Source organism: Actinomadura sp. NBRC 104412, from assembly GCF_030269515.1.
In the GTDB taxonomy this organism is placed as follows: domain Bacteria; phylum Actinomycetota; class Actinomycetes; order Streptosporangiales; family Streptosporangiaceae; genus Spirillospora.
Genome location: NZ_BSTM01000004.1, coordinates 230,685 through 344,725 on the forward strand (window position 1 = coordinate 230,685; position 114,041 = coordinate 344,725).

Annotated in this window: 105 protein-coding genes, 1 pseudogene and 1 riboswitch (2 of these 107 cut by a window edge); of the genes and pseudogenes, 39 read left to right on the forward strand and 67 right to left on the reverse strand. The window is 71.9% G+C overall.

The annotated features are described in order from the left end of the window. The 11 genes from QSK21_RS07215 to QSK21_RS07265 form a co-directional block, all read right to left on the reverse strand. Positions 1-554: the 5' portion of a PH domain-containing protein gene (locus tag QSK21_RS07215; RefSeq protein WP_285694523.1), read on the reverse strand. 70 nt of this gene lie to the left of the window's left edge; the window shows 554 of its 624 coding nt (coding positions 1-554); the start codon lies at positions 552-554; its stop codon lies beyond the left edge, outside the window. A 20-nt stretch (positions 555-574) separates the two neighbouring features. Continuing rightward, complete coding sequence (locus tag QSK21_RS07220; protein ID WP_285694524.1) at positions 575-1,654, reverse strand: adenosine deaminase; 1,080 nt, start codon at positions 1,652-1,654, stop codon at positions 575-577. A gap of 75 nt (positions 1,655-1,729) precedes the next feature. After that, a complete protein-coding gene (locus tag QSK21_RS07225) occupies positions 1,730-2,326 on the reverse strand; it encodes an HDIG domain-containing metalloprotein (RefSeq protein WP_285694525.1) in 597 nt (198 codons plus the stop codon). Between the two features lie 56 nt (positions 2,327-2,382). Next, positions 2,383-3,660 (reverse strand): thymidine phosphorylase, encoded by a 1,278-nt coding sequence (locus tag QSK21_RS07230; protein WP_285694526.1) that lies wholly within the window; start codon positions 3,658-3,660, stop codon positions 2,383-2,385. Continuing rightward, a complete protein-coding gene (locus tag QSK21_RS07235) occupies positions 3,661-4,065 on the reverse strand; it encodes a cytidine deaminase (RefSeq protein WP_285694527.1) in 405 nt (134 codons plus the stop codon). It abuts the gene before it with no gap. Further along, on the reverse strand, positions 4,062-5,417 hold the full coding sequence (locus QSK21_RS07240; RefSeq protein ID WP_285694528.1) for an ABC transporter permease: 1,356 nt from the start codon (positions 5,415-5,417) through the stop codon (positions 4,062-4,064). Before QSK21_RS07240 ends, QSK21_RS07235 begins: the two co-directional genes overlap by 4 nt. Beyond that, complete coding sequence (locus QSK21_RS07245; protein ID WP_285694530.1) at positions 5,414-6,850, reverse strand: ABC transporter permease; 1,437 nt, start codon at positions 6,848-6,850, stop codon at positions 5,414-5,416. The genes QSK21_RS07240 and QSK21_RS07245 overlap by 4 nt, the downstream gene beginning before the upstream one ends. Then, on the reverse strand, positions 6,847-8,358 hold the full coding sequence (locus QSK21_RS07250; protein ID WP_285694697.1) for an ABC transporter ATP-binding protein: 1,512 nt from the start codon (positions 8,356-8,358) through the stop codon (positions 6,847-6,849). Before QSK21_RS07250 ends, QSK21_RS07245 begins: the two co-directional genes overlap by 4 nt. 232 nt (positions 8,359-8,590) lie before the next feature. Then, complete coding sequence (locus QSK21_RS07255; protein ID WP_285694532.1) at positions 8,591-9,643, reverse strand: BMP family lipoprotein; 1,053 nt, start codon at positions 9,641-9,643, stop codon at positions 8,591-8,593. Between the two features lie 213 nt (positions 9,644-9,856). Further along, positions 9,857-11,149, reverse strand: a complete 1,293-nt coding sequence (locus QSK21_RS07260; protein WP_502871527.1) for a M20 family metallopeptidase — start codon at positions 11,147-11,149, stop codon at positions 9,857-9,859. Positions 11,150-11,276: 127 nt separating this feature from the next. Next, a complete protein-coding gene (locus tag QSK21_RS07265; RefSeq protein ID WP_285694533.1) occupies positions 11,277-12,443 on the reverse strand; it encodes a glutamate--cysteine ligase in 1,167 nt (388 codons plus the stop codon). 792 nt (positions 12,444-13,235) lie between these two features. Between QSK21_RS07265 and QSK21_RS07270 the strand changes: the two genes are divergently transcribed. Next, the gene (locus QSK21_RS07270) at positions 13,236-14,372 is read left to right on the forward strand and encodes a D-alanyl-D-alanine carboxypeptidase family protein (RefSeq protein WP_285694534.1); all 1,137 of its coding nucleotides are present in this window, start codon (positions 13,236-13,238) and stop codon (positions 14,370-14,372) included. 61 nt (positions 14,373-14,433) lie between these two features. Here the strand turns inward: QSK21_RS07270 and QSK21_RS07275 are convergent, their stop codons facing one another. The 4 genes from QSK21_RS07275 to QSK21_RS07290 form a co-directional block, all read right to left on the reverse strand. Further along, a complete protein-coding gene (locus QSK21_RS07275) occupies positions 14,434-15,399 on the reverse strand; it encodes a YihY/virulence factor BrkB family protein (protein WP_285694535.1) in 966 nt (321 codons plus the stop codon). Positions 15,400-15,472: 73 nt separating this feature from the next. Then, positions 15,473-16,147, reverse strand: a complete 675-nt coding sequence (locus QSK21_RS07280; RefSeq protein ID WP_285694537.1) for a 2'-5' RNA ligase family protein — start codon at positions 16,145-16,147, stop codon at positions 15,473-15,475. 10 nt (positions 16,148-16,157) lie between these two features. Further along, the gene (trpS, locus tag QSK21_RS07285; RefSeq protein ID WP_285694699.1) at positions 16,158-17,240 is read right to left on the reverse strand and encodes a tryptophan--tRNA ligase; all 1,083 of its coding nucleotides are present in this window, start codon (positions 17,238-17,240) and stop codon (positions 16,158-16,160) included. A gap of 18 nt (positions 17,241-17,258) precedes the next feature. After that, positions 17,259-18,272, reverse strand: a complete 1,014-nt coding sequence (locus QSK21_RS07290) for a hemolysin family protein (RefSeq protein ID WP_285694539.1) — start codon at positions 18,270-18,272, stop codon at positions 17,259-17,261. Positions 18,273-18,436: 164 nt separating this feature from the next. Here QSK21_RS07290 and galE point away from each other — a divergent pair, with 164 nt between their 5' ends. Both galE and galK read left to right on the forward strand, forming a co-directional pair. Next, positions 18,437-19,414 (forward strand): UDP-glucose 4-epimerase GalE, encoded by a 978-nt coding sequence (gene galE / locus QSK21_RS07295; protein WP_285694540.1) that lies wholly within the window; start codon positions 18,437-18,439, stop codon positions 19,412-19,414. Beyond that, positions 19,411-20,574, forward strand: a complete 1,164-nt coding sequence (gene galK, locus QSK21_RS07300; protein ID WP_285694542.1) for a galactokinase — start codon at positions 19,411-19,413, stop codon at positions 20,572-20,574. The genes galE and galK overlap by 4 nt, the downstream gene beginning before the upstream one ends. 3 nt (positions 20,575-20,577) lie before the next feature. Here galK and QSK21_RS07305 read toward each other — a convergent pair whose 3' ends face one another. The 3 genes from QSK21_RS07305 to QSK21_RS07315 form a co-directional block, all read right to left on the reverse strand. Next, positions 20,578-23,289 carry a hypothetical protein gene (locus QSK21_RS07305; protein ID WP_285694543.1) on the reverse strand — a complete coding sequence of 904 codons (2,712 nt, stop codon included), beginning with the start codon at positions 23,287-23,289 and terminating at the stop codon, positions 20,578-20,580. Beyond that, positions 23,286-25,076, reverse strand: a complete 1,791-nt coding sequence (locus tag QSK21_RS07310; protein WP_285694544.1) for an HSP90 family protein — start codon at positions 25,074-25,076, stop codon at positions 23,286-23,288. The genes QSK21_RS07305 and QSK21_RS07310 overlap by 4 nt, the downstream gene beginning before the upstream one ends. A 248-nt stretch (positions 25,077-25,324) precedes the next feature. Beyond that, positions 25,325-26,314, reverse strand: a complete 990-nt coding sequence (locus tag QSK21_RS07315) for a malate dehydrogenase (RefSeq protein ID WP_285694545.1) — start codon at positions 26,312-26,314, stop codon at positions 25,325-25,327. A gap of 100 nt (positions 26,315-26,414) precedes the next feature. Here QSK21_RS07315 and QSK21_RS07320 point away from each other — a divergent pair, with 100 nt between their 5' ends. Further along, positions 26,415-27,377 (forward strand): ornithine cyclodeaminase family protein, encoded by a 963-nt coding sequence (locus tag QSK21_RS07320; protein WP_285694546.1) that lies wholly within the window; start codon positions 26,415-26,417, stop codon positions 27,375-27,377. 50 nt (positions 27,378-27,427) lie between these two features. Here QSK21_RS07320 and QSK21_RS07325 read toward each other — a convergent pair whose 3' ends face one another. Further along, complete coding sequence (locus QSK21_RS07325; RefSeq protein ID WP_285694547.1) at positions 27,428-28,645, reverse strand: NADP-dependent isocitrate dehydrogenase; 1,218 nt, start codon at positions 28,643-28,645, stop codon at positions 27,428-27,430. 148 nt (positions 28,646-28,793) lie between these two features. Next, on the reverse strand, positions 28,794-29,258 hold the full coding sequence (locus QSK21_RS07330) for a DUF3017 domain-containing protein (protein WP_285694548.1): 465 nt from the start codon (positions 29,256-29,258) through the stop codon (positions 28,794-28,796). Between the two features lie 292 nt (positions 29,259-29,550). On the opposite strand from QSK21_RS07330, the gene QSK21_RS07335 reads away from it, so the two are divergent. Continuing rightward, positions 29,551-30,273 (forward strand): FHA domain-containing protein, encoded by a 723-nt coding sequence (locus QSK21_RS07335; RefSeq protein ID WP_285694549.1) that lies wholly within the window; start codon positions 29,551-29,553, stop codon positions 30,271-30,273. Positions 30,274-30,425: 152 nt separating this feature from the next. On the opposite strand, the gene QSK21_RS07340 is transcribed toward QSK21_RS07335, so the two are convergent. From QSK21_RS07340 to purN, 4 genes are all read right to left on the reverse strand, one after another. Continuing rightward, positions 30,426-31,280, reverse strand: a complete 855-nt coding sequence (locus QSK21_RS07340; RefSeq protein WP_285694550.1) for a bifunctional methylenetetrahydrofolate dehydrogenase/methenyltetrahydrofolate cyclohydrolase — start codon at positions 31,278-31,280, stop codon at positions 30,426-30,428. Between the two features lie 64 nt (positions 31,281-31,344). Next, positions 31,345-31,430: riboswitch (ZMP/ZTP riboswitch) on the reverse strand. A gap of 61 nt (positions 31,431-31,491) precedes the next feature. After that, complete coding sequence (locus tag QSK21_RS07345) at positions 31,492-31,671, reverse strand: hypothetical protein (protein ID WP_285694551.1); 180 nt, start codon at positions 31,669-31,671, stop codon at positions 31,492-31,494. A gap of 155 nt (positions 31,672-31,826) precedes the next feature. Further along, the gene (gene purH / locus QSK21_RS07350) at positions 31,827-33,392 is read right to left on the reverse strand and encodes a bifunctional phosphoribosylaminoimidazolecarboxamide formyltransferase/IMP cyclohydrolase (RefSeq protein ID WP_285694553.1); all 1,566 of its coding nucleotides are present in this window, start codon (positions 33,390-33,392) and stop codon (positions 31,827-31,829) included. Next, positions 33,373-34,065 (reverse strand): phosphoribosylglycinamide formyltransferase, encoded by a 693-nt coding sequence (gene purN, locus QSK21_RS07355; RefSeq protein ID WP_285694554.1) that lies wholly within the window; start codon positions 34,063-34,065, stop codon positions 33,373-33,375. The genes purH and purN overlap by 20 nt, the downstream gene beginning before the upstream one ends. A gap of 140 nt (positions 34,066-34,205) precedes the next feature. Here purN and QSK21_RS07360 point away from each other — a divergent pair, with 140 nt between their 5' ends. Beyond that, a complete protein-coding gene (locus QSK21_RS07360; protein ID WP_285694555.1) occupies positions 34,206-34,679 on the forward strand; it encodes a hypothetical protein in 474 nt (157 codons plus the stop codon). 21 nt (positions 34,680-34,700) lie between these two features. Here the strand turns inward: QSK21_RS07360 and QSK21_RS07365 are convergent, their stop codons facing one another. From QSK21_RS07365 to sucC, 3 genes are all read right to left on the reverse strand, one after another. Further along, complete coding sequence (locus QSK21_RS07365; RefSeq protein WP_285694556.1) at positions 34,701-36,464, reverse strand: cell division protein PerM; 1,764 nt, start codon at positions 36,462-36,464, stop codon at positions 34,701-34,703. A 183-nt stretch (positions 36,465-36,647) separates the two neighbouring features. Beyond that, positions 36,648-37,535, reverse strand: coding sequence for a succinate--CoA ligase subunit alpha (sucD, locus tag QSK21_RS07370; RefSeq protein ID WP_285694557.1), 888 nt, complete (start codon positions 37,533-37,535; stop codon positions 36,648-36,650). 3 nt (positions 37,536-37,538) lie between these two features. Further along, positions 37,539-38,726: an ADP-forming succinate--CoA ligase subunit beta gene (gene sucC, locus QSK21_RS07375; RefSeq protein WP_285694558.1), complete on the reverse strand. Its 1,188-nt coding sequence runs from the start codon at positions 38,724-38,726 to the stop codon at positions 37,539-37,541. A 318-nt stretch (positions 38,727-39,044) separates the two neighbouring features. Here sucC and QSK21_RS07380 point away from each other — a divergent pair, with 318 nt between their 5' ends. After that, positions 39,045-40,496 carry a glycoside hydrolase family 15 protein gene (locus tag QSK21_RS07380; protein ID WP_285694559.1) on the forward strand — a complete coding sequence of 484 codons (1,452 nt, stop codon included), beginning with the start codon at positions 39,045-39,047 and terminating at the stop codon, positions 40,494-40,496. Here the strand turns inward: QSK21_RS07380 and QSK21_RS07385 are convergent. Next, the gene (locus QSK21_RS07385) at positions 40,461-41,330 is read right to left on the reverse strand and encodes a TrmH family RNA methyltransferase (RefSeq protein WP_285694561.1); all 870 of its coding nucleotides are present in this window, start codon (positions 41,328-41,330) and stop codon (positions 40,461-40,463) included. The two genes, QSK21_RS07380 and QSK21_RS07385, sit on opposite strands and share 36 nt — an antisense overlap. A 162-nt stretch (positions 41,331-41,492) precedes the next feature. On the opposite strand from QSK21_RS07385, the gene QSK21_RS07390 reads away from it, so the two are divergent. Both QSK21_RS07390 and QSK21_RS07395 read left to right on the forward strand, forming a co-directional pair. Then, on the forward strand, positions 41,493-42,329 hold the full coding sequence (locus QSK21_RS07390; RefSeq protein ID WP_285694563.1) for a hypothetical protein: 837 nt from the start codon (positions 41,493-41,495) through the stop codon (positions 42,327-42,329). 137 nt (positions 42,330-42,466) lie between these two features. Next, positions 42,467-43,624, forward strand: coding sequence for a Tm-1-like ATP-binding domain-containing protein (locus QSK21_RS07395; RefSeq protein WP_285694564.1), 1,158 nt, complete (start codon positions 42,467-42,469; stop codon positions 43,622-43,624). A gap of 39 nt (positions 43,625-43,663) precedes the next feature. On the opposite strand, the gene pcrA is transcribed toward QSK21_RS07395, so the two are convergent. The 4 genes from pcrA to dhaK form a co-directional block, all read right to left on the reverse strand. Then, positions 43,664-45,925 carry a DNA helicase PcrA gene (gene pcrA, locus QSK21_RS07400; protein ID WP_285694565.1) on the reverse strand — a complete coding sequence of 754 codons (2,262 nt, stop codon included), beginning with the start codon at positions 45,923-45,925 and terminating at the stop codon, positions 43,664-43,666. Between the two features lie 105 nt (positions 45,926-46,030). Further along, entirely contained in the window at positions 46,031-46,411 is a 381-nt protein-coding gene (dhaM, locus tag QSK21_RS07405; protein WP_285694568.1) for a dihydroxyacetone kinase phosphoryl donor subunit DhaM, read from the reverse strand. An 11-nt stretch (positions 46,412-46,422) separates the two neighbouring features. Next, positions 46,423-47,088 carry a dihydroxyacetone kinase subunit DhaL gene (gene dhaL, locus QSK21_RS07410; protein WP_285694569.1) on the reverse strand — a complete coding sequence of 222 codons (666 nt, stop codon included), beginning with the start codon at positions 47,086-47,088 and terminating at the stop codon, positions 46,423-46,425. Further along, complete coding sequence (gene dhaK, locus QSK21_RS07415; protein WP_285694570.1) at positions 47,085-48,080, reverse strand: dihydroxyacetone kinase subunit DhaK; 996 nt, start codon at positions 48,078-48,080, stop codon at positions 47,085-47,087. Before dhaK ends, dhaL begins: the two co-directional genes overlap by 4 nt. Before the next feature lie 160 nt (positions 48,081-48,240). Between dhaK and QSK21_RS07420 the strand changes: the two genes are divergently transcribed. Further along, entirely contained in the window at positions 48,241-48,924 is a 684-nt protein-coding gene (locus QSK21_RS07420; protein WP_285694700.1) for a PIG-L deacetylase family protein, read from the forward strand. Between the two features lie 82 nt (positions 48,925-49,006). Next, positions 49,007-49,480, forward strand: coding sequence for an SRPBCC family protein (locus tag QSK21_RS07425; protein ID WP_285694571.1), 474 nt, complete (start codon positions 49,007-49,009; stop codon positions 49,478-49,480). 23 nt (positions 49,481-49,503) lie between these two features. Here QSK21_RS07425 and QSK21_RS07430 read toward each other — a convergent pair whose 3' ends face one another. Both QSK21_RS07430 and QSK21_RS07435 read right to left on the reverse strand, forming a co-directional pair. Next, on the reverse strand, positions 49,504-50,133 hold the full coding sequence (locus QSK21_RS07430) for a LuxR C-terminal-related transcriptional regulator (RefSeq protein WP_285694572.1): 630 nt from the start codon (positions 50,131-50,133) through the stop codon (positions 49,504-49,506). Positions 50,134-50,191: 58 nt separating this feature from the next. Continuing rightward, on the reverse strand, positions 50,192-51,385 hold the full coding sequence (locus tag QSK21_RS07435) for an ATP-binding protein (protein ID WP_285694701.1): 1,194 nt from the start codon (positions 51,383-51,385) through the stop codon (positions 50,192-50,194). 144 nt (positions 51,386-51,529) lie between these two features. Between QSK21_RS07435 and QSK21_RS07440 the strand changes: the two genes are divergently transcribed. Further along, entirely contained in the window at positions 51,530-52,834 is a 1,305-nt protein-coding gene (locus tag QSK21_RS07440) for a PspC domain-containing protein (RefSeq protein ID WP_285694573.1), read from the forward strand. Beyond that, positions 52,827-53,060: a hypothetical protein gene (locus QSK21_RS07445; protein ID WP_285694575.1), complete on the forward strand. Its 234-nt coding sequence runs from the start codon at positions 52,827-52,829 to the stop codon at positions 53,058-53,060. The genes QSK21_RS07440 and QSK21_RS07445 overlap by 8 nt, the downstream gene beginning before the upstream one ends. A 27-nt stretch (positions 53,061-53,087) precedes the next feature. Here the strand turns inward: QSK21_RS07445 and QSK21_RS07450 are convergent, their stop codons facing one another. Then, on the reverse strand, positions 53,088-53,576 hold the full coding sequence (locus QSK21_RS07450; RefSeq protein WP_285694576.1) for a cupin domain-containing protein: 489 nt from the start codon (positions 53,574-53,576) through the stop codon (positions 53,088-53,090). A gap of 288 nt (positions 53,577-53,864) precedes the next feature. Here QSK21_RS07450 and QSK21_RS07455 point away from each other — a divergent pair, with 288 nt between their 5' ends. Continuing rightward, positions 53,865-55,418, forward strand: coding sequence for an alkaline phosphatase D family protein (locus QSK21_RS07455; RefSeq protein WP_285694577.1), 1,554 nt, complete (start codon positions 53,865-53,867; stop codon positions 55,416-55,418). A gap of 430 nt (positions 55,419-55,848) precedes the next feature. On the opposite strand, the gene QSK21_RS07460 is transcribed toward QSK21_RS07455, so the two are convergent. The 3 genes and pseudogenes from QSK21_RS07460 to QSK21_RS07470 form a co-directional block, all read right to left on the reverse strand. After that, positions 55,849-56,490: a class F sortase gene (locus QSK21_RS07460; protein ID WP_285694578.1), complete on the reverse strand. Its 642-nt coding sequence runs from the start codon at positions 56,488-56,490 to the stop codon at positions 55,849-55,851. Position 56,491: 1 nt separating this feature from the next. Then, positions 56,492-57,115, reverse strand: coding sequence for a hypothetical protein (locus QSK21_RS07465; protein ID WP_285694579.1), 624 nt, complete (start codon positions 57,113-57,115; stop codon positions 56,492-56,494). Positions 57,116-57,293: 178 nt separating this feature from the next. After that, positions 57,294-57,566 (reverse strand): annotated as a pseudogene (locus QSK21_RS07470) (hypothetical protein); the annotation flags it as partial. A gap of 209 nt (positions 57,567-57,775) precedes the next feature. On the opposite strand from QSK21_RS07470, the gene QSK21_RS07475 reads away from it, so the two are divergent. The 4 genes from QSK21_RS07475 to QSK21_RS07490 are packed head-to-tail and all read left to right on the forward strand — an operon-like array spanning position 57,776 to position 62,035. Next, positions 57,776-58,555 (forward strand): GntR family transcriptional regulator, encoded by a 780-nt coding sequence (locus tag QSK21_RS07475; protein WP_285694581.1) that lies wholly within the window; start codon positions 57,776-57,778, stop codon positions 58,553-58,555. A gap of 8 nt (positions 58,556-58,563) precedes the next feature. Beyond that, on the forward strand, positions 58,564-59,088 hold the full coding sequence (locus tag QSK21_RS07480) for a PadR family transcriptional regulator (protein ID WP_285694582.1): 525 nt from the start codon (positions 58,564-58,566) through the stop codon (positions 59,086-59,088). After that, positions 59,085-59,771 (forward strand): ABC transporter ATP-binding protein, encoded by a 687-nt coding sequence (locus QSK21_RS07485; RefSeq protein ID WP_285694583.1) that lies wholly within the window; start codon positions 59,085-59,087, stop codon positions 59,769-59,771. The genes QSK21_RS07480 and QSK21_RS07485 overlap by 4 nt, the downstream gene beginning before the upstream one ends. Continuing rightward, positions 59,768-62,035, forward strand: coding sequence for an FtsX-like permease family protein (locus QSK21_RS07490; RefSeq protein ID WP_285694584.1), 2,268 nt, complete (start codon positions 59,768-59,770; stop codon positions 62,033-62,035). Before QSK21_RS07485 ends, QSK21_RS07490 begins: the two co-directional genes overlap by 4 nt. A 3-nt stretch (positions 62,036-62,038) precedes the next feature. Here QSK21_RS07490 and QSK21_RS07495 read toward each other — a convergent pair whose 3' ends face one another. Beyond that, positions 62,039-62,224: a hypothetical protein gene (locus tag QSK21_RS07495; protein WP_285694585.1), complete on the reverse strand. Its 186-nt coding sequence runs from the start codon at positions 62,222-62,224 to the stop codon at positions 62,039-62,041. 163 nt (positions 62,225-62,387) lie between these two features. Between QSK21_RS07495 and QSK21_RS07500 the strand changes: the two genes are divergently transcribed. The 8 genes from QSK21_RS07500 to QSK21_RS07535 all read left to right on the forward strand — a co-directional run bounded on the left by QSK21_RS07500 (position 62,388) and on the right by QSK21_RS07535 (position 69,441). After that, on the forward strand, positions 62,388-62,531 hold the full coding sequence (locus QSK21_RS07500; protein ID WP_285694586.1) for a hypothetical protein: 144 nt from the start codon (positions 62,388-62,390) through the stop codon (positions 62,529-62,531). After that, positions 62,531-63,244 (forward strand): CHAP domain-containing protein, encoded by a 714-nt coding sequence (locus QSK21_RS07505; RefSeq protein ID WP_285694587.1) that lies wholly within the window; start codon positions 62,531-62,533, stop codon positions 63,242-63,244. Before QSK21_RS07500 ends, QSK21_RS07505 begins: the two co-directional genes overlap by 1 nt. A 140-nt stretch (positions 63,245-63,384) precedes the next feature. After that, the gene (locus QSK21_RS07510; protein WP_285694588.1) at positions 63,385-63,606 is read left to right on the forward strand and encodes a peptidoglycan-binding domain-containing protein; all 222 of its coding nucleotides are present in this window, start codon (positions 63,385-63,387) and stop codon (positions 63,604-63,606) included. A 399-nt stretch (positions 63,607-64,005) separates the two neighbouring features. After that, positions 64,006-64,524, forward strand: coding sequence for a (2Fe-2S)-binding protein (locus QSK21_RS07515; RefSeq protein WP_285694589.1), 519 nt, complete (start codon positions 64,006-64,008; stop codon positions 64,522-64,524). 4 nt (positions 64,525-64,528) lie between these two features. Next, the gene (locus tag QSK21_RS07520) at positions 64,529-66,907 is read left to right on the forward strand and encodes a xanthine dehydrogenase family protein molybdopterin-binding subunit (RefSeq protein WP_285694590.1); all 2,379 of its coding nucleotides are present in this window, start codon (positions 64,529-64,531) and stop codon (positions 66,905-66,907) included. Then, the gene (locus tag QSK21_RS07525; protein WP_285694591.1) at positions 66,904-67,767 is read left to right on the forward strand and encodes an FAD binding domain-containing protein; all 864 of its coding nucleotides are present in this window, start codon (positions 66,904-66,906) and stop codon (positions 67,765-67,767) included. The genes QSK21_RS07520 and QSK21_RS07525 overlap by 4 nt, the downstream gene beginning before the upstream one ends. Positions 67,768-67,890: 123 nt before the next feature. After that, positions 67,891-68,640: an SRPBCC family protein gene (locus QSK21_RS07530; protein ID WP_285694592.1), complete on the forward strand. Its 750-nt coding sequence runs from the start codon at positions 67,891-67,893 to the stop codon at positions 68,638-68,640. 96 nt (positions 68,641-68,736) lie between these two features. Next, positions 68,737-69,441 carry a class I SAM-dependent methyltransferase gene (locus QSK21_RS07535; RefSeq protein WP_285694593.1) on the forward strand — a complete coding sequence of 235 codons (705 nt, stop codon included), beginning with the start codon at positions 68,737-68,739 and terminating at the stop codon, positions 69,439-69,441. Positions 69,442-69,484: 43 nt separating this feature from the next. Here the strand turns inward: QSK21_RS07535 and QSK21_RS07540 are convergent, their stop codons facing one another. Together QSK21_RS07540 and guaA are read right to left on the reverse strand one after the other, a co-directional pair. After that, complete coding sequence (locus QSK21_RS07540; RefSeq protein ID WP_285694594.1) at positions 69,485-70,339, reverse strand: CDP-alcohol phosphatidyltransferase family protein; 855 nt, start codon at positions 70,337-70,339, stop codon at positions 69,485-69,487. A 117-nt stretch (positions 70,340-70,456) separates the two neighbouring features. Further along, positions 70,457-72,121, reverse strand: coding sequence for a glutamine-hydrolyzing GMP synthase (guaA, locus tag QSK21_RS07545; protein WP_285694595.1), 1,665 nt, complete (start codon positions 72,119-72,121; stop codon positions 70,457-70,459). A gap of 274 nt (positions 72,122-72,395) precedes the next feature. Here guaA and QSK21_RS07550 point away from each other — a divergent pair, with 274 nt between their 5' ends. Beyond that, positions 72,396-73,433, forward strand: coding sequence for a zinc metalloprotease (locus QSK21_RS07550; RefSeq protein WP_285694596.1), 1,038 nt, complete (start codon positions 72,396-72,398; stop codon positions 73,431-73,433). Between the two features lie 108 nt (positions 73,434-73,541). On the opposite strand, the gene QSK21_RS07555 is transcribed toward QSK21_RS07550, so the two are convergent. After that, entirely contained in the window at positions 73,542-75,311 is a 1,770-nt protein-coding gene (locus tag QSK21_RS07555; protein ID WP_285694597.1) for a GMC oxidoreductase, read from the reverse strand. 10 nt (positions 75,312-75,321) lie between these two features. Continuing rightward, entirely contained in the window at positions 75,322-76,899 is a 1,578-nt protein-coding gene (locus tag QSK21_RS07560; protein ID WP_285694598.1) for a succinic semialdehyde dehydrogenase, read from the reverse strand. A 201-nt stretch (positions 76,900-77,100) separates the two neighbouring features. Between QSK21_RS07560 and QSK21_RS07565 the strand changes: the two genes are divergently transcribed. After that, positions 77,101-77,901 (forward strand): TetR family transcriptional regulator, encoded by an 801-nt coding sequence (locus QSK21_RS07565; protein WP_285694599.1) that lies wholly within the window; start codon positions 77,101-77,103, stop codon positions 77,899-77,901. Between the two features lie 7 nt (positions 77,902-77,908). Here the strand turns inward: QSK21_RS07565 and glpD are convergent, their stop codons facing one another. Then, positions 77,909-79,645 carry a glycerol-3-phosphate dehydrogenase gene (gene glpD / locus QSK21_RS07570; protein WP_285694600.1) on the reverse strand — a complete coding sequence of 579 codons (1,737 nt, stop codon included), beginning with the start codon at positions 79,643-79,645 and terminating at the stop codon, positions 77,909-77,911. Between the two features lie 328 nt (positions 79,646-79,973). Between glpD and QSK21_RS07575 the strand changes: the two genes are divergently transcribed. Together QSK21_RS07575 and QSK21_RS07580 are read left to right on the forward strand one after the other, a co-directional pair. Then, positions 79,974-80,552, forward strand: a complete 579-nt coding sequence (locus tag QSK21_RS07575; RefSeq protein ID WP_285694601.1) for an RNA polymerase sigma factor — start codon at positions 79,974-79,976, stop codon at positions 80,550-80,552. After that, positions 80,549-81,676 carry an anti-sigma factor family protein gene (locus QSK21_RS07580; protein ID WP_285694602.1) on the forward strand — a complete coding sequence of 376 codons (1,128 nt, stop codon included), beginning with the start codon at positions 80,549-80,551 and terminating at the stop codon, positions 81,674-81,676. The genes QSK21_RS07575 and QSK21_RS07580 overlap by 4 nt, the downstream gene beginning before the upstream one ends. An 82-nt stretch (positions 81,677-81,758) precedes the next feature. On the opposite strand, the gene QSK21_RS07585 is transcribed toward QSK21_RS07580, so the two are convergent. Then, the gene (locus QSK21_RS07585) at positions 81,759-82,868 is read right to left on the reverse strand and encodes a GuaB3 family IMP dehydrogenase-related protein (RefSeq protein WP_285694703.1); all 1,110 of its coding nucleotides are present in this window, start codon (positions 82,866-82,868) and stop codon (positions 81,759-81,761) included. A gap of 28 nt (positions 82,869-82,896) precedes the next feature. Beyond that, positions 82,897-84,399, reverse strand: coding sequence for an IMP dehydrogenase (guaB, locus tag QSK21_RS07590; RefSeq protein ID WP_285694603.1), 1,503 nt, complete (start codon positions 84,397-84,399; stop codon positions 82,897-82,899). Between the two features lie 295 nt (positions 84,400-84,694). Here guaB and QSK21_RS07595 point away from each other — a divergent pair, with 295 nt between their 5' ends. Then, on the forward strand, positions 84,695-85,081 hold the full coding sequence (locus QSK21_RS07595) for a DUF5319 domain-containing protein (RefSeq protein ID WP_285694604.1): 387 nt from the start codon (positions 84,695-84,697) through the stop codon (positions 85,079-85,081). Between the two features lie 54 nt (positions 85,082-85,135). On the opposite strand, the gene QSK21_RS07600 is transcribed toward QSK21_RS07595, so the two are convergent. The 4 genes from QSK21_RS07600 to groES form a co-directional block, all read right to left on the reverse strand. Continuing rightward, a complete protein-coding gene (locus QSK21_RS07600) occupies positions 85,136-85,957 on the reverse strand; it encodes a hypothetical protein (RefSeq protein WP_285694605.1) in 822 nt (273 codons plus the stop codon). Next, a complete protein-coding gene (locus QSK21_RS07605; protein WP_395109485.1) occupies positions 85,954-86,661 on the reverse strand; it encodes a sigma-70 family RNA polymerase sigma factor in 708 nt (235 codons plus the stop codon). The genes QSK21_RS07600 and QSK21_RS07605 overlap by 4 nt, the downstream gene beginning before the upstream one ends. Positions 86,662-86,948: 287 nt before the next feature. Continuing rightward, positions 86,949-88,571 carry a chaperonin GroEL gene (gene groL / locus QSK21_RS07610; protein ID WP_285694606.1) on the reverse strand — a complete coding sequence of 541 codons (1,623 nt, stop codon included), beginning with the start codon at positions 88,569-88,571 and terminating at the stop codon, positions 86,949-86,951. Between the two features lie 156 nt (positions 88,572-88,727). Further along, complete coding sequence (gene groES, locus QSK21_RS07615; protein WP_502871522.1) at positions 88,728-89,036, reverse strand: co-chaperone GroES; 309 nt, start codon at positions 89,034-89,036, stop codon at positions 88,728-88,730. A gap of 247 nt (positions 89,037-89,283) precedes the next feature. Here groES and QSK21_RS07620 point away from each other — a divergent pair, with 247 nt between their 5' ends. The 3 genes from QSK21_RS07620 (at position 89,284) to QSK21_RS07630 (ending at position 92,996) form a co-directional block, all read left to right on the forward strand. Further along, positions 89,284-90,513, forward strand: a complete 1,230-nt coding sequence (locus QSK21_RS07620) for a class I SAM-dependent methyltransferase (protein WP_285694607.1) — start codon at positions 89,284-89,286, stop codon at positions 90,511-90,513. Positions 90,514-90,823: 310 nt separating this feature from the next. Continuing rightward, complete coding sequence (locus QSK21_RS07625; RefSeq protein WP_285694608.1) at positions 90,824-91,882, forward strand: hypothetical protein; 1,059 nt, start codon at positions 90,824-90,826, stop codon at positions 91,880-91,882. A gap of 163 nt (positions 91,883-92,045) precedes the next feature. After that, positions 92,046-92,996 (forward strand): phosphotransferase family protein, encoded by a 951-nt coding sequence (locus tag QSK21_RS07630; RefSeq protein ID WP_502871523.1) that lies wholly within the window; start codon positions 92,046-92,048, stop codon positions 92,994-92,996. Positions 92,997-93,792: 796 nt separating this feature from the next. Here QSK21_RS07630 and tsaD read toward each other — a convergent pair. The 9 genes from tsaD to QSK21_RS07675 all read right to left on the reverse strand — a co-directional run bounded on the left by tsaD (position 93,793) and on the right by QSK21_RS07675 (position 102,837). Next, positions 93,793-94,815 carry a tRNA (adenosine(37)-N6)-threonylcarbamoyltransferase complex transferase subunit TsaD gene (gene tsaD / locus QSK21_RS07635; RefSeq protein WP_285694610.1) on the reverse strand — a complete coding sequence of 341 codons (1,023 nt, stop codon included), beginning with the start codon at positions 94,813-94,815 and terminating at the stop codon, positions 93,793-93,795. Then, positions 94,812-95,297 (reverse strand): ribosomal protein S18-alanine N-acetyltransferase, encoded by a 486-nt coding sequence (gene rimI / locus QSK21_RS07640; RefSeq protein ID WP_285694706.1) that lies wholly within the window; start codon positions 95,295-95,297, stop codon positions 94,812-94,814. The genes tsaD and rimI overlap by 4 nt, the downstream gene beginning before the upstream one ends. A 26-nt stretch (positions 95,298-95,323) precedes the next feature. Further along, on the reverse strand, positions 95,324-96,010 hold the full coding sequence (gene tsaB / locus QSK21_RS07645) for a tRNA (adenosine(37)-N6)-threonylcarbamoyltransferase complex dimerization subunit type 1 TsaB (RefSeq protein WP_285694611.1): 687 nt from the start codon (positions 96,008-96,010) through the stop codon (positions 95,324-95,326). A gap of 66 nt (positions 96,011-96,076) precedes the next feature. Then, positions 96,077-97,351 (reverse strand): hypothetical protein, encoded by a 1,275-nt coding sequence (locus QSK21_RS07650; protein ID WP_285694612.1) that lies wholly within the window; start codon positions 97,349-97,351, stop codon positions 96,077-96,079. A 141-nt stretch (positions 97,352-97,492) separates the two neighbouring features. Next, on the reverse strand, positions 97,493-97,924 hold the full coding sequence (tsaE, locus tag QSK21_RS07655; RefSeq protein ID WP_285694707.1) for a tRNA (adenosine(37)-N6)-threonylcarbamoyltransferase complex ATPase subunit type 1 TsaE: 432 nt from the start codon (positions 97,922-97,924) through the stop codon (positions 97,493-97,495). Between the two features lie 413 nt (positions 97,925-98,337). Continuing rightward, a complete protein-coding gene (locus tag QSK21_RS07660; RefSeq protein ID WP_285694613.1) occupies positions 98,338-99,558 on the reverse strand; it encodes an alpha/beta fold hydrolase in 1,221 nt (406 codons plus the stop codon). After that, positions 99,551-100,759 (reverse strand): alanine racemase, encoded by a 1,209-nt coding sequence (gene alr, locus QSK21_RS07665; protein WP_285694614.1) that lies wholly within the window; start codon positions 100,757-100,759, stop codon positions 99,551-99,553. Before alr ends, QSK21_RS07660 begins: the two co-directional genes overlap by 8 nt. Before the next feature lie 132 nt (positions 100,760-100,891). After that, on the reverse strand, positions 100,892-102,430 hold the full coding sequence (locus QSK21_RS07670) for an NAD(P)H-hydrate dehydratase (protein WP_285694615.1): 1,539 nt from the start codon (positions 102,428-102,430) through the stop codon (positions 100,892-100,894). A gap of 53 nt (positions 102,431-102,483) precedes the next feature. Further along, positions 102,484-102,837, reverse strand: coding sequence for a holo-ACP synthase (locus tag QSK21_RS07675; RefSeq protein ID WP_285694616.1), 354 nt, complete (start codon positions 102,835-102,837; stop codon positions 102,484-102,486). A 291-nt stretch (positions 102,838-103,128) separates the two neighbouring features. Here QSK21_RS07675 and QSK21_RS07680 point away from each other — a divergent pair, with 291 nt between their 5' ends. The 3 genes from QSK21_RS07680 to QSK21_RS07690 all read left to right on the forward strand — a co-directional run bounded on the left by QSK21_RS07680 (position 103,129) and on the right by QSK21_RS07690 (position 104,783). After that, positions 103,129-104,019 carry a helix-turn-helix domain-containing protein gene (locus QSK21_RS07680; RefSeq protein WP_285694617.1) on the forward strand — a complete coding sequence of 297 codons (891 nt, stop codon included), beginning with the start codon at positions 103,129-103,131 and terminating at the stop codon, positions 104,017-104,019. 15 nt (positions 104,020-104,034) lie between these two features. Continuing rightward, positions 104,035-104,253 (forward strand): DUF397 domain-containing protein, encoded by a 219-nt coding sequence (locus QSK21_RS07685; protein WP_285694618.1) that lies wholly within the window; start codon positions 104,035-104,037, stop codon positions 104,251-104,253. A gap of 299 nt (positions 104,254-104,552) precedes the next feature. Then, the gene (locus QSK21_RS07690; RefSeq protein ID WP_285694619.1) at positions 104,553-104,783 is read left to right on the forward strand and encodes a DUF397 domain-containing protein; all 231 of its coding nucleotides are present in this window, start codon (positions 104,553-104,555) and stop codon (positions 104,781-104,783) included. A 78-nt stretch (positions 104,784-104,861) separates the two neighbouring features. On the opposite strand, the gene glmS is transcribed toward QSK21_RS07690, so the two are convergent. Beyond that, on the reverse strand, positions 104,862-106,706 hold the full coding sequence (gene glmS, locus QSK21_RS07695; RefSeq protein WP_285694620.1) for a glutamine--fructose-6-phosphate transaminase (isomerizing): 1,845 nt from the start codon (positions 106,704-106,706) through the stop codon (positions 104,862-104,864). Between the two features lie 123 nt (positions 106,707-106,829). On the opposite strand from glmS, the gene coaA reads away from it, so the two are divergent. After that, on the forward strand, positions 106,830-107,789 hold the full coding sequence (gene coaA, locus QSK21_RS07700) for a type I pantothenate kinase (protein ID WP_285694621.1): 960 nt from the start codon (positions 106,830-106,832) through the stop codon (positions 107,787-107,789). 285 nt (positions 107,790-108,074) lie between these two features. Here coaA and QSK21_RS07705 read toward each other — a convergent pair whose 3' ends face one another. From QSK21_RS07705 to QSK21_RS07725, 5 genes are read right to left on the reverse strand one after another with little or no spacing between them, the layout of a single operon-like run. Beyond that, positions 108,075-108,791: an ABC transporter permease gene (locus tag QSK21_RS07705; RefSeq protein WP_285694622.1), complete on the reverse strand. Its 717-nt coding sequence runs from the start codon at positions 108,789-108,791 to the stop codon at positions 108,075-108,077. 46 nt (positions 108,792-108,837) lie between these two features. Continuing rightward, on the reverse strand, positions 108,838-109,803 hold the full coding sequence (locus QSK21_RS07710) for an ABC transporter ATP-binding protein (protein WP_285694623.1): 966 nt from the start codon (positions 109,801-109,803) through the stop codon (positions 108,838-108,840). Next, positions 109,800-110,678 carry an ABC transporter permease gene (locus QSK21_RS07715; RefSeq protein WP_285694624.1) on the reverse strand — a complete coding sequence of 293 codons (879 nt, stop codon included), beginning with the start codon at positions 110,676-110,678 and terminating at the stop codon, positions 109,800-109,802. Before QSK21_RS07715 ends, QSK21_RS07710 begins: the two co-directional genes overlap by 4 nt. Further along, positions 110,675-111,640, reverse strand: a complete 966-nt coding sequence (locus QSK21_RS07720) for an ABC transporter ATP-binding protein (RefSeq protein WP_285694625.1) — start codon at positions 111,638-111,640, stop codon at positions 110,675-110,677. The genes QSK21_RS07715 and QSK21_RS07720 overlap by 4 nt, the downstream gene beginning before the upstream one ends. 1 nt (position 111,641) lies before the next feature. Beyond that, on the reverse strand, positions 111,642-112,637 hold the full coding sequence (locus QSK21_RS07725; protein WP_285694626.1) for a DUF389 domain-containing protein: 996 nt from the start codon (positions 112,635-112,637) through the stop codon (positions 111,642-111,644). A gap of 93 nt (positions 112,638-112,730) precedes the next feature. On the opposite strand from QSK21_RS07725, the gene QSK21_RS07730 reads away from it, so the two are divergent. Continuing rightward, positions 112,731-113,393 carry an HNH endonuclease family protein gene (locus QSK21_RS07730; protein ID WP_285694627.1) on the forward strand — a complete coding sequence of 221 codons (663 nt, stop codon included), beginning with the start codon at positions 112,731-112,733 and terminating at the stop codon, positions 113,391-113,393. A gap of 20 nt (positions 113,394-113,413) precedes the next feature. Here the strand turns inward: QSK21_RS07730 and QSK21_RS07735 are convergent, their stop codons facing one another. Together QSK21_RS07735 and glmM are read right to left on the reverse strand one after the other, a co-directional pair. Continuing rightward, positions 113,414-113,755 carry a hypothetical protein gene (locus QSK21_RS07735; RefSeq protein WP_285694628.1) on the reverse strand — a complete coding sequence of 114 codons (342 nt, stop codon included), beginning with the start codon at positions 113,753-113,755 and terminating at the stop codon, positions 113,414-113,416. Between the two features lie 30 nt (positions 113,756-113,785). Continuing rightward, positions 113,786-114,041 carry the final stretch of a phosphoglucosamine mutase gene (gene glmM / locus QSK21_RS07740; RefSeq protein WP_285694629.1) on the reverse strand. The gene runs 1,088 nt beyond the window's last position, so only the last 256 of its 1,344 coding nucleotides appear in the window; its start codon lies off the right edge, out of view; the stop codon is at positions 113,786-113,788.

The following is a 114,041-nucleotide window of genomic DNA, read 5'->3' on the forward strand; positions in this document are numbered from 1 at the left end:
GACACCGACCAGTTGATCACGCCGCCCTCGCCGGTCTCGGTGAGGGTCCCGCCCTTCGGGCGCTGCCGGTCGGCGATCTCGTTGAGCCGCTGGGCGGCGTACGTCACGGGGGTACGGCCCTTGAGCCGCGCCGCGTGCTGCTGGGGAAGCCTCGCGTCGCGGGCGTCCCGCGCGGCCCGCCGCTCCGCCCTGGCCTGGGCGCGCGGCGAGGTCGTCAGCACCCACGCCTTGACCTTGCGCTCCTCCCCGTCCGCGGCGCGGAACCTGAACGTGAGGGCGTCGGTGGCCTCGACCTTCTTCGCGGCCCGCCATGGCACCCGCACGTCCCGCAGCGGGTTGCGGACGGTGAACCCGCCCTCGTCCGCGACCACGGCCGGGCGCAGGCCCAGGACGTAGGCGATGCCGCAGCCGAGGAGCAGCAGCGCCGCCATGACCGCCGAGGCCGTGTCCCGTCCCCGCAGGGCGATGTCGATGAGGTTCAGCGCGGCGAAGGCCATCCACGCCCACGCCCCCACCCGCGCGGGGGTGGACCGGATCGTCAGCAGCGGCGTCATGACCGCATCATGCCAGGACCTCAGGCCGTCCCCCGCAGTTCGGCGTAGGCGGGCTTGATCACCTCGTTGATCAACTTGAGCCGCTCGGTGAACCCGATGAACGCCGACTTCATCGCGTTCACCGTGAACCACTGGAGCTCGTCCCAGCCGTAGCCGAACGCGTCCACCAGCTTGGCCAGCTCCAGGGACGGCGTCGTGCCGCTCATCAGCCGGTTGTCGGTGTTGACCGTGACGCGGAACCGCAGGTCGCGCAGCAGCCCGATGGGGTGCTCGGCGATCGACTTGGCCGCGCCGGTCTGGATGTTGGACGTGGGGCACATCTCCAGCGGGATCCTCTTGTCCCGCACGTAGTGGGCCAGCCGCCCCAGTTGCGGGTTCCCGTCCTCGTCCTCGGTGATGTCGTCGATGATCCGCACCCCGTGACCGAGCCGGTCGGCGCCGCACCACTGGATCGCCTGCCAGATGGACGGAAGCCCGAACCCCTCACCCGCGTGGATGGTGAAGTGGGCGTTCTCCCGCTGTAGGTACTCGAACGCGTCCAGATGCCTGGTGGGCGGATACCCGGCCTCGGCGCCGGCGATGTCGAACCCGACGACCCCGTCGTCCCGGTACCGCACGGCCAGCTCGGCGATCTCCATGCTGCGCGCTTGGTGCCGCATCGCGGTCACCAGCGCGCAGATCTTGATCCCGTGGTCGCGCCCGCCCCGGTCGAACCCCTCCAGCACGGCCTCGACCACGCGCTCCAGCGACAGACCCGTCCGCGTGTGCAGCTCCGGCGCGTACCGGACCTCCGCATAGACGACACCGTCCCGAGCCAGATCCTCGGCGCACTCGTAGGCGACCCGGGTCAGCGCCTCGGCCGACTGCATGACGCCGACGGTGTGCGCGAAGGTCTCCAGGTAGCGTTCCAGCGAGCCCGAGTTGGCCGCCTCGGTGAACCAGGTGGCCAGGTTCCCCGGATCCGTCGTCGGCAGGTCCTCGTACCCGCCGTCCCGTGCGAGATCCACGACGGTCTCCGTGCGCAGCCCGCCGTCCAGGTGGTCATGGAGGAGCACCTTGGGCGCGCGCCGGATGTCTTCGAGTGACGGACGATCGGTCATCCTCGCAATCTACCCGCCGGTTCACGTGCGCACGTCGTCAACTCTCGCCCACGAACCACCTCGTGCCTGGCGGATTCATGCCGCCCCGTGGCCGTACGCGGCCCGCAGCGCGCTGAGATCGGGTTCGCCGTAGCGGCGCCGCATCGTGGCGAACGCGGCCTCCTTGTCGGCGCCGAACTCCCGTACCCGCACGGCGTAGGCGTCGGCGGTCAGGAACACCGGCGGGCTCGCCTTGCTGTGGAACTTGTCGGCGTACATGACCAATCGTTCCTCGGCCGACTCGGCGAGATAGTCGGCCACCGGAATGGGCAGGGCCTGGCGGAGGACGTCGTCACGAGTCAGGCCCATTCCGGTGTGGTGAGAGCAGAACCGGCAGAGCGTCTCCGGGAACCCGAGGTCCCGAAGCAGGTCATGGCCGAGCAGCCCATGCTGGATATAGCGCGTGTGATCGAGCCGTCCAGAGGAATCGTAGAGGCGGTAGACGCCGATGTCGTGAAGAAGGCATCCCGCGCGGGCAAGCTCGACGTCGACCGCGAGCGACCCACGCTCGACCAGTTGCTCCGCCACTTCGCACACGATCACACAGTGCGTGTAGACCGACTCGAACGCCTCCTGTGTGGGCGCATACCGCTCATGCAGGGCACGGATCTCTTGGTCCGCCGGGATTCGCACGAACGAGGAGACTACCGCCCGCTCGGTTCCGTACGGTCGGCGTCACATGCCGACTCTCAGCCGACGCGCCCCAGGATCAGCGGCTCAGGGTCGGTGGCCACCGATTCGGCTACCTCCACGGCCCCTTCCAGAGCCTCCAGGGCGCGGGGGAAACGCGATACGTCGTCCGCGTACAGCGACAGCAGCGGCTGACCCTTCGTGACCTTCTCACCGGGCTTCGCATGGCAGATGATCCCGGCCCCCGCCGACACGGGGTCTTCCTTACGTGCCCGTCCCGCTCCGAGGCGCCAGGCGGCCACCCCCACGCCGAAGGCGTCCAGACGCTTCAGAACGCCGCTGGATGGGGCGAGCACCTCGTGCGACTCACGCGCGACCGGGAGCGGCGCCAGAGGGTCACCGCCCTGGGCGCGGATCATCCGCCGCCACACGTCCATGGCGGTGCCGTCCCGGAGCGCGTCGGCGGGGTCCTTGGCGCCGGCCATCCCCGCCGCCGCCAGCATCTCGCGTCCCAGCGCGATGGTCAGTTCCACCACGTCCGGCGGGCCACCGCCCGCCAGCACCTCGACCGATTCCGCGACCTCCACCGCGTTGCCGACCGCGTTGCCGAGGGGACGGTCCATGGCGGTGAGGAGCGCGATCGTCCGCACGCCGTGGTCGTCGCCGATGGCGACCATGGTCTCGGCCAGCTCCCGCGCCGTCTCCGGCGTCTTCATGAACGCGCCGGACCCCACCTTCACGTCCAGCACCAGCGCGCCCGTGCCCTCGGCGATCTTCTTGGACATGATCGACGACGCGATCAGCGGGATCGACTCGACCGTGCCCGTGACATCGCGCAGCGCGTAGAGCTTGCGGTCGGCGGGCGCCAGCCCGCTGCCCGCGGCACAGACCACGGCACCGGCCTCCCGCAGCACGCCCAGCATCTCATCGGCGCTCAAGGAGGCCCGCCACCCAGGGATGGACTCCAGCTTGTCGAGAGTCCCGCCCGTGTGCCCGAGCCCCCGTCCGGAGAGCTGCGGGACGGCGGCGCCGCACGCCGCGACCGCCGGGGCCAGCGGCAGGGTGATCTTGTCGCCGACGCCGCCGGTGGAGTGCTTGTCGGTGGTGGGACGGTCCAGGCCGGACCAGTCCATCCGGTCACCCGAGTCGATCATGGCCTGGGTCCAGCGGGAGACCTCGGCGCGGGTCATCCCGTTGAGCAGGATCGCCATGGCCAGGGACGCCATCTGCTCCTCGGCGATCTCGCCGCGGGTGTAGGCGGCGACGGCCCAGTCGATCTGCTCGGGGGTCAGCTCGCCGCCGTCCCGCTTGGCGCGGATGACGTCGATCGCGTCCACCTAGCGGCTCCTCAGGTCGTCGGGTCCGAACGCGTCCGGCAGCACCTCGGACATGGGACGGATGCCGCTGACGGTCTCCAGCAGCATGTCCGGGCCGCCGTGCTCGTACAGAAGCTGGCGGCAGCGTCCACACGGCATCAGCGCGGCGCCGTTGCGGTCGACGACGGCGACGGCCACCAGCCGTGGACGGGACGGCGCCCCCTCCCCGTACAGCGCGCTGACGAGGCTGCACTCGGCGCACAGCCCCACACCGTAGGAGGCGTTCTCGATGTTGCACCCGGTGACGATCCGCCCGTCGCTGGTCAGGGCGGCCGCTCCCACCTGGAAGTTCGAGTACGGCGCGTACGCGCGGCCCATCGCCTCCCGGGCGGCGCTGCGCAACGCCGGCCAGTCCACCACGCTCATGAAGCCTCGCCGCGCCGGTACAGCTGGCCGTTCGCGGCGGGCATCCGCAGCCGCTGGCTGGCCAGGGCGAGGACGAGCAGCGTGGTCAGGTGCGGGGTGAACGAGACCAGCTCGCCCGGCACCGTCTCGGCGGCCATGAACCACACGAACAGCCCGGCCGCGGCCAGCACCGCCAGCGCCCCGCCCAGGTAGGCGTTGCGGATCCGCCGCCGGTCGAGGTCGGTGACGACCTGCGGGCGCAGCCGGTTGCCGCGCACGAACTGCCACACCGCGACGGCCAGGAGGATGACCGTGACGAACAGCAGCAGGGCGTGTACCGCCTCGCCGCCGCTGCGCACGTTCATCGCGTCGGTGTAGCCGAACAGCAGCGAGCCGGTGGCCATCCCGCCGGGACGCCAGTTACCGAAGATCATCGCGGCCAGGCCGATGAAGCCGCGGCCGCCGGTCTGCCCGTCCTGGTAGACCGGGGACGCCACGGTGACCAGGAACGCGCCGCCGAGCCCCGACAGCGCGCCGGAGATGATGACGGCCGCGTACTTCATCCGGTAGACGTGCACGCCGAGCGACTCGGCGGCGTACGGGTCCTCGCCACACGACCGGATCCGCAGCCCGAACGCCGTCCGCCACAGGACGAAGTAGCTCAGCGGGATCAGCAGCAGCGCCAGCAGGGTCAGCAGCGACATCCCGGTGGTGAGGCCGCGCAGGATCCCCGCCACGTCCGACACCAGGAACCAGTGGTGCCGTTCCAGCGAGCCCAGCGCGTCCGGGCTCTTCCAGCCGAAGATCTCCCCGCCGGACAGGACGGGGAAGGTCAGCGTGCCGATGGGTTCGACCGGCGGCGACTGCCGCGGCCCGCCGCCCAGCAGCTTGGCCTCGCCGGTGTTGAAGAGCAGTCCGGCCAGGAACTGGGTGAGCCCGAGCCCCAGGATGTTGATCGCCACACCGGACACGATGTGGTCGACGCCGAACGAGACGGTGGCGATCGCGTGCAGCAGGCCGCCGAGCGCGCCGCCGACTATCCCGGCCAGCACCCCGATCCACGGCCCCCACTGGTATCCGGCCCAGGCGCCGGTCCAGGTGCCGAGGATCATCATGCCTTCCAGGCCGATGTTGATGATCCCCGAGCGTTCCGACCAGAGCCCGCCCAGACCGGCCAGGAGGATCGGCACGGCGAGGCGCAGCGCCGCGCTGACCGTGCCGCTGGAGGTCACGTCGTCCGCCCCGGTGATGACCCGGACCAGCGACAGCAGCACCAGCAGCACGCCGGCGAGGATCAGGTAGTGCGGCCAGCGCACCCGCCGCCTCTTCTCGGCGGGCCTGACCTTGTTCGCGACCGCGGTGGTCACACTCACGACGACGCCCCCTTCGCGGAACCGGCCGCGCCGCCCGTCGCCGCAAGGTCGTGCCCGGTGGCGAGCTCGTCGGCGACCGTGCGCTGCTGGAGGCGGATCTCCCAGCGCCGGACCAGCTCGTAGACGATGACGACGGTCAGCACGACCACGCCCTGCATCACCCCGACGATCTCCTTGGGGACGTCGACCTCCTGGAGCACGTCGGAGGTCTGGTCGAGGAAGGCGAACAGCAGCGCGGCCAGCGCGATCCCCGCCGGATGGTTGCGGCCCAGCAGCGCCACCGTGATGCCGGTGAAGCCGAGCCCGGCCGGGAAGTTCAGGGAGTACTCGTAGGACGCGCCGAGCAGCTCGGGCATGCCGATCAGCCCGGCGACCGCGCCGGACGCCACCATCGTGATCACGATCATGCGGCGGGCGCTGACCCCGCTGGCCTGGGCCGCGGTCGGGGACAGCCCGGAGATCCTCAGGTCGAACCCGAACCGGGTGTGGTTGATGACCACCCAGAACACCACGCCGACCACGACCGCGAGGGGCAGCAGCCCGTACACCGTCCCGGGCAGGTCGGTGAGGGTGGGCGCGACGACCAGGGCGGTGACGGCGACGAACACGACGGCGCCGAGCACGCCCAGGGCGAGGGAGGGCGCCGCGCCGCCACCGTTCTCACCGGCGCCGTCGCCGCGCCGCCGGTACACCGAGTAGATGATCGCCGCGGCGCCCAGCACCAGGACGAGCGCCAGCCCGGGGCCGGAGAAGATCGCGGTCAGCGCGTCGTTGAACGGGCCGACCCGTCCCGACTCGGGGATCGGCGCGGTCGCGACGTTGTTGCTGCCCGGCCGCACCTCGGCGAGCCGGTCGTCGTTCAGCAGGTACGCGATCAGGCCGGTGGCGATCGCGTTCAGCATGATCGTGGACAGCACCTCGCTGACGCCGCGGGTCACCTTGAGCACGCCGGCGATCGCGGCCCACAGCCCGCCGATCAGCATGGCCGACAAAATCACCAGGAACTGGCCGATGGGGGCGGGCAGGGTGAGCGCGCCGCCCAGCGCCGCCGACAGCATCGCCGCGAGCCGGTACTGCCCGTCCACGCCGATGTTCAGCAGCGCCATCCGGAACCCGATGGCCACCGCCACCGCTGACAGGTAGTAGCGGGTGGCGCGGTTGAGGATGTCCACGATCGAGTTGTCGGTGGTGCCGTAGTCGATCATGGCGGTGATCGAGCTGAACGGGTCGGCGCCGGTGATCCGCAGCAGCGCCATCGTGATCAGCAGCGAGATCAGCAGGGCCAGCACCGGCGCGCCGACGCGCAGGCCGAGCCCGCTCGGGCCCAGCCCCCGCAGGATCGCCTTCCACGCCGGGACGTCCGCGCCGGGAGGTCCGGGCGGGACCGGCGGCTCCGGCGGACCGGGCGGCGCCTTCTCCACGACGCCGCTCATGAGGCGGCCCCGTTCTCGGCGCCGGTCATGGCCGAGCCCAGTTCCTCGGGGGTGACCGTGCCCGGATCGACCTGGGCGACCAGCCGGCCGCGCAGGATCACGTGCAGGGTGTCGGACATTCCGATGAGTTCCTCGAGGTCGGCGCTGATCAGCAGGACGGCCAGGCCGGCGGCGCGGGCCTGGCGCAGGTACTCCCAGATGGCGGCCTGGGCGCCGACGTCGATGCCGCGGGTGGGATGGGCGGCGATCAGCAGGTGCGGGTCGCCGGACATCTCCCGGCCCACGATCAGCTTCTGCTGGTTGCCGCCCGACAGCGCGGCGGCGGGGACGTCGATCCCGGGGGTGCGCACGTCGTACTCGCGCACGATGCGCATGGTGTCGCGGCGCGCGCCGCGCCGGTCCACCCAGGGGCCGCGGACGTTGGGACGCCGGGTCTGGTGGCCCAGCATCCGGTTCTCCCAGAGCGTGCCTTCGAGGATGAGCCCGTGCCGGTGCCGGTCCTCGGGGATGTAGGCGATCCCGGCCTCGCGGCGGCGCCGGGTGGGCCAGTGGGTGATGTCCTCGCCGCCGTAGGAGATGGTCCCGGCGTCGGCGTGCCGGATCCCCATGATCGTCTCGATCAGCTCACCCTGGCCGTTGCCCTCCACCCCGGCCAGGCCGACGATCTCGCCGCGTCTGATCCGCAGCGACACCCCGTCCACCACGGGACGGCCCTCGGGGGTGAGCACGGTCAGCCCGTCCACCTGGAGCTGCACGTCCTCGGTGACCGTGGACGTGCGCAGCTCGGGCGTGGGCAGCTCGGAACCGACCATCAGCTCGGCCAGCCGCCGCGAGGTCGTCTCGCGCGGGTCCAGGCCGGTCGCGACGGTGGTGCCGCGGCGCAGCACCGAGATCCGGTCGGCCACCGACAGCACCTCGTCCAGCTTGTGCGAGATGAACAGCACGGTCAGGCCCTCGGCGCGCAGCTCGCGCAGGTTGCCGAACAGCTCGTCGACCTCCTGCGGGACGAGCACGGCGGTGGGCTCGTCCAGGATCAGCACCTTCGCGCCCCGGTAGAGCACCTTGAGGATCTCCACCCGCTGCCGGTCGCCCACGCCCAGCGACTCCACCAGCACGTCCGGGTCCACCCGCAGCCCGTACTGCTCGGACATCGTCTTGATCTTCTCGCGGGCGGCGGCGAAGTCGATCCGGCCGCGGCGCCGGGGCTCGGCGCCCAGGATCACGTTCTCCAGGACGGTCAGGTTGTCGGCCAGCTTGAAGTGCTGGTGCACCATGCCGATGCCGCGCGCGATCGCGTCGGCCGGGGTGCGCAGCGTCACCCGCTCGCCGTCGATCTCGATGGTGCCCTCGTCCGGCCGCTGCATCCCGTACAGGATCTTCATCAGCGTGGACTTGCCGGCGCCGTTCTCACCGCACAGCGCGTGCACCTCACCACGCTCGATGGTCAGGTCGATGTCCCTGTTGGCCACCACGCCGGGGAACCGCTTGGTGATCGAGGTGAGCCGCACGGCCGGTGTGGCGGGCGCCGTGGGCGTGGTGGACGCCTGGGGGCGCTCCTCCCGCGGCCCGTCCGCGGGGAGATCGTCAGGCACGCGTGCCCCTTCTGATCGCTGGTCGGCCCGCCCGCCGTCCGGCGCGGGCGGGCCACGGTGCGCTTCGGCGCGGCGCGGGCGCGCCGCGGATCGGCGCCGGTGGCGGCCCGTCACGGGCGGGCCGCCCCGGCGCGTCAGGACCCGCCGGTCAGGGCTTGACCGGCACCGTGATCTTGCCGGACTTGATGTCGGTCGCGTAGGCGTCCAGCTTGGCCTTGATGTCGTCGAGCTGGCCGCCGGAGGTGGCGTAGCCCACCCCGTCGTTGGTCAGGTCGTACTTCTTGGTGCCGGGCTTGAACGTGTTGTTGGCGACCGAGTTGACGAAGTCGAAGACCGCCACGTCCACCCGCTTCACCATCGAGGTCAGGATGTGGTCCTTGACGTCGGCGACGGCGGGCTGGTTGTACTGGTCGGAGTCGACCCCGATCGCCCACTTGCCGGCCGCGCCCACGGTCTTGATGACACCGATCCCGGCGCCGCCCGCGGCGTGGTAGATCACGTCCGCGCCGGCGTCGAGCTGGCCCTTGGCGGCCTCGTTGCCCAGGGCCGGGTTCTTGAAGCCGTCGAAGTTCGGCGGCTGGGTCAGGTACTTGGCCGGGACGATCTTGATGTCCGGGCGGGCGGCCTTCGCGCCCGCCTCGTACCCGGCCTGGAACTTGTGGATCAGCGGCACGTTCACGCCGCCGATGAAGCCGATGGTGCCGGTCTTGGACTTCAGCGCCGCCGCCGCGCCCACGAGGTAGGAGCCCTGCTCCTCGGAGAAGCAGGCGCCCATGACGTTGTTGCCCTCCACCTTGCACTGGTCGGCGTCGACGACCAGGAACTTGGTGTTCGGGAAGTCCTTGGCGACCTTGATGATGGAGTTGGTGTAGGCGAAGCCCACGCCGATCACCGGGTTGTAGCCGCGGTTGGCCAGCAGGCGCAGCCGGGACTCCTTGTCGGCGTCGGGCTCGTCGGGCTTGGCCGAGATCTCCTCGGTGGTGATGTTCAGGTCCTTCTTCACCCGGTCCAGGCCCGCCGCGGCCGAGTCGTTGAACGACTGGTCGCCGCGCCCGCCGATGTCGAAGGCCAGCCCCACCTTCAGGGTCTTCTTGTCGCCCTCTCCCCCGCTGGAGGCTTCCTTGCCACCGCACGCGGCAGCACTGAGCAGCAGCGCTGCGCCCGTCACGGTGACGAGCGACATCTTCATTCCACGGCGCAAGACAGCGCTCCTTCCGTTCCCCATGAAATCGATCGGACGCTACCCCGCAAATCAGGTAAAAAGGCACGCGTGCACCGTTTCGCAATGCGTCCGTTACCAAGGTGTGGACCTAGATCGCCCAGGTCAGGGCGGTGGACGCGGGGGAACGGAAGGGGCTGCGCGGGCCTTTGATCGCCCATTGCGGTGTCCGTTCGGTGGGGGGACGGGTGCGGGTCAGGCCAGGGCGGCGCCCTCGACGGGCTCGGCCTCGCCGGACCGGCCGCCGCCCCAGAGCGCGTTGAGGGCGGTGGCGGTCAGCACCCGGACGCCGACGGCGATGCAGCTCTCGTCCACGTCGAAGTCGCCGCGGTGCAGGTCGTACTCGCCCGCGGAGCCGGGGGTGCGGACGCCCAGCCTGGCCAGCGCGCCGGGGATCGACTCCAGGTACCAGCCGAAGTCCTCGCCGCCCAGGCTCTGCGGCGTGGGGACGGCGGCGTCCTCGTCCAGCACCTGCGCCGCCGCGTCCCGGAACATCTGGACGCTGGCGGCCTCGTTCACGGTCGGGGGGACGCCCCGCACGTACTCCAGCGACGCCTCCACGTCGTAGGCCGCCGCCACCGACTGGAGCAGCGACTTCATCATCTCGGGCGCCCGGTGCCACGCCTCGTCGTCCAGGCAGCGGACGGTGCCCTCGGCGATGCCGTCGTCGGGGATGGCGTTGGCCACCGAGCCGGCCGACACCCGCCCCCACACCAGCGACAGGCTGGAGCGCGGGTCGACCCGCCGGGACAGCGCGGACGGCAGCTCGGTCACGATCTTGGCGAGCGCGTACACCAGGTCCGCGGTCAGGTGCGGGCGGGCGGTGTGGCCGCCGGGCCCGGTCACCTTCACGTACACCTTGTCGCAGGCCGCGGTGATCGGGCCGGTGCGCAGGCCGAGCTGCCCGACCTCGATGCGCGGGTCGCAGTGCAGCGCGAAGGCCCGGTCGACCCCGCAGATGCCGCCGGCCGCCATCACGTCCAGCGCGCCGCCCGGGGTCTCCTCGGCGGGCTGGAACAGCAGCCGCACCCGGCCGGGCAGCAGCCCCGCCGCGGCCTGCTGCGCCAGGAACAGCCCCGCGCCGAGCACCATCGTGGTGTGCACGTCGTGCCCGCAGGCGTGGGCGACGCCCGGCACGGTCGAGCGGTACGGGACGCCGGACTTCTCGTCCTGGAGCGGCAGCGCGTCGATGTCGGCGCGCAGCGCGATGGTCGGGCCGTCCTCGGGCCCGATGTCGCAGATCAGGCCGGTGCCCCGGGGCAGCACCCGGGGGTCGAGCCCGGCCTCGGTGAGGCGTTCGGCGATCCGCTTGGTGGTGCGGTACTCGGCGTAGCCGAGCTCGGGGTGCATGTGAAGATCGCGGCGGAACTCGATCAGCGCGCTCTCCTGCCGGGACAGGAACGCGTCGAGCTGGAGCTGCAGCGCGGCGCCGCCCAGGCCGGCGGCTTCGCCGCGCTCCGGGCGCTCCGGTGGTTCAAGCCCGGGCATCACCCCGGGTCCCGTTCGGGTCATCTGCGTCCCCTGCGCCGGGGCGGCGCCCGGAGGCGTCCGCCCGCTGGTCTGTTCGGTGCGGTCCCCGTCACCCTCCGGTGGTGGTCCCGCGGGTTCGGGCTCCTCAGCTCGCGGCACCTGCCACCTCCCCGAGAGTGACGAACCTGTCCTGCGCCAACTCCATGATCGCCGCGTCCACCATGTCGGTCACGGTGCCGCCCTCGGCACGGATCGCGCGCTGCCGTTCGTAGGGCGCCCCGTGCTCCAGGACCTCCCCGGCGACCTTCAGCTCCTCCGCGCAGCCGAGCCGGTCGGCCACCGGTTCGAGCTCGCGGATCAGCTCGTAGAGGTCGTCGCGGAGCGGGGCGGTGGCGCCAGCGTCGTCGGTGATGACGATGGCGTCAAGCCCGTACCTGGTGGCGCGCCACTTGTTGTCGCGCACCACCCAGGCCGCCGGACGCGGCAGCGTGTAACCACGGTCCAGCTGCTGCTCGAAGAGCGTGACCAGGCTTTGGCAGAGCGCCGCGGCCATGCCCAGCTCGCGGGGTGTGGGGATCCCGTCGAACATCCGGATCTCGACGGTGCCGAAATCGGGATGCGGGCGGATGTCCCACCACACCTCCTTGATGCTCCGGATGGTACCCGCACGCAGCAAGGTATCCATGTAATCCTCGAAGGCCGCCCAGTCGTCCAGGAGGTGGGGCGGACCGGCGGTGGGAAGCTGGCCGAACACCACGGCCCGGCTGGAGGCCAGGCCGGTGTCGTGACCGCTCCAGTACGGGCTCGACGCGGTGAGGGCGAGGAAGTGCGGCAGGTAGCACGACAGCGCGTTGACGATCGGGATCGCCTTGTCGACGTCGCTCACGCCCACGTGGACGTGGACGCCGAACGTCTGGATGCGGCGGGCCAGCCACTGCATCTCCTCGATGAGGTCGGCGTAGCGCTGCACCGGGGCCATGACCGCGTCCCGCCAGTCGCTGATCGGGTGGGTGCCGGTGCAGGCCAGCGTGATGCCGCGCTCGGCGGCCGCGGCGCGCAGCTCGGCGACCGTGGCGGCCAGGTCGTCCTTGGCCTCCCCGACCGTCTGGCAGATATCGGTCACGATCTCGACCGTGGACTCCATCAGCTCGTGCCGGATCTTGGGGATGTCGCCGCCCTCGCTGAGCATGGGCAGGGAGGCCAGCACCTCGCGGGCGTCCTGGCGCAGTTGCCGGGTCTCGGCGTCCACGAGTTGGAGCTCCCACTCCACGCCCAGCGTCGCGCCACGCGACGGGTTGAAGTCAATGGCCACGGCCCAACCTCCGTCCACAATCCTCGCAGGTCGCTGCGTGGCACGTGGCGCATTTCAACCAGCGGGCACCCAAGCCTGGACTAGACCGTTTCCAGGCCCCGGCTACCCCTCTCATGATGGCGCCCCGTGCCCCCCGCCCATCGGAAAACCATGCCCTATGGGGATCATTTGACTCATCCGGGCGGGCACTGATCACACAGTGTCATTCTTTTCGGTCACCATATGGTCAACCCGGCATGACTCGATCGCACTAGTCAGGCCGTCCGGAACCCCGTCGAGCGCGACCCCGATGAACACAGTGGGTGACGGGCGAATATCGGACGGTATCCGGGGCACGATCGGGTCATGACCGGAACCGGCGGACATCCAGCCCGGCGCACCGTCCCGGCCATGCGCCGCATTCGTCCGAACTATCCAAGTTATTCCGCTATCACACTAAAGAGCGCTCAAGAGCAACAACTGACTGTTCTATCGGAAAGATGTTGTTCCGCTACCGTCGCCGAGTCTTCTACTCTTCTGAGGTCACGAGCGATGAGCGGGGCGACCGTAACGGCGTGGGTTCTCAGAAGGGGCGGCACAGGCTTGCGAGGACGGCCACTTCGACATCGTCGGGCATCGGACACGGCAGGGAACGCGAGGACGCCGGGCACGGCGCGCGCACGGCGCGGTGCCGCCGCGCTGGCCGTTCCACTGATCACCGGATCGCTGCTCACCCCGCTCGCACCGCCCGCGGCGGCGGACCCGGGCCGACCCGAGGAACCGGTCGGCGGACCGCGGCTCGGCGGCAGAGGCGTGATCGTCGACCGGAGCGAGGGGGCGCCGGCCGCACCCAAGATCGGCGCGGCCTCGTACCTGATCGCCGACGCCGACACCGGCGATGTGCTGGCCGCCAAGGACCCGCACGGCCACTATCTGCCCGCGAGCACCATCAAGACGCTCACGGCGCTGACGCTCGTCCCCAAGCTGAACCCGAACGCGCTGGTACGCCCGACGCAGGAGACCTGCGACGTCGAGGGCACCAAGGTCGGCATGACCCCGAAGATGCAGTACAAGGTCTCCGACCTGTTCTACGCCCTGATGATGATGTCGGCCAACGACGCCGCGCTGGGGCTCGCGCAGGCCAACGGGGGCGTCGAGAAGACGCTCGCGGACATGAACGCCGAGGCCAGGCGGATCAACGCGCATGACACGCTGGCCGGCTCGCCCAACGGGCTGGACACCGACCTGGGGCTGACCGTCAAGACGCAGCACACCTCGGCCTACGACCTGGCCCTGATCCTGCGGGAGGGGCTGAAGAACCCCAGCTTCCGCAAGTACGTGGAGACCGTCGACCACCGGTTCCCCGCGCCGCCCACCAAGAAGCAGCGGAAGGCGGGCAAGAAGGTCGGCGGCTATCCGATCCACACCCACAACCGGATGCTGCCGGGCCAGTCCCAGGAGTACAAGGGCATGATCGGCGGCAAGAACGGCTACACGGTCGCGTCCAAGCAGACCTTCGTGGCGGCGGCCCGCCGCGGCGGCCACACCATCGTGATCTCGCTGATGAAGGCCGACCAGCAGCCCTCGGTGCTCGCCAAGGAGCTGCTGGACTGGGGGTTCGCGGCGCGTGGCAAGGTCAAGCCGGTCGGCACGCTGGTGCAGCCGGTCGACGCGCAGGCCCGGCAGAAGAAGAAGGCCGTCGGCGACAACGCGCCGCTGCCGTCCAAGGCGGGCGACGACGACGGCTTGATGGGCGACTGGGCGGTGCCGGCGACAGGAGGGGCCATCGCGGCCGTGGTCGCAGGCTGGGCCGGTTTCCTGGCGATCCGCCGCCGCAGGGTCGCGGCCGAGTTCCGCAGGGGCATGAACCAGCCGGCGAACCTGACCGGCGCGTCCGCCGCGCCCGCCGCGTCCCGCTGGTCGGACGAGCTGGACGACAGGGACGCGTGAGCCGCCGGGCGCCGTGAGCCCTCGGGAGCCGTGAGCCGGCGGGAGCCGTGAGCCGCGGGGCTCAGCCGCACCGGGCTTTGGCCCGCAGGCGCGTGGACGCCGGAGCGTCGTCGGGAACGTCCGCCTCCAGCACCGCCCTGCGGGTCGCGGTCCAGGCCGCCACCAGCAGCAGGAACCGCGACACCACGTTGATCCAGATCATCAGCCCGACCAGCACGGCGAACGACGCGTACACCGGGTTGCGGGTGGTGTTGCCGAGCAGCAGCGCGGCGAGCTGCTTCAGCAGCTCGAAGCCGAGGGCGCCGGCCAGCGCGCCGCGGGAGATCGTCCGCCACGGCGCCCCGGTGCCCGACAGCCGGCTGAACAGCACCAGGAACACCACGGCGTCGAAGAAGATCGCCATGCCCAGGGACAGCAGGCGCAGCGCGGCGCCCGCCCCGGTCACCTCGTCCAGCCCCAGCCATTCCAGCACGGTGTGGCTGGCCGAGGTGGTGAGGGTGGTCACCGCCATCCCGGTGATCAGCATCGCGCCGAGGAAGGCCAGCACCCCGCCGTCCCACAGCCTGGCCACCAGGAAGCCGCCCTCGGGGCGCGGGCGGTCCCAGATGTCGTGCAGCGCCTCGCGCAGCACCTGCACGCAGCCGAGCCCGGTGAACAGCAGCCCGGCCAGGCCGATGAGCCCGGCCGCGGTCTTGGACCGGGCGATCCGCTCCACGTCGAGCTGCTCCGACAACCCGGGCAGCAGCGTGCCGACCGCCTCGACGAACAGCCTCCTGGCCTCGTCGCTGACCCCGACCAGATAGCCCAGCAGCGCGTACGCCAGCGCCAGCAGCGGGAAGAACGACAGGAACCCGTAGCAGGTCAGCGCGGCGGCCAGCCGGTCGCCCCGCTTGTCCTGGTAGCGGCGGTACGCGCGGACGAGATGGTCGAGCCAGGACCACCGCCGGCGCCAGGACCGCAGCAGGGCCGTCCCCGACCTCCGCGAGGACCGCGCCTTGCCCCACGCCCTGTTGATCAACCGCCGCATGCCCGTTCCGTACCCCCCTCCTGACGAACCAAGCGGCGGTCGCCCTCCGGCCCGGCCGCCGGACGGAGGGCGGTCAGCCCGTCGCGGTGGCGTCCGCGGGCGGTGCCGCCGGCGGGACGGACGCGAAGGCGAAGTGGCGGCGCGGGCGCCAGACGCCGTCCGCGCCGTGCTCGTACAGCGAGAAGCCGCGCACCTCGAAGGACGCCTCGTATCCGGACAGGTCCTTGTAGGCGCGGTCCATGACCTCCTCGGGGAGGTGGTGCGCCACCGTGACGTGCGGGTGGTAAGGGAACTCCAGCTCACGCGCCAGCGGCCCGGACATCACCCGCCGCTGGAGCCGTTCGCAGTCGGCGATGCCCTCGGCCAGCGCGATGAACACCACCGGCGAGACGGGCCGGAACGTCGCGGTGCCGCGCAGCCTGATCGTGAACGGGCGTTCCGAGCGGGCCACGCCGCGCAGGTGGTCCTCGACGCGGGTCAGCGCGCCGGGATCGGACGGCACCTCGGTCGGGGGCAGCAGCGTGATGTGGGTGGGGATGGCGTACGCCATGGGGTCGCCGAGCGCCGCCCGGATGCGCTGCAACCGGCTGCCGTGCGGATCGGGGATCGGGATCGCGACGCCGATCGTCCGCGTGGGCTCGGCGCCGCGCCGCAGCGCGGTCGTCCACCCTCCCCGGACGGGCTCGCCGTCACCGTCGGGCGCGTCCCCCCGGACGCCCGGGGCCGCGCCGCCGGCGGGACCGCTCACAGCGAGGCCGCTAGCGATCGAGCGCGCGTCCCGCGAATCCCACCCTGTCACGCACCACCTCCATGGTCCGCCGGGCCACCGCTGCCGCCCTGCCGGCGCCGTCCGCCAGGATGCGGTCCAGGCCGTCCTGGTCGTCCAGCAGCTTGAGCGTCCGCTCGCGGATCGGGGTGAAGGTGTCCACCACCAGTGCCGCCAGGTCCTTCTTGAACCGGCCGTAGCCCGAGCCCTCGTACCGGCGCTCCAGGTCCGCGATCGGCACGCCCTCCATCGCCGAGTAGATCCGCAGCAGGTTGGCGATGCCCGCCTTGCCCTCCTCGTCGAACCGCACCTCGGTGCCCGTGTCTGTGACCGCGCGCATGATCTTCTTGCGCATGGGGCCGGGCTCCTCCAGCACGTCGATGATGCCCTGGGGGGACGAGGCCGACTTGCTCATCTTGGCCGTCGGCTCCTGCAGGTCGGTGATCTTGGCGGCGCCCTCGGGGATGTGGGCCTCGGGGAGCACGAAGGTGTCGCCGAAACGGTGGTTGAAACGCTGGGCCAGCGTGCGGGTGAGCTCCAGGTGCTGTCGCTGGTCCTCGCCCACCGGCACCCGGAGGGAACGCTCGCCGGGGCCGGGCTCGGGGCTGTAGAGCAGGATGTCGGCGGCCTGAAGGACCGGGTAGGTGAACAGGCCGACGGTGGTGCCGGTGGCGCCCTGCTTGGCCGACTTGTCCTTGAACTGGGTCATCCGGCCGGCCTCGCCGAACCCGGTGAGGCAGCCCAGCACCCAGGCGAGCTCGGTGTGCTCGGGCACCTGGCTCTGCACGAAGATGGTCGCCCGATCGGGGTCGAGGCCCATCGCCAGCAACTGGGCGGCGGCGACCCTGGTGCGGCGCCGCAGCGCCTCGGGATCGTGCCGCACGGTGATCGCGTGCAGGTCGACCACGCAGTAGAAGGCGTCGTGGGTGTCCTGGAGCGCGACCCACTGTCGGAGCGCGCCCAGGTAGTTGCCGAGGTGGAAGGAGTCGGCGGTCGGCTGGATCCCGGACAGCACGCGCGGCCTCACCCTGCCGGTGGCTCCGGGACCGCCGCTCTGGTCGGACGCTTCGGACATGTGCACGGATAGATTCTCTCAGGCCCGCTTCGGTGCGATGTCACCGGCCGGGGCCTGCGGCTGGTGCGGCCGCTGCCCCGAGACGGGCTGCCGCGGCACCGCCGCCTGCGAGGGGGCCTGGGACGGGGCCTGCGAGGAGGCATGAGCCTGGGCCTGGGTCGCCGGATGCGGGGTCGGCGCCGGGACGACGCGCACCCTCGCCACCCGGCGCCCGTCCATCCGGACGACCGACAGGCGGCACCCGGCGGTCTCCACGACGTCACCGGCGGCCGGGATCCGGCCGAGCGCGGCCATGATGTGGCCCGCGACCGTCTCGTAGGGGCCCGGGGGCAGCCGCACTCCGGTCTCGGCGGCGAAGTCGTCGAGGTTCAGCAGACCTTCCACCTCGACCACCCCGCCGTGCAGGCGCCGCGCCTGCGGGTCCTGCACGTCGTACTCGTCGCGGATGTCGCCGATGAGCTCCTCGACCAGGTCCTCCAGGGTGACGATCCCCGCGGTGCCGCCGTACTCGTCCATGACGATGGCCAGGTGGTGGCCCGCGCGGCGCATCTCCGTGAGCACCGGCAGCACCCGCCGGGTGGCGGGCAGGTACGGGACGGGACGCACCAGGTCGCCCACCGGCACGCCGGGGTCGTCCGCCGTCACGGCGCCGATGAGCAGGTCCCGGATGTGCACGAACCCGATCACCTCGTCGTGCGAGCCCCGGTGGACGGGGAAGCGGGAGTGCGGGCTGTCGGCGGCGATCCGGGCGGCGGCGTCCAGCGGCAGCGCCGCGTCCAGGAACACCACCTCGGTGCGCGGCACCAGCACCTCGCGCAGCGGGCGCTCGCCCGCGGCGAAGACCTCCTCGATCAGGGCCCGCTCGTCGGCGCCCAGCCGGCTGTTGCCCGCGACGAGGGCCCGCACCCGTTCCGCGGTCACCTCCTCGCGGAGCGCGCGGGGGTCGCCTCCGGTCAGGCGGACCATCAGGTCGGTGGACCGGGTCATCAGCCACACCAGCGGGCGCCAGACTCGCCGGGTCGGTCGTTCCATGGCCGAGGTCGCTCTCTCCTCAGGGCCGCCGGGCGGCGAACTGCCAGGTTACCGGTTCGGCCGTCCCCTCCAAGGCCAGCCGCTAGCCTGGACGGGTCCCGGCGCAAGCCCTCGGGGTCGTCCGTGCCCCGCGCCGGCGGCGTCAAGCGTCCAGGAGGTCCTTCGTGAAGTTGCTCGTCACCGGCGGCGCCGGTTACGTCGGCAGCGTCGTCACCGCCCAGTTGCTGGAGGCCGGGCACGAGGTGGTGGTGCTGGACGACCTGTCCACCGGGAACGCCGACGCGGTGCCCGCCCGAGCGCGGCTGGTGACCGGCACGCTCCGCGACGCGGCGGACGGCGTGCTGGCGGGCGGCGGCTTCGACGCGGTGCTGCATTTCGCGGCCATGTCGCTGGTCGGCGAGTCGATGCAGAAGCCGGGCCTGTACTGGGACAGGAACCTGGGCGAGTCGCTGGCCCTGCTGGAGGCGATGCGGGCCGCCGGAGTACGCAGGATCGTCTTCTCGTCCACGGCGGCGACGTACGGGGAGCCGGAGTCCACCCCGATCCTGGAGACCGACCCGACCCGCCCGACCAACCCCTACGGGGCGTCCAAGCTGGCCATCGACACCGCGCTCGCCGAGTACGCGCGCCTGCACGGGATCGGCGGCATCTCGCTGCGCTACTTCAACGTCGCGGGCGCCCGGCTGCCCGAGGACGGGGACGCCCCGGGGCAGGGCGAGCGGCACGCCGTGGAGACCCATCTGATCCCCAACGTGCTGAAGGTCGCGCTGGGCGAGAAGGACAGGGTCACCGTGTTCGGCGAGGACTACCCCACGCCCGACGGCACCTGCGTCCGCGACTACATCCACGTCGTCGACCTGGGCATGGCGCACCTGCTGGCGCTGGACGCCTGCCGGCCCGGCGTCCACGAGATCTTCAACCTGGGCAACGGCAACGGCTCGTCCGTCCGGGAGGTCATCGAGGTGTGCAGGGAGGTGACCGGGCACCCGATCCCGGCCGAGGTCAGCCCGCGCCGGGCCGGCGACCCCGCGGTGCTGGTGGCGTCCGCCGAGAAGATCAAGTCGACGCTGGGCTGGAAGCCGGAGCGCGATCTGCGCGCGATGGTCGCGGACGCCTGGGCGTTCATCCAGCACCGCCGATGATGATCAGTGCGCTGGAGGCCGCGTTCGCGGAGGCGTACCGGCGGGACGCCGAGGGCGTCTGGCACGCCCCGGGCCGGGTCAACCTGATCGGCGAGCACACCGACTACAACGACGGTCTCGTCCTGCCGTTCGCGCTGCCGCGCGGCGTCGGCGTGGCGGCGGCCCGGCGGGACGACGGAGTGCTGGAGCTCAAGTCGTTGCAGGCTGCCGACCAGGGCGCGACCGTCGACCTCGGGCGGAGCCGCGGGCCGGGAACGATCCGCTCGTGGGCGGCCTACCCGTTCGGGGTGGCCGACCTGCTGCGGCCGTTGGGGATCGGCGGGGCCTCGCTGCTGTTCGACTCCGATCTTCCGCAGGGCGCCGGGCTGTCGTCCTCGGCCGCGCTGGAATGCGCGACCGCGCTGGCCCTGTGCGAGCTGTACGGGGTCGAGCCGGACAGGCGCGAGCTGGCACGGCTGGCGCAGCGGGCCGAGAACGAGTACGCGGGCGTCCCCTGCGGGATCATGGACCAGTCGGCGTCGCTGCTGTGCACCGAGGGGCACGCGCTGCTGCTCGACTGCCGCACCGGGCTGTCCTCGCAGGTGCCGCTCGACCTGCCCGGCAAGGACCTCACCCTGCTGGTGATCGACACCCGGGCCCGGCACGTCCTCGGCGACGGCGACTACGGGCGGCGCCGCGCCGAATGCGAGCGCGCCGCCACGCTGCTGGGCGTCCCGGCTCTGCGGGACGTGAAGGACCTGGGCGCCGCGCTGTCCCGGCTGGACGACCCCGCTCTGCGCCGCCGCGTCCAGCACGTGGTCACCGAGAACCACCGGGTCGAGGCGACGGCCGGGCTGCTGCGCGCCGGGGCGGAGCAGGAGCTGGGCGCGCTGCTGACGGCCTCCCACCTGTCCCTGCGCGACCAGTACGAGATCTCCTGGCCGGAGGCCGACCTGGCCCTGGAGGCCGCGCTGCGGGCCGGGGCCCGCGGCGGGCGCATGGTCGGCGGCGGGTTCGGCGGCTCGGTGATCGTCCTGACCGCCACCGGCCGGGCCGGGTCCGTCCGGGACGCGATCACGGCCGCGTACCGGGAACGCGACCTGGCCGAACCCGCGTTCCTTGAGGCGACACCGTCCGCCGGGGCGCGGCGCATCTCGATGGACGGCGGGCTTCCCCGCTAGCGGCTACTCCGTGTTCTCCAACGCGGCCTTGATCTCGTCGCGCAGCCCGGTGGCGGTCTCGGCCGCCGCCTTCTCGTCCAGTTCGGTGAAGCCGCCGATCGCCTCGGTGACCTTGGCCAGCGCCTCGTCCAGACGGCCCAGCTCGGCCAGGACCCGGGCCTCGTCGTAACCCACCCGGGCGGTCTCCCAGGTGATCGCGGCGGGGTTGTCCGACGGGATCCCGCCGATGGCGGCGCGGGCCCGCGCCAGCTCCGCCAGTCCCGCCTCGGGCCGCCGGGCCCACAGCAGGCACATCCCGGCCTGCCTGCGGGCGCGGACGGCGCCGTACGGGTCGCCCGCCGTCTCGAACGCGTCGGCCGCCGCGCCGAACCTCTCGGCCGCGAGGGCGTCCTTGTCGAGGGCGGTCAGCACCTCCCCCGCCATCTCCAGCAGGCCCGCGGCGGACTGCGGGTCGTCGTCCTCCTCGCCCGCCAGCTCGGTGAACAGGTCGGCGGCCTGTTCCTCGCCCAGTTCCCGCTGGGCGTGGGCGAGCAGCAGCCGTGCCCTGCGGAAGGCGTCGGGGTCGCCGAGCCGGCTCAGGACCGGCATGGCCTCCTCGGCCGCCTCGGCGGCCTCCAGGTGGCGGCCGGTCGAGTAGTACGCGCCGGCCAGGTCGAGCCGCGCGTACGTCGCCTGCGGCATGGCGCCCGCCGCGGTGAACCCGGCGACCGCCTCCGCCGAATCGGGTACGGCGTCACCCGGGCGCTCCATCACCAGCAGCAGGCTGCCGCGCTCGGCGTGCGCGACGGTCGCCAGCCAGGCGTTGCCCGCCTCCCGGGCGGACGAGACCGCCTCGTCGAGCAGGCCCAGCGCCTCGTCCAGAATCTCCTTGTGCCCTTCGGCGGCCTGGTGCGCCCGGTGCGACAGCACCTTGGCCAGCAGCAGGCACGTGTCCGCGAGCTGCCCCTTCTCACCGATGCCCGCGAAGAGCTCGCGGGCCTTGTGCAGCAGCGGCGCAGCGGTGTCCGTCTCGCCCGTGGTGAGGAAGGTACGGGCACGCATCAGCAGGACCTCGCCCGCGTCCAGGGGTGCCTCGGGTTCCAGGCCGTCCAGGGCCGCCCGTGCCTCGTCGGCACGGTTCTCGTTCAGCAGCGTGCCCGACAGGCGCAGGCGGGCGGCGAGCGCACGCCTGGTGCCCGCGGCGTGCTCGTCCAGGTAGGCGGCACTGGCGTTCAGCAGTTCGAAACCCTCGCCGGTCTGGCCCTGACCGCACAGCAGCGCGCCTACCCGGCCCAGCGCGGCATGCCGGGAGACCAGGTCATCGGCCTCCTCGTAGAGCTCGGCCGCGCGCCTCCATTCGGCCACGGCGCCGTCGATGTCGTTCTCACCGTACCGCCGCGCGCCCTCCGCGTCCGTCCGCCGGGCCCGCTGCAGCGTGGTGAGCTCGGCGGACGCCGCCAGCTCGTCGAACCGCAGCCAGGCGGGGACGGCGCGGTCGAGCCGCCCGTCCTGCCACTCCCGCTCGCCGATGTCCAGCAGGGCGTCCAGGTCGTGGACGTCCGCGTGAGCCTCGACGGTGCCCGTGGGCGTCGAGGGGACGGTAACGCTTGTGGGAGCCCGGTCGTACTCTGTCAGCGGCAGATGCTCCACCAGGGGCTCGGCGTTCAGCATCTCCCGGACGACCGCGCTCTGGTGCTCGTTGCCGTTGCGCGCGTCGAACCTGGCGGCCAGTTCCTCGGCCCGCCTGGCCAGCTCGGCACGCAGCTCCCCGACGGCCACCTCCACCGGCTCGGCGCCCTCCTCCGCCGCCGGGCGGACGATCGTCAGCTCGCCGTGCCCGATCTCCTCCACCCGCCGCAGCAGCAGCGCGGCGGCGGCCGAGAACCACAGGTCGGCGTAGGGGTTGGGCGCCCGGTCGAGCCACCCCAGATGCCGCTGGACGATCTCCAGTCCGCGCGCCTCGTTGCCCGTCCGGGCACAGAACTCCACATGATCGCCGATCAGCTCCAGCTCGTTCAGCCGGGACCGCAGCAGCCGGTACGCCCGCAGGTGCGCGCCGCGCGCCTCCTCCAGCCGCCCCGAGCGCACGTACACGCGCAGCATCTGGGTCAGGATCGTCTGGGGCTGCTCCGTGCAGGTCAGATTCTCGGTGACCACCGGTTCCGCGATGGCCAGCGCCTCCTCGTCGCGGGCTCGCCAGTCCAGGAAGGAGACCTTGAGGCCCGGGTCGCAGCCCTCGCAGTCCGACAGCGCGTCCCGCGGGGTGGTGTGCCACAACGCGAACCAGCGGTCGGCCGCGTCGGCGTTGCCGAGATGCTTGGCCACCAGCGTGCGCCGCCCGTACACGGCCTGAAGGCTGTGCCCGCCCATTTTGTAGCGGCGCTCCATGTCGTCCAGGACGGCACGGGTCCGGTCCAGCGGCACCTCGGGGAAGTCCGTCAGCGACGACACGATGCCCTTGAACTCCCACAGCAGCAGATGCGCCGCTCGGGCACCGTAGAACGCCGGGTCGGCGTCGTACTCGGCCAGGCACCGGCTGAACGTGCCGAACCGCTTCACCGGCTCACCGCCGTACCCGTAGGCGGTGCCCAGGGCCATCCGCACGTCGAAGATCAGCGCCCTGTCGCCGACCTCCTCCGCGCGGCGCAGCGCCTCCTCCACCACCACCGTCCGCGCCTCGCCGTAGGGCAGTGAGTACGCCCGTTCCATCAACTCCTGGACCTGCTCGAAGCTCACTTGCCCTCTCCAGATTCCTGTCCGCCCGTACCGTGCACAGCCCACTCCAGCAACCCGAGGAAGGAGCGGTTCAGCGCCGCGGTGTCGGCGGGCCGCAGTGGATGCTGGCCGTACAGCAGCGCCTGCCCGTACAGGCCCTGCACCGCCAGCTCGATCAGCGCCTCGTCGGTGAGGGAGGTGATCCTCCGCGCCAACGGGTTGCGGTGGTTGAGCACGAGCTGCGGACGGTCCGCGGTGACGGCGCCGCTCAGCGCCCCCAACACGTCCGACCACAGCTCGTCGGCCATCTCCCTGGCCTCGGTCATCTCCGCCTGGTACTGGGCGGCGCGGCTGGTCAGGTACAGCGCGGGCAGCGACGCCGGGTCGAAGTCGCGGATCACCACCTCGCACCGGAGCCGTTCCACCGCGCGCTGCGCCGCCGCCAGGAACGGCCGCAGCTCCAGCTCCGCCACGGGGTCCAGGACGCCGAAGTGGGTGGTCAGCTCAGCGGCGTCCAGCCGGAGCAGCGCCGCGTCCGGGTCGATGTCGGGCAGCCGCTCGATGATCTCGGTGTCGTGCACGTAGCCGCCGTTGACCAGACCCACGCCCTGCGCGCCCGACACCGCCGACAGCCGCCGGAACTCCTCCACGCTGGTCACGTACCGCGCCTTGGGGTGGCGGCGGCGGAACTCGGCCAGCGTCATCGGGCCCGCCGAGGTCTCGAAGTCCAGCCAGCGGTCCACGATCCGCAACATGTCGTCGTCCTGCAGCGCCATGGCCTTGACGCCGAGCTGGTGGAGCCGCAGGAAGCCGCGCAGCCGTACCGGGTCGGTCTCCGAGAGCCGCACCAGCCACTGCCGCAGCCGCTCGCCGAGGGCCCGCCGCGTGGACTCCAGCAGCTCGTCCTCGTACAGCGCCTCCCGGCTCGCCGTGGGCCGCAACTCGCTCGCGTCCACCACGCACCGGACGAAGAACGCCCACTCCGGCAGCAGCGCCTCGACGTTCTCGGCCAGCAGCATCCGCTTGAGGTACACACGATGCGCGCCCCGCGCCGTGGGCGCCACCGGCTGCGGCAGCACGAACGCCACACCCGTCAGGCCCGCCTCGGGAACGTCCAGATCGATCACGTCGTAGGGGACGAACCCGTACAGCTCCTGACAGTAGGCGTCCAGAGCGCGACGGCGGCGCGCCGGATCGGGATGCGCCGCGTGCCACGCCGGCCCCTCACCGGTGATCGCCTCGCCGTCCACGGTGAGGTCGACCGGCAGCAGCGACCCGTACGAGCGTGCCAGCCCCTTCACGATCTCCGGCCGCAGCAGCTCGGCCGACCCGGGACGGGCGCGCAGCGAGACCGTCGTGCCCGGCGCGTCACGGCCGGCGGGCTCCACCCGGTAACGACCGTCGGCGTACCCGGTCCACCGCACGGCCTGCTCCGGCGCCCCGTCCCGCGCCGACCGGGTCACGACCTCGATCTCGTCGGCCACCAGGAAGCCCGACAGCAGCCCGATGCCGAACTGCCCCAGGAAGTCGTGCCGGGCGAACCCGAGCTCGTCCCGTTTGGACGAACGCCCGATCGTGGCGAGCAGCCGGTGGACCTCCTCCTCGGTCAGCCCGATCCCGTCATCGTGGACCCGCAGCCCACCGCCGCCCGTCTCGATCCGCACCGCCCCCGACCCGCCACCGCGCGCCGTGATGGCGTCCACCGCGTTCTGCAGCAGCTCCCGCAGGTAAACCCGCGGGCTGGAGTACAGGTGCCTGCTGAGCAGGTCCACCACACCACGCAGATCGACTTGAAACGCCTGTTCCACGCTGCCGCCCCCTCACCCTTCTTTATTTGCATGCGCGAGCTGCGCTCCTCGCCTAGCGGCTCGTCGCTTGTCGCGCCTGCGGCGATCGCTGCATCGCTCCGACTCGCCTAGAGGCTCGCTGCGCGATCAGTTCCTCGCAAGCTCGGAACTGCCTTCGGACGCGATCGCAACGCCTGGCCGCCGTTTGGAGCTGGGGTTGGGGGCTGGGGTGGGTGCGAGTGTGTTCATTTGCAGTGCGAGCTGCAAAACTAGACTAGCCCGAGTTTTTGGACGGCTTCGCGTTCTTCGGCCAGTTCGGCGACGGAGGCGTCGATGCGGGCGCGGGAGAAGTCGTCGATCTCCAGGCCCTGGACGATTTCCCATTCGCCGTCGCGGGTGGTCACGGGGAAGCTGGAGACGAGGCCCTCGGGGACTCCGTACGAGCCGTCCGACACGACGGCCATGGAGGTCCAGTCGTTGTCGGGGGTTCCGTGCACCCAGGTGTGGATGTGGTCGATCGCGGCGGAGGCGGCGGAGGCGGCGGAGGACGCGCCGCGGGCCTCGATGATCGCGGCGCCGCGCTTGGCGACGGTCGGGATGAAGTCGTTCTCCAGCCAGTCCTGGTCGTTGACGGTCTCGGCGGCGTTCTTGCCGGCGATCTCGGCGTGGAACAGGTCGGGGTACTGGGTGGCGGAGTGGTTGCCCCAGATCGTCAGCTTGGTGATCTTGTCGACGGGGACGCCCGCCTTCTTGGAGAGCTGGGCCAGTGCCCGGTTGTGGTCGAGCCGGGTCATCGCGGTGAACCGGGACGCGGGGACGTCCGGCGCGTGCTGCTGGGCGATCAGGGCGTTGGTGTTGGCCGGGTTGCCGACCACGAGGACCTTGATGTCGTCGGCGGCGCCCGCGTTGATCGCCTCGCCCTGCGGCTTGAAGATGCCGCCGTTGGCCTCCAGCAGGTCGCCGCGTTCCATGCCCTTGGTGCGGGGACGGGCGCCTACCAGCAGTGCGACGTTGGCGCCCTCGAAGGCCCTGGTGGGGTCGTCGAAGATGTCGATCCCGGCCAGCAGGGGGAACGCGCAGTCGTCCAGTTCCATGGCGGTGCCCTCGGCCGCCTTCACGGCCTGCGGGATCTCCAGCAGGCGGAGGCGTACTGGGGTGTCGGCGCCCAGCATCTGGCCCGATGCGATACGGAACAGCAGCGCATAGCCGATCTGACCTGCGGCGCCGGTGACGGTGACGTCCACTGGGGTGTTGGTCATTGCCTCTGTCTCTCGCTGTCGAGATAGTTCCCGGTCAGGCTATCGCGCACGGCGATCCCGCTTCTGGGTGCCCCCATAGGCGGAGACTAACCTGCGGGCCGTGACGGAACTCCTCATGCTCAGCGCCGCCGATGTCGAGCAGGTCTTCGATGTGGGCCTGGCCATCGAGTCCCAGCGGGAGGCGTTCGGCGCGCTCGGGCGCGGGGAGGCCCGGCTCGCGCCCCGCGCGCTGCTTCCCGGGCCGGACGGCGACATCGCCTTCTCGTACGCGTCGCGGCTGCCCGGGACCGGTCCCATCGGCAAGTTCGGCAGCGTCAATCCGGGCAACGCGGCGCGCGGCCTTCCCAGCGTGCACGCCCTGGTCACGGTGCTGGACCCGGACGACGGACGGCCCGTCGCGATCATCGAGGGGGAGGCGGTGACCACGCTGCGCACCTCCGCGGCCAGCGCCGTCGCCGCCGACCACCTCGCCGTGCCGGACGCTTCGTCCCTCGCGGTCATCGGCCACGGCGTCCAGGGCCGGGCGCATGTGCGCGCCCTGGCCCAGGTCCGTCCCCTGACAAGGGTGCGCCTGGCGGGGCGCGACACGGCGGCGTGCGCGCGTGCCGCCGCATCGCTCAGTGCCGGGCTGGATCTGCCCGTGGAGGCCGTCTCCTCGGCGCGTGAGGCCGTTTCCGGCGCCGACCTGGTGGCGACGTGCACGACGAGTTCCACGCCCGTTCTGGAGGCGTCCTGGCTGGCGCCGGGCTGCACCGTGCTGAGCGTCGGCTCGTTCGCCCCCGACCGGCACGAGGTCGGCCGCGACCTGCTCGACCGGGCCGCCGCCGTCGTCGTGGACGATGTCGCGACCGCCCGCGCCCAGGCCGGTCCGCTGGTGGACGTCCCGGATCTGGACCTGGTCCCGCTCGGCGACGTCGTCACCGGCGCCGCCGCTCCGCGCCGCTCCCCCGACGACGTGATCTTCTACAACAGCGTGGGCCTGGGCGTGCAGGACGCCGCCGCGGCCGCCCGCATCGTCGCCCTCGCCACCGAGGCGGGCGTGGGACGCCGCGTCCCCCTGTGAAGCGCCGAAGGCCGCCCCGGGATCGCCGGGGCGGCCTTCGAGGGCACGGCTCAGCCGTTGATCTTCTTCTGCAGGTTGGTGTCCAGCGCCTCGAGGAACTGCTGGGTGGTGAGCCAGGGCGTGTCGCCGCCGACCAGCAGGGCCAGGTCCTTGGTCATCTGGCCGGCCTCGACGGTCTCGACGCAGACCTGCTCCAGGGCGCGGGCGAAGCCGACGACCTCGCTCTGGCCGTCGAGCTTGCCGCGGTGCTCCAGCCCCCGGGTCCAGGCGAAGATGGACGCGATCGGGTTGGTGGAGGTCGGCTTGCCCTGCTGGTGCTGCCGGTAGTGGCGGGTCACCGTGCCGTGCGCGGCCTCGGCCTCGACGGTCTTGCCGTCCGGGGTCATCAGGACGGAGGTCATCAGGCCGAGCGAGCCGAAGCCCTGCGCCAGGGTGTCGGACTGGACGTCGCCGTCGTAGTTCTTGCACGACCAGACGAAGCCGCCCTCCCACTTGAGCGCGGCGGCGACCATGTCGTCGATCAGCCGGTGCTCGTAGGTGAGGCCCTTGGCGTCGAAGTCGGCCTTGAACTCGGTCTCGAAGACCTCCTGGAAGATGTCCTTGAAGCGGCCGTCGTACGCCTTGAGGATCGTGTTCTTGGTCGACATGTAGAGGGGCAGCTCGCGGTCCAGCGCGTACCGCATGCTGGTGCGGGCGAAGTCCCTGATGGAGTCGTCGTAGTTGTACATGCCCATGGCGACGCCGCCGCCGGGGAACTTGGCGACCTCGAACTCCATCGGGTCGGAGCCGTCCTCGGGGGTGTAGGTGATCGTCACCGTGCCCGGGCCGGGGACCACGAAGTCGGTGGCCTTGTACTGGTCGCCGTGCGCGTGACGGCCGATGATGATGGGCTTGGTCCAGCCGGGGACCAGCCGCGGGATGTTGGAGACCACGATGGGCTCGCGGAAGATCACGCCGCCGAGGATGTTGCGGATCGTTCCATTGGGCGAACGCCACATCTTCTTCAGGCCGAACTCCTCGACCCGGGCCTCGTCGGGGGTGATGGTCGCGCACTTGACCCCGACGCCGTACTTGGCGATGGCGTTGGCGGCGTCGACGGTGACCTGGTCGTCGGTGGCGTCACGCTCCTCGATCCCCAGGTCGTAGTACTTCAGGTCCACATCGAGGTAGGGCAGGATCAGCTGGTCCTTGATGAATTTCCAGATGATCCGCGTCATTTCGTCGCCGTCGAGTTCGACGACCGGGCCCGCTACTTTGATCTTGGGCATGCTGTGGCTGTCCCTTTCCTACACCGGCCGGCTTGAGCCGTTCCGTCCTCCGCGAGGTCGCTGGTTCCGCCCCGGGGCCGAGGCCGGACGAACGTGACTCATCCTTGTAAGGCTCAACTCGGAAGGCTATCCGAGTGCGGCCACAGCCTTAGACCTGGGCCTGACCCGTACCATGCCTGCGCAGCAGGAACCGTATTCCCCGCGCCACGAACACCACCGCGATCAGCACCCCGAAGCCCGCGGCGATCATCAGTCCGGCGCGGTGCATGGGCGGGACGCTGAGCGCGACGAACGCCACGGCCTCGCCGAGGATCACCAGCGTCCAGCAGTCGAAGGAGCGGCTCCGGACGGCCAGCATGCGCAGCCGCGACTCCGGCAGCACCAGGCGGGCCAGCGCGCCGAACAGCAGCGCGGCGGCGATCAGCACCGAGCCCTTGCGGAAGTAGTGCAGCGAGCACAGCCCCAGCCCGGCCATCACGCCGGTCAGCACGATCATGTACGGGATCCGCGCGACCCAGTCCTGCGCGGACATCCCGGGCGCGCCCGGCCGCCGCCGGCGCCGGCGGCGCACCGTGGTGCCCGCGTACCCGATCCCGTCCGGCCTCTCCGACATGAACGTGACGTTAGCCGGTTCCGGCCCGTCCTGGAGCCCATCCCTGAACGGGTGCCCGCCGCGGCGCCACATCGTTGCAACGACGGCGCCGTTACGTGGGAGGTTTCCGCCACGGGGGCCCTTCTCACCGGAACCCTTCACCCTTCCGGGCGTGACTGCTGTGGCCCAGAAGGTCCCGATGGACGCCACATGCCCCGTGTCATCGGTCCTACTGACCAGTAGGAGGGTGTGACGGTTTACCCGGACGGGTAACCCGCCAGACAGGGGTCGCTAACTAGCTGGGAGGACTGCCGTGGAGGGGCCGTTCATGCGGATCGAGGACAGCGGGCTGGTGATGCCGCTGCGCCCCGATGTCACGACGGTCGGGCGCGGGCGGGGAGTCGACATCCGCCTCGACGACCCGAGTGTGTCCCGATTGCACGCAGAGATCGTTCGGCGCGGCCCGTACGTGTACGTCGTCGACATGGGACTGTCCCGTAACGGGACCCGTGTCAACGGCCGGCCGATCGCCCGCCGCGTCCTGGAGGACGGCGACGTCGTCAGCTTCGGGACGGCACGCTGCCGGATGGGGGGCATCCCCCGTGAGGAGGTCGATCCGGACGTCGAGCTGCGCCGCGCCGTGGCGCCCGAGCTCACCCGCCGCGAGGTGGACGTGCTCACGTCGCTGTGCCGTCCCGCGCTGTCGGACGAGGCGTTCGTCGCCCCCGCCACCGCGCGGGAGATCGCCGGGGACCTCGTCGTCACCGAGGCCGCGGTCAAGCAGCATCTGCTGCGGCTCTACCAGAAATTCCGTATCCCCGAGGGCGCCAACCGGCGCACCCGGCTCGCCAACGAGGTCATCGCGATGGGCCTCGTCCGTCCCCTCCCTCCGGTGCACGTGCCTCAGCAGAACCGGCCGCCGATCGACGGCGCCCGCCGGGGACCCGAGGTACGCCGCCCCGGGGCGCCCCATCCCGCGAGTCACGTGACGGGTCCGGGCCGCCACCCGACCGCGGCGGGCAGGAGGGCGAGCTGATCTGACCGTGCGATCGCCTCGCCCGGGTAGCGCAAACTCTGAGGCGATCGTCACATCACACGTACGGGGCCGCGCATCGTTCGCGGCCCCGTACGTGTGAGCGGGGTTCGAGCGGGTGTGAGGGGTGTGAAGCAGGGCGTGACCGGGACGCCTCAGGCGGACGCGGCGCGCTCGGCGGCCTCGACGACGTTGGACAGCAGCATCGCGCGGGTCATGGGCCCGACCCCGCCGGGGTTGGGCGCCACCCACCCGGCGACCTCGCGGACATCGGCGGCCACGTCGCCGGCCAGCTTGCCGTCCACCCGGGAGACGCCCACGTCCAGGACGGTGGCGCCGGGCTTGACCATGTCGGCGGTGATCAGGCCGGGCACTCCGGCGGCGGCCACGACGATGTCGGCCCGGCGGGTGTGCGCGGCCAGGTCGCGGGTGCCGGTGTGAGCGAGGGTGGGCGTCGCGTTCTCGCTGCGCCGGGTGAGCAAAAGGCCGAGCGGGCGCCCGACGGTCACGCCGCGGCCGATCACCGTCACCTCGGCGCCGCGCAGCGGGACGTCGAACCGCGCGAGCAGCTCGACGATGCCCTTGGGCGTGCAGGGCAGCGGCGCGGGCTGCATGAGGACCAGCCGGCCGAGGTTGACCGGGTGCAGGCCGTCGGCGTCCTTGAGCGGGTCGATGCGCTCCAGCACCCGCTGCTCGTCCAGGCCCTTGGGCAGCGGCAACTGGACGATGTACCCGGTGCAGGCGGGGTCGGCGTTCAGCTCGTCCACGACGCGCTCGACGTCGTCCTGGGACGCGTCCGCGGGCAGTTCGCGCCGGATGCTCTCGATGCCGACCTCGGCGCAGTCGCGGTGCTTCATGTTGACGTACGAGTGGCTGCCGGGGTCGTCGCCGACCAGGACCGTGCCGAGGCCGATGGTCACGCCGCGTTCCCGCAGCGCCTCCACGCGCCCCTTGAGTTCGGACCTGATCTCGGCCGCCGTGGCCTTGCCGTCCAGGATTCGTGCCGTCATCCGCACCTCCGCGCTGAATCGTGGCCGGGAACCTCGCGGGGCGCGCGGGAACCAGGCTCGGGGTCCCGTCCGCCCAGGCGCGCGGCGTACGGACTGTTCCGCTCCCCGGTGGTCGCCTCCACCTTGATCGCGCCAGTCGCGTAACACCAGCTTAGCGAGGCGGGCCGTGCGGACGGGAAGGCGTGACCCGCCAGGCGGAAGCCCGGCCGGCTCAGTCCTTGTCGGCCCTGGAGCGCCGGGCGAGGACGCGGTCGGTGCCGTGCCAGCCGAGCCGGGCGGCGGCGATCGCGGTGACGAGGGCCGCGACCAGGCCGATCACCTGGCGCAGGTCGGTGAGCAGCGCGGCGGTCTGGGCCGTGCTCATCACCAGCAGGGCAACGAGGACATCCATGGACTGCTCCAGCGAGGGGACGGTCACACGTGGCGACGGTCGCGCCCGGACGGTCGCGGGGGGTAAGGCGCGACCCGGCCGAGGCTACCAACGGGCAATCGTAAAATCGCCCATGATCGGCTGAACCGCCCAGCCGGGACCGTCCCCGTGCGGGCTCAGTGGAAGAAGTGCCGCACGCCGGTGAAGTAGAGCGTGACCCCGGCCCGCTCCGCCGCGACGATCACCTCGTCGTCGCGGATGGAGCCGCCCGGCTCGACGATCGCCCGCACCCCCGCCCGCGCCAGCACCTCAAGGCCGTCCGGGAACGGGAAGAACGCGTCGGACGCGGCGACCGCGCCCATCGCCCGCTCGTCCCCGGCGCGCGACACCGCCAGCCGGGCCGAGTCGACCCGGTTGACCTGGCCCATGCCGACGCCCACCGTGGCGCCGTCCGCGGCGAGCAGGATCGCGTTGGACTTGACCGAGCGGCACGCCCTCCAGGCGAAGGCCAGGTCGCGCAGCGTGCCCTCGTCGGCGGCCTTGCCCGCCTTCAGCTGCCAGGTGGACGGGTCGTCCCCGGCGGCGTCCACCCGGTCGACGGACTGAAGGAGCAGGCCGCCGTCGATCCGGCGGTACTCGGCCGCGCCCTTCGGGCCCTCGGCGGCCCGCAGCAGCCGCAGGTTCTTCTTCCGGGTCAGAAGGTCCAGCGCCTCGTCCTCGAAGCCGGGCGCCACGATCACCTCGGTGAAGATGTCGGCCACCTGGCGGGCCATCTCCGCGGTCACCGGCCGGTTGACCGCGATCACCCCGCCGTACGCCGACACCGGGTCGCAGGCGTGCGCCTTGCGGTGCGCCTCCGCCACGTCCGCGCCGATCGCGATGCCGCACGGGTTGGCATGCTTGATGATCGCGACCGCGGGCTCGGTGAAGTCGTAGGCCGCGCGGCGGGCCGCGTCCGCGTCGACGTAGTTGTTGTAGGACATCTCCTTGCCGTGCAGTTGCTCGGCCCCGGCCAGCCCCGGCTCGCCCGCCGTGGTCCTGAACAGCGCGGCCCGCTGGTGCGGGTTCTCGCCGTACCGCAGGACGTCCGAGCGTTCCCAGGTGGCGCCGAGGAAATCGGGCCAGCCCGCGTCGGCGGCGGTCTCGTCGGGCGCGTAGGAGCCGGCGAACCAGGACGCCACGGCCACGTCATAGGACGCGGTGTGCGCGAACGCGCGCGCGGCCAGACGGCGGCGCTCCTCCAGCGTGAAGCCGCCCGCCCTGACGGCCTCCAGCACGTCCCCGTACGCGGACGGGTCGGTGACGACGGCGACGCTCGCGTGGTTCTTGGCGGCGGCGCGGACCATGGCCGGGCCGCCGATGTCGATCTGCTCGACGCACTCGTCCGGGCGCGCGCCCGAGGCGACGGTCTCGGAGAACGGGTAGAGGTTCGCCACCAGCAGGTCGAACGGCTCCACGCCGAGGTCGTCGAGCTGCTGCAGGTGGTCGTCCTTGCGCCGGTCGGCCAGCAGCCCGGCGTGCACCTTGGGGTGCAGCGTCTTCACCCGGCCGTCCAGGCACTCGGGGAACCCGGTCAGCTTCTCCACCCTCATCACCGGCACGCCGGCGGCGGCGATCCGGCCCGCCGTGGACCCGGTGGAGACCAGCTCCACCCCCGACTCGTGCAGGCCCCTGGCCAGTTCCTCAAGCCCGGTCTTGTCGTACACGCTGATCAGCGCGCGCTTAATCCCCACCCGACTCACCGGCCGAGCTCCCCTCCGTGTTGGCGGACGTCCCATCGGCGGACGACGGCGTTCCGCAGACCCTGCACTTCATGGAGACCCGGCGGCCCTTCTCGGTCCAGCCGTCGCGGGCGAGCCTCCCGACGACCTCCACCAGGAGCCGCCGCTCCACCTGCTTGATGCGCTCGTGGAGGGAGTCCTCGTCGTCGTGCCAGCGGACGGGCACGGCCTCCTGGGCGATGATGGGCCCGGTGTCCACGCCTTCGTCGACGAAGTGCACCGTACAGCCCGTGAGCTTGACCCCGTACTCCAGGGCGCCGCGTACGGCGTGCATGCCGGGGAACGCGGGCAGCAGCGCCGGATGGGTGTTGACGGTGCGGCCGCCGTACCGGGCCAGGAACGCCGGGCCGAGGATCTTCAGGAACCCGGCGGACACCACCAGGTCGGGCCGGTGCTCGTCGACGGCCTCGGTGAGCGCCTTGTCCCACGCGGCGCGGTCGGGGAAGTCGGAGACCCTGACGGTGAAGGTCGGCAGCCCGGCGCGCTCGGCGCGGGCGATTCCACCCGTACCGTGGCGATCGGCGCCCACGGCGACCACCTGGGCGCCATAAGCTGGATCCGCGCACGCGTCGAGCAGCGCCTGGAGGTTGGTCCCCGCTCCGGAGACGAGGACGACGAGCCGGGCGGACACCATGACTCCTTGAACGGTGCTGGTGGACGGATTGGACGTCGGGGCAGGTGGCGTGGCTGCACCGGGCCCCGCCCCAGCCTAACGGGACTGCTGGACGCGTCGTCATCCGCACGGACCCAGGCTCGGCGTCAGGAGGATCCAAAGTGAGTGAGCAGCCCGGACGGGGCGACGGCGGGGCCGGGCAGGGAACCGTCCAGACGACCGGCGGAGGGCCCGGACGGCAGGGCGAGGACCCCAACCGGACCGGCGTGCGGGCTCTGTGGCTGGGCGCCGGGGCGCTCGTGCTGTCGCTCTTCTTCTTCCCGATCGGGCTGGTGCTGGGCATCGCCGCCATCGTGATCGCGATCAGGGCGCGCAAGCTCGCGACCGGCTCGCGCACCCCGGTGACCGGCGTGGTCCCGGCGATCGTGCTGGCCTCGTTCGGGCTGGCTCTGGCGGGCCTCCAACTGGTCGTCATGGGGATGCTGTGGCCCGAGCTGAGCAGCCGCCAGGAGTGCCTGTCCTCCGCCAACACCACGACCGACGAGCAGGTCTGCAAGGATCGCTTCATCACCCAGGTCGGGAAGAAGTTCGGCATCCCCAAGGAGCAACTGGAGCCCTACAGCGACTTCTTCTGAGCCTGAGTCGTTCGGGCGGCGTCAGCCGTCGTGGCCGTGCGGGCGGTCGTCGGGCTCGTTTTTGAGCACGTAGATGGCGCCGCCTCGGGTCTCGGTGCGTTCCTCGTCCTCAGCGTCCCCGCGCGGCGCGGGAACGGCGCGTCCCGGCGGCGCGGCCTCCCTTTCGGGGTGGGCGGCGGTGGGTCCGTCCACCAGGACTTCCTCCTCCTCGGCGGGCGCCGCGGGCGGTTCGGGCGGGGGCTCGGGCGACCGGGGGCGGCGCCTGGCCTTGGCCCTGGCGGGCTTGCGCGGCCCGAGGACGGGTTCGGCCTCCTCGAACTCCAGCGGGCTCGGGACGTGCGGAGAGGGCTTGCGAACCGGCGCGGAGCGTTCCGGCGCCGGACGCGGTGACCGGGACGAGGACGCCGACGGAGACGGCGGCGCCGGGACGACCGGCGGCGGGGGCTCCTGGCGGCGCCTGACCCGTCCTCGCCTGGTCCCCTCGGTCCGGCCCGGCCGGCCTTGTCGCGCGCCTTCCGGCGCGTTCTCCAGCGCGCGGAGGATGCGCCAGTTGGCCAGCCACGCCGCGATCGCCGCCGAGATCCCGACCTCCAGGGCGGCCAGCAGCCCGACCTGCCAGGCGGACGGGCCCACGGTGGCCATCCGCCCGTCGCCGAGCGGGCCGCCCGCGAGCGCGCTCAGCACGGCCGCGACCAGCCCCGTCAGCGCCCCGGTCAGGAAGCCCCAGAGCGGCGCGCCCTCGTACACCGGGCTCGGCATGGCGCGGATCGTCAGCACCCCGCCCACGGCTCCGGCGATGAACGGGGCGGCCAGCGCCGGCAGCGAGACCAGCGGCGCGGGACCGGGCTCGGGCAGCGCGGCCAGCGCCGGGAACATGGGGACGACGTCGAAGAACACCCCCGAGGTCGACACGCCCGTGCCCGCGCCGACCGCGAAGCCGGGGCCGATCGTGTACGCCATCCCCCAGATGACCGCGTTCGGCAGGAACGCCAGTTCCAGCAGCAGGAGCAGGATCCCGCCGACGATCCCGGGCGCCAGCAGGTCGTAGATCTCGGCCGCCTCGCTCAGGTGCAGCGCCAGCGACGCCCCGACGAGGACGGCGCCGGACGCGAGCAGGACGGCGATGGCGCCCGACACGCCGATCACCAGCGAGCGGGGGCGTGCGGGCAGCAGCCGCAGCAGCGCGCCGAGCCCGGACCTGACCCGTCCGCGGCGCGCGGCGACCAGCGCCCGTGCAGCGCCCAGGGCGCCCGCGACGAAGGCGACGACGAAGGCGGCGACCAGTGCCTGCCAGGCGGACGGCCGTACGGTGTCCGAGGAGGCGGCGAGCGCGAGCAGCACGGCCAGCAGGGAGTACGGGACGGCCAGGGCCGCCGCGACCCGCACCACGCCCGTCGAGCCCTTCCGCACGCCTCCCGGATGGCCCGGCGTCCCGGCGGCGCGGATCATCCAGCCGCCGCTGCGGTAGAGCGGGGCGCCGGGCAGGACGATCAGGCCGAGCGGCAGCAGCCCGACCCTGCCCTGCGGCGCGGAGAAGCCGGCATGGTGGGCGACCAGCCACAGGTTGACCGCCGTGCGGAACACCCCGGGCAGGCCCGAGCCGATCGCGGCCCGGGGCGCGGCGATCCAGCCGACGAGCGTGAGCGTGGTGACCACGGCGAGCCCGATGCCGATGCACCACAGCGAACCGACCAGCCCCGACACGTACAGGGGGCGCGGAGCCACGGCCGCCGCCGCCCGGAGGTCGTCCGCGGTGGCGCCTTGTCTGGGGCTGGCTTCTCTCACGCGGTCAATGCTGGCAGCCCGGCGCCCGCGGGACGGGAGGCCCGCCCGGCGTGTCGCCGTTGCGGCGGGCGATCACTCGGCGTAATGGGCACGCGGGCGCGGGCCTCGCCGGTGGGAACCCGGAGGCGAAAGACGCCCGGCCGCCGGGCGGCTCGGGCGTCTTTCGCCGTCTCTGATCGGGGATCAGAGGTTCTTCATGATCTCGCGCATCAGGCGGGCGGTCTCGCTGGGGGTCTTGCCGACCCGGACGCCGACCTTCTCCAGCGCCTCCTTCTTGGCCTGCGCGGTGCCGGCCGAGCCGGAGACGATCGCGCCGGCGTGGCCCATGGTCTTGCCCTCGGGGGCGGTGAAGCCCGCGACGTAACCGACGACCGGCTTGGTCACGTGCTGCTCGATGTAGGCGGCCGCGCGCTCCTCCGCGTCCCCGCCGATCTCACCGATCATCACGATGGCGTCGGTGTCCGGGTCGTCCTGGAACGCCCGCAGGGCATCGATGTGGGTGGTGCCGATGACCGGGTCGCCGCCGATGCCGACGCAGGTGGAGAAGCCGATGTCGCGCAGCTCGTACATCATCTGGTACGTCAGCGTGCCCGACTTGGACACCAGCCCGATCCGGCCGGGGGTGGTGATGTCGGCCGGGATGATGCCCGCGTTGGACGCGCCGGGGGACGCGATGCCGGGGCAGTTCGGGCCGATGATGCGGGTCTTGTCGCCCTTCTTCTGCGCGTACGCCCAGAAGTACGCGGTGTCGTGCACCGGGATGCCCTCGGTGATCACCACGCACAGCGGGATGTGCGCGTCGATGGCCTCGACGACCGCGTCCTTGGTGAACCTCGGCGGGACGAACACCACCGAGACGTCGGCGCCGGTCCGCTCCATGGCCTCGGCGACGGTGCCGAACACCGGCAGCGTGGTGCCGTCGAAGTCGACGCTCTGCCCGGCCTTGCGGGCGTTGACGCCGCCGACGACCTTGGCGCCGGAGGCGAGCATCCGACGGGAGTGCTTCATGCCCTCCGAACCGGTCATGCCCTGCACGATGATCTTGCTGTTCTCAGTGAGCCAGATGGCCATCGGTCATGCCCCCGCCGCCAGTTGAGCGGCCCGCCTGGCCGCGTCGTCCATCGTGTCGACCTGCTCGACGCCCGGCAGCGCCGCGTCCTTGAGGATCGCGCGCCCGAGCTCGGCGTTGTTGCCGTCCAGCCGGACCACCAGCGGGCGGTCGACGGTCTCGCCCCGCTCGTCCAGCAGCTTGTAGGCGGACACGATCCCGTTGGCGACCGCGTCGCAGGCGGTGATGCCGCCGAAGACGTTCACGAACACCGACCGGACGTCGGCGTCCGACAGCACGATCTCCAGGCCGTTGGCCATCACCTCGGCGGACGCGCCGCCGCCGATGTCCAGGAAGTTGGCGGGCTTCTGACCGCCGAACTCCTCGCCCGCGTAGGCGACCACGTCCAGGGTGGACATCACCAGGCCCGCGCCGTTGCCGATGATCCCGACGCTGCCGTCCAGCTTGACGTAGTTGAGGTCCTTCTCCTTGGCGCGCGCCTCCAGCGGGTCGGCGGCGGCCTTGTCGGCCAGGACCTCGTGCGACTCCTGCCGGAACCCGGCGTTGTCGTCCAGGGTGACCTTGCCGTCCAGGGCCATCACGCGCCCGTCGGCGGTCAGGATCATGGGGTTGACCTCGACCAGGGTGGCGTCCTCGTCGGCGAACACCGCCCACAGCCGCTCGATCAGCTCGGCGGCGCCGTCCACGGCTGCCTCGGGCAGCCGGCCGGCCAGCGCGATCTCGCGGGCCTTGGCCCGGTCCACGCCGTCCAGCGCGGAGACCTCCACCTTGGCGACGGCGTCGGGGTTGGTGGCGGCGACCTCCTCGATCTCCATCCCGCCCTCGGCGGAGCAGATCGACAGGAAGCTGCGGTTGGCGCGGTCGAGCAGGAAGGAGAAGTAGTACTCCTCCGCGATCGCGCTGCCCTGCTCGACCAGCACCTTGCGGACCGTGTGGCCCTTGATGTCCATGCCGAGGATCCGGCCGGCCAGCGACTCGGCCTCGGCGGCGTCGTCGGCCAGCTTCACACCGCCGGCCTTGCCCCGGCCCCCGGTGAGGACCTGGGCCTTGACGACGACCTTCTTGCTGCCCGCGGCGAAGAGCTCTTCCGCGATGGCCCGGGCTTCTTGGGGAGTATGGGCGACCTTGCCGGTGGGCACCGGTACCCCGTACTCGGCGAAGAGGTCCTTCGCCTGATGTTCGAACAGGTCCACGAGGCGTCCTTCTCGGGATTCGACAGCCGATGACCGCACGAGTGTGGGACACGGGGGGCGCCCGTGCGGAGTGCCAACCCTGCGGTCCGCTCCGTCGATGCAGCCTAGTCTCCCCGTGTCCGTGATGAGGCCGCCGGGGTCCACCCAAGCTCTGACCTGGGCGTTTCCCGGTGTGACGGGGGATGGTCGAGTGAATTGTGAGGGTATGGGCCTTAAGGAGGAGGAACTCATTTGTGTCGACTGATGTACTTAACCCGAACTTAGTCTCGACGATGGGGGCGGTGCGGTGGAGCCGGGCCGGCAGGGGAAGTAACGGCGGTGGCCGAGGACCTGGTCAGGGTGCCTCCGGGCACCACACTGCGAAGGGTCCGGCGCATCGCCGTGTTGCTCTTGGTCGCGGCGCTCGTCGCCACCTGTGGCGCGACGCTCCCCGACCAGGGCGGTCCGGGCTGGTCCAGCCCCGGGCTGGTCGGCGGTGGCGGCTGGCCCTACAACGGGGTGCCGCTCACGCAGGACGACGCCAAGGGCGCCGCGTACCTCCCCGGCAGTTCCGTCGTACGGCTGAGGGACGGGCGGGTGCGGCTGGTCCCCTTCGGCACCGATAGCGACATCACGGTGGAAGCGAACGACCCGAGGGTTATGCAAGCCGTGCTTTCCGACAGGCAGTGGCTTCTGGCGGGCACCATCCCCAATGGGGGCGCCGCCGTCCCCACGGGCAGCAGGCAGGTGTTCGGGGAGATGGCCGCGCGGGCCTTGCTCGACCTGCGCCTGCTCACCCGTCCCAACGGGGCGTCCCTGGCGTCCTGGTACGGGCCATGGCGTTACTCGTGGCCACGGGACTCGGCGTTCACGGCGGCGGCGTTCACCATGACCGGCCGCCCCGAGGAGGCGCGGCGGATCCTCCGCTTCCTCGCGAACGTCCAGAACGAGAACGGGCTCTGGGCTGCCCGCTACCACCCCGACGGGACGGCCGTCACCGACGGCCGCGAGCCGCAGCTCGACTCCCTGGGGTGGGTGCTCTGGGCGGCCTGGCTGTTCCACGTCCAGGACCCTTCGGCCGCGGCCAGACTGCCGGAGCTGTGGCCGATGGTGGCCCGGGCCGCCGACCACCTCGCCGGTTCCCTGGACGCGGAAGGGCTGCCGCCGCCTTCGTCCGACTACTGGGAGCGCAAGCCCGGCACTGAGGAGGACCCGCGCCGTCCCACTCTGGGCGTGGTGGGGCCTGTCCTGACAGGACTTCGCTCGGCCGCGTCCTACGCCTTCGACATCGGCCGCAGGGACAAGGCGGCCGCCTGGTCGAAGGCGGCCTCGCGGTTATCGGATGCCGTGGCGCGCCAGTTCACCCCCTACGGCTACCCGCGCTCCCCCATCCCGGGCGGACTGATGGACACGTCGGTCACCTTCGTGGCACCGCCGCTCGCACCGCCCGACCCCGGGGTGACCGCGGCCATCGCCAACGCCTTCCACCGGCAGCGCCTGCCCAACGGGGGTGTCCTCCCAGGAGAGAAGTGGTCGGGCAATCCGGAGGTGGCCTGGACCCCGGAGATGGGCCTGTTCGCCTTGGCGGCCGCCTCCTCGGGCCGCACCCTGGACGCCCTCGACCACCTCGACTGGCTCGCCACGCACCGCACCCCCTTGGGCGTCCTGCCCGAGAAGGTCGACGCGGCGGGAGAGCCCGCCTCGGTGGCGCCGCTCGGCTGGACGGCGTCCCTGGTCCTGCTGACCTTGGCCGCCCTAGAGCGTCCCCTGCCGATCCCGCCCGTCTCCTGACGCGCGCGCTCCACGCTGGCGGGCCGCCTCGTACAGGGCGACCGTGGCGGCGCTGGCGGCGTTGAGCGAACTGGCCGTCCCGGTGATCGGGATCCGCGCCATGATGTCGCAGCCCTGCCGCCAGCCCGCGCTCAGCCCGGATGTCTCGTTCCCGACCACCAGCAGCGTGGGGCCCGTCAGGTCGACCTCATGGATGTCGGCGGTGCCGTCCTCGTCGGTGCCGACCACGGTCAGCGGGCGCCCGGCCACGCGCCATCGCCGCGTCCACTCCAGCACCTCCTGGTGCGAGCGGACGCGCACGACCGGCACCGCCATCAGCGACCCGGTGGACGCACGCACCGCCTTGGGGTCGTACGGGTCGGCGGCATGCCCGGTGACGATCAGGCCCGCGCCGCCGAACGCGTCCACCGAACGCACCATCGTGCCGATGTTGCCCGGCCCGCTCGGCCGGTCGAACACCACGCCCAGAAACGACGGCCCGACCGGGATCCGCGACAGGTCCTCGTCCGGCAGCGCGACCACGGCCACCAGCTCGGGGACCTCCTGCTCCTTGCCGCTGAGCTCCCGCAGCAGGTCGGGGGCCATGGCGACGCGCTCGCCTTCGGAGCGCTCCAGCATCTCGGACGCCCACCGCGACAGCGTCCGCTCGGCGTCGTAGATCAACGCCACCACCGGCCAGCCGCGCTCCACCGCCAGGGTGATCGGGCGGACGCCCTGCACCAGGAACTGCCCCGCACGGCGGCGCTTGTTCTGGTTCCGCGACAGCGCCTCCCATTGCTGGAACCGCGCGTTACGCCGAGAGATGCGCAGCCCGCCCGCCACCGAACGCCCCACTTCCTCGTGTCCTCCCGCGTCTTCTCGTGCCTTCGCCGTGCCCCATCAGCGAACGACAAGGCTCCCACATGTCCCGGCAGGGGACAGGACCGGCCGCGGCCACTTCGCCCTGCCCGCCCGTCCAGGGTGAAAGAAATGCGGCGTGAACCCTAGGATGGCCGGATGTGTGTCGCGGCGGCGCCGGCCAGGTTCACAGGGACGATCCTCTATCACGGGCTTCGGAATCACCCCGAGCATGGGCGGGTCCATGTACTCGGATACCAGAACACGGCGCAGAACCTCGCCTCCGGGCCCAACGCGATGTTGCTGCATCTGCCCGCGAAGGGCATGACCCAGGCGAACTTCATCGACACCAGCGGTTGCTCGCGCGTACTGCGTGACATGCTGGACGCCGTCCGGCCGTTCTCGTACGGGAGAGGGCCCGGCGCTCCCGCGGGGGCGGCCCCGGGCGGGCCTCCGCCGGTGCAGGTCTTCGACCACGACATCTACACCGTGGTGCTGGCCACCGATCCGACGCTGATCCCGGACGCCTTGCGACTGGTGCCCGAGCACAAGCGGATCCCCGTCAACCGGCCGCTGTTCGACTTCTACGCGGCGCTGTACCCGGACTACGCCGTGGCGTTGTGCTGCTTCGACAACCGGGAGGCCATGGCGGCGAACCCGCTGCTCATGTGGTACGAGCCGCACGATCCGGGCCGGTTCGCGCTGCCGGCGATCGACTGCCACACGGGTGCGGTGCCGGACCTCGCCGCCTCGGTGCTCACCGACCATTGGGTGATCCTCGGAACCGATGAGGCCCCGCCGGACTGGGGGGCGCCGGTCTTCTACACCCAGCCCCGGACCGCTCCCGTGGCCGCGTTCCTGCCCGATCGCGTCATCGGGACGGCGTTCAACGGGTGGCAGCCCAACGGCGACTTCGTGATCTCGCACGACGAGGTGCTACGGGGCGAGCCGGGCCTGTTGCGGCGGATCGCGCCGGGGTGGGCGCCGCCCCTCTGACCCGGCCGCGCGGCGGGTCACCGGAGCAGCGCCGCGCCCGCACCTGTTCACCGGGTAAGCCCTGGACGCCCAAACGCCAGAAAACTGCGGCGGCGCCGCCGCTTGTCCGGCCGCCGGAGGCGACGAACAGTGCTCATATGCCCGTCGTCGTACTGATCGGTATGTTGGACGTCCAGGGCCTGGAGTACGCATGGCTGCGCGACAGGCTCGTCTCCCTGGGCACCGAGGTCGTTCTCGTCGACACCGGCATCCTGGACGTCCCGCGGGTGCCGCCCGACATACCGCGCGAGGAGGTGGCCGGGGCCTTCGGCGCCCCCCTCGCCCGCGGCACCGGCCGCGACGCGGCGATCGGCGCCATGGCGGGCGGCGCCGCCGAGGTGGCGAGCCGGCTGTTACGGTCCGGGCGGCTGGACGGGGTCCTGGCCGTCGGCGGCCACGGCAACTCCGCGATCGCCACCGCCGCGATGCGCGCCCTGCCGGACGGCGTGCCCAAGCTGTTCGTGCACGATCCGGGCGACGCGCCTCCCGACGCGACCGGGCTGGTCCTCATGGACGGCATGGACCCCTTCCCCACGGCCGCCGCCGCGATGGCACGCATGGTCACCGGCCATCCCGCCGAGGGCGGCGACGGTCCGATCATCGGCGTCACGGCCGCGGACGTCACGTCCGAGGGCGCCCAGGCGTCCCGTGAGCTGCTGGGCATCCTCGGATACGAGGTCCTGCTGTTCCAGGGCGCGGGCCGCGCCTACGAGGCGCTGACGGCCGGGGGCATGCTGACCGCCGCGCTCGACGCCACACCCGCCGACCTGGCGGCCGAACTGCTGGCGGGCGACCCGTACCCGGGGCGTCTCGCGGGCGCCGTGCGCGGCGGCGTCCCCCAGGTGGTGAGCCTGGGCGGGCTCGACCTGGCGCGCTTCGGCGGCGCCGTCCCGGCCCGGCTGGACGGGCGGCGCTTACGCGTCCACAGCCCCCGGCCCGCGACGCTGGTCCGCACCACACCCGCCGAGGCCGCCGAACTGGGACGCCGCGTCGCCGCCAGGCTCCGGGACGCCGTCGCCCCCACCGCCGTCTACGTCCCGCTGCGCGGCCTCTCCTCGCTGAGCGCGCCCGGCGGGCCGTTCCACGACCCGGCCGCCGACACGGCGCTCTTCGACGCCGTACGGGACGGCCTGTCCGGCACCCGGGTGGAGATCCACGAGCTGGACACCGGCATCAACGACCCCGTCTTCGGCCGCGCCATGGCGGACCACCTGCACGCCACCCTCAGCGGCTTCCCCGTCCGCGCCGCGTCCTAGCCGTCAGGACTTCTGCCAGGGCTTCTGTCAGGGCTTCCGTCAGAGCTTCTCGACCGGGGCGTAGCGGAGGATCAGGCGCTTGACCCCGTACTCGCCGCCGAAGTCGATGCTGGCCGCGGCGCGCTCACCGGCGCCGTCGACCGTCACCACCGTGCCGAGGCCGAACGAGTCGTGCGTGACCTTGTCGCCCGGCGACAGGGAGGGAACGGGACGGTTCCCCGGGGACTGGACGCCGGGGCGGGCCGCCATCCGGGCCATCGCCGACCCCGACACCGACGACGCCGACCGTTCCCACCGCACCAGCGACTCGGGCACCTCGCCCAGGAACCGGGACGGCGGGTTCACCTGAGGCGCCCCCCACGAACTCCGCATCGTGGCGCGGGTCAGGTAGAGGCGCTGCCGGGCCCTGGTGATGCCCACATAGGCCAGGCGGCGTTCCTCTTCGAGCTCCTTGGGGTTGCTCATGGCGCGCAGGTGCGGGAAGACCCCGTCCTCCATGCCGGTGAGGAACACCACCGGGAACTCCAGGCCCTTGGCCGTGTGGAGGGTCATCAGCGTGACCACGCCCTGGTCGGTCTCCTCCGGCCGCTCGCCGGGCGGGATGGGGCCTCCCTTGGCGCCCCCGGGGATCGAGTCGGCGTCGGCGACCAGGGCCACCTGCTCCAGGAACTCGACCAGGCGGCCCTCGGCGGACTCCCCGTCCAGGCGCTCCTCGAACTCGCGCGCCACGGCCTCGAACTCCTGGAGGTTCTCCAGCCGGGTCTCGTCCTGCGGGTCCTTGGACGCCTGGAGCTCGGCGACGTACCCGCTCTTGAGCAGGACCTGGTCGATCAGCGCGGCGGGGGTGACCGTCCCGGCGGCCTCGCGCAGCTCGTCCAGCAGCGTGACGAACTCGCGGACGGCGTTGATCGAACGGGTCGCCATGCCCGGGACGTCCTCCGGGACCCGCAGGGCCTGCCAGAACGAGATCCGCTCGCGCGACGCGTGCGCCTCGACGCACGCCTCGGCGCGGTCGCCGATGCCGCGCTTGGGCACGTTCAGGATGCGGCGCAGCGAGACCGTGTCCTCGGGGTTGGCGAGCACGCGCAGGTAGGCCAGCAGGTCGCGGACCTCCTTGCGCTCGTAGAACCGGACGCCGCCGACCACCTTGTAGGGCAGCCCGACCCGGATGAACACCTCCTCGAACACACGGGACTGGGCGTTGGTGCGGTAGAAGACCGCGACATCACCGGGACGGACGTCCTCCTCGTCCGTCAGCCTGTCGACCTCCTGAGCGACGAACGCGCCCTCGTCGTGCTCGTTGTCGGCCACATAGCCGATGATCTTGTGCCCCTCGCCCTGGTCGGACCAGAGCTTCTTGGGCTTGCGGTCGGCGTTGCGCTCGATCACCGCGTTGGCCGCCGACAGGATCGTCTGGGTGGAGCGGTAGTTCTGCTCCAGCAGGATCGTCCTGGCGTCGGGGTAGTCGCGCTCGAACTCCAGGATGTTGCGGATCGTGGCGCCCCGGAACGCGTAGATCGACTGGTCGGCGTCGCCCACCACGCACAGCTCGCCCGCGCCCAGCCCGTCGACCGGCGCCGTCAGCTCCCGCACCAGCTCGTACTGGGCGTGGTTGGTGTCCTGGTACTCGTCCACCAGGACGTGCCGGAACCGGCGGCGGTAGTGCTCGGCGGCCTCCGGGAACACCTGCAGCAGGTTGACCGTCATCATGATCAGGTCGTCGAAGTCCATCGCGCCGGCCTGCTGCAACCGGGCCTGGTACATCTCGTACGCCTCGGCGAGCGTCTGCTCCATGTGCGTGGACGCCCGGTCCTTGAACGTCTCGTAGTCGATCAGCTCGTTCTTCAGATTGCTGACCTGGGCGGAGAACGACTTGGGCGGATACCGCTTCGGATCGAGGTCGAGCTCCCGGCAGACCAGCGCCATCAGCCGCTGCGCGTCCGCCTGGTCGTAGATCGAGAACCCCGACGGGAACCCGAGCCGTTTGGCCTCCCGGCGCAGGATCCGCACGCACGCGGAGTGGAAGGTCATCACCCACATGGCCCGGGACCTGGGCCCCACCAGCGCGTCCACCCGCTCCTTCATCTCGGCCGCGGCCTTGTTGGTGAAGGTGATCGCCAGGATCTGGCCGGGATGGACGTCCCGCTCGCTCAGCAGGTACGCGATCCGGTGGGTGAGCACGCGCGTCTTACCCGACCCCGCGCCCGCGACGATCAGCAGCGGCCCGCCGGAGTGGACCACGGCGTCACGCTGCTGCGGGTTCAGGCCGTCGAGCAGGGAAGGGGCATCGGTCTTCGACATCATGTGCGAGTCTACGGTGGGGGCACGACGGACGTTGCCCACCACACTGTTTTACGGGCGACTATGAAGATCACCACCCCCTCGGGGCCTCGCCCTGTCACGGCGTTACTTCTTGCGGTGCTCGTACGCCGACTCGGCGGCGGCCACCACGGTGGGCAGGTCGGCGCCGGTCGCGGCCATGGAGGCGGCCGCGACGGCTCCTTCGACCAGGGGCGCGTCGGCGAGGACGACATCGCCGTCGGCGTCCTCGATCACCAGTCTGGCGGTCAGCACGGAGCTGCCCAGGTCGGCGAGCAGCACCACGCCGTCGCCGTCCTGGACCGTCTCGACGGCCCGCTCGACCAGCTCGATGCTGGTGCCCATGCCGCCTTCGGCGTCGCCGCCGGCGGGTTCCACCGCGGCCTTCCCGACGCCCAGCGCGCGGGCGAGTTCGGCGACGCCTTCCGAGAGCGTCCGGCTGTGCGAGACCACCACGATCCCGACCATGCGCGTACCCCTCAGCCCTCGATCGCGGTCTCGGCGCCCGGGAGGGTGCCGGTCACGGTGTCGGCCAGGGCGCGCATGATCAGGGCGGTGGAGGCGGCTCCGGGGTCGAGGTGCCCGGCGCTGCGGGCGCCCAGGTAGCTGGCCCTGCCCTTCCGGGCCTGCATCGGCACGGTCGCGTCCGCGCCCTGCTCCGCCGCGTCGGCGGCGGCGCGCGCGCAGGCGGCCAGGTCTCCGCCATCGGCCAGGGTCGCCTGGTACGCGGCGACGGCGGGGGCGAGCGCGTCCACCATCGTCTTGTCGCCCTCGGCCGCCTGGCCCAGCTCGACGATGCCGTCCAGCGCGGCCTTGAGCGCGGTGCCGAGCGTGGCCGCGTCGATCTCCTCCGCGTCGCCGAAGGACTTGCCGGCCCGGCGCAGCGCCGTCCCGTAGAGGGGGCCGGACGCGCCACCGGTCTTGGACACGATGGCACGCCCGGCGGCGATCAGCACCTTGCCCGGGGGAACGTCCTCCTGGAGGCCGTCGACGGCGGCGGCGAGGCCCCTGGTGAGGTTGTGGCCGTGGTCGCCGTCGCCGATGGCCGCGTCCAGGCGGGTCAGCCTGGCGGCGTCGGCGGCGACCCATTCGGCGGCGCGCCGGATCCATGCGGCGGTCAGCGCGGTGTCCATCGTGGCGCTCATCGGCCCCACCGCAGGCCGGGGGTCTCGACCGGGGCGTCCCAGAGCCGGGTCAGCTCGGGCGTGAGCCGGCACACCGAGATCATCACGCCCGCCATCTCCAGGCTGGTCACGTACGGCCCGACGAGCGGGCGCGCGACGGTCGCCCCGTGCCCGGCGAGCCAGTCCGCGGCCGCCGCGTACGCGATGTACTGCTCGATCAGCGGGGTGCCGCCCATCCCGTTGACCATCACCAGCACCTCCGAGCCGGACAGCGGCATGTCGGCGTCGATGGCGGTGAGGGCCGCGTCCACGATCTCGGCGGCGGGCATGGTCTTGACGCGTTCCCTGCCGGGCTCGCCGTGGATGCCGATGCCCAGTTCGATCTCGTCGGCGCCGAGCTCGAAGGTGGGCTCTCCCGCGGCGGGCACGGTGACCGACGTCAGCGCCACGCCGAAGGAGCGGCTGCGCTCGTTCACCTCGCGGGCCACCGCGGCCACCGCGGACAGGTCGCCGCCCTCCTCGGCCAGCGCCCCCGCGATCTTCTCCACGAACACGGTCGCGCCGGTGCCGCGGCGGCCCGCGGTGTAGGTGCTGTCCTCGACCGCGACGTCGTCGTTCACCACCACGGGGACGACCTCGATGTCCTCGTCCTCGGCCAGCTCGGCGGCCATCCGGAAGTTCAGGACGTCGCCCGTGTAGTTCTTCACGATATGGAGCACGCCCGCGCCGCCGTGCACGGCGGTGGTCGCGGCAAGGATCTGGTCGGGGACGGGGCTGGTGAACACCTCGCCGGGAACGGCCGCGTCGAGCATCCCGTACCCGACGAAGCCGCCGTGCAGCGGCTCGTGGCCGGAGCCGCCGCCCGAGACCAGGCCGACCTTGCCGGTACGGGGCGCGTCGCCCCGGACGATGACGCGCTGCTCCGGGTCGACCCGCAGGAATGGATGCGCGGCGGCGAGGCCGCGCAGTGCGTCCGAGACCACGTCCGCCGGGGCATTGATGAGTTTGCGCATGTCTCAGCTCTACCCCTGTCCGGCCTCGCATCCCAGACCCAAGCGGGCATGGATCGTGCTTGCCGTCCTCTGGAAGATCAGCGGCGCCGGTGGCACGGCCTATCGTTGAGCCGTGACCAACGTTCTGGACGACGGCGAGGTCCGCAGGGTGCTGGCCGTGATGGCGCATCCCGACGACGTGGACTTCGGCTGCGCCGGCACCGTGGCGCGCTGGACCGACCGGGGCATCGAGGTGACCTACCTGATCGTGACGGACGGCGACGCGGGCGGCAGGGACGACGGCCTCAGCCGGGCGGAGATGGCGGAGCTGCGCCGCGCCGAGCAACACGCCGCCGCCGACCGCGTGGGGGTCGGGGACGTGCGGTTCCTCGGCTATCCCGACGGGCGGGTGGAGGCCACCTTGGATCTGCGCCGCGACATCGCCCGGGTGATCCGGCAGGTGCGGCCCGACCGGGTGCTGACCCAGAGCGCCGAGCGCAACTACCAGCGGATCTATCCCAGCCATCCCGACCACCGCGCGGTGGGCGCGGCGACCCTGGACGCGGTCTACCCGGACGCGCGCAACCCCTACGCCTTCCCCGAGCTGCTGGAGAAGGAGGGCCTGACCGAGTGGACGGTGCGCGAGGTGTGGACCTGCGGAGGACCCCTCGTCAACCATTACGTGGACATCACCGACACCGCCGACCGCAAGCTCGCCGCGCTGAAGGCGCACGCCTCCCAGACCGCCCACCGGGGTGAGGAGCTGGAGCGGTCGATACGCCGCTTCCTGGGGCACAACGCCTCGCTCGCCGGGCTGCCCGAGGGCCGTCTCGCCGAGGGGTTCCAGGTGATCGGCACCGCCTGAGCCGCGGGCCCCTGACCTGCTCGCCTTGTTGCCCGGCGCGCCGCTGGTTACGGTGATGATCCTGACTCGCGGGGAGACGGTGATGCCAGAGCGGACCGGACCGTACACGATCGGGGCCACCGCCACCTCGCGCGCCGACGCCGAAGTGATCTTCAAGCATCTGGCGGTCGCGGAGGCGTGGAGCGAGTGGGGCAACTTCCCGTCCAGGGCACGGCGCGAGCGGGCCGGCAGCCCGACGCCCAACGGGGTCGGGGCGATCCGGGCGATCCCCCCGGCGCGCGAAGAGGTCGTCGAGTACGACCCTCCCCGCCACTACGCCTATGTCGCGGTCTCAGGGCTGCCCGTCAAGGAGTACCGGGCGGACGTGACACTGGTGCCGCGCGGACTCGACACGCTGATCCGGTGGGAGGCCAGGTTCGAGCCCAAGTACGCGGCCACGGGCCCCCTGCTCAGGATGTTCCTGGACCGGATGGTCCGCTCGTTCGCGCGCCGCGTCGCGCACCACTCCGAGCGCTGCGAACCGGGGTGCCCGGCCCGCCTCCCGAACGTGCTCTAGGCCGGCCCAGGTCACGGGCCGGCTCAGACCAGGCGGCGGGCCGCCGCCCATCGCGACAGCTCGTGCCGGTTGGACAACTGGAGCTTGCGCAGGACGCTCGACACGTGCGTCTCGACCGTCTTGACCGAGATGAACAGCTCCTTGGCGATCTCCTTGTACGCGTAGCCGCGGGCGATCAGCCGCAACACCTCGCGCTCGCGCTGGGTGAGCTGGTCGAGCTCGGGGTCCACGGCCGGGAGGTCGGACGCGGCGAAGGCGTCCAGGACGAACCCCGCCAGCCGGGGCGAGAAGACCGCGTCGCCCTCCGCGACCCTCGCGATCGCGTCGGTCAGCTCGGGTCCCGAGATCGTCTTGGTGACGTAGCCGCGCGCGCCGCCGCGGACCACCCCGATCACGTCCTCGGCCGCGTCCGACACCGACAGCGCCAGGAACCGCGACGGCACCGCGCCGTGCAGCCGCCGCAGCACCTCGATCCCGCCCCCGCCGGGCAGATGCACGTCCAGCAGCACCACGTCGGGCTTCTCGGCCCTGATCACCGAGACCGCCTCGTCCACGTCCCCGGCCTCTCCGACGATCTGCACGGACTCGCCCAGCTCGGCCTTCACCCCGGTCCGGAACATCTGGTGGTCGTCGACCAGCACGACGGTGTTCATCGGCTCGCTCCGCTCGCATCCGAGCCCGCGCCGCCCGCAGGCCCGCGGCCGCTCACGTTCACGCCTTCTTCATCTCCAGCCGTACCTCGGTGCCCTCGCCCGGGGCGGTGCGGATCTCCGCGGTGCCACCGTTGCGCTCCATGCGTCCGATGATGGACCCTCTCACGCCCATCCTGTCCTCGGGTATCTGCTCGATGTCGAAGCCCTTGCCCCGGTCGCGGACGAAGATGGCCACGGTGTCCCCCTCCGCCTCGGCGTACACCGACACCGACGCGGAGTCGGCGTACTTGGCGGCGTTGACCATGGCCTCGCGGGCGGCCTGGAGGGCGGCGCCGAGCCGTTCGTCCAGGTCGGTGTCGCCGACACAGACCACCTCGATGGGGACGCCGTGGTCGTCCTCGACCTCACCGGCGGTCGCGCGGGTCGCGGCGGCGAAGGTCTGGCCGGGGTCGGCGCGCGGCTGGTAGAGCCAGGCCCGCAGGGTGCGTTCCTGGGAGCGGGCCAGCCGCTGCACTTCGCGGGGCTCGTGCGCGTTCCGCTGGATCAGGGTCAGCGTGTGCAGGACGGAGTCGTGCACGTGAGCCGCCAGCTCGGCGCGCTCCTGGGAGCGGATGCGCTCGTGCCGTTCGGCCTCCAGGTCCTGCCAGAGCCGCACCACCCAGGGCGTGACGATCACCGCGACCCCGGTCAGGATGATCAGCATCGCGATGAGGACGGACCGGGCCTGCGACACGTCCACCCGCTGCGCCACGAACCCGCCGATCCCGCCGACGACCAGCAGCACGCCCAGCAGGCTGCGCAGCCACATCTGGCGGAGCGGCACCACCCAGCGCGCCCGCTGCTCGCGGTCGGCCTGCTGCCAGAGGATCGAGGCGCCGACACCGCCCGCGACGAACGGCCACAGCGCCGCCTGCGCGAAACCCGCGCCCCACGTCAGCGCCGACAACCCGCCCGCGACGGCGGTATAGGCCAGCAGTTGCCCCCAGTCGTGCCCGCCGAGCCTGGACGGCTTCCCGTCCTCCCGGGGACGCATCGGGACCAGCACCCAGAAGGCGATGTAGGCGGCCACCCCGAGCCCGCTGGCGAGCGTCAGCAGCACGAACGCCGCGCGCACGACGAAGACCTCCACCCCCAGGTGGCCGGCCAGCCCGCGGCACACCCCGGCGATCAGCCTGCCGTCGGGGCGCCGCTCCAGCCGCGCCGGCGGCCCGGAGGGCGTAGCCTGCGCCGTGGCAGGGTCCTCTGTCACCATCGCGCTTCCCACGTTACCGATGCTCACATGGTGCGCCCGCATGCGCATCAGGGCGCTGCCCTGAAGCCGCAGAGATCTCCTCAGGGTCGGATCAGGGTGGTCCCCGATACCGCGTACGGGCGCGAAGGGACCACGATGGGGGGCATGGTCGAGGAGGAGAGCACAGCGGTACGGAGGGATCCGCCCTCACGGCTGGCGCGTGTGCCCGAGGGACGCGTCCTGGGCGGGGTGTGCACGGGACTTGGGCGCTACACCGGCATCGACCCGATCGTCTTCCGGGTCGGGTTCGGGATCCTGGTGCTGACGCAGGGGCAGGGGATCCTGCTCTACATCGCGGCCGCGCTGTTCATGCCGGCCGGGCCGGACCGCGCCTCGGTGGCCGAGCAGTTGTTCCGCCGCAGGTTCGACGCTCCCGCCGTCCTGTCCATCATGGGTGCGCTGCTCTGCGCGATCGTGGCCTTGAACGTGCTGGGCAACGGGCTGGCCGGGCTGCTGGGAGGGCACGTGTCCACCGGCGCGTTCGCGGTGCTCACCGTGCTCGGGCTCATCCTGCTGGTCGCGCACGGTCGCGGTGTGGATCTGACGTTGGAGGCGCGGGCGTTCCCCGAGCGGCTTCAGGGCTACCCGCTCGACCCCTCTGACCAAGCCGAGATGCGGGCGTCCACGCCCGTTTCGCTGTACAAGGAGGCGCCGTCCGGGGGCGGGCTGCCCGAAGGGATGATCGACCTCGCCACGCTGAGCCCGCCCGCCGCCGGGGCCACGGCCGCCACGCCGGAGGAGGACCGGACGAGGCGTCCGCACGGCTCCCGGGACGCCCGGATCGCCAAGAAGCGCCAGGGAAGTCCCGCGCTGACCTCCATCACGCTGCTGGCGGCCATGGCGGCCGCGGCGGCGTTCTGGCCGACGGCGCAGGCACACCCGGCCCCGGAGCAGACGATGATCCTGCTTTCGGTGGCGCTGGCCGTGGTCGGGTGCGGGCTGCTGGCCGGCGGCTGGTTCAGGGTGCGCGGGCTGGCCACCGTCGGAACCGTCCTCACCTGCGCCCTGCTGACCACCTCGGTCGTCGCGGAGGCGCCGCCCGACACCCGGTACGGCGAGGTCGAGTGGCGGCCCACCGACACCGGGGGCATCCAGCGTGAGTACACGATGGGGGCGGGCGCCGGGCGGCTCGACCTGACCCGGCTGCCGCTCGGCCCCGGCCAGCGGGTGGCGGTCAACGTCAGGGTCACCGTCGGCACGCTGGACGTCACGCTGCCGCCGGGCGCGCGGGTCGAGCTCGACGCGCGGGTGGCGCTCGGCGACCTCCAGGTGGCGGCACGGACGATCAGCGGCCCCGGCGCCCGCTCGCGGGAGGTGCTCGAACCCGAGACCCCGGGCGTGAAGAACCCGCCCGTGATCGCACTGCGGATCCGCGGCCGGATCGGGGATGTGCAGGTGTCCCGTGGCTGAGCATCGTCCCGAACCCCGCGCCGACGGTCCGGCCCGCCGCCGCAGGTTCGACGTCGGATCGGTGCTGACCGGGTTGTTCTTCATGCTGGTCGCGGCGGTCTTCCTCGTCGGGGGCCTGGCGGACGACCCCATCGACCGCCCCCAGGTGATCGCCCCCGCGCTGGTCGTCGGGCTGGGCCTGGTGGGCATCGTCCGCGTCATCACCCGCTCCCGCCGCCACCGCTAGCGAGCGTCAGGAGAAGGCGATGGCCCGCTAGGCCAGGTCGCCGTGAAGGGTGATGGCGTACGCGGGACCTGGGTTGGTGAGCTCGTGCGTGCTCCCGCCGCCGTGGACGCGCACGCGATTGGTCCGCAGCGAGCGTTCGGTCACGCCACGCGGGGTGATCCGCACCTCCGTGAGCTCGCCCGCGATCAAGGTGTTCACGCGGGTTCGCCCGAGTGGCCGGACGCCTGAGGACGGCCCCTCGCACAGGCAGATGTCGTTGTGGTCGTGCACCCCGGTGCGATAGCCGGGCGGCCAGGTGACCAGCCAGAACCGGACGCCGTCCGTCTCCGCCAGCGGGACCCGTACCGGCTCGTCCCGCTCGAACCTGGCCAGATGCCACCAGTCGCCGGGGCTGGCGCTCAGCGCGTGGACGCGGGCGGCGAGCTGCCCCACAGTGGGGGGACGGAGGGCGACGGCACGGCCATGCGGGTCGTCCTGCCCGCGCATCGTGAGATCAGGAACCATGTCGAGGTTCACGGAAGGTCCTTCGTTGTACGGCCGGAACCGGCCGGTCGGAGCGGATCAGGGCTGCTGGCTCAACGACACGAAGGACGACACAGCGCGCTGGCCACGCGGCGCAGGGCCACGGGACCGCAGACGGAGACTCGCGCTGGCATGGCTCAAGGACATCGGTTCCCACCGGCCGATGTCAAATCGATCTGCGTCGATCAGCCGAAGATCGCTGGATCCCCGGCGTTCACGCTCCGTCCACCGGTCCGCAGGACCATGCGACTTCTACGACGCTCGATGAGAACGGAGCCATTGATGACACCGGATCGACGGAGCTTCCTGCGCGGTGGCCTGGTGGCGGGCACCGGAACGGTCCTGGGCGGCCTGGTCGGCGGAGGCCCGGCCCTCGCCTCGCCGGGACTGGTCCACCGGGACCGGCCGCGGCTGACCCACGGCGTTCAGAGCGGCGACGTCACCGCCCACGACGCGGTGATCTGGGCCCGCTCCGACCGTCCCGCCCGGATGCTGGTGGACGTGAGCCGCAGGCCCGACTTCCGGGACGCCAGGCGGATCCCCGGCCCCGTGCTGACCCCGGAGACCGACCTGACCGGGAAGACGTTCCTGCGCGGCCTGCCGTCCGGTGAGGAACTGCACTACCGCGTGATCCTGGCCGACACCGACCGGCATTCCGTCCGTTCCGAGCCGGTCACGGGACGCCTGCGGACCGCGCCCCGCGTCCGTACCGACCTCCGTTTCGTGTGGTCGGGCGACCTGGCCGGGCAGGGCTGGGGCATCAACACCGAGCTGGGCGGCTACCGCATCTTCAAGGCGATGGCCGCACGCGACCCCCATTTCTTCCTGTGCAGCGGCGACTTCGTCTACGCGGACGGCCCGCTGTCCGAGACGGTGGCGCTGCCGGACGGCCGCACGTGGCGGAACTTCGTCACCCCCGAGAAAACCAAGGTCGCCGAGACGCTTGCGGAGTACCGGGGGCAGTTCCGGTACAACCTGCACGACGCCAACCTGCGCGCCTTCAACGCCCGGGTGCCCATGATCTACCAGTGGGACGACCACGAGGTCACCAACAACTGGTACCCGGGCGAGATCCTGGACCTGCCCGCCTACACCGAGAAGCGCGTGGACGTCCTGGCCGCCCGCGCCCGCCGCGCGATGTTCGAGTACACCCCCACCGCCGTCCGGGCCCCTAAGGGCGGACGGCTGTACCGCCGCCTTCCCTACGGCCCCCTCCTGGACGTCTTCGTCCTCGACATGCGCACCTACAAGGACGCCAACGGCCCCAACAACTCCCCCACCCACCGCGAGGGCGTGCTGGGTGCCGAGCAACTCGCCTGGCTCAAGAGCGAACTGCGGCGTTCCAAGGCCACATGGAAGGTGATGGCGGCCGACCTGCCGATCGGCCTCATCGTCCCGGACGGCAGCGCCCAGGAAGGCATCGCGCAGGGCGACAACGGAGCCCCGCTGGGCCGCGAACGCGAGATCGCCGACCTGCTCTCGTTCGCGAAGAGGAACCGCGTCCGCAACATGGTGTGGCTGACCGCCGACGTCCACTACACCGCGGCCCACTACTACAACCCGTCCAAGGCCGCCTTCAAGGACTTCGACCCGTTCTGGGAGTTCGTCTCCGGCCCCCTCAACGCCGGCGCCTTCGGCCCGAACAGTCTGGAATCGACCTTCGGCCCGCAGCTCGCGTTCCAAGCCTTCCCCCCGGCGGCCAACACGTCCCCCGCGATGGGCTTCCAGTTCTTCGGCGAGGTGGCCATCGACGCCCCGAGCGGAGAACTGACCGTCCACCTCCGCGACATCGACGGCAAGGCCCTTTACTCCAAGTCCCTGCGACCCGCCCGTTAAGGGGACCGTGCGCTGACACCACGGAGCACGAACCGCGCGAGATCACGCCCCGCCGCCTCGTCCAGCGGGGCGTGGTCGAGCATCAGCCGGTACCACAGCACCCCGTCCGCCAGCCCCGCCTGGCAATGCGCCTATCCGGCCTCGTCTACCGCCGACCAGACGAACTCAGCCCACACCGTCTGGCCGCAGCCTCCGACGTCATGCCCCATCTTGTCGGCGCATGCCGCAACAAGCAGCAACCCCCGACCGTGGCTGAACGAGAACATGCTGATCGGGTTCACCGACAAGCGCGGTACAGCCTGGCACTACCGGACCGATCTGCAGGGTGCCGAGCCCAACCACTACCCGGGCGCCATTCCGGTCGCCGACGTCAAGCGCCGGTTGTTCGACTCCCGGCCGGACGGGGGCGTGCCGGAGGGGAACGGGCCGTTCAGGCGGTCTGCACCAGCTTGGCGTAGACGATGACGTTGTTCTTGTAGTGACCGCTGGAGGGGTCGAACGCGCCGCCGCAGGTGACCAGGCGCAGCGATGAGTAGTCGATCTGCTCGCCGAAGACCTGCTCGTGGGGGAAGGCGTTCTTGTCCACGCTCTGCGTGCCCTGCACGGAGAACGTGGCGACCGTGCCGTTCTCGCGGTTCACCTGGATCAGGTCGCCGGCCTTCAGGTCCTTGAGCCGGTAGAAGACGGCGGCCCTCTTGTTGGCGTCGACATGGCCGAGGATCACCGCGGGCCCGGCCTCGCCGGGCGTGACCCCCTCCTTGTACCAGCCGGTCAGGTTCGGACGGCTGAGCGGCGGCTCCTCGATGCTCCCGTCGGGACGCAATCCGATCGAGCCGATCGGGGCGGACACGCCGATCTTCGGGATCTTGAGTGTGGTGGGCCGCGACTCGGCCATCGGCGCCGCGTCCTTGGGCGCCCCCTGAGCCGGGGAGGCCGAGGGGGACGCCGAGGGGCCGCCCGCCGCGGGTGCTGTGTCGTCCCCGCAGGCGTTCAGCAGCAGGGCGGTGAGCAACGCGCCGGCCGCCGCGCACGCGGCGCGGCGACCGGCGGTGGTGGTGATGCGCTCGGGCAATTCAGGAACGCTCCCGCCCGATCCGGCGCAGTGCGAAAGCGCCAAGGCCGGCGGCGGCCAGCGCGGCCGCGGCCGAGGAACCGGCCGCCAGCGGCAGGCCCGACGCCATCTGGGTGCTGCCGTCACCGGTGTCGATCCGCCCGGTGGGGATCCTGCCGGTCGGCTTGCCCGGCTTCATGTCACCCTTCTCCGGGGTGGTGGACAACGTGACCGTGCCGCAGCCCGCGCAGGTCACCCTTGCGGTGATCACCCTGGGCAGGGTCGACTTGTACGTGCCGGTGTGCTCCCAGGTGTTCTTGCCGGTCTTGGTGAAAGGGACCGGGTTGTGGGTGTAGGCGTTGCCGCTGATGGTGGGCCGGCTGGGGCACGTGACCGTGAACCTGGTCTTGCCGTTCGGCACGGCCCTGTTCGTCGACAGCTTCACATCGTCCGAACCGAAGGAGAACCCCCGGGACGGCGACCGGGACTCGGGCTGGTCCTCGGTGTGGCCGTACCCCCCGGGAGCCCCCCTCCCAAAGCGGTTGTGGTCGGAGTTGTGGTCGGGGTTGGCGTAGACGGGGCCCGCCATGCCCAGCGCCAGGAGCGCGGACGCCGCGCCCGCGACCGCCAGTCGGGTGGGGTTCATCGGTCGGTTCTCCTCTGGAGGGGGATGGCCTCCACCTCGTCCGCCCCGATGCGCGATGGCGGGGATTACGCCATGATCGGCGCCGCAGGGCGCCGTCCCCTCTCCGCTGGGTTCCTCGCGGAATCATGGGGTGGACGAGAAGGAAAGCAGCTGATGGGTCGTGAGATGAACCGTGTTCTCACCGCGGAACACCGCACGGCATGATCTTGACCTGATGCGGCCAACCAGGAAGCTTGACAGGATTTCGCGCGTCCTGCGCCGGGGCCGGAAGCGATGCCAGCAGCGCCGCGGCCATCTGCTGGTCGTACTGGACGGCGACCGCGCCCGAACCCGCCGTGTTGTCGAATATCACGGTGACCGGCCAGCTGTCGGGCGCGCCAGGAAAGGCCGCGAAAAGGAAGTCGTTCCACATCGAGGTGAACTGCCAGATCAGCGTGACCGCGAAGGCGGGCCCCACGGCCGTTCCAAGATCATGATTGCGTCCGAGGATGGTGAATGGCCTGGTCATGTTGCGGCAGTCCCAGCGAGTGACTTCGGTGATGTCGGTGCGTCCGGCGAGGCGGAGGGCGTCGATGGCCAGGTTGCGTAGAAAGGCATGATGCGGGGTCCTGAGCCCAGCCGGGCTACCTGCGTATCGCCGACTATCTGCGGCGCCGGATCGTGGAGGGACGGCTCGCGCCGGGCGACAAGGTCCCGTCCCGGCACGAGCTGGCGCGGGAGTACGAGGTCTCCGACCGCGTCGCCGTCGAGGCCGTACGGCTCCTGGTCGCCGAGGGGTACGTCGAGTCCCGCTCGGGCTCGGGTACGTACGTCCGCAGGCGGCCGCAGGTCCGGCGGCTCACCCGGTCCTGGTACCGCGAGTCGCGTGGCGGGTCGCCGTTCCGGGCCGACATGGCAAGCCAGGGGCCTACCGGGAGTTGGCGCGCGAGTTCGGAGACCGCCACGGCGCCGCCGGCGATCGCCGAACGGCTCGGCGTGCCGGAGGGCGCCGAGGTGATGCGGACCCGCTACACCTTCTTGGCCGACGACGAGCCCGCCATGCTGTCCACCTCGTGGGAGCCGCTGGACATCACCCGTGGCACGCCTGTCATGCTGCCTGAAGAAGGGCCGCACGCCGGGGCCGGGGTCGTAGCGCGGATGCGCGCGATCGGCGTCGAGGTGGGACTCGCCACCGAGGTGGTCACCCCGCGAGCGATCCTGGCCGAGGAGGCCGCGCCTTCTGGACGAGCCCATCGGGACGATCGTGATGGTCAGCCAGCGCACGTACTCCGGGGAGCGGCCCGTCGAGACGGCCGACATCATCGTCCCGGTCGACCGTTACGAGCCGGCCTACACCATCCCTGTGGACTGATCGCCAGGCGCCTGCTTCGGCGCTTGTCTCACCTGGTGGCGCGGCTATTCGCTGAGCGTATAGACGGGATGTATACGCTCAGCGTATAGTCGCCCTCATGAGTGTTCCTTTGACCTTTCTCGGCCTGCTTGAGCGGGCGCCCAGCCATGGTTACGACCTCAAGCGGGACTACGACGCCTTCTTCAGCCGGGGCAAGCCGCTGCCGTTCGGGCAGGTGTACGCCACGCTGGGGCGGCTCGCGCGGGACGGGAAGGTGGTGGTCGCCGAGTCCGAGGCGGGTGCCGGGCCCGAGCGCAAGCGGTACGTGATCACGGACAAGGGGGCGACCGAGTTCGAGACCTGGCTCGCCGAGCCGGTGGAGGCGGTGCCGCACTTGCAGACGGTGCTGTTCGCGAAGGTCGTCCTGGCGCTGATGCTCGGACGGGACGCCGCGGGCTATCTCGACGCCCAGCGGTCCGCGCACCTCAGGCGGATGCGCGAGCTGACGGAGGTCAAGCGGACCGGCGGGCTGGTGGACGCGCTGCTCGCCGACCACGGGCTCTTCCATCTGGAGTCCGACCTGCGCTGGATGGACCTCACCGCGGCCCGGCTCGACGCGCTCGCCGAGACGGTGCGCTCATGACCGGGCCGATCATCGAGGCGCGGGACGTCGTCCTGTCGTTCGGGCGGACGCCGGCGTTGCGCGGAGCCGAGCTCGCGGCCCATCCCGGGGAGATCCTGGCGATCATGGGGCCGAGCGGGTCGGGGAAGACGACGCTGCTGCATTGCCTGGCCGGGATCCTGGTCCCCGACTCCGGCGAGATCCACTTCGGTGGCCGCCGGATCGACACCCTGAGCGAGACCGCGCGGAGCACCCTGCGCCGCGACCGGTTCGGGTTCGTGTTCCAGTTCGGCCAGCTCGTGCCGGAGTTGACCGCCGAGGAGAACATCGTGCTCCCGCTGCTGCTGGCGGGCGCCAAGAGGCCGGCCGCGCTCAGGGAGGCCGCGGACTGGTGCGCGCGGCTCGGCCTGGACGGGCTGGAGAAACGCCGTTCGGGCGAGCTGTCCGGCGGGCAGGCGCAGCGGGTGGCGCTGGCGCGCGGCCTGGTGGCCGGCCCCGAGGTCCTGTTCGCCGACGAGCCGACCGGCTCGCTGGACTCGCTCAGCGGGGAACAGGTCATGGACCTTCTGGTCGCCGCCGCGAGGGAGCGGGGCACCACCGTCGTCGTCGTGACCCACGAGCCGCGCGTGGCCGCGTACGCCGACCGTGAGGTCATCGTCCGGGACGGAAAGGTGAGCGGGCTCCCGGCCGCGCGGGCGTCGTGATCGGGTTCGGGCTGCGCCTGACCCTGCGCGGCGGCAGGGAGGGGGTCGTCCGGCTGGCCCTGACGGCGGCGGCCGTGGCGATCGGTGTGGCGCTGCTCCTGGTCACGGTGGCGGGCATCAACGGGGTGCAGGAGCAGAACGCCAGGTTCGCATGGCTCAACTCGGGGATAGCCGAGGTGACGTCGCCGCACGCCGAGCCGTCCCCGCACCCGCTCTTGGGGCGTGTCGCCACCGACCACTACAAGGACGAGCGCATCATCCGGGTCGATGTGGCCGCCACGGGGCCGCGGTCGCCCGTCCCGCCGGGCATTCCCAGAGTGCCGGGGCCGGGGCAGTACTACGCCTCGCCCGCGCTGCAGAAGATGCTCCGTTCCGAACCCGCCGCCGAGTTCGGTGACCGCTACCCCGGGTCTCTGGCCGGGACGATCGGTAAGGAGGCGCTCCCGTCCCCCGACTCCCTGATCGTCGTCGTCGGGCACGCGCCGCGTGACCTGACCGGGGCGCACGGCGCGGGGCCGATCACCAGTATCGCGACGCTGTCGCCCGGCACCTGCTGGCAGTGCCGGTACGGCATGGAGGAGGACGTCGTCGCGCTGGTCCTGGCGGTCACCTCCGGGGCGCTGCTGGTCCCAGTGCTGATCTTCATCGGCACCGCGACGCGGCTGTCGGCCGCCCGCAGGGAACGGCGGTTCGCCGCGATGCGGCTGGTCGGCGCCACGCCCCGGCAGATCTCGGTGATCGCGGCCGTGGAGTCGGCGGTGGCCGCGGCGGCGGGGACGGCCGTGGGCTTCGGCCTGTTCCTCTTCCTGCGCGTGCCGCTGGCGGCGGTACCGTTCACCGGTGAGTCCTTCTACCCGGGCGACCTGTCGCTGAGCCCGGCGCAGATCGCGCTCGCCGGGCTGGGCGTCCCGGTCGCGTCGGCGATCGCGGCGTGGTGGGCGCTGCGCCGCGTACGGATCTCGCCGCTGGGCGTCGCCCGGCGGGTCACCCCGAGCGCGCCCAGGGCGTACCGGCTGATCCCGCTGATCGCCGGGATCGCCGAGCTGACCTACTTCCTCGGCCGCCGCCCCGACACCACCAACGGGCAGATCGCGGCGTACATGAGCGGCGTCCTGCTGATGATGGCCGGCCTGGTCGTCACCGGCCCGTGGCTGACCATGACCGGAGCGCGGATCATGGCGCGGCGCGCGCGCCGTCCCGCCGCGCTGATCGCCGGACGGCGGCTCTCGGACGATCCGAAGGCGGGCTTCCGCGCCATCAGCGGGCTCGTCCTCGCCCTGTTCGTCACCACCACCGCGATCGGGGTGATGACCACGTTCGTCGCCGAACGCGGCACGCAGCGCGGCGACAGGACGGCCGCGAGCACGCTGGTGGCCGACCTCGAGCACCGCACGGTTCGTGGGGCGGGCGGCCCCCGGTCGGGATCGGCCTCCGTGCCGTTCAGGACCCTGGACGAGGTGCGCGCGGTCCCGGGCGTCCACGGCGCCATGGTGCTCCACCCGGACCCGTCAGGTCCCCGCGACCCCGGCGATCCGAGCTCGCGCGACATGCTGATCTCCTGCGCGGATCTGGCCGGCGCCACCGGCTTCGGACGCTGCGCGCCCGGCGCGACGACGGCCGCCGTCCCGAGCCACTTCGCCTGGATCCTGCTGGACGAGGAGCACGACCGCCGCGGCACCGTCTGGCCCGCGTCACCGGTCGCCCCCGAACGGCTGCGGGCCCTCCCCGTCCAGGCCGTCATGGTCAGGACGGACGGCTCGCCGCGAGCGATCGAGCGGGCGCGGACGGCCCTCACCCGCGCGTTCCCGCTGATGACCGAGCCCGCCACCGTCGCCGAGTCCGGCGCGGACACCGACACGGCCCGCATGCTCACCGGCTACCAGCGCCTGGTGAACGTCGTCATCATCGTCAGCCTGTGCATCGCGGGATGCGGCCTGGCGGTGGGCGTCGTCGGGAGCCTGAACGACCGCAAGCGCCCGTTCAGCCTGCTGCGCCTCACCGGCGTCCCGATCGGCGTGATGCGCCGGGTCGTCCTGCTCGAAAGCGCCGTCCCGCTCCTGGTGACCGCGATGGCGGCGACCGGCGCGGGCTTCCTGGCCGCGGAGCTGTTCCTGAGATCGCAGCTCGACTACACCCTGGTCGCGCCGGGACTCGGCTACTACCTGACCGTCCTCGGCGGGCTCGCGGGCTCCCTCGCCGTCATCGGGCTGACCCTGCCGCTGATGGAACGGATCACCGGTCCCGAGACCGCCAGGGCCGAATGACCCCTACGACTGGAAGGCGGGCCCCAAGGTAAGGCTCAGCAGGGTCATCAACGCCAGGACCGCCACGACCGTGGCGGTCCTGCGCGCTCCCGCCACCACCGGCCCCGCCCGCCGGGCCGGCGCCTCGTCCTCGTACAGGTAGTAGATGAGAAACCCCGGCCGACGCGGCCGGGCGCTCGCAGGCGGCATGCGATCTCCCCGAATATCCGTTCCGCTCAATGATCGCCAACGTCCGGCGCCTCAGCACGCCCCGGCCGGATGTGGCTAGCGACCTGACCCGACATTGTTGCACTCTTGGTAGTCACATGATTACTCTTTGCACCAACATGGGGAAGCGACCGCTGGGGGATCCGTGAGTTTGCCCGAGGAGATGGAGCACGTGGACGTGCATCCCGATGTGCACAGAGCCACCGAGGCAGACGAAGAGGACGTTCTGCGCGAGCTGTACGGCGAGCCCGACGAGAACGGCATCTACACGGGGATCGAGGGGACTTGATGGGCAGCGCCGATGGAATGATCGCCGCGGCCCGCACGTCCCTGGGGATGTCCGGGCGGCCCAACGCGATCATCAGGGCCTACGCGAAGCGGCACGGCAAGGAGTTCCTCAAGGCGCCGTGGTGCGACATGGCGGTCACCGAGTGGGCCCGCCAGAGCGGCAACGCCGACGCGGTGCTGCCCGGTGGAGACCGCGCCTACACCGTGTGGCACGCGCAGGACTTCAAGAAGATCGACCGATGGTCCTCGGGGACGACCGAGAACGTCGACGGGGCCCAGCCCGGATGGATCGCGTTCTTCGACTGGGGCGAGACCAACCGGGTGACCGCGATCGACCATGTCGGAGTGGTGGAGAAGGTCCTGGGCGGCGGACGGGTCCAGACGATCGAGGGCAACACCGGTGACGCCTGCAAGCGCAGGGTGCGTGCGTCGAGCGTGATCGCCGGCTTCGGAAGGCCCGCATACGGCTCCGCGCACTGGACGGAGGAGATCGTCGGCAAACTGCCGACCCTGCGCAAGGGCGCCGACGGCGAGCACGTGCAGACGTTGCGGGCCCTGCTGATGGCCCGCTCCCACCCGGAGATCGGCACGGTGGACGGGCCGTTCGACACCACGGTCGAGCTGGCCGTCCGAGCCGTGCAGATGTGGGGACGGGTGCAGCCCGACGGCGTCGTCGGTTCCAAGACGTGGCCGGTGCTGCTGCGCGTTCACTAACCCGGCCCCACCGGCAAGAACGGCTTCGGCAAGAACGGCTCCGGCGAGGACGGCAAGGCCGCTGAGAGTTCCCGGACCCCGGGAAGGCTCGTAGCCCGGTGGCCCCGGCGGCACGGCTCATCGAGTGGACGGAGGATCTGGTGAAGAAGCTCCCCATGCTCCGCAAGGGCGCCGAGGGCGAGCACGTGCAGACGTTGCGGGCCCTGCTGATGGCCCGCTCCCACCCGGAGATCGGCACGGTGGACGGGCCGTTCGACACCACGGTCGAGCAGGCCGTCCGAGCCGTCCAGGCGTGGGGACGGGTCGAGGTCGACGGGATCGTCGGCCCGAAGACCTGGCCGGTGCTGCTGCGCGTGCACTGAGCGGCCACCGAGCCTTTCGGCCTGCCCGCCGGCGGTGTGCGTCCACCACCGTTCCCTGCACCCGCCGGCGGGCTTCTCCGCGGCCGGTCGGCCGAAGGCGGCCGTCCGTTCGGCGGGACGGACGGTGCCGTTCGGGGCGGTTCACCGACCGTTCGTCACGTTTCACCCACCGTCCATCCCGGTTCACTGCATTGGTCAGTTGCGGTCAGCGTGAAATAGGACACACCAGGGACTAGTACACGCTTCAACCACGGAATAGGTTCGTAGCGTCGTTCGCTCGCCCTCCCCCTCGGAGGAGGCCCCGGTGCCGTGGCCCGACCGGCGCGCACCCCAGCGCGCACCGCCCCCAGGGACGTCTCTCCCTGCCAGCCCCACCCGAGACACCCCCTGGGAGAACGAATGGCTCAAATCAAGGTCGAGGTCGACGGCGTGACCTATGAGGACGACGTCGAACCGCGTCTCCTGCTCGTCCACTACCTGCGTGACCGGCTAGGCAAAGGCGGAACCCCGGTCGGCTGTGACACCACCAACTGCGGCGCCTGCACCGTCCTGATGGACGGGCTGAGCGTGAAGAGCTGCTCCGTGCTCGCCGTCCAGGCGGACGGAAAGCAGATCACCACCGTCGAGGGGCTGGGCACCGGCGGCGGCGACCATCCCATGCAGAAGGCGTTCCACCAGGAGCACGCGCTCCAGTGCGGCTACTGCACCCCCGGCATGATCATGGCGTCGATCGACCTGCTGCGGGACAACGCCGACCCCTCCGACGAGGAGATCAGGGAAGGGCTCGAGGGCAACCTGTGCCGGTGCACCGGCTACCAGAACATCGTCCGCGCCGTGCGGTCCGCGGCGGCCGAGATGCGGGCGGGCGCCGACGGGCAGGCGGCGAAGGCGGCGGCACCGGCGGAGAGCGGGAGGTGAGGACATGACCGCGACGAACGAGGCCCCGGCGGGCGAGGTCGGCACCCCGCGGCGGCGCACCGAGGACGCCCGCCTGATCACCGGGCGGACCCGGTGGACCGACAACATCCAGCCGCAGGGCACGCTGCATGTGGCGTTCCTGCGCAGCCCGCACGCGCACGCGCGGATCTCCGGCGTGGACGTGGAGCAGGCGCGCGGCCGTCCCGGGGTGGTGGCGGTGCTCACCGGCGCCGACCTGGCCGAGGAGCAGGGCTCGCTGCCGTGCGCGTGGCCGGTCACCGAGGACATCAAGATCCCCGACCATCCGCCGCTGGCGGTGGACGAGGTGCGGTTCGTCGGGGAGCCGGTGGCGATCGTCGTGGCCCGGGACCGCTACACCGCCGTCGACGCCCTCGAAGAGATCGACGTGGACTACGAGCCGCTGCCGGCCGTCGTCGACATGGAACGGGCGGTCGAGCAGGCGGACGGGCTGGTCCACGAGTCGCTGGGCACCAACGAGAGCTACACGTGGGTGTTCGAGAACGGCGACATGGACGCGGCGATGCGGGACGCGCCGGTGGTGCTGGAGCGCCGGTACGTGCAGCAGCGGCTGATCCCGTCGGCGATGGAGCCGCGCGCCGTGCTGGCCGTGCCGGACGGCGACGGCTACACGCTGTACTCGGCCACGCAGATCCCGCATGTGCTGCGGCTCATGCTGTCGGTCGTCACGCAGATCCCCGAGCACCAGATCCGGGTCGTCGCCCCGGACGTCGGCGGCGGCTTCGGCTCCAAGCTCCAGGTGACCGCCGAGGAGGTGCTGCTCCTGCTGCTGGCCCGCAGGCTGGGCCGCCCGGTCAAGTGGACGGAGTCGCGCAGCGAGGGCAACCTGACCGTCCACCACGGCCGCGACCAGATCCAGAAGATCACGCTCGCGGCGGACCGGGACGGCCGGATCCGCGGGCTCAAGGTGGACCTGCTGGCCGACATGGGCGCGTACCTGATGCTGGTCACGCCGGGCATCCCGATCCTGGGCGCGTTCATGTACAACGGCATCTACAAGATGGACGCCTACTCGTTCACATGCCGGGGGATCTTCACCACGAAGACGCCCACCGACGCGTACCGGGGCGCGGGACGGCCGGAGGCCACCTACGCGCTGGAGCGGATGATGGACGAGCTGGCCGCCGAGCTCGACCTGGACCCGATCGAGGTGCGGCGCCGCAACTGGATCAAGCACGAGGAGTTCCCGTACGAGACGATCGCGGGGCTGACCTACGACTCGGGGAACTACGAGGCGGCCACGGACCGGGCGCTGGCCCTGTTCGAGTACGACAAGCTCCGCGCCGAGCAGGCCGACCGGCGGGAGCGCCGCGACCCGGTGCAGCTCGGCATCGGCGTGTCCACGTACACGGAGATGTGCGGGCTGGCCCCGTCCCGGGTGCTGGGGTCGCTGTCGTACGGCGCGGGCGGCTGGGAGCACGCCGCGGTGCGGGTCCTGCCGTCGGGCGTGGTCGAGGTGGTCACGGGGTCGTCCCCGCACGGCCAGGGGCACGCGACGGCGTGGGCGCAGATCACGGCGGACCGGCTCGGGGTGCCGTTCGAGGACGTCCGCGTCCTGCACGGTGACACGGCGGTGGCGCCGAAGGGCATGGACACCTACGGGTCCCGTTCGCTGGCGGTCGGCGGTGTCGCGCTCTACAACGCCTGCGACAAGGTGATCGAGAAGGCCCGCAAGGTGGCGGCGCACCTCATGGAGGCGTCCGAGCAGGACCTGGAGTTCACCGGCGGCCGGTTCAGCGTGCGCGGCGTGTCGGAGGAGGGCCGCACCCTCCAGGAGGTCGCGACGGCCGCGTTCGCGGCGCACGACCTGCCGGACGGCGTGGAGCCCTCGCTGGACGCCGACGCCACGTTCGACCCGGAGAACTTCTCGTTCCCGCACGGCACCCATCTGTGCGCGGCCGAGGTGGACACCGAGACCGGCATGGTGAGGATCCGCTCGTATGTGGCGGTGGACGACATCGGCAAGGTGATCAACCCGCTGATCGTGGAGGGCCAGGTGCACGGCGGTCTCGCGCAGGGCATCGCGCAGGCCCTGTACGAGGAGGCGGTGTACGACGCCGACGGCAACCTGCAGACGACCACGATGGCCGACTACCTGCTGCCCTCGGCGGCCGACCTGCCCGATTTCACGCTCGACCGCACCGAGACCCCGGCCACGTCCAACCCGCTCGGGGTGAAGGGCGTCGGCGAGGCCGGCACGATCGCGTCCACCCCGGCCGTGGTCAACGCAATCGTGGACGCGCTGCGCCCGTACGGCGTCAACGACGTCCCGATGCCGTGCTCGCCGGAACGGGTCTGGCGGGCGTTGCGCGAGGCGACCGAGCAGGCTGGAGGTGCGCAGTGATCCCCGCGAAGTTCGACTACGTCCGTCCCGGCTCGCTCGACGAGGCGGTGTCCGCGCTGGCCGAGGCGGGCGAGGACGCCAAGGTGCTGGCCGGGGGGCAGAGCCTGATGCCGTTGCTGCGGCTGCGGCTCGCCTACCCGGACGCGCTGATCGACCTGGACCGGGTGGACGCGCTCAGGGAGATCAGGGACGAGGGCGACGCGCTGGTGATCGGCGCGATGGCCACCCACTACCAGGTGATGGGCGATCCGCTGGTGAACGAGCACGCGCCGCTGATCGCCAAGGCCACCGCGACGGTCGCGGACCCGGCGGTGCGGCACCGCGGCACGTTCGGCGGGTCGCTGGCGCACGCCGACCCCGCGGGCGACCTGCCCGCCGTGGCGGTGGCGCTGGACGCGGTGTTCCTGGTCCGCTCGGTGCGCGGCGCACGGGAGATCCCCGCGAAGGACTTCTTCGTGGACTGGATGACCTCGGCGATGGAACCGGACGAGCTGCTGGTGGGCGTGCGCGTCCCCAAGCTCGGCGCCGGCTGGGGCGTCCACTACGAGAAGTTCAACCGCACCGCGCAGGCGTGGGCGGTGGTGGGCGTCGCCGCCGCGGTCCGCCGACAGAGCGGGGCGATCGAGGAGGCCCGCGTGGCGCTGACCAACATGGGTCCGGCGCCGGTGCGGGCGACCGCGGTCGAGGAGTTCATCGCGGGCCGTTCGGTGTCGGAGGACGCGTTCCGCGGCGCGGGCGCCAAGGCGGCCGAGGGCACCTCGCCCCCGACCGACCTGCACGGCTCGGCCGAGTACCGGCGGCATCTGGCCACGGTGCTGACGGCGCGGGCGCTGACCGCCGCGGCCGCGGCCGCGGTCTGACGGTCCCGCCCGGGGCGGAACGCCGGAGGAGTCAGGCGTTCCGCCCCAGGGGGCGCCTGGCGGCGCGACGGCGCCGGGTCGTAAGGTCACGGACAGGCCCCCCGGATGAGAAGGACCGAAAACATGGAGCTCGACCACGAATTCACCGTTCCGGTACCGGTGGATCAGGCTTGGTCGGTGCTGCTCGACGTGGAACGGGTGGCGTCCTGCATGCCGGGCGCGACGCTGGACTCGGTCGACGGCGAGGAGTACTCGGGCCGGATGAGGGTGAAGGTCGGCGCGATGACCATCACCTACCGAGGCACCGCCCGCATCACCTCGGCGGACGAGTCGTCCCGCACGATCACGCTGGAGGCCGCGGCCAAGGAGGCGCGGGGTTCGGGCACCGCGTCGGCGACCGTGGTGTCCCAACTGCACCCCGTCCCCGACGAGGGCGGCTCGACCCGTGTGACCGTCCGCACCACGCTGGACGTGACCGGCCGTCCCGCCCAGTTCGGGCGCAACATCCTCTCGGAGGTCGGCGCCAAGCTGATCACGCGGTTCGCGACCGAGCTGGCGGCCCGGCTGGAGTCCGAACCCGAGCCGGAACCGGCGGCGCCGGAGAAGAGCGAGCCGGAGAAGAGCGAGCCGGAGACGGCCGCGGAGGACACGCCCAAGGTGCCGCGGCAGCGCCAGGCGAGCCCCGTCGAGTCGACGTCCTCGGACGACCCGGTCGTCACCCCCCTCCGGCGGAGCGCCGGCCCGGACGACGCGATCGACCTGCTGGAGGTCGCGGGCCCGTCGGTGGCCAAGCGCGCCGTGCCCGCGCTGGCCGCCGTGCTGGTGCTGGCGCTGGTCGTCCGCTTCCTGGTACGGCGGCGCCGCGGGTCCTGAGCCCAACCGAAAACCTGGGGAAAAGCACGGTCAACGATCGGGTCTGTACCGGCGCGCGGGTGGCGGTGCGGCGGCGCCATGCCGTCCGCTGGGTGCGTGGACACCATCGAGATTCAGCGGATCGTCGAACTCGAGGATGACAACTGGTGGTACCGCGAGCGCCGCGGCATCCTCGCCCGGGAGCTGCGCCGCACCGCGATGCCGGGCACGGCCGTCGACATCGGCGCGGCGGGCGGCGGCAACACCCGGGTGCTGCGGGAGCACGGCTGGGAGGCCATCGCGGTCGACAGTTCCACCACCGCCGTCGACCTGTGCCTCTCCCAGGGGATCGAGGCGTACCACGGTGACGCGCGCTACCTGCCGCTGCCGTCCCGCGGCCAGGACCTGGCGCTGGCGTTCAACGTCCTGGAGCATATCGAGGAGGACCGCGACGCCGCCGCCGAGATCGCCCGGGTGCTGCGGCCCGGCGGCACCGCGCTGATCGCCGTCCCCTGCGACATGGCGCTGTGGTCGGCGCATGACGTCGCGCTCGGACGGGTCCGCCGCTACTCCCGCCTCGACCTGGTCGACCTGCTGGAGGGCGCGGGGCTGGTGGTGGAACGGCTGTGGAACTGGAACGTGCTGCTGCGCCCGCTGGTCCGGATGCGCCGCCACCGCGCCCGGCACCGTGAGGACATGACACAGCTTCGCCCCGTGACCAACGAGGCGCTGCGTCTGATCACGTTCGTGGAGCGCCACCTGCCGGTGAAGTCGTGGCCGGGCGTGACCTTGTTCGCCCGCGCCCACCGCCCCTGGTTCTAGGACGCCCGGTCGCGGGGCGCCCTGTCGGAGGACGCCGCCTGCCCTAGACACCCGTCGTGACCGCGGTACGCCCGGAAGGGGAGGACCCGGGCTCGACGGGTTCGGGCGGCGGCGCCACGTATCCACGCGACGCCTGGCAGAACCGGATGACCAGGGCCAGCTCGAAGACGACCATCAGCGCGCCCGCGACGGCGACGATGGGCAGCACCAGCCCGGTGAGGGGCCCGACGACGAACGCGGCCATCTGGAACTCGATGCCGCTCACCAGGTGCATGCGGATCCTCCGGCGCAGCAGGGCCGCGCGCAGCCGCATGTAGAGGGCGGGCATGTCCAGTCCCTTGAGCCTGAACCCGGGGGGCCGCATCTCGATCGCCGACACCTTCGCGTCCAGCCCGGCGGCCCGCATGCGGCTGCGCATCTTCCGGCGCGCCTTGTGGATCTGCGGGCCGTTGACGTACCGGACCATGTCCAGGGCGAGGATCGCGCAGCCCATCCCGAGATAGGCGGTGTCGCCCGTCGTCCCGTACAGGCCGTAGGCGAGCGCGACCGCGCAGGCGGCGTCGCGGACACGGTCGAGCATGAAGTCCAGCCAGGCGCCGAACGGGGAGCCCGTCCCCGTCAGCCTGGCGATCTTCCCGTCACAGCAGTCCAGGACGAACCCGGCATGGTAGAGCAGCGCGCCGGCGACCAGCCAGCCGGGCGTCCCCCGCAGGAAGCAGCACGCCGCGCCGATGCCCAGCGCGAACGCGGCCACGGTGATCCGGTCAGGGGTGACGCGGTTTCGCGCGGCGAGCCACCGGGTCAGCCGGACGGCCAGCGGATCGACCAGCAGCACGGTCCACCAGGCGTCGCGTCGCTTGCAGACGGCGCGGACATCGTCCAGGGAGTACGAGGCCATGCGGGCCAGCATGCTGACCCGGCGCGGCGGGCGCCGGGAGGATCGCGACGACCCGACCGTTGCCTGATGCAGACTTGACCCGCATCAGGCTTGACCCGGCTTGGGAAAGGGTCTCCCTCACTCCCACTCGATGGTGCCAGGGGGCTTGCTGGTGATGTCCACCACCACCCGGTTGATCTCCCGTACCTCGTTGGTGATCCGGGTGGAGATCCTTTGCAGCACCTCGTAGGGCAGCCGTGCCCAGTCGGCGGTCATCGCGTCCTCGCTGGTCACGGGGCGCAGCACGACGGGGTGGCCGTAGGTGCGGCCATCGCCCTGCACCCCGACCGAGCGGACGTCGGCCAGCAGCACCACGGGGAACTGCCAGACGTCGCGGTCCAGGCCGGCCCGGGTCAGCTCCTCGCGGGCGATCGCGTCGGCGTCCCGCAGGATTTCCAGGCGTTCCCTGGTGACCTCGCCGATGACCCGGATGCCCAGTCCCGGGCCGGGGAACGGCTGCCGCCAGACGATCTCCGCAGGCAGGCCGAGCTGCTCGCCCAGCGCCCGCACCTCGTCCTTGAACAGGGCGCGCAGCGGCTCGACGAGCGTGAACCGCAGGTCGTCGGGCAGGCCGCCCACGTTGTGGTGCGACTTGATGTTGGCGGCGCCGGTGCCGCCGCCCGACTCCACGACGTCCGGGTAGAGCGTCCCCTGGACGAGGAACTCGACCGGCTCGGCGCCCTCGTCATTCGCGGTGGACGAACCCCTCGGCCCCCCGCTGTGCTCGCGGACGATGGCGCGGGCCGCCTCCTCGAACACCCGGATGAACTCCCGGCCGATGATCTTGCGCTTGGTCTCGGGGTCGGACACGCCCTCCAGCGCGGCCAGGAAACGCTCCTGGGCGTCCACCACGTACAGATTGACGCCGGTCGCGGCGACGAAGTCCTTCTCGACCTGCTCGGCCTCCCCCTTGCGCAGCAGGCCGTGGTCGACGAAGACGCAGGTCAGCCTGTCGCCGATGGCCCGCTGCACCAGCGCGGCCGCGACCGCCGAGTCCACGCCGCCGGACAGGCCGCAGATCGCGCGCTTGCCGCCGACCTGCGCGCGCACCGCCTCGATCGACTCCTCGGCGATGTTGACCATCGTCCAGGCGGGGCGGCACCCGGCCGCCTCGTACAGGAAGCGGCGCAGGATCTCCATGCCGTGCTCGGTGTGCAGCACCTCGGGGTGGAACTGGACGCCGTAGAGGCCGCGGGCCGGGTCCTCCATGCCGGCCACGGGGGTCACGTCGGTGCTGGCGGTGACCGTGAACCCGTCCGGGGCCCGGCTCACGAAGTCGCGGTGCGACATCCACACCGCCTGCTCGCCGGGCAGCCCCGCGAACAGCGTGCCAGGGTCGGTGACCGCCACCGTGGCGCCGCCGTACTCGGCGACGTCGGAGTTCTCCACCGTCCCGCCCAGAGCCTGCGCCATCACCTGGTGGCCGTAGCAGATCCCGAACGTGGGGACGCCCAGCTCGAACAGGCCGTCCGGGGCGACCGGCGCGCCCTCCTCGTACACCGAGGCGGGGCCGCCGGACAGGATGATCGCCTTCGGCCGCCTGGCCAGCATTTCCGCCGCCGGCATCGTGGACGGAACGATCTCGCTGTACACCTGGCACTCGCGCACCCGCCGGGCGATCAGTTGCGCGTACTGCGCCCCGAAGTCGACAACGAGAACGGTGTCGAAGTCCTGGCCGGGGACGGGCCGCGAGACCTCCTGGGCGTCGCCCGGAGAGCGGTCGTTGGACTGGTCGGCAGCCACCAGGAAGTGCCTTTCGCGAGAGCGGGATCGGTGGAGATCCCAGTCTATGGGCGGGTGGGCGCCGCGCCGCCGCCCACCTCCAGGCGATACTCGCCGACGGTATCCACTCGGTAACGGACGGTCCGGTTCTCCTCAAGCGGCGGGTGTCGAATGGTCGCTCCTTGATATCAATCGACTACCTATAGTGATCGCCCGTCCGCGGTCGGTCTCTCCGTCCGTCTCGCCGTCCGTCCTCTCGCAAACCGTCTTCGATGCGTCTTCCTCCGGGAGTGCCGTGAAGCCCTTCCTCGCCACCACGCTCATCGCCGCGCTGGTGCCCGCCGTCCCCGCCGTATCCTCGGCCGCCCCCATCCCGCAGACCCCGGTCCGGCACGGTCCCGGCGCTGCCCAGGCGGCGCACAGGGGTCACGTGCACGGGTCGGAGGACTGCGTGCCGGGCACCGCCACCGCGGCCCGGCTCCGTCCCCGCCCGGGGGGCCACATGACCCGCGATCGTAACGACGTGTCCCCGATCGAGGCCGCCACGATCGAGAAGGAGCTCAGCCAGCTCATCGGCTCGCTGGGGGTGTTCCAGCAGCCCGGCGGCGACCCCGTGCAGGCTCAGCCACCGGCCGCCCAGCCCGGCTCCGGCACGGTGAAGCCCCGCGCCACGGTCAGGGTGCCGGTGTACTTCCACGTCCTGCACGACGGCCCCACGGGGAACGTGTCCGAGGCCAGGATCCGGAGGCAGATCGACGTGCTGAACAGGGCGCACGGCGGCTCCGGTCCCGGCGCCAGGACCGGGTTCGTCTTCTCGCTGCGCGCCATCACCCGCAGCAACAACCGCGCCTGGTACCGCGAGCCGCTGCGGCACGAGCGGGCGTACAAGACCCGGCTCCACAGGGGCGGCGCGGGCACGCTCAACCTCTACAGCGCCGACATGGGCCTGGACGTGCTCGGGTGGTCCACCTTCCCGTGGCGGTACCGGGCCGATCCCCAGATGGACGGGGTCGTCGTCCACCCGCAGAGCCTTCCCGGCGGGTCGATCCCCAGCTTCAACCTCGGGCACACCGCGACCCACGAGATCGGCCACTGGCTGGGGCTGTACCACACCTTCCAGGGCGGCTGCACCGAGCCCGGGGACTACGTCGCCGACACCCCGCAGGAGCGCGAGGCCACCAACGGCTGCCCCGTGAGCAAGGACACCTGCCCCGCTCCCGGCAAAGACCCGATCCACAACTTCATGGACTACGGCTTCGACACCTGCATGAACCGGTTCACCAGCGGCCAGGGCGCCCGTATGCACCGGACCTGGGCGGCCTATCGCGCCTGACGGGCCTTCTCGTATGCGGCCTTGAGCCGCGCCGCGTCGTCCGCGGGCAGGTGGCGCACGGCCTCGCGTAGGGATCGCCGACGATCCGGGCGGCCTCCTCGGCGGCGTTCATGAGGTCACGGTACGAACGACAGGAAGGCGCAGGGCCGCCGGGGCGGCGTCGGGGACGGCCGGGTTCTTCGGGGCCACCGGCTGGATCCGCCGGTAGGCGGCGCCCGGTTCCGGACGCGGGTCCTCGCCTCCCTTGTTGGGCCAGAACGCCATCGCCCGCTCGGCCTGCGCGGTGATGGTGAGGGACGGGTTGACGCCCAGGTTGGCCGACACCGCCGACCCGTCCACGATGTGCAGGCCGGGATGCCCGTACACGCGGTGGTACGGGTCGATGACGCCGGTCTCCGGGGAGTCACCGATGACGCAGCCGCCCAGGAAGTGCGCGGTCATCGGGATGTCGAACAGGTCGGCCCACGACCCGCCGGGCAGGCCGCCGGTCTCCTCGGCGAGCAGCCGCACGGCCTCGTGCCCCTCGGGAATCCAGGTCGGGTTGGGCTCCCCGTGGCCACGGGTGGCGCGCACGTCCCAGCCGAACAGGCCCTTCTTGGGATTCAAGGTGATGGAGTTGTCGCGGTTCTGCATGACCAGCGCGATCAGGGTGCGCTCGGACCATCCGCGGATGTCCAGCAACTGGACGATGTCCCGGGGACGGCGCGCCGCCTCGCGGAGGAACTTCAGGAAGCGGTGCCGGTGCCGCTCCCCCGGCCTGTCCCCGTCCACCAGCAGGGTCTGCAACAGGCCCATCAGGTTGGAGCCCTTGCCGTACCGGACGGGCTCGATGTGGGTGTCGGGCGCCGGATGGAACGACGAGGTGATCGCCACGCCCTGGGAGAAGTCCAGGCCCGGACGGCCGTTGCGGCGCCCCGCGCCCAGGATCGCCTCGGAGTTGGTGCGGGTCAGGGCGCCGAGCCGGTCCGACAGGTGCGGCAGCAGCCCGGTCCGCTTCAGCTTGTGCAGCAGTTTCTGCGTCCCGTACGTGCCGGCCGCGAAGACCACCTGTTCGGCGGTGAAGGTCTTGCGGTCGCGCCCGAACGAGCCCGTCCGCACGATCTCCACCTCGTACCCGGTGCGTCCGTCCGCGGAGGGTCCCAGGGGCCGTACCGACGTCACCCGGCTCAGCGGCATGATCCTGGCGCCCGCCCGTTCGGCGAGGTAGAGGTAGTTCTCGGTGAGCATGTTCTTGGCGCCGTGGCGGCAGCCCACCATGCACTCGCCGCACTCGATGCAGCCGCGCCGCCGCGGCCCGGCCCCGCCGAAGTACGGGTCGCCGCTCTCCACGCCCGGACCCTCGCCGAAATGCACCCCGACCGGGGTGCGGACGAAGGTGCCGCCCTTGCCCATCCGCTCGGCGACCTTCCTGACGGCCTCGTCGGCAGGGGTCGTCGTGGGGTTCTGGACGACGCCGAGCATCCGCCGCGCCTGGTCGTAGTACGGGGCCAGCTCGTCCCGCCAGTCGGTGATGTGCGCCCACTGCCGGTCGCGGAAGAACGGCTCGGGCGGCACGTACAGGGTGTTGGCGTAGTTGAGCGAGCCGCCGCCGACACCGGCCCCGGCCAGCACCAGCACCCGGCTGGCCCTGGCGCCGCGGATCAGGTGGATGCGCTGGATGCCGGTGAGGCCGAGCGCGGGCGCCCACAGGTACCGGGAGATCCTCCAGCTCGTCTTCGGGAGGCCGGGATGCCTCGGGGAGGCGTCCGTCCCGGCGGTGTCGTAGCGGCGGCCGGCCTCGATCACCCCGACCCGGTAGCCCTTTTCGGTCAGCCGCAGTGCGGAGACGCTGCCGCCGAACCCGGACCCGATGACGAGCACGTCGAAGTCGTGTCCCATCACGGCCCCCCTACTTGATCCGCAGCCGCTTCATGGCCTTGATGCCGGAGGTCATGAGGTCGGCGAACGCCTCGTACGACAGCGACCCCGGCGGTTCCAGGTCGGCCAGGTGCTGGCTGGCGATCGTCTGCGGCTCGGTGAACTTCAGCAGCCCCTCCGCGCCGTGCCGCCGCCCGACGCCGGACTGCTTCATGCCCCCCATGGGCGCGTCGTAGGAGGCGTACGCGGCGCCGAACCCGTCGTTGACGTTGACCGTCCCGGCCTGGACGCGGGCGGCGACCCTGCGGCCGCGCGCGGTGTCCCTCGTCCAGACCGAGGCGTTGAGGCCGTAGTCGCTGTCGTTGGCGCGCTCGATGGCCTCCTCCTCGTCCGCCACCTTGTAGACGGCCACGACGGGGCCGAAGGTCTCGTTCGCGCACAGGTCCATGGCGCCGGTGACGCCCGTGAGGATGGTCGGCTCGTAGAACAGCGGGCCGAGGTCGGGACGGGCCTTGCCGCCCGCGAGCACCGTGGCGCCCTCCCTGACGGCCTGGTCGACGTGCCGGGTGACCGCCTCGAGCTGGCGCGGGTAGGTCAGCGAGCCCATCTCCACGGAGAAGTCCAGCTCGGACCCGAGCCGCATGGCGCGGGTCAGCTCGGCGAAGCGCGGCACGAACCGGTCGTAGACGGCCTCGTGCACGTACATCCGCTCGACGGAGATGCACAGCTGGCCCGCGTTGGTGAAGCAGGCGCGCAGCGCGCCGCGGGCGGTGCGCTCGACATCGGCGTCGTCCAGGACGATCATCGGGTTCTTGCCGCCCAGCTCCAGCGAGTAGCCGACGAGGCGCGGCGCCAGCTTCTCCGCTATGGCCTTGCCGCCCCGCGTGGACCCGGTGAACGAGACGTAGTCCGCCTCCTCGATCAGCGGGTCGCCGATCTCGGCCGGCTCGCCCACCACGATCTGCCACAGGTCGCGCGGCAGCCCGAGCGAGATCAGCAGGTCCAGCACCCAGAGGCTGGACAGGCAGGTCTGGGTGTCCGGCTTGTGGATCACCGCGTTGCCGGCCATCAGCGCGGGCGCGATGTCGGAGGCGCCCAGCGCGAACGGGTAGTTCCACGGCGCGATCAGGGCGACGACGCCCTTGGGGTGCCGCAGTTCCTGGACGCGGGTGAGGCCGGGCAGCATGCCCCGGCGGCGCTTCGGGCGCAGCAGCGAGCGGGCGTTGCGCGCGTAGTACAGCGAGCACAGCGCCACATCGAGGAACTCCTCCAGCGCGTGCCGCCGGGCCTTGCCGGTTTCGAGCTGGATGACGTCCAGGATCTCGTCGCGCCGGGCGACCAGCGCCTCCGGCAGCCGCAGGAACGGTTTGACCCGCTCGCCCACCGGCAGCCGCGCCCAGGCGCGCTGCGCCCGCCGCGCGCGCTCGTAGGCCAGGCGCACGTCGTCGGCCGTGGACAGCGGGATCATGGCGAGCGTCTCGCCGGTGAACGGCGCCGGGATGGCGGCCGGGTGACCGCCGCCCGCGACGATCCGGGACGTCAGCCGGTCGATCAGGGGCTCGGGAAGCCGGTGCGTCGCACCTTCCGCGGGAACGGTGGGGGATGCCATGCCAGCACCCTACTACTGGTAAGTAATCAGGCGCTTCCGGTGATGGCGGTCACACCCGATTTCACCAAGTCGCCACCCTGGCCCGCCCGGCCGGTGTATCCCGGAAAGGAACGACTCCGGCGCTGGACGCCGTCCGGGCCGGGCGCTTGCTGCCGCGCGCCCGCCCCGGGCGCGTCGTCGTGGCGCGAGAAAGGTGGCTTCATGATCGACGCCCGGAAGAGGGGCGCGTACCCGGAACACGGCGGCAGCGGGAACCAGGGCGGCGGCGCTCCCCGTGACGGCGCCGCGCCCGGACGGCCCAAGGGCAGGGGCGGGGCGCGCAGGGAGCGCCGCGAGAACACCAGGGCGGCCTTGTTCACCGCGGCCCAGCGGCTGTGGGCGGAACGCGGCATCCACGGCGCCTCGCTGGACGACATCGCGGCGGACGCGGGGCTGACCAAGGGGGCGGTCTACTCCAACTTCACCGGCAAGACCGACCTGCTGCTGGCCCTGCTCGAACGCTGGACGGACACCGGGATCGGCGCCGAGGGCGGTGCCGAGCTGCTCGCCGCGATCCCCGCCGGCGAGACCGGCCCCGCGGGCGAGACCGGCGGCTCGGGCGAGGCCAGCGGCTCGGGCGAGGCCGGCGGCTCGGGCGGGATGGAGCCCGGCGGCGGCCACGAGTCGCAGGCGGAACGGTTCGAGCGCGCCGGACGGGCGTACGCCTGCCGGATCGCCGACGAGAACGCGCGGCTGACGTTCCTGCTGCTGGTGGAGTTCTGGCTGTACGGCATGCGCGACCACGCGGCGGGCAGGCGGATCGCCGAGTGGTACGCCGAACGCCGCGCCAACCTCGCCGAGTGCCTGAACGAGGTGGACGACATCCCCGCGCGGGACCGCGCCGCCCTGGCGGGAGCGCTCGACTTCGGCCTGGCCATGCAGCACCTGCTGGACCCGGAACGGGTGCCGGCCGAGCTGTACGGCCAGGGGATGCGCCTCCTCCTCGGCAAGGCCCTCGCCTAGAAGGGCCTCACGGCATGGTCGTCGGGACGATGTCGGGCGCGCCGCGGCGGCGGGCGTCGGCCTCCTGGTCGCCTTCCTGGTTCTGCGAGGCGCGCTCGGCCTCGACCCGCTTGCCGTAGTACTCGATCTCCTGGTCGCGCTGCTTCTTGGACCAGCCGAGCACCGGCGCCATCAGGTCGGCCGCCTCCTGCGCCACCCCGACACCGCGGTCCCAGGTCTCGAACGAGATCCGGGTACGGCGGGCCAGCGCGTCGTTGAGATGCCTGGCGCCCTCGTGCGTGGCCGCGTACACGATCTCCGCGCGCAGGTAGTCGTCGGCGCCGGTCAGCGGCTTGCCCAGGTCGGGCTGCTCGCGGATCAGCTCCAGCAGGTCGTTCGCCAGCGTCCCGTACCGGCCCAGCAGGTGCTCCACCCGCGCCACGTGCAGCCCCGACGCGGCCGCCAGCCGGTGCCTGGCGTTCCACATCGCCTGGAACCCCTCGCCCCCCATCAGCGCGATGGTGTGCGTGCACGACTCGGGGACCTTGTCGTCCAGGCCGTGCGCGACCGCGTCGATGGCGTCCTTGGCCATCACCCGGTAGGTCGTGAACTTGCCGCCCGCGATCAGCACCAGGCCGGGGACGGGATGCGCCACGACGTGCTCGCGCGAGAGCTGCGAGGTCTCCTCGGTCTCCCCGACCAGCAGCGGCCGCAGCCCCGCGTACACGCCCTCGACGTCGTCGTGCGTCAGCGGCGTGGTCAGCACCGCGTTCACGTGGTCCAGGACGTAGTCGATGTCGGCGCGGGACGCCGCCGGATGCGCCTTGTCCAGGTCCCAGGCGGTGTCGGTGGTGCCGATGATCCAGTGCCGTCCCCAGGGAATCACGAACAGCACCGACTTCTCGGTGCGCAGGATGATGCCGGTCGAGGAGTGGATGCGGTCCTTGGGCACGACCAGGTGGACGCCCTTGGACGCCCGGACGTGGATCTGCCCGCGCCCGCCCACCAGCTCCTGGATGTCGTCGGTCCACACGCCGGTGGCGTTCACGACCTGCTTGGCGCGCACCTCCATCTCGCTGCCGCCCTCCAGGTCGCGGATCTTCACGCCGGTGACCCGTTCCCCCTCGCGCAGGAACCCGACCGCCTGCGTCCTGGACACGATGCGCGCCCCGAACTCCGCGGCCGTGCGCAGCACCGTCATCACGTACCGGGCGTCGTCGACCTGCGCGTCCCAGTACTGGATGGCCCCCACGAAGGCGTCCTTGCGCAGCGAGGGCGCCAGCTTCAGCGCGCCCCGGCGGGTCAGGTGCCGGTGGGACGGCACGCCCCGCGAGGTGCCGATGCTGAGCGAGAGCGCGTCGTACAGGGCGACCCCGGCGCCGAAATAGAACCGCTGCCACACCCGGTGGGTGGTGGGCAGCAGGAACGACACCGGCTTGACCAGGTGGGGCGCCAGCCGCAGCAGGACCGCCCGCTCGGTCAGCGCCTCCCGCACCAGGTCGAAGTTGTACTGCTCCAGATAGCGCAGCCCGCCATGGATGAGCTTGGAGGAACGCGAGGACGTCCCCGAGCCGAAGTCGCGCGCCTCCACCACGGCGACCGAGAGACCACGGGTGGCGGCGTCCAGCGCGGCGCCGGCACCGACGATGCCCGCCCCGACCACGACGACGTCGAACTCCTCACGGGCCATCTCCTCGAACGCGCTCGCCCGCTCCGCCGGTCCCAGGCGTGAGCTGCCCAAGCCGGTCACCGGTGATCTCGTCATCGCGATTCCCCCTGTGCGGTGTGCGTGTCCGAAGGGTAACTACCCAACAGTAGGGACGCCCCCACACCTGGATCGTCCGATTTCACCCCGGGATGACGTCCGGAAGGGGGTGAGACGCCCCACATCCGGCCCAGTTCCCGCCTGACCTGCGCCCACACTCCACCAGGGAGCGGACGCGGCGTGCCCCGTAAAGGGCGTCCGTGCGCGACGGGGCGAACCGTTCACCGAGTCGCCGCTACCTACCTGACGACACCGGGAGTTCCCGGGAGGTGTACCAGTTGGAGGACACACGGTGGAGCCCATCCGACACGACGCCGGACCTCGCCTCGTGACGCTCGGACCCTCCCAGGCGGAGCCGTCCGAGCGGGACGACCGGGAACTCGTCCCGGCGATCGCACGCGGGGACCGCGCCGCACTGGTGGCCCTGTACGAGCGGCACGCGGGGACGGTTCTGTCCCACCTCGTGCTGCTCACCGGCGACCACGGGTTCAGCGAGGAGATCCTGCAGGACACGATGCTGGCCGTCTGGCGCGGCGCCGGACGGTTCCGGGGCGAGTCGTCGGTGCGGTCGTGGATCATCGCGATCGCCCGCCGACAGTGCCGGGACCGGCAGCGTCGGCGCAGTCCCGGTCTCGTCGCCCAGGAGGCGCTGACCGACCGCCCGGCCACCGAGCCGGGACCGGAGGAGCGGGCCCTGGACCGGGTGTCGGCCCAGGCGGTGATGGACCGGATCAAAGACCTCGCGCCGCACCACCGCGAGGTCCTCGGCCTGGTCTTCGGGACCGGCCTGTCGCTCGCCGAAACCGCGGAGGTTCTCGAGATACCCGTCGGGACGGTCAAGAGCAGGCTGTCCGCGGCGCGGGCCGCACTCATCCGCTCAATACCCGAAAGGGGACGCACGTCATGACCAACGCCTCGGCTCACCTGAGCCTCGAAGAGCTCGTCGCCGCGAGCCGTCCGGACGTGACGGAGCTCACCAACCCGCACCTTCAACAGTGCCCGGACTGCCGGACCGAGGTGGAGCGGTGGCGCGCGACGGCGCAGGCCGTCCGGCAGGCCGTCCCGATCACCGCGCCGCCGCCGCACATCCTGTGGGGCGTGCTCGACGAGATCGACCGGCCACGGCGCGGCGCGACCGCCCGGCGCGGCCGGCGCGGGGTGCCGCTGCTGGCCGCGGCGGCCTCCGCGGGCCTGATCGCCGCCGCCGGGTACGGGCTGTGGCAGCAGGGCCCCGCCGACGACCCGGCCCGGACCCCCGGTACCTTCGACGCCCAGCAGGTGGCCGCGATGGGCCTGCTGCCCACCGAGTGCCAGAGCCTGAAGGTGGCCGCGGGGACGCTGCGGTCCAAGGACGGCTCGGCCCTGGTGGTGGAGACGTCGCAGGGCAAGCAGATCAAGGTCGACGCGTCCGCGGCGTCCACGATGACCCGCCAGGTCGTCGGCGGCCTGGCCGACCTGTCCGACGGCACACGCGTCATGGTGCGCGGAGACGGCGACGAGTCCGGCGAGACCATCACCGCCGAGAGCGTGCTCGTCACCCCCGCGCAGATGAAGCTGCCCGAGCCGCCCAAGGGCATGGGACCGGGCATCGCCTCGATGATGGCCTCGCGCGGCACGGCCATGGGCACCGTCAGCGACGTCGGCTCCGACGGCTTCACCGTGACGGGGCCGGGCGGCACCCGCATCCGGGTCGCCACGTCGGGCTCCACCAAGGTCGTCAAGCAGGAACAGGCGCGGCTGGAGCAGTTGGAGACCGGCAAGTACACCGTCGTCGTCGGAACGCTGAACAGCGACAGGAGCCTGAAGGCCACCACCGTCCAGCAGGACTCGCTGACCAAGGGCGCCCGGTCGGCGCTGCCCAAGGGGTTCAAGCTGCCCGAGGGGTTCGGCGCCGGCGGCCCGAAGGACCTGCCGAGCCTGCCCGACATGCCGGGAAACCTCGGCGGCAAGATGCCGAAGGATCTGTTCTCCGGCCTGGGCTGCGACAGCGAGGCGATCGCCGGCTCCGCGCTCAACGGCACCCCGCTGTGACATCGGCCGATCGGGGGAGCGCCTGCCCGCACCATGCGGCCGGGCGCTCCGCTTCCGGGACGCCCGGCCGCGGCAGACCGCCTCAGGGGGCGGGCGGCGCGACGACCACCTGCACCCGCTGGAACTCCTTCAGCTCGGTGTATCCGGCGGTCGCCATCGCGCGGCGGAGCGCGCCGATGAGGTTCATCGAGCCGTCGGCCACATGCGAGGGGCCGAACAGGATCTGCTCCATGCTGCCGATCGTGCCCAGGTCGATGCGGGTGCCGCGGGGCACGTCGCCGTGGTGGGCCTCGCTGCCCCAGTGGTAGCCGCGGCCCGGGGCCTCGTTGGACCGCGCGAAGGGCGAGCCGACCATCACCGCGTCGCTGCCGCAGGCGAACGCCTTGGCGATGTCGCCGCTGTTGGTCATCCCGCCGTCGGCGATCACGTGCACGTACCGGCCGCCGGACTCGTCGAGGTAGTCGCGCCGCGCCGCCGCCACGTCCGCCACCGCCGTGGCCATGGGCACCGCCACGCCCAGCACGGTGCGGGTGGTGTGCCCCGACCCGCCGCCGAACCCGACCAGCACCCCGGCCGCGCCCGTCCGCATCAGGTGCAGCGCCGCGGTGTACGTCGAGCAGCCGCCGACGATCACCGGCACGTCCAGGTCGTAGATGAACTGCTTGAGGTTGAGCGGCTCGGCCCGTCCCGACACGTGCTCGGCCGACACCGTGGTGCCGCGGATCACGAACAGGTCCACGCCCGCGTCGATCACGGCCTTGTGGAACTGGGCGGTGCGCTGCGGCGACAGCCGGGCGGCCACGGTCACCCCGGCGTCCCTGATCTCCTCGATCCTGCGGCCGATCAGCTCCTCCTTGATCGGCTCGGCATAGATCTCCTGGAGCCTGCGGGTGGCGCGGAGATCGTCCAGCGAGGCGATCTCGGCCAGCAGCGGCTCGGGGTCCTCGTACCGGGTCCACAGACCCTCCAGGTCGAGCACCGCCAGCCCGCCGAGCCGTCCCACCCGGATCGCGATGGCCGGGCTGACCACGCTGTCCATCGGCGCCACGACCAGCGGCATCTCGAACCGGTAGGCGTCGATCTGCCAGGCGACGCTGACCTCCTCAGGGTCGCGGGTACGGCGCGACGGCACGATCCCTATCTCGTCGAACGCGTACGCCCGGCGCCCGCTCTTCCCCCGGCCGATCTCCACCTCAGCAGCCATGGGGACGATGCTACGGTCAGTGGTTGCGTCCCTGGTAATTCGGGGCTTCCACGGTCATCTGGATGTCGTGGGGGTGGCTCTCCTTGAGCCCGGCGGAAGTGATCCGCATGAGCCGGCCGCGCTCCTGAAGCTCGGGGATGGTGCGGGTGCCCGCGTACCACATCGACTGGTGCAGTCCGCCGACGAGCTGGTGGGCGACGTTGGCCAGCGGGCCACGGTAGGGCACCTGCCCCTCCACACCCTCGGGGATCAGCTTCTCCTCGCTGGCGACCTCGGCCTGCGCGTAACGGTCCTTGGAGTAGGAGCCGCCGCGCTCCCGGTTGCGCATCGCGCCGAGCGAGCCCATGCCCCGGTACGACTTGTACTGCTTGCCATGGACGAAGATCAGCTCGCCGGGCGACTCCTCCACGCCCGCCAGCAGGCTGCCCAGCATCACGGTGTCGGCACCGGCCACGATGGCCTTGGCGATGTCGCCGGAGTACTGGAGGCCGCCGTCCCCGATCACCGGGATGCCCGCCTCCTTGGCCGCCCGCGCGGCCTCGGCGATCGCGGTGATCTGCGGGACGCCCACGCCCGCCACCACGCGTGTGGTGCAGATGGAGCCGGGGCCCACCCCGACCTTGATGGCGTCCGCCCCGGCCTCGGCCAGCGCCTTGGCGCCCGCGTACGTGGCGACGTTGCCGCCGACCACCTGGACCCCGCAGCCGGCCTTGACCGCGGCGACGGTGTCGGCGACGCCCTTGGAGTGGCCGTGGGCGGTGTCCACCACGATCACGTCGGTGCCCGCCTCGACCAGGGCCTTGGCGCGGCGCACGGCGTCCTCGCCCACGCCCACGGCCGCCGCGACCAGCAGCCGGCCGTCGGCGTCCTTGGTGGAGGCCGGATACTGCTCGCTCTTGGTGAAGTCCTTGACGGTGATCAACCCGCGCAGCCGCCCGTCGCCGTCCACCAGCGGCAGTTTCTCGACCTTGTGCCGGGACAGCAGCGCGAACGCGTCCTGCCGGCTCACGTCCATCGGGGCGGTGATCAGCGGCATCGGGGTCATGACCTCGCGCACCGGCCGGGACAGGTCGGTCTCGAAGCGCATGTCGCGGTTGGTGACGATGCCGACCAGCACGCCGCGCACGTCGGTGACCGGGACGCCGGAGATCCGGTAGCGGGCGCACAGCTCCTCGACGTCGGCGAGGGTCGCGTCCGGCAGGCAGGTCACCGGGTTGGTGACCATCCCGGCCTCGGACCGCTTGACCCGGTCGGCCTCGGCGGCCTGCTCCTCGACGGACATGTTGCGGTGCAGCACCCCGATCCCGCCCTGGCGGGCCATCGCGATCGCGGTGCGGGACTCGGTGACGGTGTCCATCGCCGCCGACACCAGCGGGATCCTCAGGGTCACCTCGCGGGTGAGCCGGGTGGTGGTGTCCGCCTCGCCCGGCTGGAGATCCGAGTAGCCCGGGAGCAGCAGCACGTCGTCGAAGGTCAGGCCCTCCGGGATGATGGCGGCGGGCTCGGCTGCGGGATTCATGACTACCCTTCCCCTGGTGGTGCCGGTGGGCGGCGACCGACCCTGATCGCGCAGGTCATGGCGGCGTGGGTCCCATGGTAGGACCTGTGCCCGCCACCCGTCGGAGCTTCGGCCGCGACGGTGAGTGGTGTTGGTGACATCCCAGAACGCCCGGTTTCATGCCTGCATTCCCGCCAAAAGCCCGTCAGACTTCCGTTGTGACCGTCAGGACGTCCTGACGGTTGGACAGGGCCGATCACACGCGGATGGACGCGGGGGGTGCACTGGACGGGGGCCGCCGCAGTAGCGTGGAGGGGTGCACGACGACGCGCCGCTCGACCCGTTCGCCGGCGACCCGGAGGACCCGGCCGCCTCGCTCGGCGACCCGGGCGAGGATGCCGCTCCGCTCAGCGTGGCGGAGCGGGAGGACGTGCTGGCCGACCTCGCCGACCTGGAGGTCTTCCGGGCCCTGCTGGAGCCGCTCGGCGTGCGGGGGCTGACCGTCGACTGCGGCGACTGCGGCAGGCCGCACTACATCGACTGGGACCTGCTCCACGGCAACCTGCGCCACCTGCTCGACCAGGGCCTTCCCAGGGTCCACGAACCGGCCCTGTCCCCCGACCCGGTCGACTACGTCAGCTGGGAGTACGCCCGCGGCTATGTGGACGGCGTCATCGACAGCGAAGAAGGCAGGGAATCCTAGTTTCCGGCGGGTCGAGGCGCACTACTTAGTCGAAGCGCACTGACGAGCTGCTGGTCAGCGGTCCCGCCAGGGGTCGGGGACGCCGAGCCTTACGCGCCATCCCTTGCGGATCAGGGACTCCCCTATGCGGGACGGCCTGCCGTCCGGGAACGAGGCTTCGCTCCGGCCTGTGCGGTCCGCCCGCATCGAGTGGTAGGGGAAGCCGCCTCGCCTGAACGGGCCGCGCGCCAGCGGGCCTTCGCGCCGCCCGTCCTTGCGTTCCCTGGACTTCGTGTCCTCGCTTGGGCGGTCGCGTTCGGGCTCGGGCGGGCGCCGTACGGGGGCCGGGGGTCCCGCGAGGACCGTCGTCCCGGTCTCCGTGGCCGCGGTTGCGGAGGGCGTGGAGGACTTGGAGATGTCCTCGACAGGCCCCGCGGCGTCCTGTTGCGGGGGCGCCTCCCCCGGACCGGCCGCGGCGACACCGGTGGTGGCCAGGACGGCACCGGCCACGCCGAGCGCCACGATCGTGCGGGAACCGCGGCGGCGCGGGCCCCGCGGCGGTCCCGTCCGGTCGGGCCCGTCCGCCCCCTGGTCGGGAGAAGCGGCCACGGACGGCTCGTTGACGTCCCTGAGCAGGGCCTTCAGCAGGTTGACCGCCGGGTCATGGGCCAGGCCGAGACCGGGGTCGTCGCCGGCCGTGCGGCGGCCTCCGAGGGCGTCGATGAGGGCGTCGGTGCGGCGGACGGCGTACGCGTCGCCCGTCAGCGGCACCGGCTCCGGCGGCGGTTCGGGGGCCGCGCGTCCGTTGATCGGGATGACGGCGCCGGAGGCCGAAGGCAGGGGGCGCTCGATAACCGACTTGTCCGGATCCGGGGCGCCCTGGCTCCGTTCCGTCAAGCGATCGACTCCTCTCTGGCCATCGCCCGGAGCCGGGCCAGCGCCCGGTGCTGCGCCACCCGCACCGCTCCCGCGGACATGCCCAGAACGTTACCGGTCTCCTCGGCGGACAGGCCCGCCACCACGCGCAGCAGCACCAGCTCGCGCTGGTGCTCGGGCAGGCGCGTGAGCAGGTCGCGGGCGCGCTGCGCCTCGATGTAGCGGACCACGGTCTCCTCCGGCCCGGGCCGGTCGTCCGGGCCGTCCGGCAGGTCCTCGGTGGGGACCGCGGCGCGGACCGCGCTGCGCAGCGCATCCGCGATCTTGTGCGCGGCGATGCCGAACACGAAGGAGGCGAACGGGCGTCCCATGTCGCGGTAGCGCGGCAGCGCGGACAGCACCGCGATGCAGACCTCCTGCGCCACGTCGTCGGCGATGTGGTACTGCCCGGAGACCCGGCCGAGCCGGGCCCGGCAGTAGCGGACGACCATCGGGCGGACGTGCCCGATCAGCACCTCGATGGCGCTCGGGTCACCCTCGACGGCGAGAGAGGTGAGTTCCTTGAGGTCCCCTTCGTCGGCACTCGCTTGGACCGCTTTCGCTATGCGCAGCGCCCGCACCCCGCGGCCGGCATCGCGGGGGGTTGGAGGGGCCGTCCCCTCCGAGGGGTCGGCAGCGCGCGCGGTCGTGGTCCCGGCGAAGCATCCCTCGGTCACGTTGAGCATGATGCCCAGCGCGGTCGGGCCTGTCTCCACTGTGAACGGCAACGGAATGGTCACAGTGTCAGGGCGGGGACGGGATTGTCACGCATCGCGTTCGGGCGACCCCGATGTGTGCGAGCCATCCCCCTCGCGGCACAACAAACGTCAACAAACAACCCGGACAACAGTGAACCGCAAGTAATCCACGACATACGCACAAACCGGACAAAAGAGAAATCCCCGCCGGAAACCCGGCGGGGATCCTCCTATGGCCGTCACATGGCCGTCACATGGCCGTCAGCGGGCGCGGGTCAGTGGCCGTGCCCGTGGCCGTGGCCGCCGGCCGCGGCGGGCTCCTCCTCCTCCGGCTTGTCGACCACCAGTGCCTCGGTGGTGAGCAGCATGCCGGCGATCGAGGCGGCGTTGGTGACCGCGCTGCGGGTCACCTTCACCGGGTCGATGACGCCCTGCGCGATGAGGTCGCCGTACTCGCCGGTGGCGGCGTTGTAGCCGTGGCCCTGGTCCAGCTCGCGGACCTTGGAGACCACGACATAGCCCTCCTGGCCGGCGTTCTCGGAGATCCAGCGCAGCGGCTCGACCAGCGCGCGGCGGACCGCCTCGGCGCCGGTGGCCTCGTCGCCCGAGAGCCCGAGGGCGTCGAAGCCGCCGCTCGCCACGTGCACCAGCGCGCTGCCGCCGCCGGACACGATGCCCTCCTCGATGGCCGCGCGGGTCGCCGAGATCGCGTCCTCCAGGCGGTGCTTCTTCTCCTTCAGCTCCACCTCGGTGGCCGCGCCGACGCGCAGCACGCAGACGCCGCCGGCCAGCTTGGCCAGCCGCTCCTGCAGCTTCTCGCGGTCCCAGTCGGAGTCGCTGTTCTCGATCTCGACCTTGATCTGGTTGACCCGGGCCTGGATCTCGTCGGCCGCGCCGGCGCCGTCCACGATGGTGGTGGCGTCCTTGGTGACCGTGATCCGGCGGGCCCGGCCCAGCTCCTCCAGGCCGATCGAGTCCAGCTTGAGGCCGATGGACTCGCTGATCACCTGGCCGCCGGTCAGGGTGGCCATGTCGCCGAGCATCGCCTTGCGGCGGTCGCCGAAGCCGGGCGCCTTGACCGCGACCGAGACGAACGTGCCGCGGATCTTGTTGGCGACCAGCAGCGCCAGCGCCTCGCCCTCGACGTCCTCGGCCACCACCAGCAGCGGCTTCTTGGTCTGCGCGACCTTCTCGGCCAGCGGCAGGAACTCCTGGACGTTGGAGATCTTGCCGTCCACGATCAGCACGTAGGCGTCCTCCAGGACGGCCTCCATGCGCTCGGGGTCGGTGACCATGTGCGGCGACAGGTAGCCCTTGTCGAACTGCAGGCCCTCGGTGAACTCCAGCTCAAGGCCGAAGGTGTGGGCCTCCTCGACGGTGATGACGCCGTCCTTGCCGACCTTGTCGAACGCCTCCGCGATCAGGTCGCCGATCTGGGCGTCCTGCGCGGAGATGGTGGCCACGTGCGCGATCGACTCGCGCTCGCCGACCTCCTTGGCCGCCTTCAGCAGCTGGTCGGACACGTGCTGCGCGGCCTGGTCGATGCCGCGCTTGAGGGCCAGCGGCGAGGCGCCGGCGGCCACGTTGCGCAGGCCCTCGCGGACCAGGGCCTGCGCCAGCACGGTGGCCGTGGTGGTGCCGTCACCGGCGATGTCGTTGGTCTTGGTCGCCACTTCCTTGGCGAGCTGGGCCCCCAGGTTCTCGTAGGGGTCCTCAAGCTCCACCTCGCGGGCGATGGTCACGCCGTCGTTGGTGATCGTCGGCGCGCCGAACTTCTTGTCGATGACGACGTTGCGGCCGCGCGGGCCGATCGTCACCTTGACGGCGTCCGCGAGAGCGTTGACGCCGCGCTCAAGAGCCCGGCGAGCGTCCTCATCGAACTCCAGGATCTTCGCCATGCGGGAAACTCCACTTCATGTACGGCGGCGCGTACGGCACGCCTGCCCGATGAGGGCCGCGGCGGCCGGACGCGCGCCAGGCGGGCAACGCGATCCGCCCCGGCCGCCCCTGCTAGCAGCGGGCCGGTCCGGGGCGGTGCATCACGTGCTGCGTGCTTACTTCTCGACGATCGCGAGGACGTCGCGGGCCGAGAGGACGAGGTACTCTTCGTTGTTGTACTTGACCTCGGTGCCGCCGTACTTGCTGTAGAGCACAACGTCGCCGACGTTCACGTCGAGCGGCACCCGCTCACCCTTGTCGTCGACCCGGCCAGGGCCCACGGCCAGGACGGTGCCCTCCTGGGGCTTCTCCTTGGCGGTGTCGGGAATGACCAGGCCCGACGCGGTGGTGGTCTCGGCCTCAAGCGGCTGGACGACGATGCGGTCCTCGAGCGGCTTGAGAGCAACCTTGGTGGCGGTCGTCACGATCTGACCTCCCCTTCGATTGATCCTCGGCCGGCCAAGGCTGGCCGACCGGCAACTGTGACAGAAGAGGCGACCCCGGACCGGCCTGTCGTCGCGGGTGCCAGACCGACCTTGTCGCTGTGTTGGCACTCTCACATCGAGAGTGCCAGCATGGAGACTATTCCGTGCCCGGTGGCCAGTCAACATGAACACGGCCGTACGGGAGACGCCGTGAGCGAACGTCCTCCCAACGGTTAACGTCCACCTTATGGACCTCCAGGCGTTCGGTGACCTGCGGGCTCCCGAAGGCCGGGAGGCGCTGGCGGCGGCCATGCGATCGGACCTGAGCGAGAGCGGCCTGCTGGCCACCGCCACGCGGCTGCGCGGGCAGCACCCACCCGAGTTGGTGCAGGCCGCCCTCACGCAGGCGCGCCTGCGGCGCAGGGCCCGCGCCAAGTTCGGGTTGGACGCCGATGTCATGTACTTCACGCATGCCGGGCTGGAGCAGTCCACCCGGGCCGGCGTCGCCGCCTACCGCGCCCGCCGCTTCGCCGACGTGCTGGGCACCAAGGGGACGGTGCTCGACCTGGGCTGCGGCATCGGCGCGGACCTGATCGCGCGGGCGCGCGCCGGATGCCCCGGTGAGGGCGTCGAGCGGGACCCGCTGACCGCCGAGGTCGCCCGCGCCAACCTGGCCGCGCTGGGGCTGGACGGCCTGGCCTCCGTACGGGTGGGCGACGCGCTCGCTCAGGACCCCGCCGGGTACGCGGCGGTGTTCGCCGACCCGGGACGTCGCACCGCGCGGGGCCGCGTCTTCGACCCCCGCTCGTACGAACCGCCCCTGGACGCGGTGCTCGCCTTGGCGCGGCAGGCTCCCGCCGCTTGCGTGAAGGTGGCGCCGGGCATCCCGCACGAGGCCATCTGGGACGCCGTGGAGGCCGAATGGATCTCGGTCGGCGGCGAGGTCAAGGAGGCGGCGCTCTGGCTCGGCGACCTGGCCGGGCCCGCCTCGGCACGCCGCCGCGCCACCCTCATCCCAAGGGACGGCGCGGGTGGGAAGATCACGACGTTGACCCCGGAGGAGGGCCTGGGCGAGCCGCCGGTCGGGGGCTGGGGCCGTTACCTGTACGAGCCGGACGGGGCCGTGATCCGCGCCGGGCTGGTGGCCGAGGTGGCGGCGCGGGTCGGCGGATGGCTGGCCGACCCGCGGATCGCCTACATCACCTCCGGGACGCTGGTGCCGACCCCGTTCGCCGCAGCGTACGAGATCGAGGACGTGCTTCCGTTCTCGGTCAAGCGGCTGCGCGCCGAGCTGCGCCGGCGCCGCCCCGGCTCGCTCACGATCAAGAAACGCGGCTCGGCGATCGATATCGACCGGCTGCGGCACGACCTGGGGTTCGGCCGCCGCGCGGCGGACCGGGACGGCGGTGAGCTGACGCTGGTGCTCACCCGGGTGGGCGATGACCCGATCGCCCTGCTCACAAGCCGGGCACCATAAAAGACCGGAGATCTTCGTCCTGCATTCGCCTGCGAAAAGGCGCGAACCCACATCCGCCCCGGCCGGCCAATAAAATGATCTTGCCGTGCCGGACCTGTCGAACTCCGCTGCCGACGCGGTCTTCACCGCCTTCCGCCGGTCTCGCCGGAAACCACCGGATATCCCGCCCGGCCGGATCGCCCTTTTCCTTCCCGCGGCGCGATAACCGTCCTTGGATCGGCGTGGGGGGCGTGTCACGCGCGCACTACAGTTGACGGTTCGGATTTGATTACCGCGCGTCCATTTCCGAACGCGCACGAAGGAGCATCGGGTGGAAACGAATCACAACTTCCTGCAGACGGGAGGCCAGCCGGTCTCCGACCGTATGCGGGAGTTGCTCGCCCGTGCGGCTCAGGACCACGTGTACTCGCAGCGGTCCAGCGGCGGCCAGGCGCTGGACGACATCCGCCAGCGCCTCGAAGGCGTGGAGTGGGCGCTGCGCGAGGTGCGCGAGGGGGGCTTGGGCGGGCTGACGGGGCAGCTCGACGGCGTCCGCGGCCAGGTGGAGGAGCTGTCGGGCAAGCCGCCCGGCTGGGCCGAGGGGCTGGCCGAGCACATCGAGGCGGTCGGCGAACGGGTCAAGCCGGTCGCCGAGCTGCCCGCTCTGTGGGCCGACGTCGGCGTGATGGCCGAGAACGTGGACGAGGCCCTGGCGCGCGTCCAGACCGCGATCGACTCGGCGGAGCGGATCGCCGAGGCCACCCGGCAGGCGTCCCAGCGCATGGAGGAGATGGCCAAGCGGCTCGACCGGCTCCAGGGCGGCATGGAGGCCGCCTCGGTGCGCTTCAACCGGCTCGACAAGTCGCTGGCCGAGCTGGGGCACCGCGCCGAACGGCTGGACCATTCGATCAACGCGGTGTCCACCCGCGTCGACCACGCGCTGGGCGAGATGGCCGACCGGGTGGAGCAGGGACTGGAGGCGGTCACCGGCCGGGTGGAGGGCGTCGGCGGCAGGCTGGACGGTCTCGACGGCCGCCTGGAGGGCCTGTCTGGCAAGCTGGACGGGCGGCTGGCCGCCCTCGACGAGCTTCAGACAAAGGTGAACGAGCTGGTCAGGCGGCCCGCCTTCGACCACGGCGACCGGTTCGACGCGCTGGAGAAGCACCTGGCCGACGCCGTCGACCCGCTGCTCGAACAGCTACGGGCCCGGCCCGACCGGGACGAGGTCGAGGCGACCGTGGCGCGCCACGTGGACCGCCGGGCCGAGTCGGTGGAGGACCACATCACCCGCGCCCACGAGGACATGCTGAAGCGCCTGTGCACGCTGGAGGAGACGATGCTGGCGCTGGCCGAGGCACTGCTGCGGACCCGCCGCGAGGACAAGGATTGAGAACGTCAAAAGGAAGGCCCGAGACCGCCCCGCGCATCCTGTGGTTTGTCCGGCAATCGACGGAACCGTCCGAAGCATTGCCATCAAGGCACCTCGATGACGTGCATTTTGTTACGTTCCGTCTTCGCAAAATCACTCCCGATTCGCGGCCCCATCCGTTTTCATGGATCTCGTGACGCACCCATCGGCACCCTGCCTTCCGACCGGCTCGCAACCCAGCCGCGCCACGCTGCGCTGGGTGGAGGAGTGCCTGGGCCGGGGAGCGGAGGTGCGGCTGCTGCGGCCACTGGCGGGCGGCTCCGCGCACGCCAACCACGCGCTGCTGGTCGAGAGCCCGTCGGGCAGCCCGCACCGCCTGGTGCTGCGCCGCTGGGCCCGCACCGGCGCCCGTTCCCGCGGCGGCGACCCGCGCTTCGCCGACGCCGAGTTCTCCCCGGAACGCGAGATCGCCGCGCTGACACTACTGGCGGGCTGCGAGGTCCCCACCCCGGCACTGATCGCCGCCGACCCGGCCGGGGCCTACTGCGACGCGCCCACCCTCCTGATCACCCAGCTCGGCGGGCATCCACCCCGTCCAGCGCCCGCCGACCTGCCCGAATACCTCATCCAGCTCGCCGCGGCGCTGCTGTCGGTGCACGGCAGGGCAGGCGGGGCGAGCATGCCGCCCTACGTCCCGTACAACAGGCTCGACCAGCGCCGCCCACCCCGGCACGCGCTACGCCCCGCGCTGTGGGAACGCGCCTTCGAGATGGCGTCCAGACCCGCACCCGACGCGCCCTCGGTCTTCATCCACCGCGACTACAACCCGGACAACACCCTGTGGTCCTACGGCAGGCTCACCGGGATCGTCGACTGGTCGGACGCCTCATACGGCCCTCTGGCCATCGACATCGCCCACATGCGCCTGCACCTCGCCCTACGCTACGGCTCCCGCGCCGCCGACCAGTTCGTGTCCGCCTTCGACCAGGTCTCAGGCGGCTACGCACACGACCCGTACTGGGACCTGCGCTCCGTCCTAGACCTGCTCCCAGAGGACGACACCCACCACATAGGCGAGGCCACCATCCCCCTAGTAGAGAACTACCTAGCCGCCGTCCTATCGCAATACACCTAACCCGTGTTTATTGCAAGCACGAGCTGCGCTCGTCGCTGGCGCTCCTCGCTTGTCGTGCTTGCGGCGATCGCTGCATCGCTCCGACTTTATTGCAAGCACGAGCTGCGCTCGTCGCTGGCGCTCCTCGCTTGTCGTGCTTGCGGCGATCGCTGCATCGCTCCGACTCGCCTAGAGGCTCGCTGCGCGATCAGGGTCTCGCTGGCGCTCGCCCCTGCCTTCGGTCGCGATCGCAACGCTTGGGCGACCGTTCGGGGCTGGCGTTGGGGGCTGGGGGTGGGTGCGAGGTGGTTATTGCATCCGCGAGCTGCGCTCCTCGCCCTGGGGGGCTCGCTGCGCGGTCAGGGTCTCGCTGGCGCTCGTCCGTGGGTTTGGGCGCGATGGTGGTGCTTGGGGTCGTTCGGGGTTGGGGTCCACCCACCCCAGCCCGTCACCCCAGCCCCGAACGGCGGCCAGGCGTTGCGATCGCGACCGAAGGCAGTTCCGAGCCTGCGAGGAACTGATCGCGAAGCGAGCCCCAGGGCGAGTCGAAGCGATGCAGCGATCGCACGCGGTGCCGGAGAAGGAGGGCGCCCAGCGCCCGACGCCGCAGGCACCGCCAATAAACACAGCACCCACCCCAGCCCGTCACCCCAGCCCCGGACGGCGGCCAGGCGTTGCGATCGCGACCGAAGGCAGGGGCGAGCGAAGCGAGACCCTGATCGCGGAGCGAGCCCCTGGGCGAGTCGGAGCGATGCAGCGATCGCCGCAAGCACGACAAGCGACGAGCCGCCAGGCGAGGAGCGCAGCTCGTGCTTGCCTAAAAAGCAAGCCCGCTGTCGGCCAGCAGGTCCAGTGGGGATGGGGGGCGGCCGGTGGAGATCAGTTCGGCGCCCATGGCGGCGACCATGGCGCCGTTGTCGGTGCACAGTTTGGGGCGGGGTGCTCGTAGCCGGATGCCTGCCGCGTCGCAGCGTTCCTGGGCGAGTGCGCGCAGGCGGGAGTTGGCGGCGACGCCGCCGCCGATGAGGAGGTCTTTCACCCCGTTGTCGCGGCAGACCTTGAGCGCTTTGTGGGTGAGGACGTCGACCACGGCTTCCTGGAAGGAGGCGGCGACGTCGGCCACGGGGATCGGTTCTCCGGCGCGTTCTTTGGCTTCGACCCATCGGGCCACCGCGGTCTTCAGGCCGGAGAAGGAGAAGTCGTAGGTGCCGTCGTCGTATTTGCCGCGGGGGAAGGGGATCGCGGCCGGGTCGCCTTCGCGGGCGCGCCGGTCGATGACGGGGCCGCCGGGGAAGCCGAGGTCGAGGATGCGGGCGACCTTGTCGAACGCCTCGCCGGCCGCGTCGTCCACGGTGGCGCCGAGCGGGAGCACCTCACCGGCGATGTCGGGGACGAGGAGCAGCGAGGAGTGTCCGCCCGAGACCAGCAGGGCCACGCACGGCTTGGGCAGGGCGCCGTGTTCGAGCTGGTCGACGGCCACATGGGCGGCGAGGTGGTTGACTCCGTACAGGGGCTTGCCGAGGGACAGCGCGTACGCCTTGGCGGCGGCCACGCCGACCATGAGCGCCCCGGGCAGCCCGGGGCCGGCGGTGACCGCGAACGCGTCGAGGTCGTCGAAGGCGACGCCCGCGTCGGCCAGGGCGCGTTCGACGGTCGGCCCCATGGCCTCCAGGTGGGCCCGTGACGCGACTTCCGGGACGACGCCGCCGAACCGGGCGTGTTCCTCCACGCTGGAGGCGACGGCGTCGGCCAGCAGGGTGTGGCCGCGGACGATGCCCACGCCGGTCTCGTCGCAGGAGGTCTCGATGCCGAGCACGAGGGGCTCGGAGTCTCGGATCACGGTGTCTGGTCCTCCCGCGCGGAGCCGGTGGGGTGGGGCGGGGCGGTGACGTCCAGCCGGCGGCGCATCACGATCGCGTCGACTCCGGACGGCTGGTAGTAGCCCTTGCGGAGGCCGATCCGCTTGAACCCGAAGTGCTCGTAGAGCCTCCGCGCCCGGTGGTTGTCGGCCCGTACCTCCAGGAACACCTCCGTGCCGCCGCGCCGCCGCGCCTCGTCCAGCAGTTCGGTGAGCAGGGCGGTGCCGACGCCGCCGCCCTGCCGCTGGGGCTTGACGGCGATCGTCTGCACATCGGCCTGGTCGCCCGCGGCGGCGAGCCCTGCGTAGCCGATGAGTTCGCCGCCGGGTGCCTCGGCCACCACGTAGTGACGGGTGCGGGGCTGGTCGGCGAGCTCGCCGAGCAGCATCTCCTCCGACCAGGCGTCGTCGGGGAACAGGGTCCGTTCCAGCCGCAGCACCGCGGGGACGTCGGCGGTCTCCATCCGGCGCAGTTTCAGGCCCGTGCCGCTCACGCCGGGGTCACCTTCTTGCGTGGCCCCGGCTCTCTGGCATCGGGACGGCGCAGGTAGAGCGGGTCGGGTGGAAGCAGTTCCGGTCCGGGGGCGCCGGAGAGCCGGGACACGGCCAGCTCGGCCAGCGCCCCGGCCGTGGGCAGCAGCGGCTCCGGCGAGGTTCCCGAGGCGGCCAGGACGTCGGCGTAGATCGCCGCCCCCTCGCCGATCACCGGCAGCGCGTCCGGCCGGTCGGCCAGTACGTCGGCGGGACGGCCCACGGCGGGCTCGGTGACCCGTTCCTTGGACGAGGCGTACCGGGCCCAGTAGACCTCCTTGCGCCGGGCGTCGGTGGCGACGGCGAAGGGGGTGGTGCGTCCCGAGGCCCAGGCGATGATGTCCAGCGTGCACACGCCGTGCACCGGTACGCGCAGGGTCTCGCCCATGGCCCGCGCGGTGACCAGCCCCACCCGCAGCCCGGTGTACGGGCCCGGGCCCACGCCCACGGCGATCGCGCTGAGGTCGGCGGGGGCGGCCCCGGCCTCCGCCATCACGTCGGCGATGGCGGGGGTGAGCAGTTCCGCGTGCCTGCGCCGGTCGACACCGTCCGCCGAGCCGCGGGGCCGCACGCCCTCGCCCGGCGACCACTCGTACAAGGCGACGGTGACCGCGGCCGTCGCGGTGTCGAAAGCCAAGACCAGCACGGATGGAAAGCGTACTGTAGGCGCCGCGTGACCGGATCGCGTCGCGGGACGCGCAGTGCTCCGGCCTCAGCGCGAGCCGAGGGCTCCCACGACGCTCTTGGCGGCCTCGGTGGCGCCGCCCACCGCGCTGTCGGCATTGAGGGGCTTGCCGCCGTTGCCGCCCGAATAGTGGATGGTGACCAGGACGTTGACCACGCGGATGTTGGCGATGGCCTCGCCGGAGCCCTGGGACTCGTCCACGCTGTAGACGACATAGCCCTCGTCGCCGACGCCCTGTATCGGCGCCTTCTCGGTCAGCTCCTGCCCGGCGAGCAGGGACTTGCCGGACTCGTCAGCCTTGCGCTCGTTGTCGAACACACCGCGCGCGACATCGGTGGGGGTCTGGTTCGGCCCCCCTTCGATGGCGCGCAGCTCGACGGTGAGCTGCCGCTTGTTGTCGCCGGTGTAGGCGCCCCAGACGCACTGGTTCCGCCGGTCGCTGCTCTGGTAGTTGTCGGCGCGGGTGCGGTCGGCCTTGGGCGCCAGCTTGTCGGCCACCTGCTTGTTCAGCAGCTCGCAGGCGTCGGGGACGATGGAGCGCTCGGCCTTGGAGGTCGGGGAGCTCCCGGCGGTGGCGGTTCCCACCTGCCCGGCGTCGTCGCCGCCCGAGCCGACCCCGCCGAGGAGGACGAAGGCGGCCAGCACGCTGGCGCCGACGGCCCCCACGACACCCGCCAGGATGAACGGGAGCCTCTTACGCCCGGTCCTGCGTTCGCGCACGATGCGGTGGCTTCCCGTGCCCGTCCGGTACCCGCCGCTGCTGGGCGACCTGCGGGGCGGAGGCTGGTTACGCCGGTAGTCGCCGCTGGTGGAGCCGTACTCGGCGCCGCGAAGCCCGTAGTCCCCGCTGCCGCCGCCCTGGGGACGGTACGTGTCGCCGCGCGAACCGTACGCGCCGCTGCCGCTCACGCCGTAGCCACCGCTCTCCCGGCTTCTGTACGCACCGCCGCCCGTGCTGTACTCGCCCGAGCCGTAGCCACCCGAGCTGTAGCCACCCGAGCCGCCGGATCCGGCCGGGTAGCCGCCGGAGCCGTATCCGCCCGTGGTGTAACCACCGGAGCCGTAGCCGCCGCCCGTGCGGGTGGGGTCCTGGTCACGGTCGGGCGCGCCGTAGTCGGCGGGGAGGTAGCCGCCTCTCACCGTGCGGTACTCGCCACTTCTCGGGTCGTACTCCTTCCCACTGGAGGGTCTGTATCCGTAGTCGCCGCTTTCCGTAGGGTAACCGCCGCTCTGCCGGTTCCGGTCGGCCTCCCAGCCGGGGCCGTCTGTCCGCTGACCTCCGCCGCGATGGTTACCGCTCACCGGAACCCTCCGAGGGAAAGCTGATATGCCTTGAAGGTGAGGTTCGTTCGGCAAAGAGTATGTCATCCCGCCGTAATGTGAGATCCCCCAGGCTTAGGGTAAAAACACGAAAGATTCTCGTGTCGGGTGAGTCGCGGGGTGTCAAGCGAGCTCGGCGGGCAGTCCGGACCAGCGTTCGCCGACCCCGATGATCTTTAGTTCGCGGGTCTCCGAAGCGTCGTCGCCGCGCTCAATGATCACTTCCAGCCGGCCGTCGGCGAGCCCTTCCGCCAGCCCCCGGCCCCATTCCACGACCGTCACCGAATCCTCGGCGATGGCGTCGAGATCGAGGTCGTCGAGTTCGGCGAAACCGCCCAGCCGGTAGGCGTCCGCGTGGACCAGCGCGGGCCCGTCCGCCAGCGGAGGGTGCACCCGCGCGATGACGAAGGTGGGCGAGGTGATCGGCCCGCGCACCTTCAGCCCCTCGGCGATACCCTGCGTAAGTGTGGTCTTACCGGCCCCCAGGTCGCCGGTGAGCACCAGGAGGTCCCCGGCGCGCAGCAGGGCCCCGAGACGGGCGCCGAGCGACCGCATGCCGGCCGCCGTGGGCACTTCGAGGTGGATCTCCACGCTCTTGTGCGGGGTCTCGTCCGCGGCCTTGTGCTCGCTCCGCTCCTGCCTCATCTCGCTCATTTCCCGGCCGCCCGTCCATGGCCGCCGTTCCGCCGGAACGCGGCACGCATGCCGAGCGCGGCATCCCCCGCACCATGCGAGTTCCCGGTGCCGCACGGCCGCATCAGGACGAGCATTTTCTTCCCTTTCCTCCGGCTTCCTCGGACTTCCTTGGGCTTATGGAACTTTGTTGCGGTTCAACGGCGTCACCCGGAAACGCCTTTCGTATCCGGAACCGCCCCTGCCGCTCCCTCACCGCGGCGGCATAGGCGAAATCGCCGATCGACCGCGCGCTTCCAGTACATGCGATCAGGGGCCCGAGCGCGAATCGAGGGTCAGGCGGAGCGTTCCTCACGTCCCGCGCGGATCCGGTCGACCAGCCGCCGCAGGCCGCCGGTCACCACGCCCGGGTACTCCAGCGGGAGCACGTGACCGGCGTCGCCGACCTCGACGTACTCGGCGTCCGGCAGAGCCTCGGCGATGTTCCGGCCGTGCTCGGGCGGGGTCAGCCGGTCCTCGCCGCCGGACACCACCAGCACGGGCACCCGGCCCAGCGTCTCCAGCGCGTCCAGCTTGTCGTGGGCGATCAGCGCCGGATAGAACTCGGCGATCACGTCGATCGGGGTGGCCCTGATCATCTGCTCCAGGAAGTCCACCACGGTCGGGCTCACCCGCCGGTCGGCGAAGGCCATCCGGCGGGTGACGATGAAGGCCAGGTCGGCGCCCAGCGCGCGGGCGCGGTCCACCAGGTCGGCACGGCGGCCCAGGCCGCGCAGCGTGCCCGGCGCCAGCGGCCGCAGCACCTTGGCCAGCACCATCGGCAGGCCCAGCGTCATCTCGGTCAGGTTGCCGCACGAGGTGTTGACCAGCGCGACGCCCACGACGCGGGGGCCGTCGCGCCCCGCCTCGAACACCTCGGGATGCCGGTCGGCCAGCGCCATGATCGACATGCCGCCCATCGAGTGGCCCACCAGCACGACCTCGCCGCCGGGACGGACGGTGGCGCGCAGCACCGCGTACAGGTCCTCGCCGGTCTGCTCGATCGTGGCGTGGGTGGGCTTGCTGCGCCCGGAACGGCCGTGGCTGCGCTGGTCCCAGAACACCAGCCTGGGCCGCCCGCGACCGGCCTGCCTCCTGCCGCGCGCGCCGTCCCCGCCGCCCGGCACCGTGCTGTCGAGCGAGTACCGCAGGTCGCGGCGCTGGAAGTGCCAGGTGTCCTGGTTGAGCGCGTAGCCGTGGCTGAACACGATCGTCAGCCGATCCCCCGGAGGCGGACCCCCGGACCCACCGGACCCGCCGGGCTTCGTCCCGAGAGCGGTGAGAGGCGCGTCGTCGGGCTCGTCGATCTCCACGTGCAGCGGGACCCCGTCGTCGGCCAGCACGGTGAGCGCGTTTCCGCGCAGTTGGCCGAACGGCTCGTCGGCGTCCGGGTCGGGACGCAGCCTGACCCGGCCCACCGCCAGCCGGCGGAGCCCCACGGCGGCGCCGATCCCGGCCGCGCCGACGCCCGCGACCGCCCCGGCGATGCCGATCCTGCGCCCGCGCTTGCTAACCATCCACGCTCCCTGTTCCCACGCTCCCGGGCTCCGCGTTCCCAGGCTTCGCGCTCCTGGGGGGACCGGCCCCGGGACCCCCCGTGTACACCCGGGGCACCCGTGACCCGATGCGCGTGACGATCTCATACGAGATCGTTCCCAGCGCGTCCGCCCACTCCTGAGCGGTCGGCTCGCCGCGCTCGCCCGTCCCGAACAGGACGATCTCGTCCCCGGCGGCCAGCGTGTCGTCGCCGAGGTCGATCATGAACTGGTCCATGCAGACCCGGCCGGCGATCCGGCGCCGCCGCCCGGCGGCCAGCACCTCCAACACGTTCGACCCGTGCCGGGGGATGCCGTCGCCGTAGCCGGCCGGGACGAGCGCCAGGTTGGTGCCACGGCCGGTGACGTAGGTATGGCCGTAGGAGACGCCGCTGCCCTCAGGGACGCGCTTGAGCAGCGCCGCACCCGCGACCAGCGTCATGGCGGGACGGAGCCCGAACGTGCCCTCGCGCGGCACCGGGGTCAGCCCGTACACGGCGATCCCGGGACGCACCAGGTCGAACCGCGCCTCGGGGATCATCAGCGTGGCGGCGGAGTTGGACAGGTGCCGCACCTCGGGACGGATCCCGGCCTTCTCGGCGTGCTCCACCATCTCCTGGAACGCCGAGAGCTGGCGCCCGATGGACGGATGGCCCGGCTCGTCGGCGCAGGCGAAGTGCGACATCAGGCCCACGACCCGCAGCAGGCCCTCGGCCTCGGCCGCCAGCGCCGCGTCCACCAGGGCGGGCCAGTCCTCGCCGGTGGCGCCGCCCCGTGACATCCCCGTGTCGGCCTTGAGGTGGATCCGCGCGGGAACGCCCGTTCGGCGTGCGGCCTCCGCGATCTCCTTGACCAGCCACGGCGCGCCCGCGGCCAGGTCGAGCCCGGCTTGGACGCCCTTGCCGTAGGGTTCCCCCGGCACGCCCAGGCAGACCAGCGTCCGCACGCCGCTGCGCCCGGCGAGCCCGGCCTCGTGAAGTTCCAGCCCTTCGGCGAGCTTGGCGACCCCCAGCCAGGTGGCGCCTCCCGCCAGCGCGGCGCGGGCGGCGGGCACCAGCCCGTGTCCGTACCCTTCGGCCTTCACCATGGCCATGACCTCGGCACCGGCGGCCCGGTCGCGCAGCAGCGCGACGTTGTCGCCGATCGCGCCGAGGTCGACGCGTGCCTCCGCAGGACTGCTCATGGTCACCAAGTGTGCCGCCTCCGTGCCGTGATCGCGCCTGGTCACGCGCGGCAGGGCCCATCCCACGGGATTTCTTTCCCTTTTGGACGCAAGCGTCCGCTATGGGGTTCGCCAGGCTTGCTTCACCCTCTGTCACCAGATCGCGCGGAAGGCGGCGGGCAGCGCCTCGATGACGTCATACGCGCTGATCGGCGCCTCGGCGGCGCGCCCGTCCGTCCCCTTGCCCGTGAACGGCGGGGACGGCAGGAACGGCGCGGACGGCCCGGCCACCGCGGGCGGTCCGGCGGTGGCGATGCGCCCGGCGAGCCCGTGCAGGTACGCCCCGGCGGCCGCGGCGTCCAGCGGCGCCATCCCGCCCGCCAGCAGCGCCCCGATCAGGCCGGAAAGGACGTCGCCCGTCCCCGCGGTGGCCAGCCACGGCGTGCCGGTCGGGTTCACCCGGACCGGGCGGTCCACCTCGGCCACCAGCGTCGTCGAACCCTTGAGCAGCACGGTGGCGGGCAGCTCCGACGCGGCGCGGCGCACGTGCTCCAGCCGCCGCGCCTCGATCGCCTCCCGGTCCGCGTCGATCAGCCGGGACAGCTCGCCCGCGTGCGGGGTCAGCACGGTCGGGGACGGGCGGCGCAGCAGCTCACGGCGGCGGGCCACGATGGTCAGCCCGTCGGCGTCCACCAGGACGGGCAGGTCCGTGGCGAGCACGGCCTCGACCAGCGACTCGGCCCCCTCGCCCGTCCCGAGGCCGGGGCCCACCACCCACGCCTGCACCCGCCCGATCTTCCCCAGCGCGTCCGGCTTGGGCTCGATCACCGTGGTCACGGCCTCCGGCCAGCGGTGCCGTACCAGCTCCACCGCGTGCGGGACGGACGCGAACCGCACCATGCCCGCGCCCCCGTGCACGGCGCCTCCCGTGCACAGGACGGCGGCGCCCGTGAGGCCCTCGCCGCCCGCCAGGATGCCCACGACGCCGCGCCGGTACTTGTCCGACTCGGAACGCGGCTCGGGAGGCTGGACGTCCTCGGGCCAGGCGGCCACCACGTCCGGGTCGCTCAGGTGGGGTCCCAGACCGATGTCGACCAGCTTCACCACGCCGCAGTGCGCCGCGCCCGGGTCGATCAGCAGGCCGGGCTTGTGGGTGCCGAAGGTGACGGTGACGTCGGCGCGCACGGCCGCGCCGTCCACCCGTCCCGTGCCGGCGTCGACACCGCTGGGCACGTCGCAGGCCACGACGGTCGCGGTGGACGCCGAGGCGAGCTTGGCCAGCGTGGCGTGCGGCTCGCGCAGGGAACCCGACCCGCCGATCCCGGTCAGCCCGTCGATGACCAGGTCGGCGTCCGCGATCAGCTCGGCCGCCTCGGACTCGGGCGGCACCGCGCGGCCACCGGCCGCCTTCAGCGCGGCCAGCCCCTCCGGGTGGATCTTCGAACCGGCCGCCACCGCGTGGACCCGTGCCCCGCGGCGTGCCAGGCGCGCGCCCGCGTACAGGGTGTCGCCGCCGTTGTCGCCGCTGCCCACAAGGAGCACGACACGCGCGCCGTACACCTGGTCCAGCAGCCCGGCGCAGACGGCCGCGAGCCCGGCCGCGGCCCGCTGCATCAGGGTGCCCTCCGGCAGCCGCGCCATCAGCGCCCGCTCGGCCGCCCGAACCTTGCCGACCTCGTGCGCGTACCTCATCCGCCCTCCGTCCCCACGTCAGTCCACTCCCGAGTCTGCCCAGGTCATCCCGGTCATCCCGTCTCGGCGACCACGATGGCGGTGGCGATGCCGCCGTCATGGCTGAGCGAGACGTGCCAGCGGGTGACGCCGCGTTCGGCGGCCGCGGCAGCGACCGTCCCGGTGACGCTCAGCGTCGGACGGCCGTCGCCGGCCCGTCCGATCTCGGCGTCGGTCCACTGCAACCCGCGCGGCGCGCCCAGCGCCTTGGCCAGCGCCTCCTTGGCGGCGAACCTGGCGGCCAGCGAGCGCCCGGCCAGGTCACGCTCCACCTCGGTGAACAGACGTCCCCGCAGCCCCGGGGTGCGCTCCAGCGCACGTTCGAACCTGGCGATGTCCACGACGTCGATGCCCACACCCACGATCACCCGTCCAGAATCCCACGGCGGCACCCTCCGTCCCCTCGCACCCGCCGGCCAATCCGCCGTGCCGCGCCTGACCTGGCGCGACCACGCGATCCCTGTCGCTCGGAATACAGTGGCGTTCCGATCGAATACCCGCGCGCGCAGGTTGCCGTGCAAGTTACGGTTTCCTCTACACGGGCGATCCCGTACCCCACAGTTTTGAAGAATCCCCATCGGAGAGCCTTAGCCCGCCGCGGCGTCGCAATGGCGCGGGCCGCGCGGGAAGGGCTCGGCAGGGGTGGAGAGGCCGCAGCGATGAGCGCATCCCCCCGTCCCTCCGTCCGGCAGCGCCGGCTCGCCGCCGAACTGCGCCGGATGCGCGAGCAGAACGGGCTGACCGGAGACGAGGTCGCCGACCGCCTCGCCTGGTCGACCGCCAAGGTGAGCCGGATCGAGAACGCCCGCACCGGCGCCAAGATCGCCGATGTGCGGCTGCTGCTCGACCTGTACGAGGTGGAGGGCCCGCGCCGGGAGGAGATCATCGCGCTGGCCCGGGACGCGGCCGAACGCGGCTGGTGGGAGGAGTATCGCGACCTCATCGGCGGCTACCCGGACTACATCGCCATGGAGGACGAGGCGAGCCTGATCCGGCAGTGGGAGACGCACATCATCCCGGGGCTGCTGCAGACCGAGGCGTACGCCCGCACGGTCGTGTCCGGCTACAACACCATCGCGGCGACCCCGCCGCGCGAGATCGACCGGCGGGTCGAGGTGCGGATGCGGCGCCAGGGCATCCTGCACCGCGTCCCCGACCCGGCGGAATTGTGGGTCATCATCGACGAATCCGTGCTCTGGCGACTGGTCGGGGATAATTCGGTCATGCTGGATCAGATGCGGCATCTGACCACCATTATGCAGTTGCCCAATGTACGGCTCCAGGTATTCCCAATGAATGCGCCACACCCACTCATGGAGGGCTCTTTCACGCTGCTTGAGTTCGCTGCTTCCCATGACGTCACGTTCCCCGATATCGTGCATACCGAGAGTCTGGCGGTAAGCCATTTCGAGGACGAGATGACCACCCATCTCTTCCGTCTCGCCCACGACACATTGGCCGAGGCGGCGCTGGGTGCCGCCGAGTCCCGGGACTTCATCGCGGAGATTCTCAACGCATGGCAGGAACAAGTATCGAATCGCAGCCACTGAACTAAAGGATGTCGCGTGGCCTCCGCTGAAACCGACCCGATCTCCTGGCGCAAGAGCAGCCGTTGCGCCGCCAACGGCTCCTGCGTCGAAATCGCCGCACTTGCCCCGTCACGGGCGATCGCCGCCCGTGACGCCACGTACGGCGACGCAAGCCCGGTCCTGCTGTTCTCCACCGGGGAATGGCGCTCGTTCACCGACCGGATCAAGCGAGGGGATCTCGAACCGTCCTCCTGAGGACACGCTGGGCCCGGGCCGGAACCTCCGCCCGGGCCTTCGTCATGTCCGGGGGCATGCTGCCGGGGGGCATGGTGCCGGGGCCGTGGTGTCCGGCCGGTCACCCACCCCGGCATGGCGCGCCAGTATGCGGTGGCGGGCAGGTCAGCCGACTCGTGACCTTTAATGGCGTTTGGAGGCATTTGGCGTCGGCCACACCGCGGTGGCCGCAGGGTGGCCACACGGCGGCCGGCACCGTGGCCGGCACGGTGGCCACGGCGTACCGGCCATGGCGCGCCGGGCCACGGCGAGGAGATCGGATGCTCACCGACGGGACGAGCGGGCACGGCTGGCGGCGGAGCAGACGCTGCCAGACCAACAACGGCTGCGTGGAGGTCGCCCGGGCGGAGGCTCCCACCGGACCCCTGATCGCGATCAGGGACGGGACGCTGCCCGCCGCCGGCGCCCTGGTGCTGGAACCCGGCGCGTGGCGCGCCCTGCTGCACCGGCTCAAAGCAGGCGACTCGGACATGCCCGAACGCGGCGCCTGACCCGGGGCCGTCAGGGCGACCCGCACGCGCCCGGCGACCGTCCGCACGGCGTACGCGGGCGGCGATCCGCGCGCCCCGCTACTCGACCGTGACGGACTTGGCCAGGTTGCGCGGCTGGTCGACGTCGTGTCCCTTGGCGGTGGCCAGCTCGCAGGCGAACACCTGGAGCGGCACCGTGGTCACCAAGGGCTGGAGCAGCGTCGGCACGGCCGGGACGGCGATCAGCGTGTCGGCGTAGGGCTCGACCGAGGTGTCGCCCTCCTCGGCGATCACGATGGTGCGGGCGCCACGGGCCCGGATCTCCTGGATATTGGACACGATCTTGTCGTGCAGCACGTCCCGCGCGCGCGGCGGGACCACCACCACGACCGGCAGGCCCTCCTCGATCAGCGCGATCGGGCCGTGCTTGAGCTCACCCGCCGCGAAGCCCTCGGCGTGCATGTACGCCAGCTCCTTGAGCTTCAGCGCGCCCTCAAGGGCCACGGGGAAGCCCACGTGCCGTCCCAGGAACAGCACGCAGCGCTCGCCCGCCAGCGACCGGGCCAGCTCCCGGACGGGCTCCATGGTCTCCAGGACCTTGTCCACCTTCTCCGGCATCTGCGCCAGGAGCTGGATCATGGCGAACACCTCGTCGCCCCACTTGGTGCCGCGCACCTGCGCCAGGTACAGCGCGATCAGGTACACCGCCACGAGCTGGGTGAGGAACGCCTTGGTGGACGCGACGGCGATCTCCGGCCCCGCGTGGGTGTACAGGACGCCGTCGCACTCGCGCGGCAGCGTGGAGCCGTTGACGTTGCAGATGCCCAGCACCTTGGCGTGCTGCTCGCGGGCGTGCCGGACCGCCATCAGCGTGTCCATCGTCTCCCCCGACTGGGAGATCGCGATGACCAGCGTGGAGCGGTTCAGGATCGGGTCGCGGTAGCGGAACTCGTGCGCCAGCTCCACCTCGCAGGGCAGCCCGGCCCAGTGCTCGATGGCGTACTTGGCGATCAGCCCGGCGTGGTTGGCGGTGCCGCAGGCCACGATGATGACCTTGTCGACCTCGCGGAGCTCCTGGTCGGGCATCCGCATCTCGTCCAGGATCAGCCGGCCGTCGGTGCCGATCCGGCCGAGCAGGGTGTCGGCGACCGCCCGCGGCTGCTCGGCGATCTCCTTGAGCATGAAGTAGTCGTAGCCGCCCTTCTCCGCGGCCGACACGTCCCAGTCGACGTGGTACTCCTTCACCTCGGCGGGACGCCCGGCGAAGTCGGTGACCACCACCCCGTTGGGACGCAGCTCCACCACCTGGTCCTGGCCCAGCTCGATCGCGTCGCGGGTGTGGGCGATGAACGCGGCCACGTCGCTGGCCAGGAAGTTCTCGCCCTTCCCCAGGCCGACCACCAGCGGTGAGTTGCGGCGGGCGCCCACCACCAGGTCGGTGTCGCCGGTGTGGACGGCCACCAGGGTGAAGGCCCCCTCCAGGCGCCGACACACGCGCCGCATGGCGTCGGGAAGCCCGCCGCCCCGCTTCAGCTCGTCCTCCAGCAGGTGCGCGACGGCCTCGGTGTCGGTGTCGGAGCGCAGCTTGTGACCGGCCTCCTCCAGCTCGGCCCGCAGCCTGGCGAAGTTCTCGATGATCCCGTTGTGGATGACCGCGACCGTCCCCGTGCAGTCGGTGTGCGGGTGCGCGTTGCGGTCGTTCGGCGGGCCGTGCGTGGCCCAGCGGGTGTGCCCCATCCCGGTGGTGCCGGCGGGCGGAGGCTCCTCTTCGAGCGCGTTGCGCAGGTTGACCAGCTTCCCCGCACGCTTGGCCGTGGTCAGCCTCCCGTCGGCCAGGACGGCCACCCCGGCCGAGTCGTAGCCGCGGTACTCCAGCCGCGCCAGCCCTTCGACCACGACGTCCAATGCCGGCTTGGCGCCGACGTACCCAACGATTCCGCACATGGGGGCAAGCCTATGCGGTCGCCTTCCCGGGCCCCACCTTCATCCACCGTAGAGGCGTGGCTATAGCGTGAACGACCGCGGAAGCGCCGGTATACGCGTGAGACCGGTGATTACTGTTCAACCATGACGAGCGGATGGAACAGCGTGTCTGGTCCTCACAGCGTTCCCAGCCCCTACGTGGAACTCTCCCGCGACGCCTGGCGCGCGCTCCGGGAGAACACCCCGCTGCCGCTGACACCGGGCGAGCTGGACGCGTTGCGCGGCCTCCGTGACCCGATCGACATCACCGAGGTCGAGGAGGTCTACCTGCCGCTGTCCCGGCTGCTCAACCTGTTCTTCCTGGCCGAGGGCGGCCTGCGGGACACCGTCGGGACGTTTCTGGGGGAACGGGTGGAGCCCACCCCGTTCATCATCGGCGTGGCGGGCAGCGTCGCGGTCGGCAAGTCCACCACGTCCCGGCTGCTGCGGACCCTGCTGGCGCGCTGGCCCGAGCACCCCACCGTGGAACTCGTCACCACCGACAGCTTCCTGTACCCCAACCGGATCCTGACCGAGCGCGGGATCATGGACAGGAAGGGCTTCCCCGAGTCCTACGACCGGCGGGCGCTGGTGCGGTTCGTCTCGTCGATCAAGGCGGGGGCGCCCGAGCACGAGATCCCGGTCTACTCGCACCTGGAGTACGACATCGTCCCGGGCGCGTCGCAGGTGGTGCGGCGCCCCGACATCCTGATCGTGGAGGGCCTCAACGTCCTCCAGGCGCCGCCGCCCGGACAGCTCGGCGTGTCGGACTTCTTCGACTTCTCGATCTATGTCGACGCGCGGGTCGAGGACATCCGCCAATGGTACATCGACCGGCTGTTCGCCCTGCGCCGCACCGCGTTCACCGACCCCCGGTCGTACTTCCACAAGTACGCGCACGAGCTGGACGAGGACGAGACGGCCGCGTTCGCGCAGCGGATCTGGCGGGATGTCAACGAGATCAACCTGGTGTCGAACATCCTGCCGACCAGGGCCCGCGCCACCCTCGTCCTGCACAAGGCCCGCGACCACAGTGTCCAGCGATTTCGGCTCCGGCGGATCTGACCCGTCCTGTCGGGCCCGTGTCCTAGGGTTCCGGGCCATGGACTCCCTTCCCGAGCCTCTGCTCGATCCGCCCTGGAAGAAGGCCGCCAGGCGGGCGCAGCGTGTCGTCCCCGGCCTCGAACCACCGTCCGGCCTGGCCGTCGCCTGGGCGCCGGGGCAGCGGCAGCGGTGGCAGGCGGTATCGGTCTCTCGCTCCACCTACAAGACAACGCGGGCGATGTGGTCCAGCTGGGTCACCGGGTCAACCCGCGCGTCCCCTGGCACGTCCTACGCGCCTCACCGGCCTCACTCGGCGCTGGCCACCGACAGGGAGCGCAGCCGTACCACGGCGAGCAGCGCGCCGGCGACCGTCACCAGCGCCAGCAGCGGGACCGCCACGCCCAGGTCGACCGTCGAGGTGACGTCCGCGGCGCCGGTCAGCGCGTCGGTCACCGACAGCGCCCACTGCTGGACGGACGCCGACCTGGCGCCCGGCGCGAAGTTGCCCAGCAGGCTCTCCCACACCAGCGCGTACAGCAGCCCGACCGTGACGGCGTTCCGGCTGACCACACCGAGCGCCACGAAGATCGCGGCGTAGGCGATGCCGCCCACCAGCACGCCCACCGTGAACGCCGAGGCCAGTCCCTCGGCCGTCCCGATCAGCAGCAGCCCGGCCACCAGGGTCGGCAGCACCGCGAACACCACGACCAGCCCGATCGCCACCGCCAGCTTGGTCAGCACGATCACCTGCCGCGGCACGGGCTTGGTCAGCACGTACATGATCTGGCCGTCGTCGATCTCCGGGCCGATCACCCCGGTCCCCGCGATCAGCGCCAGCAGCGGCAGCAGGGTCATCAGCGCGATGCGCTGCAGGACGGTGACCGACACCTCCATGTCGGCGATCCCGGTGGCGCGCAGGATCCCCGCCAGCACCAGCATCAACGCCGGCAGCCCCAGCAGGATCAGCGCCCGCCGCCGCCCCAGCATCGACCGAAGCGTGATCATCGCGATCGTCGAGTTCATGCTCTCCCCGCCTCGTTCACTGCGCTTCCCGGTCCCCGGCGGCCGTTCATCGGGCCACCAGGTAGGAGAAGACGCTTTCGAGGGACTCGTCGGAGGGCGAGACCTCCCACAGCCGGACGCCGGCGTCGCGGGCCAGCCGTGGCAGGAGCCAGGTGAACCGCTGGAAGTCGACCGCCTCCACGCGCAGGCCCTTCTCGGTGAGCTGGACGCTGCGCGCCGAGCCGTCCGCGATGACGGCGGCGGCCAGCCGGCGGTCGTCGCCGGAGCGCACCATGAAGATGTGCGGGCGGTCCGTCATCAGCCGGCGGATCTTGCGGAAGTCGCCGGAGGCGGCGTGCCGGCCCGCCACGACCACCTCGATGTGCTGGGCCAGCCGCTCCACCTCCTCCAGGATGTGCGAGCTGAACAGGATGGTCCGGCCCTCGGCGGCCATCCGGCGGATCAGCTCCATGAGCTGGAGGCGCTGCCGCGGGTCCATCCCGTTGAACGGCTCGTCCAGCAGCAGCACCGGCGGATCGTGGACCAGGGCGGACGCCATCTTGATCCGCTGCTTCATGCCCTTGGAGTAGCCGCCGATCGTGCGGCCGGCCGCGTAGTCCATCTCCACCAGCGCGATCGCCCGCCGCGCCGCCCCGGCCGGGTCGGGCAGCCTGTGCAGCTTGGCCATCGCCAGGATGAACTGCCACCCGGTGAGGAAGTCGTAGGCGGTCTCACGCTCGGGCACCAGGCCGAGCCGCCGGTAGACGTCCGGGTTCTTCCAGATCGGCGCGCCGTCCAGGGTGACCGTCCCGGACGAGGGGGGCAGGAAGCCGCCCATCATGTGGATCAGCGTCGACTTGCCCGCGCCGTTCGGCCCCAGCAGGCCCGTCACGCCCGGCCCGATCGTCATCGAGATCCCGTTGACCGCCACCACGTTCCCGTACCAGCGGGACACGCCCTCCAGCCGGAGTTCGGCCGTGCCGCCCCCAGGGGAGGGCTTCCGGAAGTTTTGAACGGCCTCGCCGCTGCTCATGAAAGCCCCGCCTTCCGGAACCGCGCGTACAGGACGGCGACCGAGCCGGCCGCCAGGCCCAGGCACATCGCCAGCGCCACCAGTCCGCCGGGCAGCCCGGGCGCGATGGCGATCGAGGAGCTCTGCGCGCCCAGCAGCCGCACCTGGACGATGTCGACCAGGTTGAACGGCGCGAACAGCCCGGCCCAGCCCGCCAGGGACCAGTTGGACTCCATCTCCGCGAGCCCCTGAATGATCGCGACGAAGGCCGCGGTGACCAGGTACACGGCGATGACGGCCGCGACGCCGAACCCGCGGCGTGGCGTGAACGCCGCGACCACCAGCCCGATCGCCCCCAGCACCAGCGCGTACAGGGCGCAGCCGACCAGCGCGGTGAGAAAGCGCACGAGCTGCTCGCCCGGGTCGGGCGCGCTGGTCACCAGGCCGCCCGCGTACAGGACGGTGATCGGCACCGCCATCAGCGCGAACAGCGCCGTCACCATGGCGCCCAGCTTGGCCAGGACGAAGTCCAGATGGCCCACCGGGCGGGAGAAGTACAGCGGGATCACGTGGAAGCGCAGCTCCCGCGAGGCCAGCACCGGCGCCTGGGTGGCCATGAAGATCGCGATGATCGCCTGGAGGGTCGGCGCGTACGAGGCGTAGCGCATCAGCGTCTCCGCCTCCTTGGTGAGCGCGAACGCCGCCACCGAGCCCGCGGCGGGCAACAGCATGATCGCGGCCAGGAGGAACGGCATCACCTTCGCCCGCGCCGGTCGGCCGAGACCGTAGGCGGCCCGCAGGTTGTGCAGGTACAGCGACCGCGTCATGTACGCGCGGCCCAGCCTGCGGCCCTCGTAGTGCCGGTAGCCGATGTCGTGGATCGTGCTGACGCTCATCGCGGAGCCCCCTGAGGCGCGTAGTCCACGGGAGGCGGCGGCGCTCCCCCGCCCTCCGGGCCGGGCGGCCCGGTGGCGAAGACCTCCTCGATGCGGTGCCTGCGCTGCTCCATGCGGACCAGCCGCAGCTCCAGCTCGGCCACGGTGTCGCGGATGAGGTCGTAGGTGGACTCCCCGGCGATGTCGACGAGCAGGAACCGTCCCTCGGGACGCACCGAGAGGCCCGCGTCGTACAGCCGCTGCCCGAGCGCGTCGCGCCCCTCGTCGACCTCGACGGTCAGGACGCCGCTCGCCGTGGTGTACGCCTCGACCGCCTGGGACCGCAGCAGCCGGCCGCCATCGATGATCACCACATGGTCGCAGACGCGTTCGAGCTCGCCCAGCAGGTGGGAGGTGACCAGCACGCTGATGCCGAACTCGGTGCCGATCCTGCGGATCAGGTCGAGCATCTCGTCGCGGCCGGCCGGGTCGAGCCCGTTGGTGGGCTCGTCCAGGAAGATCAGCTGTGGGTCGTGGACGAGGGCCTGCGCCAGCTTGACCCGCTGCCGCATGCCGGTGGAGTAGCCGCCGATGGGACGGTAGCGCTCCTCGTACAGGCCCACGTGCCGCAGCGTGTCGGCGGCGCGCTCGCGGGCGGCGGTCGGCGGCAGCCCGCACATCCGCGCCATGTGGACGACGAACTCGGTGGCCGAGACGTCGGGCGGCAGGCACTCGTACTCGGGCATGAACCCGACCCGCTCCCGGATCGCCTCGCCCTCGCGGGCGATGTCCAGGCCCAGGACGGACGCGCGGCCCGAGGTGGGCGGCAGCAGCCCGAGCAGGATCTTGATGAGCGTGGACTTGCCCGCCCCGTTGGCCCCGACCAGGCCGACGACGCCGGGCTCCACGGCCACGGAGAGGGCGTCCAGCGCGGTCACCCGGGGGAACCGCATCGTCAGCGCGTCGGTCGCGATGATCGGCATGTTATGAACCTAGTCCCCTGCCGGCACCCAGACGTCCCTCTGGAGAGCCATGACGCCTCGGGAACATCCCCTTCCTTCGGAGGAACAGCGTCCATATCCATCGTTGCAGGAGGAGCGTGAGCGTGCCCGCGATGATCATGCCGGCCACGTTGACGCCCAGTTGCAGTAGCGACCCGGTGACCTCGGTGCCGTGCTCCAGCGCCAGCGCCACCCCCAGGTTCCCCGCGGCGGGGACGGTGGTCACCGAGATGAACACGCCCACGAGCGCCGACGACTTGCCCGAGGTCAGCGACAGCACGCCGCCCACGCCCGCCAGCAGCGCCACGATGAACGACCACCGGTCGGGACTGTAGATGAACGCGGTCATGGGACGCGACTCCGGCAGCCGGTCGAACTCGATCACCCCGATCCAGCGGGAGACCAGCGCGCAGACGTAGGTGACCAGGACGGCCAGCATGAACCCGACGACCAGTGTGCGCAAAGCGACCAGGATCCGGCGGCCATGGCCGTGCAGCAGGCCGTAGCAGATCGCGGCGATCGCGCCGAACTCCGGGCCGAGCACCATCGCGCCGACCACCAGCACCGGCGAGTCGATCAGCGCGGCGATCCCGGCCAGTTGCGTGGCCAGCACCAGGAACACCAGGAACGACCAGGTCATCCTGCTGTCGTCCTCGGTGCGCCGCTCCAGTTCCTCCCAGACCACCGCGTCGTCGCCGTGGCCGGGCGCGCGCAGCTCGGCCGCCTCGGCGCCGCTGGACAGCGACAGGTCGATGTGCTCGAACGAGATCGCCCCGTCCCGTTCGATGCCCAGGCCCTGCAACTCCTCGATGACCTCGTTCGCCGACTCGCGCGCGATGTCCGCGGTGACCAGGTCGCCACGGGGGGACCGGGCCGCGCCCGGCAGGACGACGACGTTGGTGGCGCCCGTGCAGCCCGCGAGGACGGCGCAGACCGCGTCGGTACGGTCCTCCGGCACGATCGCTCTCAAGTGCAGCATCCCCACATGGTGCCGCATCGCGGACCGCGCCCCATCAGTAAAGTCCGGCAAAGCGGGGACAATGCGACGGTACAGATGAAGGCGGGTGAAGGCATGCCGTGGCCCAGGGCGACGACGGCCGTCCTGCTGGCACTCGCCACGGGCGTGGCCGGGTGCAGCGTGGAGGTGGGCCTGTCGGACGATCCCTCAGCGGGAGCCGCGTCCCCACGGGTGTCGTCCACCGCGCGTTCGGTCCGCGACCTGGAAAGCCTGCGGGTCGCGACGGAACGGCCCGGCGGCGGCTACGACCGCGACCGCTTCGGCACCCGCTGGAAGGACATCGACCGCAACGGCTGCGACCAGCGCAACGACGTCCTCGCCCGTGACCTGCGGGACGTACGCAAACGCGGGGACTGCGTCGTCGTCGCCGGGACGCTGCACGACCCCTACACGGGCAGGACGATCACCTTCGTCAAGTCCGACGCCGACGAGGTGCAGATCGACCACGTCTACCCGCTCGCGCTGGCCTGGCGGATGGGCGCCTCGGAGTGGGACGAGGACCGCCGCGAACGCTTCGCCAACGACCTCGACAACCTGCTCGCCGTATGGGGCGTCCCCAATCGCCAGAAGGGCGACTCCGGCCCCGGCGAGTGGAAGCCGCGCACGGCGTTCCAGTGCGACTACGCCGCCAGGTACGTCGCGGTCGCCAAGGAGTACGGGCTTCCCGTCACCCGCGCCGACCGCGACGCCCTGCGGGCCTTCACCGAGAGCTGCTGATCATCCGCCGGCGGCGCCGATCACTCGGTGATGTCGAGGCGGCCGACCTTCAGGTGCTTGATCTCGACCGTTCCCGCCTGCAGATGGTGGACGACCGCGCGCTTGACCACCAGCTTGCCGATGGCGACCGCGCCGACGGCCAGCGCTCCCAGCGCCATCGAGCCCAGCGCCAGCGACCCGAAGGCGTTGCCCGCCCGCACCGTGAACCCCGTGGCCGACGCCCCGGTGACCGTCGCCCCGGTCGCCCGCGCCCCCACGCCGCGTTCGGTACGGACCCGCGGCAGCGCCTTGCGCTTGCGCCCTTCCTCGGCTTGCCCGGCCTGCTCGGCCGTCTCGTTCGGCTCGTTCGACTCGCTGCTCATCTGATCACCCTATTCCCGGCTCGTTCCCCGTCAGGCGAGGACGGTACGGACGACCTCGGCCAAGCGGTCGGCGGTCGCGCTGGCCTGCTCCTCCGAGGCGGCCTCCACCATGACGCGGACCATGGGCTCGGTGCCGCTGGGACGGATCAGCACCCGCCCGTTGTCGCCCAGCTCCGCCTCCGCCTCGGCGACGGCCTTGGCCAGCTCCGGGGAGCCGCCCGCACGGGACTTGTCGACGCCCTTCACGTTCACCAGCACCTGCGGCAGCCGGGTCATCACCTTGGCC

Excerpts from the sequence above, each read along its gene's own strand:
- sucD (WP_285694557.1), bottom strand. The coding sequence starts at position 37,535 with ATGGCCATCTGGCTCACTGAGAACAGCAAGATCATCGTGCAGGGCATG.
- QSK21_RS07395 (WP_285694564.1), top strand. The coding sequence starts at position 42,467 with ATGCCCGTCGTCGTACTGATCGGTATGTTGGACGTCCAGGGCCTGGAG.
- QSK21_RS07530 (WP_285694592.1), top strand. The coding sequence starts at position 67,891 with ATGGAGCTCGACCACGAATTCACCGTTCCGGTACCGGTGGATCAGGCT.
- coaA (WP_285694621.1), top strand. The coding sequence starts at position 106,830 with ATGACGAGCGGATGGAACAGCGTGTCTGGTCCTCACAGCGTTCCCAGC.
- QSK21_RS07495 (WP_285694585.1), bottom strand. The coding sequence starts at position 62,224 with ATGCCGCCTGCGAGCGCCCGGCCGCGTCGGCCGGGGTTTCTCATCTAC.
- guaB (WP_285694603.1), bottom strand. The coding sequence starts at position 84,399 with ATGAATCCCGCAGCCGAGCCCGCCGCCATCATCCCGGAGGGCCTGACC.
- QSK21_RS07725 (WP_285694626.1), bottom strand. The coding sequence starts at position 112,637 with ATGCTGCACTTGAGAGCGATCGTGCCGGAGGACCGTACCGACGCGGTC.
- QSK21_RS07620 (WP_285694607.1), top strand. The coding sequence starts at position 89,284 with ATGGACCTCCAGGCGTTCGGTGACCTGCGGGCTCCCGAAGGCCGGGAG.
- QSK21_RS07425 (WP_285694571.1), top strand. The coding sequence starts at position 49,007 with ATGCCAGAGCGGACCGGACCGTACACGATCGGGGCCACCGCCACCTCG.
- QSK21_RS07605 (WP_395109485.1), bottom strand. The coding sequence starts at position 86,661 with ATGCTCAACGTGACCGAGGGATGCTTCGCCGGGACCACGACCGCGCGC.
- QSK21_RS07690 (WP_285694619.1), top strand. The coding sequence starts at position 104,553 with ATGCTCACCGACGGGACGAGCGGGCACGGCTGGCGGCGGAGCAGACGC.
- dhaK (WP_285694570.1), bottom strand. The coding sequence starts at position 48,080 with ATGCGCAAACTCATCAATGCCCCGGCGGACGTGGTCTCGGACGCACTG.
- QSK21_RS07290 (WP_285694539.1), bottom strand. The coding sequence starts at position 18,272 with ATGGAACGACCGACCCGGCGAGTCTGGCGCCCGCTGGTGTGGCTGATG.
- QSK21_RS07540 (WP_285694594.1), bottom strand. The coding sequence starts at position 70,339 with ATGGCCTCGTACTCCCTGGACGATGTCCGCGCCGTCTGCAAGCGACGC.
- QSK21_RS07670 (WP_285694615.1), bottom strand. The coding sequence starts at position 102,430 with ATGAGGTACGCGCACGAGGTCGGCAAGGTTCGGGCGGCCGAGCGGGCG.
- QSK21_RS07710 (WP_285694623.1), bottom strand. The coding sequence starts at position 109,803 with ATGAGCAGCGGCGAGGCCGTTCAAAACTTCCGGAAGCCCTCCCCTGGG.
- QSK21_RS07735 (WP_285694628.1), bottom strand. The coding sequence starts at position 113,755 with ATGAGCAGCGAGTCGAACGAGCCGAACGAGACGGCCGAGCAGGCCGGG.
- QSK21_RS07245 (WP_285694530.1), bottom strand. The coding sequence starts at position 6,850 with ATGAGCGGCGTCGTGGAGAAGGCGCCGCCCGGTCCGCCGGAGCCGCCG.
- galK (WP_285694542.1), top strand. The coding sequence starts at position 19,411 with ATGATGATCAGTGCGCTGGAGGCCGCGTTCGCGGAGGCGTACCGGCGG.
- pcrA (WP_285694565.1), bottom strand. The coding sequence starts at position 45,925 with ATGTCGAAGACCGATGCCCCTTCCCTGCTCGACGGCCTGAACCCGCAG.
- QSK21_RS07340 (WP_285694550.1), bottom strand. The coding sequence starts at position 31,280 with ATGACGGCACGAATCCTGGACGGCAAGGCCACGGCGGCCGAGATCAGG.
- QSK21_RS07330 (WP_285694548.1), bottom strand. The coding sequence starts at position 29,258 with ATGTCGGAGAGGCCGGACGGGATCGGGTACGCGGGCACCACGGTGCGC.
- glpD (WP_285694600.1), bottom strand. The coding sequence starts at position 79,645 with ATGACGAGATCACCGGTGACCGGCTTGGGCAGCTCACGCCTGGGACCG.
- QSK21_RS07430 (WP_285694572.1), bottom strand. The coding sequence starts at position 50,133 with ATGAACACCGTCGTGCTGGTCGACGACCACCAGATGTTCCGGACCGGG.
- QSK21_RS07505 (WP_285694587.1), top strand. The coding sequence starts at position 62,531 with ATGGGCAGCGCCGATGGAATGATCGCCGCGGCCCGCACGTCCCTGGGG.
- QSK21_RS07465 (WP_285694579.1), bottom strand. The coding sequence starts at position 57,115 with ATGAACCCCACCCGACTGGCGGTCGCGGGCGCGGCGTCCGCGCTCCTG.
- purN (WP_285694554.1), bottom strand. The coding sequence starts at position 34,065 with ATGGTGTCCGCCCGGCTCGTCGTCCTCGTCTCCGGAGCGGGGACCAAC.
- dhaM (WP_285694568.1), bottom strand. The coding sequence starts at position 46,411 with ATGGTCGGGATCGTGGTGGTCTCGCACAGCCGGACGCTCTCGGAAGGC.
- QSK21_RS07485 (WP_285694583.1), top strand. The coding sequence starts at position 59,085 with ATGACCGGGCCGATCATCGAGGCGCGGGACGTCGTCCTGTCGTTCGGG.
- QSK21_RS07560 (WP_285694598.1), bottom strand. The coding sequence starts at position 76,899 with ATGGCATCCCCCACCGTTCCCGCGGAAGGTGCGACGCACCGGCTTCCC.
- QSK21_RS07390 (WP_285694563.1), top strand. The coding sequence starts at position 41,493 with ATGTGTGTCGCGGCGGCGCCGGCCAGGTTCACAGGGACGATCCTCTAT.
- QSK21_RS07325 (WP_285694547.1), bottom strand. The coding sequence starts at position 28,645 with ATGCCCAAGATCAAAGTAGCGGGCCCGGTCGTCGAACTCGACGGCGAC.
- rimI (WP_285694706.1), bottom strand. The coding sequence starts at position 95,297 with ATGGAGACCGCCGACGTCCCCGCGGTGCTGCGGCTGGAACGGACCCTG.
- QSK21_RS07720 (WP_285694625.1), bottom strand. The coding sequence starts at position 111,640 with ATGCCGATCATCGCGACCGACGCGCTGACGATGCGGTTCCCCCGGGTG.
- QSK21_RS07565 (WP_285694599.1), top strand. The coding sequence starts at position 77,101 with ATGATCGACGCCCGGAAGAGGGGCGCGTACCCGGAACACGGCGGCAGC.
- QSK21_RS07420 (WP_285694700.1), top strand. The coding sequence starts at position 48,241 with ATGGCGCATCCCGACGACGTGGACTTCGGCTGCGCCGGCACCGTGGCG.
- QSK21_RS07705 (WP_285694622.1), bottom strand. The coding sequence starts at position 108,791 with ATGAACTCGACGATCGCGATGATCACGCTTCGGTCGATGCTGGGGCGG.
- QSK21_RS07680 (WP_285694617.1), top strand. The coding sequence starts at position 103,129 with ATGAGCGCATCCCCCCGTCCCTCCGTCCGGCAGCGCCGGCTCGCCGCC.
- QSK21_RS07315 (WP_285694545.1), bottom strand. The coding sequence starts at position 26,314 with ATGACCAACACCCCAGTGGACGTCACCGTCACCGGCGCCGCAGGTCAG.
- QSK21_RS07480 (WP_285694582.1), top strand. The coding sequence starts at position 58,564 with ATGAGTGTTCCTTTGACCTTTCTCGGCCTGCTTGAGCGGGCGCCCAGC.
- glmS (WP_285694620.1), bottom strand. The coding sequence starts at position 106,706 with ATGTGCGGAATCGTTGGGTACGTCGGCGCCAAGCCGGCATTGGACGTC.
- QSK21_RS07455 (WP_285694577.1), top strand. The coding sequence starts at position 53,865 with ATGACACCGGATCGACGGAGCTTCCTGCGCGGTGGCCTGGTGGCGGGC.
- QSK21_RS07275 (WP_285694535.1), bottom strand. The coding sequence starts at position 15,399 with ATGCGGCGGTTGATCAACAGGGCGTGGGGCAAGGCGCGGTCCTCGCGG.
- groL (WP_285694606.1), bottom strand. The coding sequence starts at position 88,571 with ATGGCGAAGATCCTGGAGTTCGATGAGGACGCTCGCCGGGCTCTTGAG.
- QSK21_RS07220 (WP_285694524.1), bottom strand. The coding sequence starts at position 1,654 with ATGACCGATCGTCCGTCACTCGAAGACATCCGGCGCGCGCCCAAGGTG.
- trpS (WP_285694699.1), bottom strand. The coding sequence starts at position 17,240 with ATGTCCGAAGCGTCCGACCAGAGCGGCGGTCCCGGAGCCACCGGCAGG.
- QSK21_RS07660 (WP_285694613.1), bottom strand. The coding sequence starts at position 99,558 with ATGGTTAGCAAGCGCGGGCGCAGGATCGGCATCGCCGGGGCGGTCGCG.
- QSK21_RS07520 (WP_285694590.1), top strand. The coding sequence starts at position 64,529 with ATGACCGCGACGAACGAGGCCCCGGCGGGCGAGGTCGGCACCCCGCGG.
- QSK21_RS07345 (WP_285694551.1), bottom strand. The coding sequence starts at position 31,671 with ATGGATGTCCTCGTTGCCCTGCTGGTGATGAGCACGGCCCAGACCGCC.
- QSK21_RS07435 (WP_285694701.1), bottom strand. The coding sequence starts at position 51,385 with ATGGTGACAGAGGACCCTGCCACGGCGCAGGCTACGCCCTCCGGGCCG.
- tsaE (WP_285694707.1), bottom strand. The coding sequence starts at position 97,924 with ATGCGGTCGCTCGGCGCCCGTCTCGGGGCCCTGCTGCGCGCCGGGGAC.
- QSK21_RS07260 (WP_502871527.1), bottom strand. The coding sequence starts at position 11,149 with ATGCCCGGGCTTGAACCACCGGAGCGCCCGGAGCGCGGCGAAGCCGCC.
- QSK21_RS07715 (WP_285694624.1), bottom strand. The coding sequence starts at position 110,678 with ATGAGCGTCAGCACGATCCACGACATCGGCTACCGGCACTACGAGGGC.
- QSK21_RS07630 (WP_502871523.1), top strand. The coding sequence starts at position 92,046 with ATGGATCTCGTGACGCACCCATCGGCACCCTGCCTTCCGACCGGCTCG.
- QSK21_RS07440 (WP_285694573.1), top strand. The coding sequence starts at position 51,530 with ATGGTCGAGGAGGAGAGCACAGCGGTACGGAGGGATCCGCCCTCACGG.
- QSK21_RS07555 (WP_285694597.1), bottom strand. The coding sequence starts at position 75,311 with ATGGGACACGACTTCGACGTGCTCGTCATCGGGTCCGGGTTCGGCGGC.
- QSK21_RS07730 (WP_285694627.1), top strand. The coding sequence starts at position 112,731 with ATGCCGTGGCCCAGGGCGACGACGGCCGTCCTGCTGGCACTCGCCACG.
- dhaL (WP_285694569.1), bottom strand. The coding sequence starts at position 47,088 with ATGAGCGCCACGATGGACACCGCGCTGACCGCCGCATGGATCCGGCGC.
- QSK21_RS07580 (WP_285694602.1), top strand. The coding sequence starts at position 80,549 with ATGACCAACGCCTCGGCTCACCTGAGCCTCGAAGAGCTCGTCGCCGCG.
- QSK21_RS07515 (WP_285694589.1), top strand. The coding sequence starts at position 64,006 with ATGGCTCAAATCAAGGTCGAGGTCGACGGCGTGACCTATGAGGACGAC.
- alr (WP_285694614.1), bottom strand. The coding sequence starts at position 100,759 with ATGAGCAGTCCTGCGGAGGCACGCGTCGACCTCGGCGCGATCGGCGAC.
- QSK21_RS07235 (WP_285694527.1), bottom strand. The coding sequence starts at position 4,065 with ATGAGCGTGGTGGACTGGCCGGCGTTGCGCAGCGCCGCCCGGGAGGCG.